106 protein-coding genes and 1 tRNA gene (2 of these 107 cut by a window edge) are annotated in these 114,319 nt (G+C 72.5%); 69 read left to right on the forward strand and 38 right to left on the reverse strand.

Annotated elements, in window-relative coordinates; genetic code table 11:
• The 8 genes from IFT77_RS07520 to IFT77_RS07555 form a co-directional block, all read left to right on the forward strand.
• Window positions 1–339: the final stretch of a carbohydrate ABC transporter permease gene (locus IFT77_RS07520; RefSeq protein ID WP_192040926.1), read on the forward strand. The gene continues 597 nt to the left of window position 1, outside the view; 339 of the gene's 936 nt are visible here — the last part of the coding sequence; the start codon falls outside the window, past its left edge; the stop codon is at window positions 337–339.
• Entirely contained in the window at window positions 336–1,265 is a 930-nt protein-coding gene (locus IFT77_RS07525) for a carbohydrate ABC transporter permease (protein WP_192169647.1), read from the forward strand. The genes IFT77_RS07520 and IFT77_RS07525 overlap by 4 nt, the downstream gene beginning before the upstream one ends.
• Before the next feature lie 155 nt (window positions 1,266–1,420).
• Complete coding sequence (locus tag IFT77_RS07530) at window positions 1,421–2,587, forward strand: glycoside hydrolase family 88 protein (protein WP_244638594.1); 1,167 nt, start codon at window positions 1,421–1,423, stop codon at window positions 2,585–2,587.
• Window positions 2,584–3,348 (forward strand): 2-dehydro-3-deoxy-D-gluconate 5-dehydrogenase KduD, encoded by a 765-nt coding sequence (kduD, locus tag IFT77_RS07535; protein ID WP_371740976.1) that lies wholly within the window; start codon window positions 2,584–2,586, stop codon window positions 3,346–3,348. The genes IFT77_RS07530 and kduD overlap by 4 nt, the downstream gene beginning before the upstream one ends.
• 50 nt (window positions 3,349–3,398) lie before the next feature.
• Complete coding sequence (gene kduI, locus IFT77_RS07540; protein ID WP_192040929.1) at window positions 3,399–4,214, forward strand: 5-dehydro-4-deoxy-D-glucuronate isomerase; 816 nt, start codon at window positions 3,399–3,401, stop codon at window positions 4,212–4,214.
• Between the two features lie 5 nt (window positions 4,215–4,219).
• Window positions 4,220–4,870, forward strand: a complete 651-nt coding sequence (locus IFT77_RS07545) for a bifunctional 4-hydroxy-2-oxoglutarate aldolase/2-dehydro-3-deoxy-phosphogluconate aldolase (RefSeq protein ID WP_192040930.1) — start codon at window positions 4,220–4,222, stop codon at window positions 4,868–4,870.
• Complete coding sequence (locus tag IFT77_RS07550) at window positions 4,867–5,865, forward strand: sugar kinase (protein WP_192040931.1); 999 nt, start codon at window positions 4,867–4,869, stop codon at window positions 5,863–5,865. Before IFT77_RS07545 ends, IFT77_RS07550 begins: the two co-directional genes overlap by 4 nt.
• Window positions 5,831–6,736 (forward strand): ROK family protein, encoded by a 906-nt coding sequence (locus IFT77_RS07555; RefSeq protein WP_244638595.1) that lies wholly within the window; start codon window positions 5,831–5,833, stop codon window positions 6,734–6,736. Before IFT77_RS07550 ends, IFT77_RS07555 begins: the two co-directional genes overlap by 35 nt.
• A gap of 6 nt (window positions 6,737–6,742) precedes the next feature.
• Here IFT77_RS07555 and IFT77_RS07560 read toward each other — a convergent pair whose 3' ends face one another.
• The 3 genes from IFT77_RS07560 to IFT77_RS07570 all read right to left on the reverse strand — a co-directional run bounded on the left by IFT77_RS07560 (window position 6,743) and on the right by IFT77_RS07570 (window position 12,047).
• The gene (locus tag IFT77_RS07560) at window positions 6,743–8,776 is read right to left on the reverse strand and encodes a hypothetical protein (protein WP_192169648.1); all 2,034 of its coding nucleotides are present in this window, start codon (window positions 8,774–8,776) and stop codon (window positions 6,743–6,745) included.
• 91 nt (window positions 8,777–8,867) lie between these two features.
• Window positions 8,868–10,793 carry a PQQ-binding-like beta-propeller repeat protein gene (locus IFT77_RS07565; protein ID WP_371740977.1) on the reverse strand — a complete coding sequence of 642 codons (1,926 nt, stop codon included), beginning with the start codon at window positions 10,791–10,793 and terminating at the stop codon, window positions 8,868–8,870.
• A gap of 432 nt (window positions 10,794–11,225) precedes the next feature.
• On the reverse strand, window positions 11,226–12,047 hold the full coding sequence (locus tag IFT77_RS07570; RefSeq protein ID WP_192040935.1) for a MarR family winged helix-turn-helix transcriptional regulator: 822 nt from the start codon (window positions 12,045–12,047) through the stop codon (window positions 11,226–11,228).
• Between the two features lie 547 nt (window positions 12,048–12,594).
• On the opposite strand from IFT77_RS07570, the gene IFT77_RS07575 reads away from it, so the two are divergent.
• The 7 genes from IFT77_RS07575 to IFT77_RS07605 all read left to right on the forward strand — a co-directional run bounded on the left by IFT77_RS07575 (window position 12,595) and on the right by IFT77_RS07605 (window position 27,710).
• Window positions 12,595–17,943 carry an S-layer family protein gene (locus IFT77_RS07575; protein WP_192169649.1) on the forward strand — a complete coding sequence of 1,783 codons (5,349 nt, stop codon included), beginning with the start codon at window positions 12,595–12,597 and terminating at the stop codon, window positions 17,941–17,943.
• A 267-nt stretch (window positions 17,944–18,210) separates the two neighbouring features.
• A complete protein-coding gene (locus tag IFT77_RS07580; RefSeq protein ID WP_192169650.1) occupies window positions 18,211–20,490 on the forward strand; it encodes an Ig-like domain-containing protein in 2,280 nt (759 codons plus the stop codon).
• A gap of 90 nt (window positions 20,491–20,580) precedes the next feature.
• Window positions 20,581–22,953, forward strand: a complete 2,373-nt coding sequence (locus IFT77_RS07585) for an Ig-like domain-containing protein (protein ID WP_192040938.1) — start codon at window positions 20,581–20,583, stop codon at window positions 22,951–22,953.
• A gap of 420 nt (window positions 22,954–23,373) precedes the next feature.
• A complete protein-coding gene (locus tag IFT77_RS07590; RefSeq protein ID WP_244638597.1) occupies window positions 23,374–24,147 on the forward strand; it encodes a CPBP family intramembrane glutamic endopeptidase in 774 nt (257 codons plus the stop codon).
• A gap of 41 nt (window positions 24,148–24,188) precedes the next feature.
• On the forward strand, window positions 24,189–24,818 hold the full coding sequence (locus IFT77_RS07595; RefSeq protein WP_192040940.1) for a hypothetical protein: 630 nt from the start codon (window positions 24,189–24,191) through the stop codon (window positions 24,816–24,818).
• Complete coding sequence (locus tag IFT77_RS07600; protein WP_192040941.1) at window positions 24,815–26,074, forward strand: PrsW family intramembrane metalloprotease; 1,260 nt, start codon at window positions 24,815–24,817, stop codon at window positions 26,072–26,074. Before IFT77_RS07595 ends, IFT77_RS07600 begins: the two co-directional genes overlap by 4 nt.
• Before the next feature lie 142 nt (window positions 26,075–26,216).
• Complete coding sequence (locus IFT77_RS07605) at window positions 26,217–27,710, forward strand: alkaline phosphatase family protein (protein ID WP_192040942.1); 1,494 nt, start codon at window positions 26,217–26,219, stop codon at window positions 27,708–27,710.
• Window positions 27,711–27,894: 184 nt separating this feature from the next.
• On the opposite strand, the gene IFT77_RS07610 is transcribed toward IFT77_RS07605, so the two are convergent.
• Together IFT77_RS07610 and IFT77_RS07615 are read right to left on the reverse strand one after the other, a co-directional pair.
• Complete coding sequence (locus IFT77_RS07610) at window positions 27,895–28,428, reverse strand: GNAT family N-acetyltransferase (RefSeq protein WP_192040943.1); 534 nt, start codon at window positions 28,426–28,428, stop codon at window positions 27,895–27,897.
• A 52-nt stretch (window positions 28,429–28,480) separates the two neighbouring features.
• The gene (locus IFT77_RS07615) at window positions 28,481–29,344 is read right to left on the reverse strand and encodes an alpha/beta fold hydrolase (protein ID WP_192040944.1); all 864 of its coding nucleotides are present in this window, start codon (window positions 29,342–29,344) and stop codon (window positions 28,481–28,483) included.
• Window positions 29,345–29,430: 86 nt separating this feature from the next.
• On the opposite strand from IFT77_RS07615, the gene IFT77_RS07620 reads away from it, so the two are divergent.
• From IFT77_RS07620 to IFT77_RS07630, 4 genes are all read left to right on the forward strand, one after another.
• Window positions 29,431–29,928 carry a CGNR zinc finger domain-containing protein gene (locus tag IFT77_RS07620; protein WP_192040945.1) on the forward strand — a complete coding sequence of 166 codons (498 nt, stop codon included), beginning with the start codon at window positions 29,431–29,433 and terminating at the stop codon, window positions 29,926–29,928.
• A 139-nt stretch (window positions 29,929–30,067) separates the two neighbouring features.
• The gene (locus IFT77_RS17170; protein ID WP_256429289.1) at window positions 30,068–30,202 is read left to right on the forward strand and encodes a hypothetical protein; all 135 of its coding nucleotides are present in this window, start codon (window positions 30,068–30,070) and stop codon (window positions 30,200–30,202) included.
• Between the two features lie 135 nt (window positions 30,203–30,337).
• Entirely contained in the window at window positions 30,338–31,504 is a 1,167-nt protein-coding gene (locus IFT77_RS07625) for an RtcB family protein (protein WP_192040946.1), read from the forward strand.
• Window positions 31,505–31,592: 88 nt separating this feature from the next.
• Complete coding sequence (locus IFT77_RS07630) at window positions 31,593–32,420, forward strand: phosphatase PAP2 family protein (protein ID WP_192040947.1); 828 nt, start codon at window positions 31,593–31,595, stop codon at window positions 32,418–32,420.
• 54 nt (window positions 32,421–32,474) lie between these two features.
• On the opposite strand, the gene IFT77_RS07635 is transcribed toward IFT77_RS07630, so the two are convergent.
• Window positions 32,475–32,885, reverse strand: a complete 411-nt coding sequence (locus tag IFT77_RS07635; RefSeq protein WP_192040948.1) for a RidA family protein — start codon at window positions 32,883–32,885, stop codon at window positions 32,475–32,477.
• 114 nt (window positions 32,886–32,999) lie between these two features.
• Between IFT77_RS07635 and IFT77_RS07640 the strand changes: the two genes are divergently transcribed.
• Window positions 33,000–33,383: a helix-turn-helix domain-containing protein gene (locus IFT77_RS07640; protein WP_192040949.1), complete on the forward strand. Its 384-nt coding sequence runs from the start codon at window positions 33,000–33,002 to the stop codon at window positions 33,381–33,383.
• A 4-nt stretch (window positions 33,384–33,387) separates the two neighbouring features.
• On the opposite strand, the gene IFT77_RS07645 is transcribed toward IFT77_RS07640, so the two are convergent.
• Complete coding sequence (locus tag IFT77_RS07645) at window positions 33,388–33,819, reverse strand: hypothetical protein (protein WP_192040950.1); 432 nt, start codon at window positions 33,817–33,819, stop codon at window positions 33,388–33,390.
• Window positions 33,820–34,070: 251 nt separating this feature from the next.
• On the opposite strand from IFT77_RS07645, the gene IFT77_RS07650 reads away from it, so the two are divergent.
• The 4 genes from IFT77_RS07650 (at window position 34,071) to IFT77_RS07665 (ending at window position 36,025) form a co-directional block, all read left to right on the forward strand.
• Window positions 34,071–34,568, forward strand: a complete 498-nt coding sequence (locus IFT77_RS07650; protein WP_123547924.1) for a pyridoxamine 5'-phosphate oxidase family protein — start codon at window positions 34,071–34,073, stop codon at window positions 34,566–34,568.
• Between the two features lie 178 nt (window positions 34,569–34,746).
• Window positions 34,747–35,187, forward strand: a complete 441-nt coding sequence (locus tag IFT77_RS07655; protein ID WP_192169919.1) for a CrcB family protein — start codon at window positions 34,747–34,749, stop codon at window positions 35,185–35,187.
• Window positions 35,187–35,561 carry a CrcB family protein gene (locus tag IFT77_RS07660; RefSeq protein ID WP_192041410.1) on the forward strand — a complete coding sequence of 125 codons (375 nt, stop codon included), beginning with the start codon at window positions 35,187–35,189 and terminating at the stop codon, window positions 35,559–35,561. Before IFT77_RS07655 ends, IFT77_RS07660 begins: the two co-directional genes overlap by 1 nt.
• Before the next feature lie 62 nt (window positions 35,562–35,623).
• Window positions 35,624–36,025, forward strand: coding sequence for an arsenate reductase ArsC (locus IFT77_RS07665; protein WP_192169652.1), 402 nt, complete (start codon window positions 35,624–35,626; stop codon window positions 36,023–36,025).
• Window positions 36,026–36,055: 30 nt separating this feature from the next.
• Here the strand turns inward: IFT77_RS07665 and IFT77_RS07670 are convergent, their stop codons facing one another.
• The 8 genes from IFT77_RS07670 to IFT77_RS07705 form a co-directional block, all read right to left on the reverse strand.
• On the reverse strand, window positions 36,056–36,457 hold the full coding sequence (locus tag IFT77_RS07670; RefSeq protein ID WP_192040952.1) for a hypothetical protein: 402 nt from the start codon (window positions 36,455–36,457) through the stop codon (window positions 36,056–36,058).
• Between the two features lie 44 nt (window positions 36,458–36,501).
• Window positions 36,502–37,560: an Asp23/Gls24 family envelope stress response protein gene (locus tag IFT77_RS07675; RefSeq protein ID WP_192040953.1), complete on the reverse strand. Its 1,059-nt coding sequence runs from the start codon at window positions 37,558–37,560 to the stop codon at window positions 36,502–36,504.
• A gap of 207 nt (window positions 37,561–37,767) precedes the next feature.
• The gene (locus IFT77_RS07680) at window positions 37,768–38,373 is read right to left on the reverse strand and encodes a hypothetical protein (protein WP_192040954.1); all 606 of its coding nucleotides are present in this window, start codon (window positions 38,371–38,373) and stop codon (window positions 37,768–37,770) included.
• The gene (locus IFT77_RS07685; protein WP_192040955.1) at window positions 38,370–38,951 is read right to left on the reverse strand and encodes a DUF6286 domain-containing protein; all 582 of its coding nucleotides are present in this window, start codon (window positions 38,949–38,951) and stop codon (window positions 38,370–38,372) included. Before IFT77_RS07685 ends, IFT77_RS07680 begins: the two co-directional genes overlap by 4 nt.
• On the reverse strand, window positions 38,948–39,301 hold the full coding sequence (locus tag IFT77_RS07690) for a hypothetical protein (RefSeq protein ID WP_123547930.1): 354 nt from the start codon (window positions 39,299–39,301) through the stop codon (window positions 38,948–38,950). The genes IFT77_RS07685 and IFT77_RS07690 overlap by 4 nt, the downstream gene beginning before the upstream one ends.
• Complete coding sequence (locus IFT77_RS07695) at window positions 39,298–39,486, reverse strand: DUF2273 domain-containing protein (protein WP_123547931.1); 189 nt, start codon at window positions 39,484–39,486, stop codon at window positions 39,298–39,300. Before IFT77_RS07695 ends, IFT77_RS07690 begins: the two co-directional genes overlap by 4 nt.
• Window positions 39,486–39,917: an Asp23/Gls24 family envelope stress response protein gene (locus IFT77_RS07700; RefSeq protein ID WP_146903457.1), complete on the reverse strand. Its 432-nt coding sequence runs from the start codon at window positions 39,915–39,917 to the stop codon at window positions 39,486–39,488. The genes IFT77_RS07695 and IFT77_RS07700 overlap by 1 nt, the downstream gene beginning before the upstream one ends.
• 202 nt (window positions 39,918–40,119) lie before the next feature.
• The gene (locus IFT77_RS07705; RefSeq protein ID WP_192040956.1) at window positions 40,120–41,169 is read right to left on the reverse strand and encodes a helix-turn-helix domain-containing protein; all 1,050 of its coding nucleotides are present in this window, start codon (window positions 41,167–41,169) and stop codon (window positions 40,120–40,122) included.
• Window positions 41,170–41,274: 105 nt separating this feature from the next.
• Here IFT77_RS07705 and IFT77_RS17435 point away from each other — a divergent pair, with 105 nt between their 5' ends.
• The 6 genes from IFT77_RS17435 to IFT77_RS07735 all read left to right on the forward strand — a co-directional run bounded on the left by IFT77_RS17435 (window position 41,275) and on the right by IFT77_RS07735 (window position 47,732).
• Window positions 41,275–42,078: a sigma-70 family RNA polymerase sigma factor gene (locus IFT77_RS17435; protein ID WP_192040957.1), complete on the forward strand. Its 804-nt coding sequence runs from the start codon at window positions 41,275–41,277 to the stop codon at window positions 42,076–42,078.
• Window positions 42,075–42,728 carry a hypothetical protein gene (locus IFT77_RS07715; protein ID WP_192040958.1) on the forward strand — a complete coding sequence of 218 codons (654 nt, stop codon included), beginning with the start codon at window positions 42,075–42,077 and terminating at the stop codon, window positions 42,726–42,728. The genes IFT77_RS17435 and IFT77_RS07715 overlap by 4 nt, the downstream gene beginning before the upstream one ends.
• The gene (locus IFT77_RS07720) at window positions 42,725–43,120 is read left to right on the forward strand and encodes a hypothetical protein (protein ID WP_192040959.1); all 396 of its coding nucleotides are present in this window, start codon (window positions 42,725–42,727) and stop codon (window positions 43,118–43,120) included. The genes IFT77_RS07715 and IFT77_RS07720 overlap by 4 nt, the downstream gene beginning before the upstream one ends.
• 182 nt (window positions 43,121–43,302) lie before the next feature.
• Window positions 43,303–45,513 (forward strand): NADP-dependent isocitrate dehydrogenase, encoded by a 2,211-nt coding sequence (locus IFT77_RS07725; protein ID WP_192169653.1) that lies wholly within the window; start codon window positions 43,303–43,305, stop codon window positions 45,511–45,513.
• A 213-nt stretch (window positions 45,514–45,726) separates the two neighbouring features.
• Window positions 45,727–46,944, forward strand: a complete 1,218-nt coding sequence (locus tag IFT77_RS07730; protein WP_192040961.1) for a Gfo/Idh/MocA family protein — start codon at window positions 45,727–45,729, stop codon at window positions 46,942–46,944.
• On the forward strand, window positions 46,941–47,732 hold the full coding sequence (locus IFT77_RS07735) for a ThuA domain-containing protein (RefSeq protein ID WP_192169654.1): 792 nt from the start codon (window positions 46,941–46,943) through the stop codon (window positions 47,730–47,732). Before IFT77_RS07730 ends, IFT77_RS07735 begins: the two co-directional genes overlap by 4 nt.
• Window positions 47,733–47,763: 31 nt before the next feature.
• On the opposite strand, the gene IFT77_RS17175 is transcribed toward IFT77_RS07735, so the two are convergent.
• Window positions 47,764–48,282, reverse strand: a complete 519-nt coding sequence (locus IFT77_RS17175; protein ID WP_197980640.1) for a GNAT family N-acetyltransferase — start codon at window positions 48,280–48,282, stop codon at window positions 47,764–47,766.
• A gap of 64 nt (window positions 48,283–48,346) precedes the next feature.
• Here IFT77_RS17175 and glsA point away from each other — a divergent pair, with 64 nt between their 5' ends.
• From glsA to IFT77_RS07755, 3 genes are all read left to right on the forward strand, one after another.
• Window positions 48,347–49,342, forward strand: coding sequence for a glutaminase A (gene glsA, locus IFT77_RS07745; protein WP_371740978.1), 996 nt, complete (start codon window positions 48,347–48,349; stop codon window positions 49,340–49,342).
• An 81-nt stretch (window positions 49,343–49,423) separates the two neighbouring features.
• The gene (locus tag IFT77_RS07750; RefSeq protein ID WP_192169656.1) at window positions 49,424–49,996 is read left to right on the forward strand and encodes a YdeI family protein; all 573 of its coding nucleotides are present in this window, start codon (window positions 49,424–49,426) and stop codon (window positions 49,994–49,996) included.
• 257 nt (window positions 49,997–50,253) lie between these two features.
• Window positions 50,254–51,789: an Ig-like domain-containing protein gene (locus tag IFT77_RS07755; protein ID WP_192169657.1), complete on the forward strand. Its 1,536-nt coding sequence runs from the start codon at window positions 50,254–50,256 to the stop codon at window positions 51,787–51,789.
• A gap of 43 nt (window positions 51,790–51,832) precedes the next feature.
• On the opposite strand, the gene IFT77_RS17440 is transcribed toward IFT77_RS07755, so the two are convergent.
• A complete protein-coding gene (locus IFT77_RS17440; RefSeq protein WP_371740979.1) occupies window positions 51,833–52,285 on the reverse strand; it encodes a class F sortase in 453 nt (150 codons plus the stop codon).
• A gap of 257 nt (window positions 52,286–52,542) precedes the next feature.
• Window positions 52,543–53,286: a CHRD domain-containing protein gene (locus IFT77_RS07765; protein ID WP_244638598.1), complete on the reverse strand. Its 744-nt coding sequence runs from the start codon at window positions 53,284–53,286 to the stop codon at window positions 52,543–52,545.
• Between the two features lie 234 nt (window positions 53,287–53,520).
• On the opposite strand from IFT77_RS07765, the gene IFT77_RS07770 reads away from it, so the two are divergent.
• The 4 genes from IFT77_RS07770 (at window position 53,521) to IFT77_RS07785 (ending at window position 57,601) form a co-directional block, all read left to right on the forward strand.
• A complete protein-coding gene (locus tag IFT77_RS07770; RefSeq protein ID WP_192169659.1) occupies window positions 53,521–54,717 on the forward strand; it encodes an FAD-binding domain-containing protein in 1,197 nt (398 codons plus the stop codon).
• Window positions 54,718–54,867: 150 nt separating this feature from the next.
• Window positions 54,868–55,461 carry a sigma-70 family RNA polymerase sigma factor gene (locus IFT77_RS07775; protein ID WP_244638599.1) on the forward strand — a complete coding sequence of 198 codons (594 nt, stop codon included), beginning with the start codon at window positions 54,868–54,870 and terminating at the stop codon, window positions 55,459–55,461.
• A complete protein-coding gene (locus tag IFT77_RS07780) occupies window positions 55,458–56,330 on the forward strand; it encodes a hypothetical protein (protein WP_192169660.1) in 873 nt (290 codons plus the stop codon). The genes IFT77_RS07775 and IFT77_RS07780 overlap by 4 nt, the downstream gene beginning before the upstream one ends.
• A 215-nt stretch (window positions 56,331–56,545) precedes the next feature.
• Window positions 56,546–57,601, forward strand: coding sequence for a diacylglycerol kinase family protein (locus tag IFT77_RS07785; RefSeq protein WP_371740980.1), 1,056 nt, complete (start codon window positions 56,546–56,548; stop codon window positions 57,599–57,601).
• Window positions 57,602–57,627: 26 nt separating this feature from the next.
• Here the strand turns inward: IFT77_RS07785 and IFT77_RS07790 are convergent, their stop codons facing one another.
• On the reverse strand, window positions 57,628–58,677 hold the full coding sequence (locus tag IFT77_RS07790) for a Gfo/Idh/MocA family protein (protein ID WP_192169661.1): 1,050 nt from the start codon (window positions 58,675–58,677) through the stop codon (window positions 57,628–57,630).
• The gene (locus IFT77_RS07795) at window positions 58,674–59,972 is read right to left on the reverse strand and encodes an ROK family transcriptional regulator (RefSeq protein ID WP_192040971.1); all 1,299 of its coding nucleotides are present in this window, start codon (window positions 59,970–59,972) and stop codon (window positions 58,674–58,676) included. The genes IFT77_RS07790 and IFT77_RS07795 overlap by 4 nt, the downstream gene beginning before the upstream one ends.
• Window positions 59,973–60,063: 91 nt before the next feature.
• Between IFT77_RS07795 and IFT77_RS07800 the strand changes: the two genes are divergently transcribed.
• From IFT77_RS07800 to IFT77_RS07840, 9 genes are all read left to right on the forward strand, one after another.
• Entirely contained in the window at window positions 60,064–62,622 is a 2,559-nt protein-coding gene (locus tag IFT77_RS07800; protein ID WP_192169662.1) for a glycoside hydrolase family 2 protein, read from the forward strand.
• Window positions 62,623–62,711: 89 nt separating this feature from the next.
• Complete coding sequence (locus IFT77_RS07805; protein WP_192040973.1) at window positions 62,712–63,590, forward strand: substrate-binding domain-containing protein; 879 nt, start codon at window positions 62,712–62,714, stop codon at window positions 63,588–63,590.
• 299 nt (window positions 63,591–63,889) lie between these two features.
• Window positions 63,890–65,593 carry an ABC transporter substrate-binding protein gene (locus tag IFT77_RS07810; protein ID WP_192040974.1) on the forward strand — a complete coding sequence of 568 codons (1,704 nt, stop codon included), beginning with the start codon at window positions 63,890–63,892 and terminating at the stop codon, window positions 65,591–65,593.
• A 46-nt stretch (window positions 65,594–65,639) separates the two neighbouring features.
• A complete protein-coding gene (locus IFT77_RS07815; RefSeq protein ID WP_192169663.1) occupies window positions 65,640–66,629 on the forward strand; it encodes an ABC transporter permease subunit in 990 nt (329 codons plus the stop codon).
• Window positions 66,630–66,660: 31 nt separating this feature from the next.
• Window positions 66,661–67,641, forward strand: coding sequence for an ABC transporter permease (locus IFT77_RS07820; RefSeq protein WP_192169664.1), 981 nt, complete (start codon window positions 66,661–66,663; stop codon window positions 67,639–67,641).
• Window positions 67,638–68,591, forward strand: coding sequence for an ABC transporter ATP-binding protein (locus IFT77_RS07825; RefSeq protein WP_192169665.1), 954 nt, complete (start codon window positions 67,638–67,640; stop codon window positions 68,589–68,591). Before IFT77_RS07820 ends, IFT77_RS07825 begins: the two co-directional genes overlap by 4 nt.
• Complete coding sequence (locus IFT77_RS07830; protein WP_192040976.1) at window positions 68,588–69,511, forward strand: ABC transporter ATP-binding protein; 924 nt, start codon at window positions 68,588–68,590, stop codon at window positions 69,509–69,511. The genes IFT77_RS07825 and IFT77_RS07830 overlap by 4 nt, the downstream gene beginning before the upstream one ends.
• Before the next feature lies 1 nt (window position 69,512).
• Window positions 69,513–71,756: a glycoside hydrolase family 36 protein gene (locus IFT77_RS07835; RefSeq protein ID WP_192169666.1), complete on the forward strand. Its 2,244-nt coding sequence runs from the start codon at window positions 69,513–69,515 to the stop codon at window positions 71,754–71,756.
• Window positions 71,753–73,756 (forward strand): beta-galactosidase, encoded by a 2,004-nt coding sequence (locus IFT77_RS07840; RefSeq protein ID WP_192169667.1) that lies wholly within the window; start codon window positions 71,753–71,755, stop codon window positions 73,754–73,756. Before IFT77_RS07835 ends, IFT77_RS07840 begins: the two co-directional genes overlap by 4 nt.
• A gap of 30 nt (window positions 73,757–73,786) precedes the next feature.
• On the opposite strand, the gene IFT77_RS07845 is transcribed toward IFT77_RS07840, so the two are convergent.
• Genes IFT77_RS07845 through IFT77_RS07855 form a run of 3 tightly spaced genes read right to left on the reverse strand, consistent with a single transcriptional unit; the run spans window position 73,787 to window position 76,755 of the window.
• Window positions 73,787–74,560: a response regulator gene (locus IFT77_RS07845; RefSeq protein WP_371740981.1), complete on the reverse strand. Its 774-nt coding sequence runs from the start codon at window positions 74,558–74,560 to the stop codon at window positions 73,787–73,789.
• The gene (locus IFT77_RS07850; protein WP_192169668.1) at window positions 74,557–76,410 is read right to left on the reverse strand and encodes an ATP-binding protein; all 1,854 of its coding nucleotides are present in this window, start codon (window positions 76,408–76,410) and stop codon (window positions 74,557–74,559) included. The genes IFT77_RS07845 and IFT77_RS07850 overlap by 4 nt, the downstream gene beginning before the upstream one ends.
• A gap of 24 nt (window positions 76,411–76,434) precedes the next feature.
• The gene (locus tag IFT77_RS07855) at window positions 76,435–76,755 is read right to left on the reverse strand and encodes a hypothetical protein (protein ID WP_192040980.1); all 321 of its coding nucleotides are present in this window, start codon (window positions 76,753–76,755) and stop codon (window positions 76,435–76,437) included.
• A gap of 154 nt (window positions 76,756–76,909) precedes the next feature.
• Here IFT77_RS07855 and IFT77_RS07860 point away from each other — a divergent pair, with 154 nt between their 5' ends.
• Window positions 76,910–78,373, forward strand: a complete 1,464-nt coding sequence (locus tag IFT77_RS07860; RefSeq protein ID WP_192169669.1) for a cation:dicarboxylate symporter family transporter — start codon at window positions 76,910–76,912, stop codon at window positions 78,371–78,373.
• Between the two features lie 364 nt (window positions 78,374–78,737).
• Window positions 78,738–79,475: an NUDIX domain-containing protein gene (locus tag IFT77_RS07865; protein ID WP_192169670.1), complete on the forward strand. Its 738-nt coding sequence runs from the start codon at window positions 78,738–78,740 to the stop codon at window positions 79,473–79,475.
• Window positions 79,476–79,493: 18 nt separating this feature from the next.
• On the opposite strand, the gene IFT77_RS07870 is transcribed toward IFT77_RS07865, so the two are convergent.
• The 3 genes from IFT77_RS07870 to IFT77_RS07880 are packed head-to-tail and all read right to left on the reverse strand — an operon-like array spanning window position 79,494 to window position 80,599.
• Window positions 79,494–79,847, reverse strand: coding sequence for a DUF2200 domain-containing protein (locus tag IFT77_RS07870; protein WP_192169671.1), 354 nt, complete (start codon window positions 79,845–79,847; stop codon window positions 79,494–79,496).
• Between the two features lie 31 nt (window positions 79,848–79,878).
• Window positions 79,879–80,454: a GrpB family protein gene (locus IFT77_RS07875; RefSeq protein ID WP_192169672.1), complete on the reverse strand. Its 576-nt coding sequence runs from the start codon at window positions 80,452–80,454 to the stop codon at window positions 79,879–79,881.
• 4 nt (window positions 80,455–80,458) lie between these two features.
• On the reverse strand, window positions 80,459–80,599 hold the full coding sequence (locus IFT77_RS07880) for a hypothetical protein (RefSeq protein ID WP_192040983.1): 141 nt from the start codon (window positions 80,597–80,599) through the stop codon (window positions 80,459–80,461).
• Here IFT77_RS07880 and IFT77_RS07885 point away from each other — a divergent pair.
• The 5 genes from IFT77_RS07885 (at window position 80,598) to IFT77_RS07905 (ending at window position 87,267) form a co-directional block, all read left to right on the forward strand.
• Window positions 80,598–80,984 carry a hypothetical protein gene (locus IFT77_RS07885; RefSeq protein ID WP_192169673.1) on the forward strand — a complete coding sequence of 129 codons (387 nt, stop codon included), beginning with the start codon at window positions 80,598–80,600 and terminating at the stop codon, window positions 80,982–80,984. The genes IFT77_RS07880 and IFT77_RS07885 overlap by 2 nt on opposite strands.
• Window positions 80,985–81,072: 88 nt before the next feature.
• Window positions 81,073–83,748: a phosphoenolpyruvate carboxylase gene (locus IFT77_RS07890; RefSeq protein ID WP_192169674.1), complete on the forward strand. Its 2,676-nt coding sequence runs from the start codon at window positions 81,073–81,075 to the stop codon at window positions 83,746–83,748.
• 193 nt (window positions 83,749–83,941) lie between these two features.
• Window positions 83,942–85,330, forward strand: coding sequence for a sensor histidine kinase (locus IFT77_RS07895; protein ID WP_192169675.1), 1,389 nt, complete (start codon window positions 83,942–83,944; stop codon window positions 85,328–85,330).
• Window positions 85,327–86,034: a response regulator transcription factor gene (locus IFT77_RS07900; RefSeq protein WP_192041415.1), complete on the forward strand. Its 708-nt coding sequence runs from the start codon at window positions 85,327–85,329 to the stop codon at window positions 86,032–86,034. Before IFT77_RS07895 ends, IFT77_RS07900 begins: the two co-directional genes overlap by 4 nt.
• 132 nt (window positions 86,035–86,166) lie before the next feature.
• Complete coding sequence (locus IFT77_RS07905; RefSeq protein WP_192169676.1) at window positions 86,167–87,267, forward strand: BMP family ABC transporter substrate-binding protein; 1,101 nt, start codon at window positions 86,167–86,169, stop codon at window positions 87,265–87,267.
• A 65-nt stretch (window positions 87,268–87,332) separates the two neighbouring features.
• Here the strand turns inward: IFT77_RS07905 and IFT77_RS07910 are convergent, their stop codons facing one another.
• Both IFT77_RS07910 and IFT77_RS07915 read right to left on the reverse strand, forming a co-directional pair.
• Window positions 87,333–88,637 carry an amidohydrolase gene (locus IFT77_RS07910; RefSeq protein WP_192169677.1) on the reverse strand — a complete coding sequence of 435 codons (1,305 nt, stop codon included), beginning with the start codon at window positions 88,635–88,637 and terminating at the stop codon, window positions 87,333–87,335.
• 48 nt (window positions 88,638–88,685) lie between these two features.
• Window positions 88,686–89,588: a carbon-nitrogen hydrolase family protein gene (locus IFT77_RS07915; protein ID WP_192040989.1), complete on the reverse strand. Its 903-nt coding sequence runs from the start codon at window positions 89,586–89,588 to the stop codon at window positions 88,686–88,688.
• Window positions 89,589–89,690: 102 nt separating this feature from the next.
• On the opposite strand from IFT77_RS07915, the gene IFT77_RS07920 reads away from it, so the two are divergent.
• The 3 genes from IFT77_RS07920 (at window position 89,691) to IFT77_RS07930 (ending at window position 92,057) form a co-directional block, all read left to right on the forward strand.
• Window positions 89,691–90,230 carry a 2-oxo-4-hydroxy-4-carboxy-5-ureidoimidazoline decarboxylase gene (locus IFT77_RS07920; protein ID WP_192040990.1) on the forward strand — a complete coding sequence of 180 codons (540 nt, stop codon included), beginning with the start codon at window positions 89,691–89,693 and terminating at the stop codon, window positions 90,228–90,230.
• Window positions 90,231–90,371: 141 nt separating this feature from the next.
• Window positions 90,372–90,626 (forward strand): glutaredoxin domain-containing protein, encoded by a 255-nt coding sequence (locus tag IFT77_RS07925; RefSeq protein ID WP_192040991.1) that lies wholly within the window; start codon window positions 90,372–90,374, stop codon window positions 90,624–90,626.
• 111 nt (window positions 90,627–90,737) lie between these two features.
• Entirely contained in the window at window positions 90,738–92,057 is a 1,320-nt protein-coding gene (locus IFT77_RS07930; protein WP_371740982.1) for a DUF418 domain-containing protein, read from the forward strand.
• Window positions 92,058–92,235: 178 nt separating this feature from the next.
• On the opposite strand, the gene IFT77_RS07935 is transcribed toward IFT77_RS07930, so the two are convergent.
• The gene (locus IFT77_RS07935) at window positions 92,236–93,201 is read right to left on the reverse strand and encodes a DUF1731 domain-containing protein (RefSeq protein ID WP_192040992.1); all 966 of its coding nucleotides are present in this window, start codon (window positions 93,199–93,201) and stop codon (window positions 92,236–92,238) included.
• Window positions 93,198–93,851 carry a DUF4166 domain-containing protein gene (locus IFT77_RS07940; RefSeq protein WP_192169678.1) on the reverse strand — a complete coding sequence of 218 codons (654 nt, stop codon included), beginning with the start codon at window positions 93,849–93,851 and terminating at the stop codon, window positions 93,198–93,200. Before IFT77_RS07940 ends, IFT77_RS07935 begins: the two co-directional genes overlap by 4 nt.
• Window positions 93,852–93,886: 35 nt before the next feature.
• Between IFT77_RS07940 and IFT77_RS07945 the strand changes: the two genes are divergently transcribed.
• A complete protein-coding gene (locus IFT77_RS07945) occupies window positions 93,887–94,765 on the forward strand; it encodes a sulfurtransferase (RefSeq protein WP_192169679.1) in 879 nt (292 codons plus the stop codon).
• Between the two features lie 116 nt (window positions 94,766–94,881).
• On the opposite strand, the gene IFT77_RS07950 is transcribed toward IFT77_RS07945, so the two are convergent.
• Both IFT77_RS07950 and IFT77_RS07955 read right to left on the reverse strand, forming a co-directional pair.
• Window positions 94,882–95,088 (reverse strand): DUF1508 domain-containing protein, encoded by a 207-nt coding sequence (locus tag IFT77_RS07950; RefSeq protein ID WP_123547974.1) that lies wholly within the window; start codon window positions 95,086–95,088, stop codon window positions 94,882–94,884.
• A gap of 215 nt (window positions 95,089–95,303) precedes the next feature.
• Window positions 95,304–95,750, reverse strand: a complete 447-nt coding sequence (locus IFT77_RS07955) for a hypothetical protein (protein ID WP_192169680.1) — start codon at window positions 95,748–95,750, stop codon at window positions 95,304–95,306.
• Between the two features lie 465 nt (window positions 95,751–96,215).
• Here IFT77_RS07955 and IFT77_RS07960 point away from each other — a divergent pair, with 465 nt between their 5' ends.
• Window positions 96,216–99,932, forward strand: coding sequence for an AAA family ATPase (locus IFT77_RS07960; protein ID WP_371740983.1), 3,717 nt, complete (start codon window positions 96,216–96,218; stop codon window positions 99,930–99,932).
• A gap of 5 nt (window positions 99,933–99,937) precedes the next feature.
• Window positions 99,938–100,189: a hypothetical protein gene (locus tag IFT77_RS07965; RefSeq protein WP_192040997.1), complete on the forward strand. Its 252-nt coding sequence runs from the start codon at window positions 99,938–99,940 to the stop codon at window positions 100,187–100,189.
• Window positions 100,190–100,201: 12 nt separating this feature from the next.
• On the opposite strand, the gene IFT77_RS07970 is transcribed toward IFT77_RS07965, so the two are convergent.
• The 5 genes from IFT77_RS07970 to IFT77_RS07990 all read right to left on the reverse strand — a co-directional run bounded on the left by IFT77_RS07970 (window position 100,202) and on the right by IFT77_RS07990 (window position 104,022).
• Window positions 100,202–101,182 carry a glycosyltransferase gene (locus IFT77_RS07970; protein ID WP_192169681.1) on the reverse strand — a complete coding sequence of 327 codons (981 nt, stop codon included), beginning with the start codon at window positions 101,180–101,182 and terminating at the stop codon, window positions 100,202–100,204.
• A complete protein-coding gene (locus IFT77_RS07975; protein WP_192040999.1) occupies window positions 101,179–102,276 on the reverse strand; it encodes a glycosyltransferase in 1,098 nt (365 codons plus the stop codon). Before IFT77_RS07975 ends, IFT77_RS07970 begins: the two co-directional genes overlap by 4 nt.
• Before the next feature lie 164 nt (window positions 102,277–102,440).
• Entirely contained in the window at window positions 102,441–102,950 is a 510-nt protein-coding gene (gene mscL / locus IFT77_RS07980) for a large conductance mechanosensitive channel protein MscL (protein ID WP_192169682.1), read from the reverse strand.
• Between the two features lie 79 nt (window positions 102,951–103,029).
• Window positions 103,030–103,404, reverse strand: coding sequence for an FmdB family zinc ribbon protein (locus IFT77_RS07985; RefSeq protein WP_192169683.1), 375 nt, complete (start codon window positions 103,402–103,404; stop codon window positions 103,030–103,032).
• Between the two features lie 39 nt (window positions 103,405–103,443).
• The gene (locus IFT77_RS07990; RefSeq protein WP_192041002.1) at window positions 103,444–104,022 is read right to left on the reverse strand and encodes a 5-formyltetrahydrofolate cyclo-ligase; all 579 of its coding nucleotides are present in this window, start codon (window positions 104,020–104,022) and stop codon (window positions 103,444–103,446) included.
• A 66-nt stretch (window positions 104,023–104,088) separates the two neighbouring features.
• Between IFT77_RS07990 and galU the strand changes: the two genes are divergently transcribed.
• From galU to IFT77_RS08020, 7 genes are all read left to right on the forward strand, one after another.
• Complete coding sequence (gene galU, locus IFT77_RS07995; protein ID WP_133738421.1) at window positions 104,089–104,982, forward strand: UTP--glucose-1-phosphate uridylyltransferase GalU; 894 nt, start codon at window positions 104,089–104,091, stop codon at window positions 104,980–104,982.
• Window positions 104,983–104,993: 11 nt separating this feature from the next.
• Window positions 104,994–105,641: a GNAT family N-acetyltransferase gene (locus tag IFT77_RS08000; RefSeq protein WP_192041003.1), complete on the forward strand. Its 648-nt coding sequence runs from the start codon at window positions 104,994–104,996 to the stop codon at window positions 105,639–105,641.
• 111 nt (window positions 105,642–105,752) lie between these two features.
• Window positions 105,753–106,790: a DUF3040 domain-containing protein gene (locus tag IFT77_RS08005; protein WP_192169684.1), complete on the forward strand. Its 1,038-nt coding sequence runs from the start codon at window positions 105,753–105,755 to the stop codon at window positions 106,788–106,790.
• A gap of 75 nt (window positions 106,791–106,865) precedes the next feature.
• Window positions 106,866–106,941: transfer RNA gene (locus tag IFT77_RS08010), tRNA-Ala, on the forward strand.
• A 106-nt stretch (window positions 106,942–107,047) separates the two neighbouring features.
• Window positions 107,048–107,893: a DUF4190 domain-containing protein gene (locus tag IFT77_RS16850; RefSeq protein WP_244638602.1), complete on the forward strand. Its 846-nt coding sequence runs from the start codon at window positions 107,048–107,050 to the stop codon at window positions 107,891–107,893.
• Window positions 107,894–108,006: 113 nt separating this feature from the next.
• Window positions 108,007–109,575 carry a methyltransferase gene (locus IFT77_RS16855; protein ID WP_371740984.1) on the forward strand — a complete coding sequence of 523 codons (1,569 nt, stop codon included), beginning with the start codon at window positions 108,007–108,009 and terminating at the stop codon, window positions 109,573–109,575.
• A gap of 76 nt (window positions 109,576–109,651) precedes the next feature.
• Window positions 109,652–110,398: a hypothetical protein gene (locus IFT77_RS08020; protein WP_192169685.1), complete on the forward strand. Its 747-nt coding sequence runs from the start codon at window positions 109,652–109,654 to the stop codon at window positions 110,396–110,398.
• Between the two features lie 38 nt (window positions 110,399–110,436).
• Here the strand turns inward: IFT77_RS08020 and IFT77_RS08025 are convergent, their stop codons facing one another.
• On the reverse strand, window positions 110,437–111,375 hold the full coding sequence (locus tag IFT77_RS08025; RefSeq protein ID WP_192169686.1) for an NAD(P)-dependent oxidoreductase: 939 nt from the start codon (window positions 111,373–111,375) through the stop codon (window positions 110,437–110,439).
• Between the two features lie 162 nt (window positions 111,376–111,537).
• On the opposite strand from IFT77_RS08025, the gene IFT77_RS08030 reads away from it, so the two are divergent.
• From IFT77_RS08030 to IFT77_RS08040, 3 genes are all read left to right on the forward strand, one after another.
• Window positions 111,538–111,726, forward strand: a complete 189-nt coding sequence (locus tag IFT77_RS08030) for a hypothetical protein (RefSeq protein ID WP_192169687.1) — start codon at window positions 111,538–111,540, stop codon at window positions 111,724–111,726.
• 83 nt (window positions 111,727–111,809) lie between these two features.
• Complete coding sequence (locus IFT77_RS08035) at window positions 111,810–112,790, forward strand: hypothetical protein (RefSeq protein WP_192169688.1); 981 nt, start codon at window positions 111,810–111,812, stop codon at window positions 112,788–112,790.
• Window positions 112,791–113,131: 341 nt separating this feature from the next.
• Window positions 113,132–114,319: the 5' portion of an RNA helicase gene (locus IFT77_RS08040; RefSeq protein ID WP_192169689.1), read on the forward strand. The gene runs 1,392 nt beyond the window's last position; the window shows 1,188 of its 2,580 coding nt (coding positions 1–1,188); its start codon is at window positions 113,132–113,134; its stop codon lies beyond the right edge, outside the window.

Below are 114,319 nucleotides of genomic sequence, written 5' to 3' on the forward strand. Positions count from 1 at the left end.
ACCGTGCCGCGCGAGATCCTCGAAGCGGCCCGCGTAGACGGCGCCGGCGAGATCCGAACAGCCTTCGCGATCAAGACTCCGCTCGTCTGGCCGGCCCTGGGTGTGGCACTTCTGTTCACCGTCATCGGCTCCCTCCAACTCTTCACCGAACCGAAGATCCTGTCGTCGGCGACCACCGCCGTCACGAGCACGTGGGTACCGAACATGTGGGCCTACGACGCCGCCTTCAACCGCAACAATCTTCCCCAGGCCGCCGCGGCCTCGATCGTTCTGGCCGCCTTGGCCGGTCTGCTGTCGTGGATCGTGACGCGCTTCACCTCGAAGGAGCCGACGCAATGAGCGCCCTGCTCGACACCCCTACCCCCGTCCGCGTCCGCGCGACGCGTGACGAACGCCGTGCGCGGCGACGCACCGACACTCCGCGTCGTGCTCGCCGCGGCATCCTGTCCACGGTCGGAGTCAACGGCCTGCTGATCGTCGGCGCCGCATACATGATCCTGCCGCTGCTGTGGCTCGTCTTCGCGGCGACGAAGGATGCCAAGGGCCTCTACTCCGGGGACGCCTTCACTTTCGGCGGTGCACTCCTCGCGAACATGCAGCGGCTTTTCACACAGGACGGCGGCATCTTCGTCAGATGGCTCGCCAACAGCATCCTGTACGCAGGGATCGGTGCTGTCGTCGGCGGCTTCATCGCCGTCATGGCTGGCTACGCGTTCGACAAGTTCCAGTTCCGAGGAAAGCGAGGCCTCTACGCGAGCGTCTTGGTCGGCGTCCTCATCCCCAACACGGCCACCGTCATCCCGTTGTACCTGCTCGCCGCCACTGCGGGCGTCACCAACACGATCTGGGCCGTCATCATCCCCACGCTCTGCAACCCGTTCAGCGTGTATCTCGCGCGCGTCTTCAGCAGTGGCTACATCCCCAATGAGACGCTCGAAGCGTCGCGCGTCGACGGCGCGGGCACGGTGGGTACTTTCCTGAAGATCGGTCTACCCATGATCGCACCGGGTTTCGTGACGATCGCTCTCTTCCAGTTCGTAGGTATCTGGAACAACTTCATGCTTCCCCTGATCATGCTGCAGAACCGTGACTTGTTGCCCTCGAGCGTCGGCATCGCCCTCTGGCAGAGCCAGGTGCAGCAGAATCCCCAGTTCTCCACCCTCGTGATCGCTGGTTCGTTCATCTCTGTCATCCCGCTCGTGATCGCATTCGTCTCGTTGCAACGCTTCTGGCGCGCAGGCCTGTCGGCGGGGAGCGTCAAATGACGCTCGGCCGAACCGTTCGCGCCTCCTGATCCCCTGCTCCCTGTTCTCTGCAAGCCCTCGTGAGAGCTGCGCCACCGCGAGGTCCAGGGTGCTCGATCGTCGTGCGCCCGCGCCCCTCCATCCGCACGTCCGCCATGGAAAGAAGGCACCGCCACATGGAAACCCTGACCCACATCGACCAGGCCCTGGCCACGGTCGTCGCCGACATGGACGCGTTCGGCGCGACCTACCCGCACCATCACACCGTCGACGGTGTGTACCCGCCGAAGTCCGCCGAGCACGGTGAGCCCGTCGGCGGCAACACGAGCTGGACCACGGGATTCTGGCCCGGCGTGCTGTGGCTCGCCTACGACATCACCGCGGATGAGAAATTTCATGAGGCAGCCTTGGCGCACGTGGCATCTTTCGCGGATCGGGCTGACCGTGACGTCGACATGGATCACCACGACATGGGATTCCTCTACACGCTCTCTTGCACGACGGCGTGGCGCACCGACCGCGACGAGCGGGCCCGCAGCGCGGCACTCATCGCCGCGGAGCACATGATGGATCGCGTTCTCGAGCCCGCCGGGATCATCCAGGCGTGGGGGGATCTCTCCGACCCCGAGCAGCAGGGGCGAACGATCATCGACTCGTTGATGAACCTTCCGCTGTTGCGCTGGGCCACCACCACCACGGGCGATTCCCGATTCGCGGACGCCGCCGACCGGCACGCACGCCAGCTGGCCGATCACATCGTCCGTGCCGACGGCTCCACCTTCCACACCTTCTCCTGGGACATCAACACGGGTGAGCCGCTACGCGGCCGTACCGACCAGGGCTTCGCGGACGACTCGTGCTGGGCGCGCGGTCAGGCGTGGGGCGTCTACGGCTTCGCCCTCAGCCATCTCGCGAACGGGGACGAGCAGTTCCTCGACGCAGCTCGGCGCTGTGCCGACTACTTCCTCGCACACCTGCCCGCCGACAACGTGCCCTACTGGGATCTCGGCTTCGGCGACGGCAGCGGTCACCTGCGCGACAGCTCCGCCGGGGCCATCGCGGTGTGCGGCCTCTACGAACTGGCGCGCGCGACGGGCGAGGACCAGTACCGCCAAGGCGCCGACGAGATCCTCGATGCCCTGGCGGCATCGTGCACGCCGGAGCCCGGCAGCGATGCGAACTGCCTCCTCCAGCACGGCGTGTACCACTGGCATGCCGGGATCGGCCTGGACGAAGGCAATCTCTGGGGTGACTACTACTACCTGGAAGCGCTCGCACAACGTGCGAACCCGGGATGGGAATCCTTCTGGCGGAGCTCGAACAAAGACGTGGCCGCCTCGTGAGCGCCGACCTCTTCCGCGTCGACCAGAAGGTCGCCCTGGTCAGCGGTGCCAGTCGCGGGCTCGGACAGGCGATGGCCATCGCGCTCGCCGACGCCGGCGCGGACGTCGTCCTGACGGCGAACTCGCCATCGGACGAGACGGCAGCCGCGGTGCGAGCCACAGGCCGCCGTGCGCACGTCCTCACCGCAGACCTCGGGACGGCGACGCCTGCTGATCTCGAGGGGCTCGTCTCAGAGACGAGTGAGGTGTTCGGACGCATCGACATCCTGGTCAACAACGCTGGCATCATCCGTCGTGCACCCGCACTCGAGCTCACCGAAGCCGACTGGGACGACGTCGTCCAGATCAACCAGAAGGCCGCGTTCTTCCTCGCGCAGGCTGCAGCGAGACGGATGACCGCCACGGGCGGCGGTCGCATCATCAACACCGCATCGCTGCTCAGCTTCCAAGGTGGCATCTCCGTGCCTTCGTACACGGCTTCCAAGAGCGCGCTCGCCGGTCTCACACGCGCGATGGCGAACGAATGGGCGCAGCACTCCGTCAACGTCAACGCGATCGTTCCCGGGTACTTCGCCACGGACAACACGGCTCCGCTCCGAGCAGACCACGATCGTTCACGCGCGATCCTGGATCGGATACCCGCGGGCCGGTGGGGCGTGCCGGCAGACATCGCCGGAGCGGTCGTGTTCCTCGCGTCGCCGGCGGCCGCTTACGTCCACGGACATCTGCTCGCCGTCGACGGCGGCTGGCTCGCCCGATGACGACCTCAGCCGGACCACGACACTGCGAGACCCACGAGAAGGACAGAAGCATGGACACCCGCAACGCCTGCGCCCCCGAACACGTCTCGACCATGTCGACCGAGGAACTGCGCCGGAGTTTCCTGGTCGAGAAGGTCTTCGTCGAGGGTGAGGTGACCTTCACCTACTCGCATCACGACCGCGTGATCATCGCCGGCATCGCGCCCAGCGGTCAGCCCCTGACGCTCCCCGTCCCCGAGGAGCTGCACACGGCGCACCTCCTCGATCGTCGCGAAGCGGGTGTGATCAACATCGGCGAGGCTGCCGAGGTGACCGTCGACGGCACGAGCTACGTGGTGCCCTCACGCGGATGTCTGTACATCGGTCGCGGCAGCCGTGACGTCGTCTTCGGCGCTCCCGGACGCTTCTACCTGTTCAGTGCTCCCGCGCACGCGTCACTGCCGACGACGCTCGTCGGGGAAGAGCAGGCCAACGTGCTCGAGCTCGGCGACCACGACACGTCCAACCGTCGCACCCTGCGCCAACTGCTGTTCGGCGGTGAGGTCGCCACCAGTCAAGTGATGATGGGAGTGACGGAGCTCCACCCCGGCAGCATGTGGAACACCATGCCGGCGCACACGCACGACCGCCGCATGGAGGCTTACCTCTACTTCGACGTGCCCGAGGACGCGCGCATCGTGCATCTGATGGGTGAGCCCTCGGAGACCCGGCACCTGGTGGTCGCAGACGAGCAGGCCGTCATCTCACCGCCCTGGTCGGTGCACAGCGGCGTCGGTACCCGTGCTTACAGCTTCATCTGGGCCATGGCCGGGGAGAACCAGGACTTCACCGACATGGACGCCCGACCGATCACCGAGATGAGCTGATCAGCGTGTCCGACGGAGCACGCACCCCATTCTCACGACGGCTCGGCGAGAGCAAGGTCATCGCAGTGCTCCGAGCTCCGCACGTCGACGTGCTCGCACCCGTCTGCGACGTCCTGATCGACGAGGGCATCCCGAGCGTGGAACTCACTTTGACGACCCCCGACCTGCTCCGCTCCCTCCCTGAACTCGTCGAACGGTACGCCGCGAAGGCAGACATCGGGGTGGGCACCGTCACGACCGTGGACGAGGCTCAGCGGGCGATCGACGCTGGAGCCGACTACCTCGTGACACCGACGATGAACCTGCAGGTCGTCGAGCTCGCGGTGAACTCGCGTGTCGCCGTCGTTCCCGGCGGCCTCACACCCACCGAGCTCGCCGCGGGATGGGACGCGGGGGCGAGCGCGGTCAAGATATTCCCCGCCCAGGCAGTCGGCCCCGCTTACCTCCGGCACCTGCACGGACCGTTCCCCGGGCTCTCGGCGATCCCGTCAGGCGGCATCGATCTCGCGGCCACCCGCGAGTGGCTCGCGGCGGGTGCCGTCGCCGTGAGTCTCGGCGGCCCACTCGTCGGCGATGCCCTCGCTGGCGGTGACATCGATCAGCTCCGACGCCGCTGCCGAGCCGTCCGTGGGCTCGTGGACGACACGACCTCGTGAACGCGTCGAGCCCAGAGGCCGCACCCCGCGTCCTGACGTTCGGCGAAGCGCTCGTCGGCTACGCGACGGCCCAGGACGATCTCCGCTCGGGAGCGCAGTTCACACGCTTTGCCGGAGGCGCCGATCTCAACGTCGCCGTCGGGCTCCGGCTGCTCGGTGTCGACACCACGTGGGCGAGCGTCCTCGGCCGCGATGCGCACGGCGACTACCTGCAGGACGTCGTCGACACGCTCGGCATCACACCTGTCACGGTGCGGGCAGACGGGCCGACCGCTCTCATGTTCAAAGCCGGCGGAACGAGTGGTGACCCTGAGATGCTGCAAGTGCGTGGTGACACGGCCTTCGCGCGCCACGCTGGTCTGGTGCTGTCATGCGGTGATCTGCTCGACGGCATCGACCACCTGCACCTCACCGGAATAGTCTTCGCCGTCTCACCCGTCGCCCGGGCCGCCGCGTTCAGGCTGCTCGATGCCGCCCGGGACGTGGGCATCACCGTGTCCTTCGACCCGAACCTGCGTCTCAACCTATGGAGCGATCTCGACGAGATGCGGCGCACTGTCTCCTCCGTCGCAGCGCGAGCGCAGGTCGTCCTTCCCGGTCTCGGCGAGGCGCGGCTGCTTACCGGCACGGACGACCCCGCGGCCGTCGCGGACTTGTACCTGTCTGCGGGAGCGCGCGAGGTCGCCGTCAAGCTAGGCGACGAGGGGGCCATCGCCTTCGAGGCGGGACGCTCCGTCCGATCCCGTCGCTTCCAGGTCGATGCCGTCGACACCGTGGGGGCGGGCGACGGCTTCGCCGCGGGATACATCGCCGCGATGCTCGCAGGAGAGGACCTGGGCGCGAAGGTCGACCAGGCGGCAGCAGTCGGCGCGCTCGTGACCACAAGCAGGGGAGATCTTGCCGCGATGCCCACCCGCGCACACGTTGACGCACTGCTCACTCGTACCGCCGCGCGCAGCCATGAGGGAGGTCCCGCGAATGCGGATCGGCATTGACGTCGGGGGCACCAAGATCGACGCGATCATTTTGGGCGACGACACCGGAGTCCGCAAGCGGGTGCGTCGTGAGACCGTCAGCGGCCCGGACGGGGTCCTCTGCGGCATCCGGGCGGTCGTCGACGACCTCCTGGACGGGCACGACCCGGCCGCGCAACAGGTCACGCACGTGGGCGTCGGCATCCCCGGCGTCGTCGACGGTGCGCGCGGCATGGTGATGCATGCGGTGAATCTCGACATCCACGAACTCGACCTCGCCTCGATCCTCGCTGCCGCGCTCGGCACCCGCGTCACCGTCGACAACGACGTGAACGCGGCTGCCACGGGTGCCGCCCACCTGATCGGCGGCGCCGCTCCGCTCGGGTACCTGAACCTGGGCACCGGACTGGCAGCAGGCGTCGTCGTCGACGGGCACGTGTGGCGAGGCTCCCGCGGGGGAGCGGGCGAGATCGGGCACATCCCCGCGGATCCGAACGGGTACGCCTGCTTGTGCGGTCAGCGCGGTTGCCTCGAGACCGTCGCTTCGGGCACCGCTCTCGCGAAGCTGTGGCCCAGTACCTCCGTGCTGCCCGCCGTCGATCTCTTCGATGCCGCTGACCGTGGTGATGCCAGAGCCCGCCAGGTGCGGGGCGTGCTCGTCCACGGGGTCGCGTCCGCCGTGCGCCTCCTGCTTCTGTCCACCGACGTGGAGGACGTCGTGATCGGGGGCGGACTCAGCAATCTCGGCGAACGCCTGCTGGAGCCGGTGCGAGGCGTGTTCGTCGACTGGAGCGCGCGCTCGCCGTTCCTGGCGTCCCTGGGAATAGTCGACCGTGTCCAGCTGCTCCCGCCCGGCGTGCCGGCCGCCGCCGTCGGAGCCGCGCTCCTCTGAGCTCTTCTAGCGGATGTCCGTCGTCCCTGAGCCGATGTCGACCGGCTGCGGACGCGCGCCGTCTTGCACCGCGACGAGGTTGAGACCGCGCATGGTGTAGATCACGCCGTTCTCGTCGACGTCCAGGTGCGGACCGCTGTACCACCCGCCGTCGATGCCGGCGACGACGGTCGACAGTTCAAGGGTCCTGGCGTCGACACGAAACAGCGTCGTGTCAGACACGCCGTAGATCGTGTCGTCGACACGAGCGAGGGCACCGAAATCGGTCGCGACACTGCGGACGTCGAGGGTGGTCACGACAACTTGGGTCCGCAGATCGAGGACGAACAGTCCGCTTGCTCGGCGGCCGAGCCCGAACAGGTGGCGACCGTCCGTCGCGAGCGCGGCGATGCCCGCCGTCAACCCGGGATCGACGCGCCAGAGCTCCTTGCGGGCGACAGGATCCCAGGCGACGACGGTGCTACGCGGTCCGTCCGGGTAGATGTTGTCGCCGCCCAGGTAGGCGACGCCGTCTGCCGTCGTGACCGCTCGCACGAGCTGCCGGGCGTCGACGGGGTTCACCGTGGTCGTGCTCGCCCCGCTCGTGGGTGCGAAGGTCGTGACCGAGCCGCCGCCGTCGGTGTCGTTCTGCGCTCCGAGCAAGGCGAGTCCGTTCACGGCGTCCCAGCACACGTCGAGCGGTCTGTTCTGGCCTCGGGCCGGGGCGACCACCTGCGCGGGGGCGTCACCCGACGTCGGGTCGTAACGCCACATGCCCTGCGAGTTGTACTGACCCGTGTAGAGGATGCCGTCCACGACGACGCCGTCCTTCGCCTCGCCCGGCATCCGCAACAGGGTCTGCGCACCCGTAGTGACATCGAACCGGTTGAGCGCGCCGGTGCCGCCGACGTAGGCAGCACCTCCACCGACGGCGATGCCCATCGCCGTCTGCGGCGCGGCGGGTGCTCCTGCCTCGATGAGTTCGGTCAGCATGCTCGTCCTGGTTGCCGGGTCGATCTCGGCGACGAATCCGTAGGCGGACGCCCCGACCAGCCTGTCCCCGACGACGTCGAGACCCCACAGTGTGTCGAGGTTGCGGGTCTGGAGGTTCGTGATCTTCTTCGTGGTCCGGGAGTACGCCACGACGCTCGGAACCTTGATGTAGTAGATGTCGCTTCCGCGTCGACGCAGCGTCATCCCCGTCTGCGGGATCGTCTCGTAGACATGCGGCGACGCGATCTCGATGAGAATCGACTTCCCCGGGCCCTTGAGGGTGACTCCGAGCAGGTCGTCGAGCACGGAGAGCGACGTGACCGAGACCGCGGACGCGAACTCGTTCGGCAGGATGTCGCGGTACGACCGAGTCGAGCGATCGAACGAGTACAGCTTCGCGGTGCTCCCGGCACCTCCTGCGAGCACCGAGCCGGTGCCGAGATACACCGTCGTCGCCGTCGTCGCCACCGCCTGGGCGATCGTGGCCCCAGGGTCCGGAAGGCCCCAGTTCGCGACCATGCCGCTGGTGGGGTCGACCTCCCAGAGGGATGGTGGATCGGTCGGATCACCACCACCGGCGACGTAGATCATGCCGTCCGGTGCGACGGCCAGAGCGCGTACGTCGCGGTCGCCCGTCTCGGCGAGGGGTACGGCGGCGGTGTCCGCGGTGGTCAGGTCCCACCGGTGAACGCTCGCGCCGTTGGCCTCGGTGCGCAGCACACCGATGTAGAGACTCGCCCCGTCGGGCGAAGCCGCGAGCGCCTGGACCGCGTATCCGGACGAGAGCTCGGTCCGGGTCGTGACCGCCTTGGTCGCGAGGTCGAACCCGATCACGCGAGCGGGCTGGAGGTTTCGCGATCCGATGTAGAGGGTGTCGCCCACCACGAGGCTCGACATGAGCGGGAACTGCACCACGGCGGGGCCGAGGTCGTCGATGCGCACGTCGCTGTCCGCGTCGGTCGTCGCCGGCGCGCCCCACGCCGCGGCCCCAGACGGTGCGGCGACGGTGAGCGCGCTCAGGGCGGTGGCACCGATCAAGAGCTGGCGTCGGGTGAGGTGCTGCGTCATGACGTGTTCCTTCCTGTTCTTCCAACCATTCGTGGCGGGACAGCGTGAGGGGGCCAGAGATGCGCGGTTCGCCGGGTGCGGGAACGAGGCCTCAGCCGCAGGTCGCTCCATCGGACGCGAGCGGCAGGGTCGTGAGGCAGCGGGCTCGGGCCGTCGCATCGTCGGCGAAGGAACGGTCATCGATGCGTACGAGGTCGCGTCCTCGAAGGGTATACAGGCGGCCGTGTTCATCGGCGGCGATGTGCGCTCCGCTGTACCACGCTCCGTTGATGTCCGGCACGACTTCTGACATCGCGAAGGTCATCGGATCGAACCGGAACACGTCTGTCTCGGACGCCCCGTAGACGACACCGCGGCTGACGACAAGGGCGGAGAACCCCGTGCTTACCGAACTGACGTCCGCGGTGTGGACGACCTCTCGGGTCATGAGGTCGACCACGAAGAAGCCGCCCTTCCGCGTCAGTCCGTAGAGGTGATCGCCCTTCACCGTGAGTGCCGAGATGCCGGCACCGGGCATCGGTGCGGTACGCCACAGCTCGATGCCGGTGACGGGATCGAGCGCCACGACAGTCCCCGGCCCGTCGGCATTCTGGAGCCCGCCGCCGAGGTACGCGACACCGTCCTTGCTCGCTACGGCGCGCACGTACTGGTCGCCGTCGATGGGGTCGAGGAAGAAGTGGGAGTCGTTAGTGGCGGGGTCGTAGGTCCAGAGCGAACCGCCGCCGGTCGTGTCGGATTGCGCACCGACGAGGGCGAGCCCGTTCACGTCATCCCATTGGACGTCCTGCGGTCGGTTCTGCTCGCCGGGGAACTGGGCGACACGACGGAACGGCAACCCGTCGTCCGGGTCGAAGCGCCAGATGCCCTGCGAGCTGTACTGGCCCGTGATCAGCGCGCCGTCGACGACGACGGCGTCCTTCGCCTCGCCAGGAGCGCGCAAGTACTCGACGGACTCATCGGACAACCGGTGGCGTGCGACTGCTCCCGTCCCGCCGACGTAGGCCGAGCCCCCGCCGACGGCGACGCCCATCGCCGCCTGCGCCGACGCCGGCGCACCCGCCTCGACGAGGTCCGTGACCGTTGAAGTACCAGCTGCAGGATCGATCTCGGCGACGAAACCGAAGGCTGAGGTGACGACGAGCGAGGTCCCCCTGGCGTCAATGCCCCAGATCTCACCCAGTGAGGGGCCCTCGAACGTGACCGGTGCGATGACACCCGTCGCCGTCGACCAAGAGAGCACACCCTCTTCGTTGGCGAAGTACGCCGTGTCTCCGATCACTGCGAACTTCTTCGCCGTCTTTCCGGTCGACGTCGCGCTCGCGTAGCTGGCGTAGTCGGTGAGATCGATCGCCGCGACCTTCGACTGCTCGGTGGAGGCGGCAGAGCCTACGAGAAGCCTGCCGTCGAGAACTGCGAGCTCGCGGATGCTGGCGTCGTTGCGCATCTCTGCGGGTGTGATGTTGCGCGAGGTCCTCGTCGACCGGTCGTAGGCGTATAACCCGGCTCGGGCCGCGCCGCCGCCGAAGAGCGTCCCCCCGCCGAAGAACACGGTCGTCTCGGTGGCTGCGACCGCGCGGGCTCCTGTGGCCGCGGGGTCGGGCGCTCCGAGATTCGCGACCTGCTGGGTCGTGGGGTCGTACTCCCACAGCGGTGTGGGTGTGGTGCCGCCATCGCCGACGGCGAAGACGTGGCCGTCGGGGGCGACCGTGATGGCTCGCACGTTCCGATCCCCGATGCGGCCGATCGGCGCGGCGGGCACGTCGGGGGTCGTGACGTCCCAGCGGAACAGGTTTGGCTTCGTCGAGCCGGCATCCGACAGCACGCCTGCGTAGATGTAGCGCCCTGTCGGATCGGCGGCGATCGCCTGGATCGACACGCCGGAATCGAGATTCGTGGTCGCCGTCACGAGACGGGTGTCGAGATCGAGGGCGACGATCCGCGCGGGCACCACATTCCGGGACCCGACGTACACCGTGTCGCCGATCGTCACCGAACTCATCAACGAGAACTGCACCACCGCCGGCCCTAGATCATCGATCCGCGGTGCGCTGGCTGAGCGCGAAGGGGACTCGGCCTGAGAGGGAGCCGCGACCGCAGGGGTCACGGCCATTATGACTGCCACGGCCATGACTCCGCCGATCAAGAAGCCTGGACGAACAGTGCGACGTTTAGTGCTCATGCGAATTCTCCGTTGAACGCTTGCGAGTGGGGTCACTGAACTACGGCGGTTCCGTCGAGACAAGAGATCCGGGCGCAAGCGAACAATTACAAACAGCCGAGCACCGAAGGATGATGCGGATTCTCCTGCCCGGCTCCGCGTCGCCCGTGGCGGTGCCCACGCGGGCTGGGACTGCCGCTACTCGAGACGACGCGATGGAACGGGCGTGTGATCGGCAGTGCGTTCCTCGGCGAGCTCAGTGACTCGCTCGTCCTGTGCGGTTGCCCGTCATCAAGCCCTCGAGGGGCGGGGCGAGGGCCAGGTGGCGACGATCGAGAAGAGGTCGACGAGCGTGTCGCGGTGGTGTCTGACGACGTCGTCGATGCCGTCGACCACCTGGCGGCCACGGTCCGTCACCATGAGGGTCACCGCCCGGGCATCCTCGGGGACTCGGCCGCGGTGACGGCTGACGAGACCCTCGGCGACCAGCTGGTCGATGACGTACGCCGTGCTCTGGCGGTACGTCCCCTGCGCCTCGCTCACGTCGCGCGGCCGGATGTCCTCGGTGGCTGCGATCTGGACCAGGGTGGTTCGTCGTCGACCGGTGACGTCCGGCAGGTCGAGGTCGCGGACGGACGCTCCCAATTCTTGGCCCACACGGCCGGTCAGGCCGAGCACGGCCAGGGGATCAGTGGGCTGTCCACCTCTGCGCTGAGGTCTGGGAGGCGCGTCGAGTCCCCTCAGGACCGCTGCGGCCAGGTGCTCCGACTCCCGGAATGACACGTGCAGGGATCCTCGGAGCGCTTCGGCCCGCAGGTGGCCGAGGGGAGTCAGTTCCACGGCCACGGCGCGACCGTCGAACTTGCTCGGGGCGGTCGACACGAGCCCGTCACGGCGGAGTCTGTGGATCAGGTGGTGGAGGACGTGCCGGGCCATCGACGCGCTCGAGGCGAGCTCCCTCGTCGTGGGCTGGTCCCCGAGAGCCAGCTCGCTGAGGACGATGAATTCTTCGTTGTCCGCCCACGTGCCGTCGAAGGCCACGGTGACCAGGCCCGTGATCGTTTCGCTGAACTGCCCGAGCAGAGCGCTGATGGAGGGGGTGAGATCGGACAAGGCGAGCTGCTTCTTCCAGCATCATGACGATGAACACGCGGACGAGCAGTCATGACCTCTGCCGCCAGTGGTGCCGGCCATGGACTCGTCGAGTCGGTGGCGGCTTTGACAGTGCGGCAGGGTCTGGGCCTGACGTCACTCTAGGTGCCCATGGGTCGCCGCGGCCGAAGGACACCATGAGCTTCAGCCCAGCCCCCTCCAGGCGGTTTCCTCGGTGTGGAACCTCGCCGGGCTCGCATCTGTACCCCATATGCGCTGTCTGGCGGTTCTTGTCGGCCAGACCGAGGACATAACGTACCCCGTCAGAGTGCGCAAAGTGGCCTATTCGCGAGGACTTCTGGACATCTTCTCCTGACTCATTTAGCTTGTTGAGAAATCCCCGTCATGCGGGGTGGGTCACACGTTCGAGGGGATGTGGCTCAGGCCTTACCAACCGAACCAGCCCACCCCGGGCCTGCAGCAGTGCGCATCGATCGTGCGCGTCTCCCGGATCACCCATGGGGCGGACGCGTTGATCGGTGTGCGCGTTTCTCAAGGACGACAACACATGCCCTTTGCCTCTGCCCGGAAGAAGTTCGTCGCCCTGATCGGCATCGGAGCGGTGATCGCCTCGGCCGCGGTCGTCTTGCCGACCAACGGCCTCGTCGCCCCGGCCTCGGCAGCCCAAGATCCTGTCGCCTGCCAGAACACGCTCGGTCTTGTCAACGGCGGCTTCGAGCAACCGGTCGTCCCTGACAACTCGGTCAACTACCTCACCGCCATCCCGGGGTGGCAGACGACCGATGCGCAGAGGTCGTTCGAGATCTGGGGTCAGGGCTTCCTGGGTGTGCCAGCAGCCACGGGCAGGCAGTTCGCGGAACTGAATGCGTTCTCCGCGGGGACCCTCTTCCAGGACGTCGCCACGACACCTGGCCAGACCCTGAGTTACTCGTTGCAGCACCGCGGCCGGAACGGCACAGACACGATGGCCGTCCTCATCGGACCGCCCAACAACAACAGCCTCGTGACCGCCGGCACCTACAGCGATGGGAACACCGCCTGGGGCACCCACACGGGCACCTACACGGTGCCCGCCGGGCAGACCACCACCCGTTTTGCCTTCCGGGCCATCAGCTCGGCAGGAGGCAGCCCCACCACGGGTAACTTCCTGGACTCGATCAGCTTCGGCACCGGACCGTGCATCGTCGCCAACAAGACGGTGCAGAACGTCTCGGGGAACAACCCCACTCGTGTCGGTGACACGCTGCGCTACACCGTGTCGGCCACCAACAACGGCGGCAACCCGGCGTTGCTCGCCGTCGTGAACGACGCGCTGGCCACCGGTGTCACCTACGTCCCCGGATCGATGCGGATCACCGCGGGCGCCGGGACCGGGCGCCTCACCGACCAGGGCGGCGACGACCGCGGGGAGTACACAGCGGCGTCTCGGAACGTCGCCGTCCGTCTGGGCGACGGGGCCTCCGCGACCGGCGGCGGCACGATCCAGCCGGGCGCCACGACCACGGCCACCTTCGACACGGTCGTGAACGTCTCGGCCGCGAACGGCTCCGTCGCCAACACCGCCACCGTCGGCTTCACCGACCCCATCCTCGGTCAGACCCGCGCCTCCACCACCCAGACGACCTCGACCACGATCGCTCCCGCCGCCGACCTCGCCGTGACGAAGGTCCTAGACACGACCTCGGTCGTCGCCGGCCAGCCGATCTCCTACACGGTCACCGCCTCCAACAACGGACCCCAGGCCGGCACCGGTGTCCGCGTCACCGACACCCTGCCCGCCGGGCTGACCGGCGTGACCGCGACAGGTGCGGACTGCACCGTCACCGGCACCACCATCAGCTGCGCCGTCCCCGACCTGGCCGTCGGAGCCAGCACCCCGATCACGATCACCGGGACAGTCCCCGCGACGGCCGACCCCGGCGCGGGCCTGACGAACACAGCGACCATCGCCGGTTCGCTCACGGACCCCGACCGCACCAACAACTCCGCCACAGCAGCAGCCACGGTCACCACCGCGGCGGACCTGTCGATCGTCAAGACCTACGCTCCCACCACCCCCGTGGCCGGCGAGGCGGTCACCTACACGTTGACCGCCCGGAACGACGGCCCGTCCGACGCCCGAGGCGTCACCATCACCGACCCCCTCGACCCCGAGGTCACCTTCGTCTCGGCCACCGTCCCCGGCGGCACCTGCACCCTGACCGATGACGTCGTCACCTGCGACGCAGGTACCCTGGCTGCCGGGGCGACCCAGACCGCGACCATCACCGTCACCCTCGCCCCGGACGCTGCCGTTGTCCAGAACACCGCAGCGATCACATCCTCCACGCCCGAGACGGACCCGACCGACAACACCAGCTCGACGCAGCTCGCGGCCACGGCCTTCGCTGACCTCAGCATCGCCAAGACGGCCACGCCCGCGACGGCGACCGCCGGCGACGAGGTCACCTACACCCTGACCGCCACGAACAACGGCCCCTCAGACGCCACGAACACCGTGCTGAAGGACACCCTGCCGACGGGGGTGACGGCCACGAACGTCGTCTCCCCGGCCGGGGCCACGTGCGATGTCACCGACGGTGCTGTGCAGTGCCAGTGGACCACTTTGGCCGAAGGCGCCACGGGCGTCGTCACGGTCACCGCGACCATCGCCGCTGACGCCCCTGCCGGGTCGCTCACGAACACGGCCTCGATCGTGTCGCCGACGTCCGACCTCGACACGACGAACAACTCCGCCTCGGCTGACGTCACCGTCGAGCAGGACGCTGACCTCGCCGTGACGAAGAGCGCGAATCCGAACCCGGCAGTCGCCGGCGGGCCGATCACGTTCACCATCACGACCACGAACAACGGACCCTCCGTCGCCCGTGGCGTCGTCACCAGCGACCCGCTCCCCGCCACGATCACCGGTGCCGCGGCCAGCGACGACTGCACGATCGTCGACGGCGTCGTCATCTGCCAGCTCGGCGACCTCGCTCCCGGTGTGTCCTCCGTCCGGACGGTCACCGCGACCGTCCCGGCCAGCGGCGCCGGCGTCGACGTCGTGAACACCGCCTCCACCAGGTCCTCGACCCCTGACGGCAACGCCGCGAATGACCAGGCCACCGTGACCGTCCCCGTGACGGCCAGCGCCGACGTCTCCGTCGTCAAGGCCGCCGCGTCGACGACGGTCCGCCAGGGGCAGCCGGTGCAGTACACCGTCACCGCCAGCAACGCCGGGCTCTCGGACGGTCAGGCCGTCACCGTGCAGGAGCGACCTGCCGCGGGCCTGACGATCACGAACGCCGTCCCGTCCGTGGGGACCTACGACGCCGCCACCCAGGTGTGGACCGTCGGGACCCTCGCGAACGGCGCCAGCGCGACCCTCGCCGTCACCGCGACCGCCGACGCTGCGGGTTCCCTGGCCAACCAGGTCGTCGCCAGCTCGGTGACGCCCGACCCGGACACCGCCGACCTCACCTCGACCGCGACCGTGACGGCCACCGCCGTCACCCCCGCGTCCTCGACGGCCGACACCGCCACGGCCCCGTTCAACGAGCCGGCCACGTTCCTGCCGCTGTCCAACGACACTCCGTCCACCGGTGCCACCTTCGACCAGGCCTCTGTCCGCCTCGTCAACGGAGCCGGGAACCCTGTCCTCACCCTCGCCACCTCACAGGGTCAGTTCGACGTCGACACGGCGACCGGTGAGATCGTCTTCACCCCGGTCGCCGGCTTCGTCGGGACGGCCACGGCTCCGTACCAGGTGACCGACAGCGACGGCCGCGTGTCGACGTCGACGGTCACCGCGACGATCACGGGCCCGCCGACCGCCGCCGACGACACCATCACGACGCCCCAGGGCGCGGACGTGACCGTGCCCGTCCTCGGGAACGACACCGGCGCCTCCGGCATTGCCCTCGACCCGGCCTCGGTGCAGCTGGTCGACCCGACCACGGGCGCGCTCGTCCAGACTCTCACCGTCGACGGGGAGGGAACCTACTCGGTGACCCCCGACGGCGAGGTCGTGTTCGAGCCGCTACCGACCTTCACCGGCCCCGCGACGCCCGTCACCTACAGCGTCGCTGACGTCAACGGCGACCGGGACACCGCGACCCTGACCGTGTCGGTCTTGGCCGCACCGTCGCCCTCTGGAGTCGAGGACACCGTCGGCACCGCGTACAACACCCCCGTCACGTTCGCCCCGACAGGGAACGACGACACCGGCGACCCGGCCGCGTCGTTCGACCTCAACTCGGTGCGCCTGACCGACCCTGCCACCGGCGACCCCGTGACCACGGTCACGATCGATGGCGAGGGCACCTACACGGTCGACACCGCCACAGGTCAGATCACGTTCACCCCCGACCCGGACTTCACGGGCGAGGCGACCCCGGTCAGCTACACGGCGACCACCACGTTCGGCGAGTCGGTCACGGCCGACGTCACCGTCACGGTGGGCGCCCCCGGGGCGCCAACCGCCACGGACGACGTCGGGACGGCGCCGTTCGGGGAGTCGATCGTCGTCAGCCCGCTGGGCAATGACACCTCCGGCCCCGCCGGCACGTCGTTCGTCACCTCGACGCTGCGACTGATTGATCCCGCCACCGGCACTCCCGCCACGACGGTCACGGTTCCCGGTGAGGGCACCTGGACCGTGGACACCACGACCGGGGTCGTCACTTTCGCCCCCGTCGACGGGTTCACCGGACCTGCGACTGCGCTGGAGTACACGGCGACGACGAACGTCGGCGGCACCGTCACCGGAACGATCACCGTCACGAGCGGCACCCCGCCGACGGCGACGCCCGACTCCGCCACCGTCCCCTCGGGCAAGCCGGCCGCGATCGACGTCCTCGGCAACGACGGCCTCGGGAGCGCGGCGAACTTCGCCGACGTGCCCGTGACGTTCCTCGACGGCGACGGGAACCCGGTGACGACCCTCGTCGTCCCCGGCGAGGGCACCTGGACCATCGGTCCCGACGGCCGCACGGTGACCTTCACCCCCGAGACCGGGTTCGTCGGGACGGCCACCGTCCCGTACCAGCTGACCGACAGCGACGGGCAGACCGACATCTCGACCGTCAGCGTCACCGTCACCGCGGCACCAGTGGCCGTGCCGGACGTCGCGACCACCGGGCAGGACACGCCCGTCACGGTCACCCCGCTCGCCAACGACCGTGTCAGCGGCACCGGAGCGACCCTCGACCCCGCCACCCTGCGCCTGGTCGACCCGGCCACCGGGAACGCCGTGACCACCGTCACCGTCCCCGGCGAGGGAACCTGGACCGTCGGCGCCGGCGGTCAGGTCACTTTCACCCCGCTCGCCACGTTCTCCGGGACGGCGACCCCGATCGGGTACCAGGTCAGCGACACCGACGGAGTCACGACGGGATCGACCATCACCGCGACGGTCACCGGCGTCGCCCCGGTCGCCGGCAACGACACCGTCACGGTCCCTCGAGGCGGATCGGTCACCATCGACCCGTTCGCGAACGACACCGCCGGCACCGGTGACCTCGATCGCAGCTCGCTGCGCCTGGTCGACCCGACCACCGGCGCCTTGGTGACCACCGTCACCATCCCCGGTGAGGGCACCTACACCGTCGACACCACGACGGGACTGATCACCTTCACCCCCGACCCGGCCTTCACCGGCACCTCGACGATCACCTACTCCGTCGCCGACGGCAGCGGGAACCGGACCACCGCGACCCTCAGCGTCGACGTGACCGCCCTGCCCGTGGGGGTCACACCGGCACCGGGCGGAGGCGTGATCATCACCACGCCGACCGGTCAGCAGCTGGCCTTCACCGGGACCGAGACGGCCGGATGGGCAGGCCTCGGAGGGCTGCTCCTCCTCCTGGCCGGGACAACCCTGGTGCTCGTGCGACGGAAGCGGCGCGAAGAGCGCTGACACGAACGGCCGGTCCGTACTGACATCGGGTGAGTACGGGCCGGCGGGGTCACCGCATCGCCCTCGCAGGTGACCCACGGTGCCCGCCGCGGACTGGTTACCCGCGGCGGCCACCGCCCCCCCCGACATGACCACTGCTTCAATCCAGATCACGCACCCAAGGGGAAACACTTGAGCACGACGAGCCAGCGCACATCTCGGAGCAGGACGATCCCACGGCGGCGCCTCCGTGCCCTGGGGGCATCAGTCCTCACCGCCACTATCGCGGTGACCGCGCTGGTCACCGGCACCGCTACCCCCGCGGTGGCAGCGACGACGGTGCTGCCGGTGTCGCTGTACGTGACCACGACTGCCGAGACCGCGTCGGCCGATCAGTCCACCGTGGAACAGAAGGTCCGTGACGAGTTCCAGGGCATGAGCGACTACTGGTTCTCCATGTCCAACGGGCTCGTGCGATTCGAGATCAAGCAACTCGTCTACCGTCCCGGTGAGGGTGTCTGCAAGAACGGCAACCCCCGCATCCGTGACGATGCCCAGGCCGCCACCGGCTGGGGCGGCGGAGGCAGCGGCGAATCGCTGATCATCGCCGTCGCCGAGGGCTGCACCTACGCAGGCAGCGCCACGAACAGCGGGACCTTCCTCGGAGGAGGGCGTGCATACCTCGAGGGGCTCTGGGACGGGAACTGGGCTCACGAGATGGGGCACACCCTGACCTTCGGCCACGCCAACCTCCTCGACTGCCCCGCTGGCGTCGTCGACGGGCGGATCGCGTCCGAGGGCGGCCAGTGCACGTCCCGCGGCTACGGCGACGCGTACGACGTCATGGGTGTCAGCTACCAGACGGTGTACAAGAACTTCTCGACTCCGAACCAGATCCGCGTCGGCATCCTTACCGCCGAGGACTACGTCGACATCGACAGCCCCACCGCCGTCGATCAGACCGTCGTCCTCCAGGCGCGCGAGGCCACTGCCGGAACACGCTCGCTGGAGTTCACCGACCCGTCCACCGGGATCACGTACTGGGCGGAGCTCGCGACCCCGGTCCGCTACGACAACGGCTACGGGGCAGGATCGATCAACTCCGTCGTCGGTGGAGGCACCTACCAGTACACCCGCGGCGTTCGCATCCTCCGCATGCTGGACACGACGCAGACGCTCCTGATCTCCCCGGCCGCCACCACTGCCGGCACCCGCCAGACGTCCTGGCCCGTCGGCTCAGCCTTCGAGACCGACGGCGGTGCCGTGAACCTCGAGGTCGTCGCCCAGACAGCCACCACGGCGACACTCCGCCTGCGGACGACCGTCGCTGACACGGCTGCCCCGGAAGCTCCTGTCGTGACCACCATCACGGCCGGTCGGCTCATCGGGACGGCCGAGCCCGGAGCGACCATCACGGTCGCAGACGCTGCCGGCGCGACCGTCGGATCGGTCGTCGCCGACGCGGACGGCAACTACGACATCTCAGTTGCTCCTCTCCAGGCCGTCGGTGCCCAGCTCGTGGTCACCGCCACCGACGCCGCAGGCAACGCCTCTCCGGCGACCGACGTCACTGTGCCTGCCCCCACGCCCTCCGCTCCCACGGTCGACTCGACCACCGGTGCTGTGGTGAGCGGAACGTCCGAGCCGGATGCCGTCATCACGGTGAACAAGGACGGGGCGACGCTCGGAACGACGACCGCTACCGCCGACGGTTCCTTCACCCTTGCCCTTCCCACCGCTCAGCCGGTCGGAACGGTGCTCCAGGTGACGGCCACCACGGCCGGAGGCACATCACCGACGACCTTCGTCACGGTCACCGCCCCCGCACCTGCTGCTCCAGTGGTCGAGCCCACCAACGGCTCCACCGTCATGGGCACCGCGGTCGCTGGTGCAGGCATCGCTGTCAAGGCCGGCGAGACCCTGGTCGGCTCGGGCATCGCGGACAGCACGGGCCGGTTCGCAGTCCAGCTCGACCCGGCTCAGGCGCCCGGAACAGTCCTGGAGGTGACGGCAGCGGTCGGTGAGGCCAACGTCTCCGCCCCGACGACGGTCACCGTGCAGGCTGCACCGGTCGCGCCCACCGTGCAGGTGGCCAGCGGCAGCATCCAGGCCGGAACGACCCAGACGTTCACCGGCAGCGGCTTCGTCCCAGGAGAGACCGTCCGCGCCAGCATCACGCCGAACGGCGCCGATCTCGGCACTCGGATCGCAGGAGCAGGCGGATCAGTCGGCTTCACGTGGGCAGCCCCGGCCGATGTCGCGGCAGGCACCTACACGGTGACGCTCACAGGCGATGAGTCAGGTGGAGCCCAGACTCAGTTCCTCGTGACGGCAGCCGCCGGAGCGGCCCCGCAGGATCCTGTGACCCCTGGGGCAGGGAACGCGGTGCCGGCAGGGTCCGGTTCTGGTGACGACACCGCGCCGACATCCCCCGGGACGCTCGCCTTCACGGGCGACGATCTGACCGCCCTGTCGCTCGGGTCCGGCATCCCGATCATCGCTGGCGCGCTGCTGCTCCTCGGGCTGTGGTTCCGCCGCCGACGCTCCGCTGCTGAGACGGCCGACTGACCGCCGCGGGCAGGCCCCCGACGGCGGCCGCCGTCCCCGACAGCAAGAACACCGAAGATCGATTCCATCTCCATCCCCGAAAGGGTCGCCATGTCAGCACTCACCACCCATAGACGAGGACGTCTCGGGCGCATGCTCGGTGCCGGTTTACTCGCCTCCGCCCTTGCCGTCACCGGTGCCGTGGTCGCCGAGGCCCCGCCCGCGCACGCAGCCGCCACCGCCGTGCCCGTGTCGATCTACGTCACCACCACCGCCGAGACCGCCTCCGTCGACCAGGCGACGACAGAGCAGAAGGTCCGGGACGAGTTCCAGGGCATGAGCGACTACTGGCTGTCGATGACGAACGGCCTGGTGCAGTTCGAGATCAAGCAGCTCATCTACCGCCCCGGCGAGGGCGTCTGCGGCGACGGCAACCCGAACCTCCGTGGCGACGCGATCGCCGCGACCGGGTGGCCGGGCTCCGGACAGGGGCAGGGGCTGATCATCTCCGTCGCGGAGGGCTGCACCTTCCGGGGCAGCGCCACGAGCGGCGGCCCCTCGATGGTCGGCGGCGGCCGCGCCTACCTCGAAGGCCTCTGGGACGGCGTCTGGGCGCACGAGATGGGCCACACCATGGACTTCGGCCACGCGAACCTCCTCGACTGCCCCGCCGACGTCGTCGACGGCCGCCTCGCCTCCGAGGGCGGAAACTGCGTCTCGAGAGGTTACGAGGACACGTACGACGTCATGGGCGGCAGCTACGAGACGATCTACAAGAACTTCTCGACCCCGAACCAGATCCGCACCGGCATCTTGACCGCCGCGGACTACATCGACGTCGACAGCCCGACGAGTGTGGACCAGACCGTCACGATCCAGGCACGCGAGGCCACCACGGGCGTTCGTTCGCTGCAGTTCACCGACCCCTCCTCGGGCATCACCTACTGGGCGGAGCTCGCGACGCCCACCCGCTACGACACGGGCTACATCGCCGGTTCGAGGACCTCGTCCGTCGGCGGCGACACCTACGCCTCCGTCCGCGGCGTGCGCATCCTCCGCATGGAGGGAACGACCCAGACCCTGCTGATCTCCCCGCAGGGCACCGGCAACGGCACCCGCCCCAACTCCTGGGCTCCCGGATCGACCTTCACCACGGCGACCGGTGCGACCACCCTCGATGTCGTCTCCCGGACCGCCGAGACCGCCACGCTCCGACTGCGGACGACCGTCGCGGACACCGCCGCCCCCGACGCCCCGACCGTCACCTCCGTCACCGGCACCACGGTCGCCGGCACCGCAGAGGCCGAGTCGACCGTCACAGTCCTCGACAGCACCGGCATCGCCATCGGATCTGCCACGGCAGACGCCACCGGGAACTTCACCATCACGCTCACGCCTGCCCAGGCAGGCGGCGCCCCGCTCCGCGTCACCGCTGCCGACGCCGCCGGCAACACCTCGGCCGCCACCGAGATCACGGTCCCGATCCCCGCCCCCGCGGCCCCGACCGTCGACCCCACCACGGGAACGACCGTGACGGGAACGGCTGAGCCCGACTCCACGATCACCGTGACCGCCACCGGCGCCACCCTGGGCACCGCCACGACCGAGGGCACCGGCGCGTTCACCGTCCCGCTGTCTCCCGCCCAGCAGCCCGGAGCAGTCCTCTCGGTCACCGCCACGAACGCCGGCGGCTCGTCCGAGGTCACCTTCGTGACCGTCACGGCACCCACGCCTACGGCGCCGACCGTCGATCCGACCGACGGCACCGTCGTCACCGGGAGCGCAGCGCCGGAGACCGGCATCGCCGTCACCGCTGGAGGCACCCTCGTCGGCTCCGGAACCACGGATGCCACCGGACGGTTCTCCGTCCCGCTCGACCCCGCCCAGGCGCCCGGCACCGTGCTCGAGGTCACCGTGTCGACAGGTGACGGGAACACCTCCGCCGCCACCACGGTCACCGTGTCACGTGCCGCCACCGTCCTCACGTCACGAGTCGAGAACGCCACCGTCCAGGCCGGCCAGACCCAGACCGTCCTCGGTGAGGGCTTCGCCGCAGGCGAGACCGTCACCGCCGTCATGACGTCGGACCCGGTGCAGGTGGGCACCGCGACCGCCGACCAGAACGGTGCCGTCTCGATCACGTGGACCGTGTCCCTCGACGCGACCCCGGGCACGCACACCATCACGCTCACCGGAGTGACGTCCGGCTCGACGGCCGCGCAGTTCACCGTGACGGCAGCACCCGTCGTCGGCGAGGACCCCGGCACCACCCCCGGCACGGGAACGGGTGCCGACCCCGGAAACGGCACCGGCACCGGTACTGACACGAGTGCCGCCAACGGGAGCACGAGAGGTTCGAACCTCGCCTTCACCGGCAGTGACATGGTCGTGTCCGGCATCACGGCGGCCGCGCTCCTCCTGCTGGCAGGGCTCACCCTGATCGCAGTCCGACGCCGACGAGCAGGCCACGACCACGAAGCCTGAACACCGGGACAGCCCACCGCGACGACGACGCATCTACGTCGGCGTCGCGGTGGGCTGTGTCCTCAGCGCCGTCCTCGGAGCCGTCTTCGTCAGGACAGCCCTGGATGCCCTCGACGCCCAGCCGTACGCCGGGGCGACGACTGAGCACGCCTATCTCGTCGTCGCGATCGTCGCCCTCGCCATCTGGTGGGGAGGCACGGCAGCGTGCATCGTTGCAGGGCGCCTGCGCCTGCGACGTTCGGCCCTGATCGGAACGCAGGGGAGCGCCGCGGAGACGGGTCCTCACCCCCCCGACATCAACTTGAATCGTCCCCGAAGCTGATGGTTGACTGAACCTCAACCAAGAGGAGGATCATGGAAGACACTGCTGCACGATCAGGGTGGGCGCGGTTCTGGGAACAGGGTCGATGGTGGAAGGCGTTGATCCTTGCCGTCGGCTACCTCGCCATCTATGAGCCCGCGTCGCTCCTCATGGCCCCGTTCGTGCCGTTCATCGGCGACGCCGGCTCGGCCAGCTACGTCCTCGTCCTCATCGTCGTCCCGGTCCTGATCGGCAGCCTGATCCTGGTCGGCTTCGGTGCCAGCCTGGGCTGGCTGAGAGGCCTGTTCGCGCGGCAGGACGTCCCGGGCCGAGGCTGGATGTGGATCGCCGTCGCCGTCGTGCTGCTCTTCAACGTGCTGCGCTTCGCGAGCATTGACTACGAAGCAGCAGGCTTCGACTGGGTCGCCGCGTGGCTCCTGGCAGGTCTGGTCATCGGCTTCTCGGAGGAAGTGCTGACTCGTGGGTACGTGGTCCGCATCATGCGCTCGGCCGGCCGCTCCGAGATCGCCGTCGGGCTCGTCTCCGCGGCGTTGTTCTCGCTGCTGCACGCGACCAACCTCTTCACCGGTCAGGCGCTGGTCCCCACGATGCTGCAGATGCTCTACACGTTCTTCTTCGGCCTCTGCATGTACCTCGCCCTCCGGGTGACCGGAACGATCATCGCTCCGATCCTGCTGCACGCGAGCACCGACCCGAGCGTCTTCATGCAGGGCACCTACCCGCTGCAGGGCAGCGTGGGTTCCCTGGCCCAGCTCGGCAACATCGTCCTCGTCCTCGTCGGCGTCGTCCTGCTCGTCGTCTTCCTCCTGACCGAACGCCGTGCGGCACATCACCGGCAGCCTGCGCCGGTCGATCGTGGTCACCTCGCCTGACCCGATCTGAGCGAGACCCACCACGAAGAGATCGGACGTCGATGACGAACTCGACCACTGACGGGAGCGTCGACCGCTGGGTGCCGGCCGACCGGCGCTTCGCCGGCATGGACCGGAAGACCCTGCTGCCCGCCGGCATCGTCCTGGCCTCCGCGGCCGTCATGCACTGGGGCATCCCCTGGGTCGACTCCCTGGTGCCCTACGAGGAGACCGTCCCCGCAGGGCAGACGATGACCCTCGGCGCCGGCGTGCAGTTCACGCCCCCGGCCGGCTGGGGCATCAGCCAGGGCATTTTGACCGACGCGCTGCCCGCGGGAGGCAGCTACCCCGACACGGCGGCGGTGTTCACCGGGTCCACCTCGATCTCGGTCACCGCCGACGACTTCTCGGGCACGCCCGAGCAGCTGCTCGAACAGATCCGTGACATCGACCGGGGCAACAGCGCCATGCCCATCAGGGGCGCAGCGAGCTCGCTGACGACCGCGTCGGGCATCCCGGGCGTGATCAGCGAGTTCCAGGACGTCGGCGCGGACGGCGCGATCGCGGCGTTCATCGTCGACGGGGTCGGCATCGAGGTCGTCGTCCGCACGCCGGCGGACACTCCGACGACTCGAGCAGACCTGATCGGCGCGGCACTGTCGAGCATCCAGGCCGTGGAGGTACCCGCATGATCCGCCTGAACTCCTGGCCGCGCCGACGTGCGAACGACGGTTCTCGTGCCGCTGCCGCTGTGTCGGCTGCCGAGCTCGGGCTCCTCCATGACGCACGAGCAGACGTCGTCGCACGATCCGGCTGGGGCGAGCGCTTCACGGTCTACCAGCCTCGCAACGCGGCCTTCTGGGTCTTCTGGGTGCTCGCGCTGGGCGGAGCGTGGCACGCCGCCACCGTGTTCGGCAGTGCCGCGCGTCCCTTCGCCTCCACGGTCCTGATTGACGGCTTCATGCTGGCTCTCTACGCCGCGCTCTGCTGGTGGATCACCCACACGATGGACCGCTACTCGACCTTGCCTGCCGCCCTCGCCGTGCACGCTGTGGTGTGGGGAGGCCTCGCGGCCACGTTCTTCTTCGCCATCCAGGCCAACGACGCAGTCTTGACGTTGTGGGGCAAGAACTTCGGCCAGACCTTCGCCTCCGACTGGGGCGCCGGGCTCACCGCCCCCGTGACCGAGGAGTTCTCCAAGGGCATCGGGCTCGTCCTCCTCATCACGCTCGCCTCACGCGTCGTCCGCACGACCTTCGACGCGTTCATCCTGGGGGCGTTCATCGGGCTCGGCTTCGAGGTCGTCGAGGATCTGCTCTACGTCACCCAGAGTGCTGGCGCGCAGTTCGGGACCGACCCCTTCCGCTCCGCCTTCTTCGTCCTCGTCCTCCGCCTCGTGACCGGCGTCGCGGGGCACCTCGCCTACTCGGCGATCTTCGCCACCGGCTTGTTCCTCCTGATCGGCAGCCCCGCCCGGCGGCGACGAGTCCTGCCCGGTGTCGGTCTGATGCTGCTCGCGATGCTCTTCCACAGCGCGTGGGACAGCGTTGGCGGAATCCTGGGCCCCTTCGTTGACTGGAGCATCGTCCTGGAGCTGGGCATCATGGCTGCCGTCGGTGTCGCCGTCGTCCTGGTCTTCCGGTTCGCGGTGCGGCCGGAGAAGGACGACATGCGGACCGTCCTCGCCCCTGAAGTGGCCACGGGCATCATCACCCGAGAGGAATCCGACGCCGCGTGCAGCACGCGCCACTCCAGGCGGAGGTTCGTTCGACGCGGTGCCACCCGCCAGGAGAGGCGTGCTCGGGGCGCCCTGCTCCGCGCCGTCAGCGACCTTGCACATGCCGTGCCCGATGCGGACGGGACGCGCGCCGACCGCGTCCGGCGCGACCTGGAGCGCATCCGAGGGGGGAGCGGCGAGCTGAGCGCTCCGGGACCGACGGTCCGCTGAGACGGGGCGCCGACGTCGGCGGCTCCGATGTTCACGCACTCTTCACCGCTTGTCGCGCCTCCTTCGCTTGAGTTGTGTACCTATGTGGGTCACGGTGGTCTAGCTGTCTACCTCGCTTGATCACCGACTGAGAAGGGCCCCCATGAGAACACCCCGCAAGGCGACCGTGCTCGCCGCAGGGATCGTCGCCGCCACGCTCGCCGCGACCGCGGTGCCGATCGCGGCCTCCGCCGCCGTCGACACCTCCCGCCACGTCGTCGTCATAGGCGTCGACGGACTCCTGTTCGACAGGATCGCCCCTGCCGCGGCGCCGAACCTCGACGCGATGATCGCGTCCGGGTACTCGAGCAAGACCAGCCTGTACGGCTCGCCCATGTCGAGTACGTTCTCCGGGCCCGGCTGGGCGACGAACCTCAGCGGTGTCTGGCCCGACAAGCACGGGGTCACCAGCAACAGCTGGGCGGGCAGCAGCATCGCCTCCTACCCCGACTTCCTGTCTCGCCTCGAGGCCGCAGACCGTGCCGTGAGCACCTACGCCGCCGTCACCTGGGCTCCGATCGTCGACGGTTCTGCTGGCCCCGCCCTGCTTACCTCGGCCGTCGACCAGCGCTACGCATCCACAGGCGACGTCGACACCGCCGCGAAAGCCGCCTCGTACCTCCGCAGCACCGGGCCCAACGCCTCCTTCATCCACTTCGACGACGTCGACCATGCCGGCCACGACCACGGTGCCGCCTCGCAGGACTACCTCGACGCCGTCTCCGAGGTCGACGGCCTGATCGGGAAACTGCGGACCGCGGTCACGTCCCGCCCCGGCTACGCCTCCGAGTCGTGGTCGTTCATCATCACCTCCGACCACGGCCACACCGACTCTGGCGGACACGGCGGGAACAGCGCTGCCGAGCGTGCGTCGTTCATCATCAAGACCGGCCCCGGCATCACGAAGACCACGCCCGCGATCGCCCCGAAGAACGTCGACATCGCCGCGGACGTCCTCTCGGCCTTCGGCGTGGCCGTGCCGTCCGTCCTCGACGGCCGACCGCTCGCTACAGCGTCGACCGACCCCTTCGACACCCGGGCAGGCAGCCTCCAGGGCCGTGTCGACGAGACGGGCATCCCGGGCGGCACCCTCGGCTGGACGAAGACGTTCCCCTCGGGCTGGACGGTCGACAACTCCGGCATGGGCACGGGAGGCGTCACCGAGTGGCGGGGCTGGTCACTGACCACGGACCCCTTCTGGACCGCCACGGAGACAGGTCAGCAGCGCGAGACGAACGTCCGCGCGCGCGGCGTCTTCGCCGTCGCCGACAGCGATGAGTGGGCCGACAAGAGCAAGTCGGGCACCTTCAACAGCCTCATGACCTCGCAGGCGTACTCGGTCGCAGGCAAGTCGAGTGCGACCGTCTCGTTCGGCTCGCACTACCGGAAGGAGGGCGCGGAGACGGCGTCCGTGCTCGTCTCGTTCGACGGTGGCACCTGGCGCAACGTCACGACGTACACGGCCGACCGCATCGCTGCCGTCGATCGTCACGTGGTGAGCGTTCCCACCGGCGCCTCCTCGATGCGGGTGCGGTTCTCGCTGACGAACGGTGACAACAACTGGTTCTGGGCTGTCGACGACCTGCAGGTGAAGTAGCTCGCGAGCGATCGAGAACCAGGAGGCACCCCCCGGCTCGAGAAGCGGGCCGGACCGGGGCGACTCATCTCGAAGCGGCAGAGGGGCGGGCGGCAGTCGGCGTCTCCCGCCTCTCCTTGCTCGAGCGCTGATCGACACCGACAGCGCCGGTGCGGCCGTGGCGGCTGGAACCAGACGTTCCCGGCTATCGGCTCGGCGAGTCCGGGAGCGTCACGGCGTACTTGAATCCGACATGCGAGTCGACGAAGCCGAGCCTCAGGTAGAAGCGGTGCGCGTCGGTGCGTGCGCCGTCCGAGGTGAGCTGCACCAGCGGCGTGCGGAGCTCGACGGCGGCTTGCTCGACCACCCATCGCATCAGAGCGCTGCCGATGCCGGACGAGCGCTCGGTACTCGCGACGCGGACCGCCTCGACGAGCAGCCGGGTGCTGCCCCGCCGGGCCATGCCGGGGACGACCGTCAGCTGCAGCGTGCCCACGACCACCCCGTCCCGGTCCTCGACGACGACGAGCTCGTTGCTCGGGTCGTCGACGATGCGACCGAGCGCCGAGGCGTACGCGTCCACGTCCTCCTCGCCGGCGACGTCGCCTCGGCCTGCGCTGACCGGGTCGTCGGCCAGCAGCCGCATGACGGCGTGGAGGTCGTCCGGCACGGCTCGTCGGACGAGCACGTCGGCGCCACGGGCCGAGACGACGACGGGGAGGCTCAGGTCGCTGGTCATGGTCCATTCTCCCTGCATGCGCCCGCGGCGGAAGGGGGGCGGTCCGGAGTGCTCAGGCCTGGTCTGCGAGCCAGTCCCTGATCGTGCCGGCGACCTCGTCCAGGTGCGACTCGAGGAGGAAGTGCCCGCCGTCGACGAGCTCCACCCGGGCCGGGGGGGAGTCCTCGAGGAACGCGTTCGCGCCCGCGGCCGCGAAGATCTCGTCGTTGCGTCCCCAGATGGCCAGGACGGGGACGCCGGAGGTGCGGAGCCAGTCGTGCACCGCCGGGTACAGGGCGCGGTTGGTCGCGTAGTCGCGGAAGAGGGCGAGCTGGACGTCGTCCTGTCCGGGGCGGGCGAGGAGCACGAGGTCGTGCTCCCAGGCGTCGGGGTCGACGGTCGTGGGGTCGGGCACGCCGTGGGTGTACTGCCACTCGACGGCCTCCCGCCCGAGCGCGGGGCGGAGCGCGTCGCGGGTCTCGTCGGTCCGCTCGGCGGCGTCGGCCCAGATCCCGTCCCAGAAGCTCGGCACGAAGCCGTCCTCGTAGGCGTTGCCGTTCTGGCTGATGACGCCGGTGATCGCCGCCGGGTCGGCGAGGGCGAGACGCCAGCCGATCGGGGCGCCGTAGTCCTGGACGTAGACCGTGTACCGCTCGATCCCCAACGACGAGAGGAACCGTCCGGTCACGGCGGCGAGGGCCTCGAAGGTGTAGTCGAACTCGTCGGTCGACGGGGCGGACGAGCGACCGAAGCCGAGGTGATCGGGGGCCACCACGCGGTACCGTTCGGCCAGTGCCGGGATGAGGTGCCGGAACATGTGGGAGCTCGACGGGTACCCGTGCAGCAGGAGCAGCACGGGGGCGTCGGCGGGCCCGGCCTCCCGGTAGAACACGTCGTGCCCGTCGACGGAGACGGTGCGGTGGTGGACGGCGACCATGAGTAACCCCTTTGGATTGTTTTACTGGTTAGGTGACGGTAGCATGGGTCAGGTCGTGCCGGACAGGTGCGAGGAGGCGAGGACCGATGCTGACGGACGAAGAGCTGCTGCTGGCCGTGCTCAACAGCGCCCCGGTGGTGGACGGGCACCCGACGGACGACCTCGAGGGCGACCACGGTCGCGAGCTGGCCCGGAGCTGGGGCGGCGTCGGCTCGGTCGACGAGGCCGCTCAGCTCCGCCGGGCTCGAGGAGCCCTCCAGGCCGTGATCCGCGGGGCCGGGCCGGAGGCGGTCGACGAGCTCGCGCGCGTGGTCGAGGGGGCGGTGCGCACGCCTCGCGTCACGTCCGAGGGCGTGGCCTGGGACCTCGTCGCGGCGGACGACGACCGCCTCGCGACCACGGCCGTCCTGGCGTGGTCACGCGTCGCCGAGAAGTTCCCGGGTCGCGTCCGCGCCTGCGCGAACGACGAGTGCAACCTCTTCCTCGTCGATCACAGCCGCCCCGGCACCGCGAAGTGGTGCTCCATGGCGACCTGCGGCAACAGGATGAAGGCCCGAGCGCACGCCGGTCGTCTCCGGGCCTGACAGGGGCGCTCATCTGGTCCGCGACACGCCCGGGATGTGGACAGCGACACGCCCGGGCTGTACTGTCGCCTCTCGTGCCGACAGTCGGCGCGCCCGTCGCCTCGTCGACGTCCAGCACCCCGAGAGAGAGGACCGCACCGTGTCGAACCGCACCATGACCGACATCCGTGCACCGCGCCTCCTCGACGGTCGTGACCCTGCCTGGTATCTCGCGCAGCACGCACTGCCCGAGCAGCAGCAGAGCACCGTGCTCGAACTCGACACCCTCTCGTAGGCCGCCCGCGTCACCCGACGCCCCGCGCCCACGAGGGCCGGGGCGCATCTCTCGCATCCACCGACACTGCAGGGTCGGCGTGCGTCCGTCCGCCCCGGACGACGACACCCCACCCCACAGAGGACCGAGAGGACCATGGAGAAGATCACTGCCCGGCTGTTCAGCTGGGCCAGCCTGCTCGAGGAGAAGACCGAGCAGCAGGCCAGGACGACGTCGACGATGCCGTTCATCTACCCGCACCTCGCGCTGATGCCCGACGCCCACCTGGGCCTCGGCGCCACCGTCGGGTCGGTGATCCCGACGCTCGGCGCCGTGATGCCGGCCGCCGTCGGCGTCGACATCGGCTGCGGCATGATCGCCGTGCGCACGCAGTTCACGGCGGCCGACCTGCCGACCGACCGCAAGCCGCTGCGCGAGCAGATCGAGCGGGCCGTGCCGACCTCGGCCGGCGCCTACAACCGCAAGGTCGTCGCGACCGCCGAGCCGCGCGTCGCCGAGCTCGAGGCGCTGGCGGCCGAGGCCGGCTTCGACCCGGCCTCGTACGCCCGTACCTGGCAGCTGCAGCTCGGCACGCTGGGCAGCGGGAACCACTTCATCGAGGTCAGCCTCGACGAGACGGACGCGGTCTGGCTGTTCCTGCACTCGGGCAGCCGGGGCGTCGGCAACAAGATCGCCCAGGCGCACATCAAGGTCGCCCAGGCGGCCATGAAGCGCTGGTGGATCACGCTGCCCGACCCTGACCTCGCCTACCTCGTCGAGGGCACGGCCGAGTTCGACCGGTACATCGCCGAGCTCGGCTGGGCACAGCGCTTCGCCCTGCTCAACCGCGAGGAGATGATGGACCGGGTCGTCCGCCAGTTCGCCGACTGGGTCGGCTCGCCCGTGGAGGAGCAGGAGCGGATCAACTGCCACCACAACTTCACGCAGCGCGAGCGGCACTTCGGCAAGGACGTGTGGCTCAGCCGCAAGGGCGCCATCTCGGCGAGGGCGGGGCAGGCCGGGCTGATCCCCGGCAGCATGGGCACCGCCTCCTACGTGGTCGAGGGCAAGGGGAACCCCGTCGCCCTCGAGTCGTCGCCGCACGGCGCCGGCCGGGCGTACTCGCGGAGCGCGGCCCGCAAGGCGTTCACGCACGACCAGCTCCGCACCGCCATGGAGGGCATCGAGTACCGCGACACCGACGCGTTCCTCGACGAGATCCCCGCGGCGTACAAGCCGATCGACCAGGTGATGGCCGACGCGGCGGAGCTCGTGACGATCCGGCACACGCTGCGCCAGATCGTCAACGTGAAGGGCGACTAGCAGGGCACCGAGGAGGTGCGGGCCGGGTCATCGGGACCCGGTCCGCACCTCCCGGCGGCACTGCGGCCCCGAGGGCCAGACTGGGGCGATGACCCGTTCCACGAACTCGGCCCCCGCCCGTCCGACCGCAGCCGGGAGCTCCCGTGCGGACCGGCGGATCGGGCAGCGCGACCTCACCGAGTGGCGCACCCCGGCGGGGCGGCGGCTCGCGTCGCAGCACCGCGAGATCGCCAAGCGCGTCGGCGCCCGCCGGGCGCTCGTCGGCACGCTCGCCGTGGGCGGGAGCGTCCTCGCCGCGGCGACCGTGGGGGCCGCCTACATCTACGACGGCGTCACCGACCGCGACGGCATCGGCCGCCTCGACCGGCCGGCGCTCGAGAAGGCGAAGGCCCTGCGCTCGCCCGTCGTCAACGGCGCGGCCGCGACCATCGCCCACGTCTTCGGCCCGATCGCCATGCCGCTGCTCACCGTCAGCGCGGCGGTGGCCTTCGGCGTGCGCGACCGGCGGGCCAACCCCGTGACGCTGATCGTGGCCGCGGGCGCCGGGTCGCTCGCCATGACGCTGATCGGCAAGAAGCTGATCGCGCGCAACCGGCCGCCCCGGCACGAGGCGATCCCGCCCTTCGAGAAGTCGCCCTCGTTCCCGTCGGGCCACACGCTCAACACGACGACGATCCTCGGCGTGCTCGCCTACCTCGTCGCCCTGCGGCAGGAGAGGAACGGCCCGCAGGTGGCCGTCATCGGCGGGGCCGCCGCCGCTGCGGTCACCGTCGGCCTCTCGCGGGTGCTGCTCGGCGCGCACTGGTTCACCGACGTCGCCGTCGGCTGGGTGACCGGCACCGGCTGGCTCTCGCTCATCATCACGAGCCACCGCCTCTACCTCAGCGCCCAGGACGACGCCGAGATCGCCGAGTAGGCGACTCGGCCCACCCCAGTCCGGCCTCGAGTCGTCGAGCGGGACTCCCTCGCCTCAGTCGAGGATCGCGTACGCCTCGAGCTCGACCAGGACGTCGGGCTCGAAGAGGAAGTCGACGCCGATCGCCGACACCGGGGGCAGGGGAGTCGGCAGGTCGAGCTCGTCGGCGACCAGCGCGATGCCGGCCGTGAAGTCGGCGAACATCTCGGGCGTCGAGCCGGTGAGGAAGAAGCGGAGCCGGACGACGTCCGAGAAGTCGGCACCGGCGGCCGCGAGCCCGCGGTGCGCGTTGCGGAGCACCTGGGCCACCTGCTGCGCGAGGTCGCCGGGGAACAGGCGGCGGCCCTCGCCGTCGCGCGCGATCTGGCCCGCGACGTGCACGTGCCGGGAGCCGGACGCGATGGAGACGTGGTCGTAGGGGACGGGCTGGAACATGCCCTCCGGGCTCAGGGTCTGGACGGTCATCTCAGGGCTTCCTCTCGTGGCACGACGCGGCAGGGCGACGCCGTTCGTCGCGGGTCGTCGTGGTTCCCTCTGTCTACCTGGTGCACGAGAGGCACCTCAACGAGACTAGGTGGCATGGACGACACCACCTCCCTGCCCGGCCCCGAGCTGCTGCACGTCGACGCCCCGCACCGCGAGCTGCTCGACGAGCTGCTCGACAAGTGGTCGCTGCAGGTGCTCGACCAGCTCTGCGAACGGCCGCTCCGCTTCAACGAGCTGCGCCGGGTCGTGCCCGCGGTCGGCCAGAAGTCGCTGACGGCCACGCTCCGCCGGCTCGAGCGCAACGGGATGGTCGAGCGCGTCGTGCTGCAGACGCGGCCGATCGCCGTCGAGTACCGCATCGCCCCGATCGGCGACTCCCTCAACGAGCTCGTCGACGCCCTGCTGACCTGGACGAGCCGGAACCTGCCCGAGGTCGAGCGCGCCCGCGCCCGCTACGACGCCGAGACGGACGCCTAGTCGCCTAGAAGACCGCGGTGACGGCCAGGGCCAGCACCGCCACCAGGGCGATCGCCGCGACGACCCGCGAGGTGCCCATGACGAGGCGACGGCGTCGTCCGGGGACCCAGTCGTCGTCGTCCGCGTCGCGCAGCTCGGGCGGAAGCTCGGCCTCGCGCAGCCGGGCGGCACGCTCCCGGCGCTGCCGCTCGGCGGCCTCGAGCTCTCGCTGCCGCAGCGCCTCGACCTCGCGGTCGTGCTCGAGGTAGAGCTCGAGCTCGCGGTGCCGCTCCTCCGACCAGGCGTCCAGGTCGGACGCAGGAGGCGCCTCCTGGGCGACCGCGTCGGTCACCGGGCGTTCCCGCCCCGCCTCGTGCGCCTCCTCGGCCGGTCCCGTCGCCGGACCGCCCTCGGGCAGGTCGGCAGGCAGGTCGTCGGGGTGACCGTCGTGTCGCATGGGAGTCCTTCGCGCCGGGGACGTGCGGGGAGCAGCGTGCACGGACAGCGTACGTCGCGGCTGCTCCGCACGGGAGCCGGGGCGGCGGGCGGTGCCCGACAGGCTGCTGGGACACGCACCCGGCTGGGAACGGTCTCCGAGGTCCCGCGTCGGGAGCCGTGCATCCGGGGCGCCCGGGGGAGCAGTGTGGGCGGAGCACCACCCCCGCTCGACTCGTGTCGGCCCAGGCCGACGGACGGAAGGAGCCACTCGTGGCCGACAGCACCAGCACCACCCATCACGACGACGTCGCCAAGCTCGCGAAGCTGCTCGGCGACTTCGACTTCGCGATGCTCACCACCATCGACGAGAAGGGGGCCCTCGTCGGGCACCCGATGACCCTGCAGGAGACGGAGTTCGACGGCGACCTCTGGTTCATCGTCGGCCTCGGCTCGACGGCCGTCGCGCACCTCCAGCGCAAGGACACCGTCGGCGTCACCCTCAGCGCCCGCGACTCGTGGGTCTCGCTCGCCGGCACCGCAGCCGTCGTCGACGACCACGCGAAGCTCGAGCAGCTGTGGAACAGCCGCGTCGAGGCGTGGTTCCCCGAGGGCCCGTCCGACCCGACCGTCGGACTCGTCAAGTTCTCCGCCGACAGCGCCGAGTACTGGGACAGCCCCGGCGGCAAGGTCGCCTCGGCCCTCTCGTTCGTCAAGTCGAAGGTGACCGGCGACGCGCTGGACGCCGACAACCAGAAGATCGAGCTCTAGGCGCACCCCTCGCTCGTGCAGGGCCCCGGGTCGTCGCCGACCCGGGGCCCTCGTGCGTGGTTGACTGCCGAGGTGCCGCGCCCGTCGGCACGGGACCGGGGAGGCGCACGTGACCGCACCGCCGCTCGCCGACCCCGGGGACGGCGACCTGCGAGCCGAGGAGGCGTCGGTCCGGCCGGTGCACCTGCGCTGGCGGTCGCTCGGCCTGGTCGTCGTCGGAGGGACCCTCGGCACCGGGGCCCGAGAGGCACTGGCCCTGATCTTCCCTGCGGCGCCCGGCACGCTGCCCGTCACGATCGCCGTGATCAACGTCGTGGGCTCGTTCGCCCTCGGCCTGCTGCTCGAGTCGCTGCTGCGTCGCGGGCCCGACCGCGGACGCCGCCGCGACCTCCGCCTGTTCGTCGGCACGGGCGTGCTCGGCGGCTTCACGACGTACAGCGCGCTCGCCGTCGACACGGGGCTGCTGCTCGACGGGCACGCCGGCGTCGCCCTCGCGTACGCGCTCGGGTCGGTCGTGGCCGGGGCGCTCGCCGCGGCCGGCGGCATCTCGCTCGGAGCCGCGCTCGCCCGCGGTCGAGACCGCTCCCGTGAGCGCCCGGACCGGCGGCACGACTCGTGATCGCCCCCTGGCTGTTCGTGGCCGTGGCACTCGCCGGCGGAGTCGGCGCCGCGCTGCGGCTCGTCGTCGACGGGGTCGTCCGTGCGGCTGTGTCGACTCGCCTGCCGCTCGCCACGGCGGTGATCAACGTGGGGGGCTCGTTCGTGCTCGGCCTGCTCACCGGGCTCGCCGCCTCCTCGGCTCTCGCACCAGAGTTGCTGCTCGTGCTCGGCGGCGGCCTGATGGGCGGCTACACGACCTTCAGCACGGCCAGCGTCGAGACCGTTCGGCTGCTCGCCGAGCGCCGGTGGGGGCCGGGTGTCGCGTACGGGCTCGGCGTGCTCGTGCTGGCCGTCGGGGCCGGCGTTCTCGGCGTCCTGCTCGGCTCGGCCTGAGGCGGCGCGCGCGCTCGCCCCGCCCTCAGGAACGGGAGAGCGACGTCGGCCAGGATGACCGCATGAGCCCGAAGCCCGTCGTCCTGTTCGTCTGCGTCCACAACGCGGGGAGGTCGCAGATGGCCGCCGGCTTCATGCGGTCGCTCTCGGACGGCACCGTCGAGGTGCGGTCGGGCGGCAGCGAGCCCGGCGAGAGCATCAACCCGGTCGCCGTGCAGGCGGTGGCCGAGGTCGGCATCGACATCTCGACGGCGGTGCCGCAGCTGATGACGACCGAGCAGGTCCACGCCTCCGACGCCGTCGTGACGATGGGCTGTGGCGACGTCTGCCCGATCTTCCCCGGCAAGCGCTACGAAGACTGGGAGCTCGCCGACCCGGCCGGCCAGGGCATCGACGCCGTCCGGCCCATCCGCGACGACATCCGCGGCCGCGTAGAGCGGCTGCTCGCCGAGCTGCAGAGCTGAGTCAGCCGCGGACCACGTCGAGGGCGGGAGTCAGCTGAAGCGCTGGAGGAGCTCCTGGATGAACGGGCCGACGTCGCGTGCCTGGTCGACGCCCGCCAGCGCGGTCGCGAGCAGCGGCCAGAGCGACACGAGCAGCGTCGAGATCACGGCGGCGACGCCGAGCACCCACGCGAGCGCCCCGTTGCGGACCACGAGGACCAGCGCCAGCAGCACGACCGCGAGCAGGTAGCCGATCACGGCGGCCGCGGCGATCGAGCCGACCGGCACGTCGAGTGCACCTGCTGTGCCGCCGTCGGCGGCCCCGATGAGACCGAGGACGGGCACGAAGACGCCCACCACGATCAGGAAGCAGAGCACCGCGGAGGTGACGAGCGCTGCCCAGACGGCACGGGGCCGGGCCCGTCGGGTGGACATGGTCGTGCGTCCGAACATCGTCGTCGCCTCTCGCGGTCAGGTGGTGGTGGAGGTGGTGCGGGTCAGCGGGCGGAGGTGCCCTGGTCGTCCGCGTCGCCGTCGCGGCGAGCGTCGTCCGCCGTGTCGACGACGACGGTGGTGTCGCCGTCCTCGACGGTGACCGTCACGGTCGTGCCGTCGGGCACGTCGGTGACGACGTCGTCGGAGTCCGCCGAGGAGGCGCGGGTGGACGAGGAGGCGTCGCTCGCGGTCTCGGCACGGTCGCGGTCCTGGTCGTCGCCGGCCCGGTCGGAGGCATCCGAGAGCGAGTCGAGGGCGTCGGCGGCGCGGGTGCGGGCAGCGTCCAGCAGGTCGCCGGCGGCGTCCTTCGCGTCGGAGGCGGCGCCTCCTGCGCTCGCTGCGGCGTCGTCGCCGCGACGGCTCGCCTCGTCGCGGAGGTCGCGGGCCTGGTCGCCCAGCTCGTCGGCCTTGCGGCTCGCCTGCTGCCCCAGCTCGTCGGCCTTGTCGGACGCGGCCTCGCGGACCTCGTCGGCCTTGTCGGCGACCTGCGCGGCCTTCTCCTGGATCGTGTCGGAGGCCTTGTCGGCACCCTCCTTCAGGGCGTCGCCCACCTGGCCGGCACGGTCGGCGACGGTGTCGCGGACCTGAGCGGCCTTGGCCTTCGCCGAGTCGCGGGCGTCGGCGAGGGCGGCCTTGCGCTTCTCGGCGGCGGCCTGGCGACGCGCCTCGTCGGCCTCGTCGAAGGGGCCGTGCACGTCGGTGACGGCCACGTCGACCGTGACGGCCTCGTCGCCGACCTGTCCGACGGCGTGCTGCACGGCGGTGCGGACGTGGTCGGCGACGTCGGTCACCTTCGCGGGGTACTCGGCGACGACCGACACCTCGACCAGCAGGCCGGCGTCGGTGGTGCTCGTGCGGATGCCGGGGGTGGAGGTGGCGCCGACGGCGGTGCGGAGGGCACCGGCGACGCGGGCGGCCGTGGTGCCCAGCTTGTGCACGCCGGTGGTGCCGAGGGCGGTCACGGCGATCATGCGGTGCAGGGCCTGCTCGGGCGTCTCCGCCTCGGCGGGGCCTGCGTCGTCGAGGTCGATGGGGGTCACGTGGTGCGCGGAGTCGGTCACGAGGGCCGTCCTTCCTGGAGGGTGCGGACCGGGGGGGTCCGGAGTCTGGGGGGAGCGCCGGTGGCTGCTCCCGGGCGTCGAGGTCGACGTGGTGGCCGAGGTCGGCCTGGCGGTCGAGGTCGACGCGGGCGTCCCGGGCGGGACGCGGACGGCCCCCGCCCTCGTGCGAGAGCGAGGGCCGTCCGGGGTGGTGCGGGTGGAGCGGCGTCAGTCGAGGCGCGTGGCCGACGACATCTGCGTGCGGAGGCCGCCGTTGATCTGCACGACCACCGGGGTCACCGTGCCGAGCAGCTCGTCCCAGCGGACGACCGCCTCGTCGACGGCGCGACGCAGGTCGACCGGCGAGGCGCCGCGGCGGGCGTCCACGGTCACGCGGAGGACGTTCTCGCCCTTGACGCGGAACGCGACGACGTCGGCGGCGAGCACGCCCGGCGTGTTCGACAGGGCCTCCTCGAGCACGTTCGCCGCGACCTTGGCGTCCACGACCACGTGGCCGCCGGTCGGCGAGTGGCTGTCGTCCGACTCGGAGAGGTCGATCAGCGTGCTCGTGCGGCCGCCGCCCTGACGGACGATGAACGCGACGAGCAGGACGATCAGCACGGCGCACACGGCGGCCGTGACCCAGAGGATCCAGACCTGGCCGCCCGAGAGCGCGTCCGTGACCTGGCCGGTCGCGTCGGACGCACCGTCCGAGACCGTCTGCTGCACGTCGGGCCACAGGGCGCCCACCGCGACGGCTGCGCCGGCGAGGAGGAGCACGAGGCCCACGAGGAACACGACGAAGCGGTTGAGACCGCGGTTGGTGTCGTTCATCGGCCGACCTTGCCCTTCTTCTTGGACAGCTTCACGCGGGGGCGGAGCGCCGGGGTGTAGTCGTACCCGGAGATCTCGTCGCGGACCGCCTCCTCGATGCTGCGGAGGTCGGCGGTGCGTCCCGTGACGGGGTCGATCTCGACCAGCGCGACCTTCTTGCCGACGCTGACGTTCACCCGGTCGGGGTGGACGTCGCCGGCGAAGCTGGCGGTGCGGGCGAGCGAGCGGGCGATGACCCGGTCGTCGACGACGGCTGCGGTGCGGTCGGCACCGGCGGCACGGCGGCCACGGCGACCGGGGGCGAGCGACACGACGATCAGCACGAGGCCGATGATCGCGACGACGACGCCGATCGCGGTGAGGGCGCCGACGGGGGCGCCAGCTGCTCCGAGGACGGCCGAGGCGGCGTCGGCGGGGGCGACCAGGAGGGGCGCGGTCCCGACGGCGGCCAGGACGGACTCGGTGCCGATCCAGGCGAACACCAGGATGAGCAGCACGGCGAGGGTCACGGCGATGCCGGACCTCGACGAGTGCGTCTCCCGGCGGAGGATGCGGCGGTAGGTGGTGCTGGTGCTCATGAGACCCGCCTCCTCTGGCTGAGCTCGGCGCCGGTGATCTGCAGGTCGACGCGTTCTACCTCGGTGCCGGTGAGCTGGCGGACCCGCTCCCGGATGGTGGTCTGGGCCGACGTGAGCCGGTCCAGCAGGGTGCCCGACGCGCGGTTCGGCAGGCCGAGCGGCGTGATGCGCACGGGTGCCTTGGCGACGAGGGTGAGCCCGCCGTCACGGTCGGTCAGCTCCACGGACACGTCGGACGACTTGGCGTCCAGTGCCTCCGCGGTGACGGCCGACACCACACGGCGCACGGCGCGCGACGTGATCACGGTGCGGCCGTGGGAGGCCTGGTCGGCCGTCACCGCCGCGGTCACGAGGACCGCCGCCCGCGGAGGGCGTCCGCGACACCGCGGACGTCCAGCTTGCCCTCGGTGAAGCGACCGACGAAGTAGCCGATCACGATCGCGAGGGCGACCAGGAGGAGGCCTCCGAAGCCGAACTGCAGGGCCGCCAGCGCGAGGACCGCGCCGACGAGCATGCCTCTGTTGGTCGCGGTCATTACTGGACGCGGCTGTCGTTGTTGTCGTCGTTGTCGTCCTCGGAGGGGATGTACACGTCGGAGACGGTGACGTTGACCTCGGTGACCTCCATGCCGACGACCTGCGAGATGGCGTCGGTGACGGACGAGCGGACCTCGTCGGCGACCTGCTGGAGGTCGACGGGGTACTCGGCGACGATCACGATGTCGGCAGCGACCTGCTTCTCGCCGACCTCGACCGAGACGCCCTGGCCGCGGTCCTGCTGGTTGATGGCGTTGCGGATCGCGCCGATGGCACGGGCGGCGCCGTTGCCCAGGTCGTGCACGCCGGGGACCTGGCGGGCGGCGATGCCGGCGACCTTCGAGACGACGCCGTCGGCGATCGTGTTCTTGCCCGCGGCGTCGGAGGTGTGCTTCGCGACGGAGTTGGTGGCGGGGGCGACGTTGGTCATGTGGTGCTCCTCAGTTCGTGGTGTGCATGGGTCGTTAGTGGTGGACGACCGGGTGGTCGTCCGGGGCCCCGGTGTGGGACTCATCATTCAGACGCATCGAGGGCTGGGGGTGTCACGGTCGTTCAGCTTGCTCTCAGCATCCGGGGAGGCGGTGCTCGTTTTCTGGACGAGCTGTCGCCGCTTCCCTGGTTCGTGGGAGGCCCTAGCGGGCCAGGGTGTCGCGGGGGTACTCGCCGAAGCGGGCGAGGTAGGCCGCCGAGAAGCGGCCGAGGTTCCCGAAGCCCCAGCGACGGGCGACCTCGGAGACGAGCGCCTCCCGAGGGGACGCGTCGAGCAGCTCCCGGTGGGCGCGGTCGAGCCGCACCTGCCGGAGGTAGCTGGTCGGCGACATCCCGAGGTGCGTGCTCATGGCCTGCTGCAGCGTCCGCGTGTGCATGCCGACGGCGTTCGCGACGTCGGCCGGCGTGATGGCCTGGTCGGCGTACGCGTGGACGTACTCGGCGGCCTCCCGCAGCCGTGCGGTGCGCGGCGTGCGGATGCTGCGCGGCACGTCGACGGCGCGCCACGGGAACAGGTCGAGCATCGCCCGCGCGAACGTGAGCTGCCCCTCGAGTCGGGTCAGCGGAGGGACGTCCTCGTCGACGACGGCCGCCGTGGCCCCCGAGACGCTGGTCCGCCAGGCCGTGAGGGCCTCGGCCGACAGCGTGGGCCCGGGCTGGAAGAGGACGCGCTGCGGCGGGCCGCCGTGCCGCTCGGTCGCGACCTGCTCGAGGAACTCGGCCGAGGCGTGCACCAGCGAGTTGCGGTGCGGCGTCAGCGTGAACGAGAACGACGTCTCGGCCGGCAGCAGGAACGGCTCGCCGCCGATGCTCGCGAACGAGCCGCCACGGCTGGCGAGGGTGCCGCTGCCGTGCCGGAACCACGACATGACGTACTCGGTCGACCAGGGCACCTCGCCCTGGAGGTGGCCGGTGATCGTCGAGGTGCGGAGGCTCAGCCGGTCGTCGCCCGCCGACGCGTAGCGCCAGCGGAACGACTCGGTGCTGGTGCGGACCCGGAAGCGGCGACCGCCGTAGAGCTCCTCGAGCCGGGCCGCGGCTTCGCCGAGGTCGTCGCCGCCGTCCTCGGAGCGGACGTGGCGGCGGGGGGAGTCGTCGTGGGCGGCGGTGGTCGCCCGGTCGGCGGTGGTGGGGGCGTCGGCGTCGGTGGTGGGTCGCGCCGTGGTGACGGGTCCTGTGCTCGTCGTGGTCATGCGTGGTCCTCTCGGTGCTCTGCCCTGCTGCGCGCGCCTCCTGGTGAGCGGCTCGTGCACCTTCAAGACGTCCGCCGAGGCGAGAACGTCACAGATCCACAGGACATGAAGGATCTTCGACACTCGTGGCGCGATCGACTGGTCGAGGAGGCGCCCCAGAACGGGGGCAGGACGCTCACGTCGACAGCGCCTCGCGGCCGCCCGCCCACTCGGTCAGCGGCCAGTGCTGGACGCCGGCTCCTCGCGTGGTGGCATCCTCGGAGGCGCGACGGCCGTGACCTCGGCCGCAGGGCCGAGCCGGAGGAGGACGACATCTCCGGCACCGCGACGCCCGACGAGGCCCCCGGTCCCGAGCCGGTCGTCGACCCGCTCTCGTCCGCGACCGACGCGACCCTCGCGGTCCGGGCGTGCGACGGCGACGTGCACGCGTTCGAGGTCGTCGCCCGCCGGCACGGCCCGCTGATGCGCGTCTACGCCGGCCGCCTGCTCGGCACCGACCTCGAGTCGGACGACGTGGTGCAGGACGCGTTCCTCACCGCCTGGAGGCGCCTGTCCGACCTCGAGGACCCGTCCCGCCTGCGTCCCTGGCTGATGCGCATCGTGAGCAACAAGAGCATCGACCGGCTCCGCGTGCGCCGCGACCACGACGACATCGACGCACACGACGCCCCCGCCTCCCGCGAAGCCGCCCCGGACCGCGTCGTCGAGTCGCGGCTGCAGCTGGACGCGATGTGGACGGCCCTCGACAAGCTGCCGCTCGACCAGCGACGGTGTTGGCTGTTGCGGGAGACCGGCGGCTGGTCGTACGCGGAGATCGCCGAGGCCCTGCAGCTTCCCCTCTCGACCGTGCGCGGGCAGATCGCCCGTGCCCGCAAGTTCCTGCTCCACGAGATGGAGGCCTGGCGATGAGCGACCACGACGACGACGCGCGCGTGCCGGGCGCGCCCGGCGTGCCGGGTGCGCCGGGTGTGCCCCCGCAGCCTGCGGACCAGGACGAGCTCGTGGACGGCCGGACCCTGGACGAGCTCGAGGACTACCTCGACCGCGGCCGGACGCCCCGCGACCCCGGCATCGAGGCGAGCGCCGAGTGCCGCCTGACGCTGCGGGCGCTGGAGCGGGTCCGCGGCCTCTCGCTGTCGGTGCTCGAGGACGAGGCGTCGCGCCTGCCGTCGCGCGACGACACCTGGATCGCCGGGCTGATCGACTCGATCAAGGCCGAGGTCGTGGGCGGACGCGACATCCCCCTCCGGCACCCCGACCCCGGCGTGCGCCTCGGCGTGACCGAGGCGGCGGTGCGCGGGCTGCTGCGCCAGGTCGGCGACGCCGTCGACGGGGTCGTCGTGCGGTCGAGCGAGCTCGACGGCGACGTCACGGAAGCGGGCGCCCCGATCGAGGTGACCCTCACGATGACCGCGCGGTACGGCGTGCCGCTGCGCGAGGCTGCCGGCACCCTGCGCGCGGCGGCGGTCTCCGCGCTCGCGCTGCACACCGAGCTGCGGATCGCTGCCGTGCACGTCGTCGTCGACGACGTGTGGCTGGACGAGGGAGGCGCGTCATGAGCACCGAGGACCGAGCCGGCGACCAGCACGACGGCGCCCACGACGACGGGACCGCGGCCGAGCTGCACGACCTCTCGCTCGACCTGACCGACGCCGTGCGCGGGGTCGAGGGCGTCGTCGAGGTGCTCGACGCGCGGCCGGTCGTCGTCGCCGCGATCACCGCCGTGGCGGACGGGATCGACGGCGGCGGGCCCCGCGGCCTCGTGGACGTCGTGCGGACCGGGGGAGTGCTGACCGTCGCCGCCTCGGTTGCCACCGACGTCGGGCAGGCCACGCCGGAGACCCTGGCCCGCGTCGCCGCGGTGCTGCGCGACCGGGCCGGGCGCGGCTCGGGCGCCGAGGTGGTCGTGTCGGTGACCTCGCGCGTGATCGAGCCGCCGCTGCCTCGCTGAGTCGGCCCGCGCCTCCTGCGGTCGTCCCTGCGCCGGTCGCGCCGTCACCGCACCTCCTCGGCCGTCACCGCAGCTCCTCAGGGGACCGTCGGAGGCGGCATGTATCTTGATGTCGAGAGACCCCTGCCGAGTACCGTGGGGGCGACCGCACGCACGCGCGAGACCAGAGGAGCACCTGCCGCATGGCCACGATCATCTACACGCTCACCGACGAGGCGCCGATGCTGGCGACCTACTCGTTCCTGCCCATCGTCCAGGCGTACGCCCGCACCGCGGGGGTCGACGTCGAGACCCGCGACATCTCGCTGGCCGGACGCATCATCAGCCAGTTCCCGGAGCGGCTCACCGACGAGCAGCGACAGGGCGACGCGCTCGCCGAGCTGGGGGCCCTGGCGAAGACGCCCGAGGCCAACATCATCAAGCTGCCGAACATCTCGGCGTCGATGCCGCAGCTGAAGGCCGCCGTCCGCGAGCTGCAGGGGCAGGGCTACGACCTGCCCGAGTACCCCGACTCGCCCTCCACCGACGAGGAGCGCGACGTCAAGGCCCGCTACGACAAGGTCAAGGGCAGCGCCGTGAACCCGGTGCTCCGCGAGGGCAACAGCGACCGCCGTGCGCCGCTCTCGGTCAAGAACTACGCGCGCAAGCACCCGCACCGCATGGGCGCCTGGACGGCGGAGAGCAGGACGAACGTCGCGACCATGGGCGTCGACGACTTCCGCTCGAACGAGAAGACCGTCGTGCTGCCCGCCGACGACGTGCTGCGCATCGAGCACGTCGGCGCCGACGGGTCGACCACCGTGCTGCGCGAGTCGATCCCCGTGCTCGCCGGCGAGGTCGTCGACGGCACGGTGCTGCACGTCGCCGCGCTGCACGAGTTCCTCGCCGCGCAGATCGCCCGGGCCGAGGCCGAGGGCGTCCTGTTCTCGGTGCACCTCAAGGCCACGATGATGAAGATCAGCGACCCGATCCTCTTCGGCCACGTCATCCGCGCCTTCTTCCCCCAGGTCTTCGAGAAGTACGGCGACGACCTGCGCGCGGCCGGGCTCGACCCCGCCAACGGCCTCAACGGCATCCTGCAGGGGCTCGCCTCGCTGCCGAACGGCGACGAGATCCGCGCGGCGTTCGACCAGGGCATCGCCGACGGGCCCGACCTCGCCATGGTCGACTCCGACAAGGGCACGACCAACCTTCACGTGCCGTCCGACGTGATCGTCGACGCCTCGATGCCCGCGATGATCCGCACCTCGGGCCACATGTGGGGCCCCGACGGCGAGGAGCACGACACGCTCGCGGTCATCCCCGACTCGAGCTACGCGGGCATCTACCAGGCCGTGCTCGACGACTGCCGCGCGAACGGCGCCTTCGACCCCGCGACGATGGGCTCCGTGCCGAACGTCGGCCTCATGGCGCAGGCCGCCGAGGAGTACGGCTCGCACGACAAGACCTTCGAGATCCCCGCCGACGGCACCGTCCGCGTGCTGAACGAGGCCGGCGACGTGCTGATCGAGCACGAGGTCGCCACCGGCGACATCTGGCGCGCCTGCCAGACGAAGGACGTCCCGATCCGCGACTGGGTCAAGCTCGCCGTCACCCGCGCCCGTGTCAGCGGCACGCCCGCCGTCTTCTGGCTCGACGAGACCCGCGCCCACGACGCGACCCTGATCGGGCTCGTGCGCGGCTACCTCGCCGAGCACGACACCGAGGGCCTGCAGATCGAGATCCTGTCGCCCGTCGACGCGATGGCCTTCTCGCTCGAGCGCATCCGCCGGGGCGAGGACACGATCTCCGTCACCGGCAACGTGCTGCGCGACTACCTGACCGACCTGTTCCCGATCATGGAGCTCGGCACCTCGGCCAAGATGCTGTCGGTCGTGCCCCTGATCAACGGCGGCGGCCTGTTCGAGACCGGAGCCGGCGGCTCGGCGCCGAAGCACGTGCAGCAGCTCGTCGACCAGGACTACCTGCGCTGGGACAGCCTCGGCGAGTTCCTCGCCCTCGCGGTCAGCTTCGAGCACCTCGCCACCTCGACCGGCAACGCCCGCGCCCAGGTGCTGGCCGACACGCTCGACCGCGCGACCGGAACGTTCCTCGACGAGAACAAGTCGCCCGGCCGCAAGCTCGGCTCGATCGACAACCGCGGCAGCCACTTCTTCCTCGCGAAGTACTGGGCCGACGAGCTCGCGACGCAGACCGACGACGCCGAGCTGGCGTCGGCGTTCGCGTCGCTAGCGGCGACCCTCGGCGGGCAGGAGGAGACGATCGTCTCCGAGCTGATCGCCCCGCAGGGCACCGCCGTCGAGATCGGCGGGTACTACCACCCGGACGCCGCCGCGACCGAGGCCGTGATGCGGCCCTCGGCGACGCTGAACGCGGCGCTCGCGACGCTGTAGCAGCGCACCGCCGCGGCTGCTTCCGCACATGCCGACCGTGAGGGTCCGACACGCCACGTGACGACGAACGTGAGCGGCGTGTCGACCCTCGCCGGTCGGCATCTGCGGTCCCAGGGGCTGTGTACGGTGGAGGGGATGGCGCTGCGTCGCGTCCGTCGGACGGCCGCCGGACCAGCACGCACCGCGAGCAGCGCCGCACGACGAGAGGGAACGATGACGTCCGACCAGACCAGCCCGACCGACACCGCAGAGCTGCGAGTGGGGGTGATCGGCCTCGGCTTCGCCGGATCGACCCACCTGGAGGCGTTCTCGTCCCTGCCGGGCGCCCGGGTCGTCGCGCTCGCGGGCCAGGAGGAGGCGCGCCTGCTCGAGCTCGGCAGCGCCTACGGCGTCGAGCGCCTCGTCGCCGACTGGGAGGACGTCGTCGCGATGGACGACCTGGACGTCATCTCGATCGGCGTCCCCAACGCCCTGCACCACCCGATCGCGATGGCGGCCCTGCGCTCGGGCAAGCACGTCTTCTGCGAGAAGCCCCTCGCGACGACAGGCGACCTAGCCGCCGAGATGGTGCGTGCCGCGCGCGACGCCGACCGCGTGCTCGAGGTCGCCTACAACCACCGGCGCCGGGCCGACGTGGCGTTCCTCGCCGACTGGCTGGCCGACGACCCGATCGGCGACGTCTACCACGCCCGCGCGAGCTGGATGCGGCGGGCCGGCGTGCCCGGCATGGGCTCGTGGTTCACGAACAAGGAGGCGTCCGGCGGCGGCCCGATGATCGACCTCGGCTCGCACGTGCTCGACATCGCCCTGCACCTCCTCGGCGAGCCGCGGGTGACGAGTGTGTCCGCCGTGGCCTACGGGGTGCTCGGCGCCGCCGGCCGCGGCGGCCGGGTCTACGGCGTCTCGTCGGCGCCCACCGGGTCCGCCTTCGACGTCGAGGACTTCTCCAGCGCTCTGCTGCGCCTCGACGACGGCGGCAGCCTGCAGCTGCAGGCGTCGTGGGCCTCGTACTCGAAGGTGCACGAGGACATCGAGGTCGAGCTGCTCGGCGCCACCGGCGGCGCGCGCCTGCACGTCGACGACTACGCGACCGACGGCACGCTCACCCTCTACTCCGACGTGCTCGGGCAGCCTGCCGAGACCCGGCCCGCCGTGCACGTGCCGGCCGGGCACCACCGCACCGTCATCGAGGGGTTCATCGCCTCGGTGCGGTCGGGCGCGTCGGCGCAGCCGGGCGGGCAGCCCGCAGGAGGCGCGGCGCCCGCGGGCGGCGAGGCCCGCTACCAGGGCCGGTACGGCGAGTACGCGCTGCACCGCAGCCGCGTCGTCGACGCGATCTACGCCTCGGCCGAGCAGGGCCGCGAGGTCGAGGTGCCGCAGGACGACGTCGACGCGGGCGTGCGCACCGACTCCGAGGGAGGCGTCCGATGAGCGACGTCACGACCGGCCAGACCGGCACGACCGGCACGACCGGCACGACCGCCCGGACGCGGGTCGTCGTCTGGAACGAGAACGTCCACGAGACCCGGGGTGACGAGACGGTCGCCCGGAACTACCCGCACGGCATCCACGGCGCCGTCGCCGACGGCCTCGTCGAGCTGCTCGGCGACGAGGTCGACGTCTCGACGGCCACCCTCGCCGATCCCGAGCACGGCCTCACGGAGGAGCGTCTCGCCGCCACCGACGTCCTGCTCTGGTGGGGGCACATCGCCCACGACCAGGTGGCCGACGAGGTGGTCGAGCGCGTCGTGCGGCACGTCCAGGCGGGCATGGGGCTGATCGTGCTGCACAGCGGGCACTACTCGAAGCCGTTCACGCGCCTCCTCGGCACCACCGGCTCGCTGCGCTGGCGGAACGAGGCCGAGCGCGAGCTCGTCTGGACGGTGGCGCCGACGCACCCGATCGCCGAGGGCGTGCCCGACCCGCTCGTCATCCCCGAGCAGGAGACCTACGGCGAGTTCTTCGACATCCCGACGCCGGACGAGCTGATCTTCCTGTCGACGTTCACGGGCGGCGAGGTGTTCCGCTCGGGAGCGACCTGGCGGCGCGGGCTCGGCAAGCTGTTCTACTTCTCGCCCGGCGACCAGGAGTACCCGGTGTACCACCAGCCCGAGATCCGGCGGGTGCTGGCGAACGGGGTTCGCTGGGCGCGGCCGACGCAGGTGCGGCGCGACCTGACCGCGGACATGCACCCGCGCGGCTGGTTCGAGCAGGGCTGAGGAGGCGCGGGCCGGGGCGGCCGGCTCCGGCTCAGTCGCGCTCGGCGAGCGACCGGCCCAGCGACACGGTCTCCGGCTCGTCCGCGTAGTGCCCGTAGGCGGGGATCGGCGCGTAGCCGACCGACTCGTAGAGCCGGATCGCCTCGGCGTGCACCGTGTTCGTCTCGATCACCATGTCGACGACCCCGGCCTGGCGGGCGGACTCTTCGAGCCAGCCCAGCACGAGCCGGGAGAGACCGCGCCCGCGCTGGTCAGGCCGCACGAACATGCGCTTGAGCTCGGCGCGACCATCAGGCAGGAGGCGCCAGGCGCCCATCGCGACCGGCGTCTGTGCGTCGTCGGCCGAGCGCCCGGCGGTGTCGCCCGCCGGGTCGTAGGCGACAGCGAACGTGCCGCGTGGCAGCTCGAACTCGGAGCGGTCGATCGGGCTGTCGGCGCGTCCGCCGTACAGCTCGACGTAGAGCTGCTGCAGCCCCTCGACGAGCTGCTGCACGTCGGGGTGGTCGTACGGCAGGGCGCGGATCTCGACGGCGTCGTGCGGGGTGCTCACCGGCCCAGTCTGGCCGATCGCGCTCGGCCGGGCCCGGAGGAGGGCGACGCGGGAGGATGGGGGCGTGACCGATCCCGACTCCTCGACCCGCGCCTCCTCGGCCACCTCCCCGCGACGGGCCGGCGGTGAGCACGACGACGATCTGCAGGCGCGGCTGGCCGCGCTGCTCGACGGCGTCCGCGACGTGGACGGCGGCGAGGTCGACGACAGCGTGCCGCAGCTCGCCGAGGCGGAGCCGGGCTGGCTGGGCATCGCGTTGGCGCGGCCCGACGGCTCCGTGACGACGGCGGGCGACGCGCGGCAGCTGTTCTCGATCCAGTCGGCGGTCAAGCCGTTCCTGTTCGCCCTCGCTCTCGCCGACACCGACGGTGCGGCGATCGACGCGGTCGGCATCGAGCCGACGGGCGAGGCCTTCGACGCGATCAAGCTGGAGGGAGGCACCGGCCGTCCGCCGAACCCCATGGTCAACGCGGGCGCCCTGCTGACCGCCGCGCTCGTCGACGGCGGCGACGCCGACGGCCGTGCCGAGCGGACCCTCCGCGGCCTGGTCGCCTTCGCGGGCCGTGAGCTCGAGGTCGACGACGACGTCGCCGGCTCGGAGATGCTGCTCGGCGACCGGAACCACGCCCTGGCGCACCTGATGCGCTCGGAGGGCACCCTGCACGTCGGGGCCGACGACGCCGTCTCGGCCTACGCCCGCGCCTGTGCCGTGCTCGTCGACGCCGAGGCGCTCGCGGTCATGGGCGCGACGCTCGCGCTCGGCGGACGCAACCCGGTGACCGGCGAGCAGGTCGTCGCGGCCGCCATCGCCCGCGACGTCGTGTCGGTGATGGCGACCTGCGGGGTCTACGACGGCTCCGGCCGGTGGATGCGGCAGGTCGGGGTGCCCGCCAAGTCGAGCGTCTCGGGCGCGCTCGTCCTCTCGGCGCCCGGACGTCTCGGGGCCGCGTCGTACAGCCCGCCGCTCGACGCGCTCGGCACGAGCGTCCGGGGGGCCGCGCTGATGGAGGGGCTCAGCCGCGAGCTCGGGCTGCACTCGTTCGACAGCGAGCGTCGCTGAGCCGCCGAGCCGCCGAGCCGCCGAGCCGCTGAGCCGCTGAGCCCGTCGCGCCCTGTCGGCGGTCGCCGCTACCGTCGCTCCATGGTCAGCGTCGCCGACAAGCCCGTGCTCGACCTCACCGTCGAGCAGTGGCGCGAGTGGCTGGCCACCACCGACGACGTCGTCGGCGTGCGCCTGAAGCTCCGCAAGAAGACGAGCAGCGCCCCCGGCATGACCTGGTCCGAGGCGCTCGACGTCGCCCTCTGCCACGGCTGGATCGACGGGCAGACCGCGCGGCTCGACGACGACTACATGCTGACCGCGTTCCAGCCGAGACGCCGGAACAGCCCGTGGTCGCAAGTCAACCGCGAGCACGTCGCGCGCCTGGTCGCGGAGGGGCGGATGCAGCCGGCAGGGCTCGCCGAGGTCGAGCGCGCGAAGGCCGACGGCCGGTGGGACGCCGCGTACCGGCAACGCGACGCGGTCGCGCCCGACGACCTGCAGGCCGCGCTCGACGCCGACCCGGCCGCGGCCGCGTTCTTCGCCGGCCTGACGAAGACCGAGCGGTTCCGGGTGTTCTTCCGGCTCGCGTCGATCAAGACGCCGGCGGTGCGGGCGGCCCGTGTCCGCGACGTCGTCGAGAAGGCGGCCCGTGGGGAGCAGCACTACCGCTGAGCCCGCACGCGGTCGGGGTGACCGGTGTGGTCCGGGGGCAGCACGCACGTCCGCCGCGGGTTAATTACCCCCCGATACGGGTGAGCATCGGACGACAGACGGGCCGGTACCCCCGTCCGGGGGGTTAGATTTCATCGTCCCGCGGCAGCAGCCGCGCCGAGCCCCACCCGAACGTCTCGTCGGCCACCCACCGGCGTGTCCACGGGCTCGTCGCGCCGCCGCCACACCCGAGCGGGCCCCCGACAGAGAGCACCCGAATGCCCAGAACCCGTGGGATCGTCGCCGATCCGCGTCTCCTCCCGAACCCGACCGTCCTGCAGGAGGCGCCCGTCGCCTCCTCGTCCCCGCACCGGCCTCGTCGCCGTGCGGGCCTCGCCGCGGCCGTCGCCCTGGCGCTCGCCACCGGCGGCCTCGCCCTCGGCGTCGTCGCTCCGGCCTCCGCCGCCGAGCCCGTCGCCGCCGCCGCGGCCGTCGCCCCGGCGCCGGGCACGAACCTGCCCGGTGCCGTGACCGACATCGCCGTCACGCCGACCGCACCCGAGCAGGGCGCCCAGGTCACGACGACGCTCGACTTCACCGTGCCGGCCGACGCCGTCGCCGGCGACTCGTTCACGGTGCAGCTCAGCCCTCGCCTCAAGGACCTGCCCGAGACGTTCCCCGTGCTCGACCTCGAGAGCGGCGCGGTCGTCGCGAACGCCGTCGTCGTGAAGACGGCCGCCGGCATCCGTCTCGTGGTGACCTTCACGGACTTCGTGCAGACGCACATGAACGTGAGCGGCTCGGCCTTCATCGAGTCGTCCTTCGACTCGGCGACGACGCCCTCGGGCGTCGCGTCGCCCTTCACCTCCGTCGTCGACGGCGGTGCGACCTTCACCACCCAGGTCACGCCCGTCGGGCCGGTCGGCAGCCACCTCAACGCCTCGAAGTACGGCGTCTTCACCCGGGCCGACCAGGGGCGCACGAACCCGCTGGGCGCCCTCGAGTACCGCATCGACACGCCCGTCGGCCCGTTCGCCACGGCGACGACGACGGACACCCGTCCGGCAGGCCAGACCTGGACCTTCGCCTGCGGCTCGCTGAGCTTCCAGGACCGCCAGGCCGACGCCCGCGGTCTCTACGTGGCGGGCTCGTCGAAGCCGCTCGCCGTCCCCGCCGCCTCCGTGACGTGCACCCCCGGCCAGGTCACGGTGACGTGGCCCTCGGCGCCGGCCGGGCACTTCTACCGCCTCGTCGCCCCGGTCGACTTCGCCGCCGCCACGGGGACGGGCGCGGCGCAGAGCTTCTCGAACGGCGCCGTGACCGTGCTCGCCCGCACCGAGGGCGCGACCCCCCAGTCGTTCCCGGCCCAGTCGGTCACCCGTCAGGCCAGCGCCGGAGGCGAGGCCGACGGCACCGACCTGCCCCCGGTCGTGACGCCGCCGGTGACGACGCCGCCGGTGACCACGCCGCCGGTGACGACGCCGCCCGTGACGACGCCGCCGATCCCGACGCTGCCCGCCGGGACGAACCCGTCCGTCGAGGTGCCGCCCGTCACGACCACGCCCGTGACGACCACGCCCGCCGCGACCACGCCGGTGACGACGACTCCGGCCGCGACCGCCGTCACCCCGGTGACGCGTGCGACGCCGGCCGCCGCCTCGCCCACGCGCCAGCCGTCGTCGCCGAGCTCGTCCGACTCGTCGCTCGCGTTCACGGGTGACGAGCCCCTCGCGCCGGCGCTGATCGCGCTGCTCTTCGCCGCGGTCGGGACGGCGCTCGTCGTCACGGCGCACCGCCGGGCGCGTCGCCGCTGACCCCTGCCGGGGACGCCCCGGACACCACGCCGAGAGGGNCCGCTCAGGCCGCCGGCGACGCGAAGACGACGCGGTTCTGGTCGTAGTGGCCCGAGCCCGGGTCGAAGACGCCGCCGCACGTGATCAGCCGCAGCTGGTCGGTCGGCTGGGCACCGAAGACCCGCGCGGTCGGGAACTCCGCCTTGGGCACGTCGACGACCTCGTCCACCACGTAGCGCACCGCGGTGCCCTCGACGGTCGTCACGGTCACCTCGTCGCCCGGCACGAGCTCCGCGAGCCGGAAGAACACCGCCGGCCCCGACGTCGAGTCGACGTGGGCGGCGATGACGGTCGGTCCGCGGCCTCCCGGACGCCCGCCTCCCGTGAACCAGCCGACCTCGTCGGCGTCGACGGGCACCTCCATGGCGCCGGTCGAGGCGATGCCGAGGCCGATCAGGGGCTCGTCGAGCTCGATGGCCGGCACGGCGACGCGGGCAGGCTCCGCTCCGTTCGTCACGGCGGGCGCGGGTGCGGGCGCGGCCGACGACGGCGTCGCAGGAGGTGCGGGGGAGGAGGGCGGATCGCTCGCCGCCGACCCGGGAGGGCTCGACGCCGCGGGCTCGGCCTCGCTCGACGCGCACCCCGTCAGCACGAGGACGGTGGCCAGTCCCAGACCGAGGGAGAGCCCACGGACGGTCCGGCCTCCGCCGAGGCGCGCCGCTCGGGCGGCCCCCCGCAGGGAGCCGCCCGCCCGACGCGCACCGGCCTGAGGGGTCATGCCCGTGCGGCAGCCCGACGACGCAGCACGAACCCGGTCGCGCCGACGAGCACGAGGCCGCCGACCGCGGCGGCGCCCACGAGTGCGCCGCTGTCCGTGCCGGACGAGGCCGACGCGCCCGCGGCGACGGCCGAGGCCGCTCCGCCGGCGCCCGTGTCGACGCCGCCGACCGGCACCTGGGTCAGCTGGCCGCGGACGACGCCCGCGGCGAAGGAGGCCGTGTGCGAGTCGCCGGTGAAGCCGGCCGGGTCAGCCTCGATCTGCGCGAGCGTGAAGCCGGTGCCGGTGTCGGCCCCCGCGTCGTTCATCACGCCGGTGGTGAAGGGGCCCTGCAGGCAGCCGCTGGCCTCGCGCACGCCGTCGCCGTCCGCGTCGGTCGGGTTCGGGAACGCGATGCGCGGCGGGCCGGGCTGGCCGGCCGCGGCCTGGTGGATGTGCGTCGCCGTCTTCGCCGGGCTCTGGTAGTCGCCCGTGACGCCGGTCAGGGTGATGTCGTAGCAGATCACCTCGGTGTCCGAGTTGATCCGGAAGTCGAAGGTGCCGGTGGCCCCGGGCTCGCCGGCGACGGCCACGCCGTCGTTGTTGATCACCTGGTCGGGCGTCGCCATGACGGTGAAGGCGCTGGTGAACGAGCTGGGCTCGGGCACGGTGGTCTCGGCCGCGGCCGGGGCGGCCACGATCAGGGTGGCGGCGGCCGCGGCCGCGCCTCCGATGGTCAGGTGTCGGACGGAACGCTTCATCGTCATGCTTCCTCTGCCTCTCGTGGACGCCGGCCCGTCGGGGGCGGCGCGTCACGCCGCCCGGTCGGACGACGCCTGTCACGAGGGCCTACGACGACGACCCGTCCGGCGTTCACCGGCGGCGCGAGAAAGTTCTGACGAGCCTGCGGCTGCGGCTGCGGCTGCGGCTGCCGCTGCGCACGACGAGGCGGTCGTGGTCAGCGTCCGCCACACCCCGAGTCGCATGATGGGCGGGTGTCCATCCCCACCAGAGCCGCCGGCCTCGACGCGCTCGACGACTTCGTCCCCCGCGCCGGCCGGGCCTACGCCCGCGACCGCAACCTCGACCTGGGCCCCTCGAGGGACAACGTCTCGGGGCTGTCCCCGTACCTGCGCCACCGCCTCCTGACGGAGCACGAGGTGGTCGCCGCGGTCCTCGAGGACCACACGCTCGGAGCAGCCGAGAAGTTCGTGCAGGAGGTGTTCTGGCGGACCTACTGGAAGGGCTGGCTGGAGCAGAACCCGGAGGTGTGGCGGCGGTACCGGCTCGAGGTCGGCGAGCTGCTCTCGGGCGAGCTGCCCGACGGGTACGAGGCCGCGGTGACAGGGCGCACCGGCATCGACGCGATGGACGCCTGGGTGCGCGAGCTCGTCGACACCGGCTACCTGCACAACCACACGCGCATGTGGTTCGCGAGCATCTGGGTCTTCACGCTCGGCCTGCCCTGGCAGCTCGGCGCGGACTTCTTCTACCGGCACCTGCTCGACGGCGACGCCGCCTCCAACACCCTGTCGTGGAGGTGGGTCGCCGGTCTGCAGACCAGGGGCAAGACGTACCTCGCCACGGCCTCGAACATCTCCCGGTTCACCGAGGGACGTTTCTCGCCGAGCGGCCTGGCCACGACGGCCCGCGCTCTCGATGAAGAGCCGTTCCCGTCTCGGACCGCCGTCGAGCCCGACGACGTCGTCGGGACCGTCGGCGACCGGGCGGGGCTGCTGCTGCACGAGGAGGACCTCGAGGCGAGCAGCCTGCTCGCCGAGCGGCCCGACCTCGTCGGCGAGGTGGTGGCCGCGGCGGTGGCCGCCGACCCGGGGGAGCGGTCCCCTGGCGGCGTCTCGGACGCCGTCGTCGCCTTCACGTCGGGAGCCCTCGCGGACGCCGCGGAGCGGACCCGCGACGCGAGCGGCCGAGCGGCACAGGTCCTGGCGGACGCGGAGCCCGGTTCCGTCGTCAGCTGGGCGCGGTCCGAGGGACTCGACACGGTGGTCGTCCCCTACGCCCCCGTCGGCCCCGTCCACGAGCGGCTCGAGGCGCTCCGCCCCGCGCTGGCGTCCGAGGGGATCGCCCTGGTCACCGTGCGCCGACGGTGGGACGGCGTCGCGTGGCCGCACGCCTCCCGGGGGTTCTTCCCCTTCCGCGAGAAGATCCCGGGGCTCGTCCGCGAGCTCTGAGGACGACCAGCTCTGAGGTCTGCGCCGAGGTGGCGCGGCGCCGCAGACGGGACCAGGTGCCGGTGAACGCGCACGGGCTCCGCGACGTACTCCCTCTCGAGAGCTCGCCGTCGTCCGCCGGGAGCCGCCCCGTAGGCTGAGAGGAGCCGGATGTCGCTCGTCGTCACGCGTCCCGGCACGCAGGAGGGGAGCCCGATGAGCCAGCCGACGCCCGGCCCCTCGACGCAGACCCCCTCGCCGCAGACCTCCCCGACCGGCCTCGACGTGTCCGCCGCCTTCGCGGAGCACGGCTCGGCCTTGCTCGGCTTCGCGGTCAACGCCCTCCGCGACCGCGCGCTCGCCGAGGACTGCGTGCAGGAGACGTTCCTCCGCGCCTGGCGTGCCCGCGCCTCCTTCGACCCGGCCCGCGGCGGCGAGCGCACCTGGCTGTTCGCGATCGAGCGCCGCGTGGTGCTCGACGTGCACCGCGCCCGTCAGCGCACCCCGCTGCTGGTGCCCGACGAGCACGCGCCCGAGCAGGCGGCCCCCGCAGCCGACCCGCTCGACCGGCTCGGCATCGTCGAGGGGCTGGCGCGCCTCAGCGACGAGCACCGCGAGGTCGTCGTCGCCGTCCACCTGACCGGGCTCAGCTACCAGGAGTTCTCCGACGTGTCGGGCGTCCCGGTCGCCACCCTCCGCACGCGCTGCTTCTACGCCCTGCGTGCCCTCCGCACCCACCTCGACGACGGGGAGAACCTCTCGTGACCGACCCCACGTCCGACCGCGCAGTGAACCCGGCGGGCTCCGAGTCCGACCGTCGTGCCGAGCTGATCGCGGCCGCCCTCGCGTCCGACCTGTCGCCCGCGGAGGCCGTCGAGCTCGACGCCCTGCGGGTCGTCGACCCCACCGTCGACGACGAGATCGCCTCGCTCGGCGGGGTCGTGGCGCGGCTCGGGCCCGTCGGCACCTGGCAGGACGCCCCGGCCGACGCCGCGCTGCGCGACCGGGTCGAGTCGGCTGTCGCCCGGGACGGGGCGGCCGGCGCGGCTGAGCGAGCTGAGCCGGCCGCCGCCGTCGCCGCGCAGCGAGCCGAGCAGGCCGACCCCTCAGGCCGAGCCGAGGAGGCGGCGGTCGCGTCGGGCGCCCCGGCTCGGCTCCCCGAGCCCGCGTCGGCCCCCGTGGTCCCCCTGCGCCCCCGCCGGTCGCGCCGTGTGGCCCTCACCGTGCTCGGGGCAGCGGCCTGCGTCGCGGTCGGCGTCGGCGGCGGCGTGCTCGCCGCGACGACCCGCGACGCCCACGTCGCCGGCCCGCCCGGCACCCTCGGCGCCGTCGAGCACGTGGCGTTCGCCGGCGAGCCGTCGGGAGTCGCCGTCGACGGCGACCTCGTGGCGCACACCTGGGGCACCGAGACCGTGCTCACGGTCGACGGCCTGCCGACCGGGCAGGCGTTCTCGGTCGTCGTCGTCGACGACACCGGTGCCGAGCACGAGTCGGGGGCGTTCCTCGGCACGGACGTGACCATCGACTGCCGGATGAACGCGGCGGTGCTGCGCGAGCACGTCGTCGCCGTCGAGGTGCGCGGTGCGGACGGCGTCGAGATCGCGACCGCCTCGGTGCCCTCCGTCGACGCCTGACCCGCCCTTCCTGCTTTCCCCTTCCCTCTCCTCATTCAGGATGCTGAGTCCTGAGTTCGCACTGTGCAGGACCGGCGGTCCTGATCCGTGCACGATTCAGGACTCCGCGGTCGTGACTTCCTGAATTGCGGAGAGCACCACGATCGACGGGAGCACAGCGATCGCGGCGGACCCCGCCCCGGCCCGCCGCGCCGTCGCGGTGGCATCATCGACGGGTGACCACTGACACCGACCCGACGCCCCCCGTGACGTCCGGAGCCGACGCCGCCACCGCCTCCTCGACCGACGCGTCGACCGACTCCGCGGCGTCCCAGGCGACACGGGTCGCCGCGGTCGTCTACAACCCGATCAAGATCGACCTCGACGCGGTGAAGGCCGCGGTCGCCCGTGCCGAGGGCGCCGCCGGCTGGGGCACGACGCTCTGGTTCGAGACGAGCGAGGACGACGCCGGCCAGGGCCCCGCCCGCGAGGCCCTCGAGGCCGGGGCGACGATGGTCATCGCGGCCGGCGGCGACGGCACCGTGAGGGCGGTCGCCGAGACGGTCCACGCCTCCGACGCCTCGCTCGCCCTGTTGCCGAGCGGCACGGGCAACCTGCTCGCCCGCAACCTCAAGCTCACCCTCGAGGACCTCGACAACTCCCTCGAGACCGCCTTCTCGGGCGAGGACCGCGACATCGACCTCGGCATGCTCGAGATCCGCCGCGAGGACGGCTCGTCGAGCGAGCACGTCTACGTCGTGATGACCGGGCTCGGCATCGACGCGAAGATGCTCGCCAACACCGACGACGACCTGAAGAAGAAGGTCGGCTGGCTCGCCTACGTGAAGGCGCTCGTCGCCACGCTGCGCGACGAGAACCAGCTCGTGTTCCGCTACAGGATCGACGGCGGCAAGCAGCGTGACATGCACGCGCACACGATCATCGTGGGCAACTGCGGCGCCCTGCCCGCGAACATCGTGCTGCTGCCCGACGCGGCGATCGACGACGGCCTGTTCGACATCCTGCTGCTGCGTCCCAAGGGCGTGCGCGGCTGGGCCCACATCCTCTACAAGGTCTTCTGGGAGAACGGCGTCGTGCGTCGCCTGCCCTTCGCCGACAAGCTGCCGGGCACCGAGAACGAGGCGCTGCGCTACGTCAAGGCGAAGCAGATCGAGGTCGAGCTGAAGGCACCCGAGGACATCGAGGTCGACGGCGACGGCTTCGGCGTCGCCACGGGCTTCCGCACCTGGATCGAGCCGGGCGGGCTGACCGTGCGGGTGCCCCGCTCGTAGGGACCAGGAGGCGCCGGCGAGCGGCGTCAGACCACCGTCAAGGAGGCGCGGGTCGCCTCGAGCACGGCCGTCACCGACCGCGCGTCGTCGAGCGAGTGCAGCGGCGAGTCCGTGCGCCCCTCGGCGACGAACGCCGCCAGCGCCGTCGCCTCGTAGGCGAGCCCGTCCCGGCCCCGCAGCACCGACGGGTCCCGCCACGTCGCCGTGCCGGCGGCGGTGGACACCTCGAAGGAGGCGGGGAAGACCAGGTGCTCGAGCATCCGCACCGTGCCGGTCGAGCCGCTGATCGTGCCGAGGCCCGGCGACGTCGTGAGCAGGCTCGTGACCGCCGTGCCGACGCGGCCCTCGGCGGTGCGGAGCGCGATCGCCGCCTCGAGGTCGACGCCGTCGGCGCGGGTCGTGCCCGTGGCCCGGACGTCGACCGGCCGGCCGATCGCGAACTGGGCGAACCAGACGGCGTAGACGCCGATGTCGAGCAGCGCTCCGCCGCCGAGGGACGGGTCGGCCATGCGCCCGCCCGACGACAGGTCGTTGGCCCAGGCCACGTCGGCCGTCGCGAGCCGGACGTCGCCGATCGCGCCGTCGGCGAGCAGCCGGGCGAGCACTGTGCTGTGCGGCACGTACCGCGTCCACATCGCCTCCATGGCGAGCACCCCGGCCGCGCGGGCGGCGGCGATCAGCCGGTCCGCCTCCTCCGTGGTCGTCGCGAACGGCTTCTCGATGAGCACGTGCTTGCCGGCGCCGATCGCGAGCAGGGCGTCGGGCACGTGGCTCGTGTGGGGCGTGGCGACGTAGACGACGTCGACCTCGGCCAGGGCGACCAGCGCCTCCTGCCCCTCGACCGCGGTGGCGACGCCGTGGGAGGAGGCGAAGCGCTCGGCCCTGTCGAGCGTGCGCGACGAGACGGCGACGACCCGCTGGTCGGTGTGCGCGTGCAGGGCGTCGGTGAAGTCGCCCGCGATCTCGCCGGTGCCGATCACTCCCCAGCGCAAGGCGGGCCCGCCGCGCAGCGGGGTCGCGGTCGACTCGGGGAACGTGAGGGACGACGAGGACGAGGGTGCGGTCGAGCTGGTCACGGTGCCTCCGGGGGAGTGGGCGGGACGGGGGGAGCGGACGGGCTGGCGGGTGAGGACGGGCTCGCGGGCGCGGACGGGCTGCTGGGCGCGGCGCCGGCCGAGCGGGTCGTGATCTCGCGCTGCAGCACGAGCGCCGCCCCGCCGACGGCCGCGGCGTCGGCGACGTACGCCGAGAGCTCGACGCTGACGCCGTGGGCGGCCCGGGCGAAGAAGTCCTCGTCGACGCGTCGCCGGACGGCCTCGAGGTAGAGGGCGCCGGCGATGGCGAGGTTGGGGCCGGCCAGGACGATCGAGTCGAGGTCGAGCACGTTGGCGATCGAGACGACGGCCGCGGCCAGGTGCTCGGCGGAGTCGCGGATGAGCTCGAGGGCGAGCGGGTCGCCGTGGACGGCCGCCGTGGCGACGACGCTGAAGTCGGCGTAGGGATCGGTCAGGCCGGTGAGGGCGAAGCCGGCCTCGCGCCCGGCGGCCACCGCGGCGCGGGCCCGGAGCGCGACGCCGACCGGCCCCGCGAGCTTCTCGACCGTCGTGTTCGCCAGGAACGGCCCGGGCGCGCGGCTCATCACCTGCCCGAGCTCACCGGCGTTCGAGCTGGCCCCGCGGAACACGACGCCGTCGAGCACGATGCCCGCGCCGATGCCCGCCCCGTAGTAGACAGTGCAGTGCGCCGCCGAGTCGGCGACGGAGCCGCCCCAGAACTCGCCGATGGCCGCCGCGGTGGCGTCGTTGTCGAGGACGACGGGCAGGCCGGTGGCCTCGGTGACGGCGCTCACCAGGGGGAACCCGGCCCACGCCTCCAACGGGGGAGCGCCGTGGATGCTGCCGTGGCGGAGGTCGATCGGCCCCGGGGTCACGAGGCCGAGGCCGGCGACGCGCTCGGCGGGGACGCCCAGCCCGCCGAGGAAGTCGGCGACCACGGCGGCGATGCGCGCGACCGCGGCGTCGGGCGCCTCGCCGTAGACGCCGTGGGTGCGCAGCCGGCCGACCATGGCCCCGCCGAGGTCGGTGAGGACGACCGTGACCGCGTCCGCGCCGAGCTGCACGCCGAGTGCGAAGCGGGCGAGCGGGTCGATGCTGAGCAGGGTGCGCGGCTTGCCCCCGGTCGACTCGCGGCGGCCCGCCTCGACGACGAGCCCGTCGACCATCAGCTGCCGCACGACGTTCGACATCGTGGCCTGCGTCAGGCCGGTGCGCTCCGCGAGCTCGACCCGGCTGATGGGACCCTGCGAGCGGATCAGGTCGAAGGCGAGCCCGCGGCTCGTCGGGGCGCTCGAGAGCAGGCGCGGGTTGACCATGTGGTACCTCCAACCCGTAGTCTATGGTCTGAGCGGCTTACTTAGGCTGCTTGACGAAGGGGTCGGAGATCCCTGGACGCAAAGGGACACCATGGTCTTCTCCCCCCTGCACGACGACTGGACCGTCGAGGCCGTCACCGGTCCGGTGTCCGACGCCGTGGCCGGCCGACGAGTCCCGGCGACCGTGCCGGGCCAGGTGCACACCGACCTGCTGGCCGCCGGCCTCATCACCGACCCGTTCGACGGCGACGCCGAGTCGGCCCAGCAGTGGATCGGCGACACCTCGTGGCGCTTCTCGACCACGTTCACCTGGCACGACGACGGGTCCGCCCGCCACGACCTCGTCGCCGAGGGCCTCGACACCGTCGCGGTGGTCGAGCTCAACGGCCGCGTCGTCGCCCGGACCGAGAACCAGCACCGCAGCTACCGCGTCGACGTGCGGGAGGCGCTGGTCGAGGGGCGGAACGTGCTCACCGTCACCTTCGCGGCCCCCGTCGCCGAGGCCGAGGCCCGGGTCGCGCTCCACGGTGCCCTGCCCCACGTCAACCACCACCCCTTCAACATGCTGCGCAAGCAGGCCAGCTCGTTCGGCTGGGACTGGGGCGTCGACGTGGCCGGCGCCGGCATCTGGCGGCCGATCGGGCTCGACTCGTGGTCCGGCGTCCGGATCGCCTCGGTGCGTCCGCTCGTCGGCGTGGACGGGGCGCCCCAGGCGACCGGCACGACCGGCACGACCGGCACGACCGGCACCCTCGACGCCCGCGTCGCGCTCGAGTGGGACGGCGTGACGACCGGCGAGCACAGTGTCGCCGTCGAGGTCACCTCGCCCGAGGGCGACCGGGTGGCCGACGCGAGCGTCGTCGTCGCGGCCGGCACCGCCGACGCCGCGCTCGAGCTCGTCGTCCCCGACGCGCGGCTCTGGTGGCCGCTCGGCCACGGCGACCAGCCGCTGTACGGCGTCCGCGTGACCGCGACGCCGGCCGACGACGGCGCAGGAGGCGGTGCGCCCGACGCGACGACCGCCTCCTGGGCGTCGCGGGTCGGTTTCCGCACCGTGCGCGTCGACACGACGCCGGACGCCGACGGCACGCCCTTCGTGGTGCTCGTGAACGAGCGCGTCGTGCAGGTGCGCGGGGCGAACTGGATCCCCGATCACGCGTTCGTCACCGAGATCGACCGCGACCGCTACCGGCGTCGCGTCGCCGACGCGACCGAGGCGAACATGAACCTGCTGCGCGTCTGGGGCGGCGGCATCTACGAGTCGGACGACTTCTACGACGCCTGCGACGAGGCGGGCGTGCTCGTCTGGCAGGACTTCCTGTTCGCCTGCGCGGCCTACGCCGAGGAGGACTGGCTGGCCGTCGAGGTCGAGGCCGAGGCCCGCGAGGCGATCACACGGCTCAGCCCGCACCCGTCGCTCGTCATCTGGAACGGGAACAACGAGAACATCTGGGGCTTCGTCGACTGGGGCTGGAAGGCGGAGCTGCAGGGCCGCACCTGGGGCGACGGCTACTACCGCGACCTGCTGCCGCGGCTCGTCGCCGAGCTCGACGGCACCCGGGCGTACTCGCCGGGCAGCCCGTTCTCGTTCGGCGACCCCGAGGCACCCGACGAGGTGCACCCGAACGACCACCGCCACGGCACGATGCACATCTGGGACGTCTGGAACCGTCGCGACTACACGGCCTACCGCGAGTACCCCGCCCGCTTCGTCTCGGAGTTCGGGTTCCAGGGCCCGCCCGCCTGGTCGACGCTCGTCGGCTCGGTGCACGACGAGCCGCTCGACCCGTACGGCCACCAGATGCTCGTGCACCAGAAGGCCGAGGAGGGCAACCTCAAGCTCGAGCGCGGCATGCAGGGCCACCTGCCTGCCCCCGCGACGATCGAGGACTGGCACTGGGCCACGCAGCTCAACCAGGCCGCCGCGATCCGCTTCGGCATCGAGCACTTCCGGTCGCTCGCGCCGCTCAACACCGGCACGATCGTGTGGCAGCTGAACGACGACTGGCCCGTCACCTCGTGGGCCGCCGTCGACTTCGACGAGCACCGCAAGCCGCTCTGGTTCGCCCTGCGCGACTGCTACGCGCCGCGCCTCGCGACGATCCAGCCGCGCGGCGACTCGCTCGCCGTGGTGCTGCTCAACGACGTCGACGACGCGTGGGCAGGCGACGTCGTGCTGCGCCGCACGACCTTCGCGGGCGACGTGCTCGACGAGGTCGTCGTGCCCGGGGCCGTCGGCTCCCGGGGCAGCGTCGAGCTGGCGGTGCCGTCCGCGCTCGTCGACGCGCTCGACCCCGTCGCCGAGCTGCTCGTCGCCGTGCTGCCCGGCTTCGGCTCGGGCCGGGCGGTCTGGGACGCGGCCGAGGTCGTCGACCAGCGCCTCGACCCTGACCCCGTCGCCACCGAGGTCGCCCGCGACGGCGACGCCTGGCTCGTGACCGTGACGGCGCGCAGCTACGCCCGCGACGTCACCCTGCTGGTCGACGTCCTCGACCCGCAGGCGACGGTCGACCGCGGCCTCGTCACCCTGCTGGCGGGGCAGTCGGCGACGTTCCGCGTCGAGGGAGCGGTGGACGTCGAGCCGCAGGCGCTCGTGGGTCGGGGCGTGCTCCGGCACGCGAACGGCCTGCTGCTGGCGGTGGCGCCCTGACCGAGGTCCTGACCGGCCTCGTGACGCAGGAGGCGCCTCCTCGGCTCCGCAGGTCGACCGTGGTCCTCGCGGTGGGCGATACTTCACTGGTGTCCCCGCCCGTGGGCGCCGGCACGGACGGCGCGCCTCCCTCCCTCCCGGCCATCGGCTTCGTGCAGCGCCGGGCGCCCTTCAGCCTCGGGATCGACCCGTTCCACACCGCGTTCCTCGCGGGCATGGAGGCGGCGGCGACGCGGGCCGGGGCGACGGTGCTGCTGCAGCTGGTGGCCGACCACGACGACGAGCTCGCCTGCTTCCGCCGCTGGGCCGCCCAGGGCTGGGTCCGCGGCGTCGTGCTCGCCGACCTCGTCGACGACGATCCACGCCTGCCCGTCCTCGCGGCCCTCGGGCTGCCCACGGTCGTCCTCGGCCAGGAGCCGCAGGGCGGGGGCGTCTCGACCGTCGAGGTCGACGACCGGGGCGCGATGCGCCAGGCCGTCGCGCACCTCGTGGGCCTCGGCCACTCGGTGATCGGGCGGGTCAGCGGGCCCGTCGAGCTCGGCCACACGCGGGCGCGCTCCGAGGCCTTCGACCTCACCGTCGGACGAGGAGGCGCGAGCGGCCTGGTCCTGCCGGGCGACTACTCGGAGGCGAGCGGCGAGGCGCAGACCCGCCGGCTGCTGCGCGGCGCGCAGCAGCCCACGGCGATCGTCTACGACAACGACGCCATGGCGGTGGGTGGCCTGGCTGCGGCGGCCGACCTCGGCGTCTCTGTGCCGGACGACCTCTCGCTGCTCGCGTGGGACGACTCGCCCCTCTGCCAGCTCGCGACGCCGCCGTTGTCCGTGGTGAGCCGCGACGTGCCGTCGCTGGGGGAATCGGCGACGCGCACCGTGCTCGCGATGCTCGACGGGCGACCCGCGATGCTCGTCCGCGCCCCGGACAGCGAGATCGTGGTGCGCGGCACCACGGCGCCCCCGCGCCGCTGACCTGCCCCCTCCTCATTCAGGAACATCGGTCCTGAGCCCCGCCACGGGGGGAGGCGCGGTCCTGAATCGTGCACCAGTCAGGACCGCGGCCGCCCCCGTTCCTGGATTGCGCCTCCTCGACGCTCGCGCGTGGCGCGTCCGGCAACGGTCCGGTCACGGTTCCTGAGGCTTGCTCCCACAAACTTGACGGACTTAATTTAGTCGGGTAACAATGACCCGACAGCGCGGCCCAGCCCGCCTGTGACAACGAAGTCGGCGTCGACTGCCCCGAGTGGTCGCGCCCTGGGAAAGGATCAACGATGTTCCTCCGCGCAACCACGGGCCGCAGGCCCGTCCGCAGGGCCTGGGCGATCGGGGCGGCTGCCGCCGCCACCGCGCTGACCCTCGGCCTCACCGGCTGCTCCGCCGGCGGCTCGGGCTCGAGCAGCCCGAGCGACACGCTCGTCGTCTACACCGGCCAGGCCGGCGACTACCAGATCAACTTCAACCCGTACTCGCCGTCGTCCATCGGCGGCATCGGCGCGATCTACGAGTCGCTGTTCTTCGTCACCAACGTCAACACCGAGGCCTACGAGCCCCTGCTCGGCAGCGAGTACACCTGGAACGACGAGGGCACGCAGCTCGACGTCACCCTGCGCGACGACGCCACCTGGTCCGACGGCGAGGCCTTCACGGCCGACGACGTCGTCTTCACCTTCGAGATGCTGCTCGACACGCCCTCGATCAACACCAACGGCTTCGACGGCACGGTCGCCGCCGCCGACGACACGCACGTCACCTTCACCTGGGACCACCCGGCGTTCGTGACCGGCCCGGCCCTGCTCGGCCGCACGCCGATCGTGCCCGAGCACCTGTGGAGCGACATCGACCCCACGACCGACGTCATCGCCGAGCCCGTCGGCACCGGCGCGTACACGATGGACGACTTCAAGGCGCAGGCCTTCACGCTGGCCGCCAACCCGAGCTACTGGGGCGGCGAGCCCGCGGTCAAGAAGGTCCGCTACCTGTCGCTCTCCGGCAACACCGCCGGCGCCGACGCGCTCGCGGCCGGCACGGTCGACTGGCAGACCGGCCCGGTGCCCGACATCCAGAACGTCTCGAAGAACTACCCGGGCTACGACGCCGTGACGATCCCGCAGAACCAGGTCGCGCTGATGACCTGCTCGAACGCCGACCTCGGCTGCGAGGGCCCCCAGACCGACCCGGCCGTCCGCCAGGCGATCTACTACGCCCTGAACCGCGACCAGGTGAACTCCCTCGCGTTCCAGGACACCGCCAGCGAGGTGTCGCCCACGTTCGCCCTGACGAGCACGCAGGAGGACCTCATCTCGAGCGCCGTCGCCGAGCCCGTCGCCCCGTCGGCCCCCGACCTGGACAAGGCCTCGTCGCTGCTCGAGGACGCCGGCTACGAGAAGGGCGCCGACGGCATCTACGCCAAGGACGGCCAGGAGCTGAAGCTCACGGTCGAGGTCGTCACCGGCTGGACCGACTACATCACGGCGATCGACACGATGGGCCAGCAGCTCAAGGCCGCCGGCATCTCGCTGACCGCGTCGCAGTCGTCGTGGAACGAGTGGACCGACAAGAAGAGCAAGGGCAACTACCAGCTCGCCATCGACTCGCTCGGCCAGGGCGCCGCGTCCGACCCGTACTACCTCTACGACCAGTACTTCAACACCGCCTACACGGCGGCGGTCGGCGAGGCGGCACCGACGAACATGGCCCGTTTCAGCGACCCCGCGGTCGACGCGGCGCTCGAGGCCCTCAAGGCCACGAACCCCGAGGACACGGAGGCGCGCCAGGCGCAGTTCGACGTGATCCAGGCCGCGATCGTCGAGGACATGCCCTACGTGCCCGTCCTCACCGGCGGGACGACGAGCGAGTACCACTCGTCGAAGTTCACCGGCTGGCCCACGATGGACGACCTCTACGCGTTCCCCGCCATCTGGGCCTCGCCGGACAACTCGATCATCTTCAAGTCCCTGAAGCCGGTCGGCGAGTAGCCGTGGCGGAGGAGGAGCTCGTCGTCGTGAGGACCGGTGAGGACACGTGAACTACTTCGTCCGGAAGCTCGGCTTCTACGCGGTCGCCCTGTGGGCCGCGCTGACCATCAACTTCCTGATCCCCCGGCTGCTGCCGGGCAACCCGGTGGACATCCTGCTGGCGAAGCTGCAGCAACGCGGAGGGATCGTCACCCCCGACACCCGCAAGGCGTACGAGCTCCTCCTCGGAGGCGACTCCTCCGACCCGCTCCCCGTGCAGTACTGGAACTACCTGATCAACATCTTCAAGGGCGACCTCGGCATCTCGGTCGGCTACTTCCCGACCCCCGTCACCGAGGTCATCGGGTCGTCGCTGCCCTGGACGATCGTCCTCGTCGGCCTGGCGACCGTGATCGGCGCGGGGCTCGGCGTCCTGCTCGGCGCGTTCGTCGGCTGGAAGCCGGGCACCTGGCTCGACTCGCTCGTGCCGGCCACCACGCTGCTGGCGGCGGTGCCCTACTTCTGGCTCGCGCTGATCCTCGTGTACGTGCTCGCCACCACCTTGCGGCTGTTCCCCTCGCAGGGCGGCTACGACGTCGTGCTCGACCCGGGGCTGAACTGGCAGTTCATCTCGTCGGCGGTCGAGTACGGGTTCCTGCCGGCGCTCACCATCGTCATCGCCTCGATCGGCGGCTGGCTGCTCGGCATGCGCAACATGATGGTGTCGACGCTGTCGGAGGACTACGTGCTCACGGCGCAGGCCAAGGGCCTCAGCCAGGGCCGCATCCTCCGCGGCTACGCGGCCCGCAACGCGGTGCTGCCGAGCGTCGCCGGCTTCGCCATCTCGCTCGGCTTCGTGGTCTCCGGCTCGATCGTCACCGAGCAGGTGTTCTCGTACCCGGGCATCGGCGGCAAGCTCCTCTCGGCCGTGACGAACAACGACTACGCGCTGATGCAGGGCATCTTCCTCTTCATCACGCTGGCCGTGCTCGGCGCCAACCTCGTGGTCGACCTCTTCTACGGGATCATCGACCCCCGCACCCGGGCGCGCAGCTGATGGCCCGCCGCACCAGCAGGAGGCAGCACCCATGACGAACGTCGCCCCCGACACGACCACCACGGTCGTCGACTCGACCTCGCAGCTCGCCGCCGAGGCCGCCGACCTCGGCAAGCCGAGGCGCTCCGCCTGGCGGCTGATGCTGCCGACGATGACCCCGTGGCTCGCCGCCGGGCTCGGCCTGGTCGGCGCCATCGCGCTCTTCGGCATCGTCGGCCCGTTCTTCGTGCAGGACCCGACCGTCATCCGTGACATCGGCCTCACCGGCCCGTCGGCCCAGCACCTCCTCGGCACGACCCAGACCGGGCAGGACGTCTTCGCCCAGCTCGCCTGGGCCACCCGCGGCTCGCTGCAGATCGGGCTGATCGTCGGCGTCCTCGCGACGGCCCTCTCGGCCTTCTTCGGCATCCTCGGCGCCTACATCGGCGGGTTCACCGACGAGGCGTTCTCGCTGTTCTCGAACGTGTTCCTCGTGATCCCCGGCCTGCCCCTCGTCATCGTGATCTCGGGCTTCGTGCCGCAGGAGCAGCGCGGGCTCTGGACGATCGGCATCGTGCTGGCGATCACCGGCTGGGCCGCGTCCAGCCGGGTGCTGCGCGCGCAGACCCTGTCGATCCGCAGCCGCGACTACGTGGCCGCGGCCCGCGTCGCCGGCGAGAAGCCGTGGCGCGTCATCTCGGTCGAGATCCTGCCGAACCTGCTGCCGGTGCTCGCGTCGCAGTTCGTCTTCGCGGTGATCGCGGCCATCCTCGGGGAGGCGGGCCTGTCGTTCCTCGGACTGGGCGCCTCCAACTCGTCGACCCTCGGCACGATGCTGTTCTACGCGCAGAACGGCTTCGCCCTGCCGCTCGGCGCCTGGTGGTGGTTCGGCCCTCCCGGCCTCATCATCGCCCTGTTCGGCACCGGCCTCTCGCTGATCAACTTCTCGATCGACGAGATCATCAACCCCAAGCTCAAGAACGTGCGCCTGCACCGCAAGCGCGCCCGTCTCGCGAAGAAGGCCTCCCGATGACCCCCACGCAGGAGGCGCCCGTCGCGTCCCGGCCCCGCACCCGTCGCGACGCGGTGCTGACCATCGACGACCTCACCGTCGTCTACGAGGTCGAGAACCCGGTCACGGCCGTCAAGTCGGCGAGCCTCACGCTCGCGCCGGGCGAGATCCTCGGGCTGGCGGGGGAGTCGGGCTGCGGCAAGACGACCCTCGCCTACGCGATCAACCGGCTGCACAAGCCGCCGGCGCGCATCTCGACGGGCTCGATCACGTTCCACGACCGCGACGGCACCGACGTCGACCTCCTCGCCCTCGGCGAGCAGGAGCTGCGGGCGTTCCGCTGGTCGAAGCTGTCGATGGTGTTCCAGGGGGCGATGAACGCCCTCAACCCGGTGACGACGATCCTCACCCAGCTCGACGACGTGCTCGTCACGCACGAGAAGCAGATGAGCAAGGCGCAGCGGCGTGCCCGGGCGGCCGAGGTGCTCGAGCGCGTCGGGGTCGACCCCGTGCGGCTGCGCTCGTACCCGCACGAGCTGTCGGGCGGGATGCGCCAGCGCGTGATGATCGCGATGGCGATGCTGCTCGAGCCGCAGATCATGATCATGGACGAGCCGACCACGGCCCTCGACGTCGTCGTGCAGCGCGACATCCTGCGCGAGATCGTCCGGCTGCGCGACGAGCTCGACTTCGCCGTCGTGTTCATCACGCACGACCTGCCGCTGCTGCTCGAGATCAGCGACCGCATCGCGGTGATGCTGCAGGGCGAGATCGTCGAGCTGAGCACCGCCGAGCAGATCTACGCCGACGCCCAGCACCCCTACACGCGCCGCCTGCTCAGCTCGTTCCCGAGCCTCAGCGGCTCGCGCGGCGCGTTCATCCGCACCGGCGTCGACGAGGGCTCGCCCCTCGAGCAGGACACCCGCACCATCGTGCTGCCCGACCCCGACGACCTGGAGGACCCGCGATGACCAGCATCCACGTCACCGACCTGACCAAGGACTTCTCGGTCCGCAAGGGCATCGGCCGCGAGGCGTTCCGGGCCGTCGACTCGGTGTCGTTCGACCTGCTGCCCGGCCGCACGGTCGCCCTCGTGGGCGAGTCGGGCTCGGGCAAGTCGACCATCGCCCGCATGCTCGCGAAGCTCGAGAAGCCGAGCTCGGGGAAGATCGACGTCACGCTCGACGACGGCACGCCCGTGATGGGCTCGGTCTACCGGCGACACGTGCAGATGGTGTTCCAGGACCCGTTCGCGTCGCTCAACCCGTTCCACTCGATCGAGCACCACATCGCGCGGCCGCTCAGGATCCACCGCCGCACGAGGGGCCGCGCCGAGACGCACGAGCGCGTGCTCGACATGCTCGAGCGCGTCAACCTGCGACCCGCCGAGGACATGGCGGCCCGTCGTCCGCACGAGCTGTCGGGCGGCCAGCGCCAGCGGATCGCGATCGCCCGGGCCCTGGCCCCCGGCGCGCAGGTGCTCATCGCCGACGAGCCGGTCTCGATGCTCGACGTCTCGATCCGGCTCGGCGTGCTCAACCTCATGGGGCGCCTGCAGCGCGAGGACAACCTCGCGGTTCTCTACATCACGCACGACCTCGCCACCGCGAGGCACTTCTCGGACGAGATCCTCGTGCTCTACCGCGGCCGCGTGGTCGAGCGGGGGCCGGCCGACGACGTCATCCTCGACCCGCACCACGACTACACGAAGCTGCTGGCCCTCGCCGCGCCCGACCCCGAGCGCGTGGGCAAGGTCGTGAGCGACGAGTCGGCGCCCGACCGGTCGACCATCGACAACTCGATCTGCTACGACCACTACGCGGGGGCGTGGGTGCAGGCCGGGTCCGCCCCGGCCGGCGACGCGCTCGCCGCGAAGACGGCGGTCCGCTGACGTGAGGCTGCTGCACTGGGGCACCGACGCCGTGCACCTGACCTTCGCCCTGCCCGACGACGCGCCGGTCGCGCTGATCGCGATCCAGCCGGGGGCGGTGCCGACAGGCGAGGCCGCGCCGGCGCCGGGGGAGGCGCCGGATCAGGGCGCCGGCCCGGACGCAGCCGCACCCGCGCTCTGGTCGGGCGACGACGGCGACGTGCCCGACCGCCTCCTGCAGGCCCTGGTGGAGGTCTCGGCGTTCGGGCACGGGCGGTTCCCCGGCAGCTTCCGGCACGTCGACACCGTGCTCGGCGCGGCCCTGCGGCACGTGTCGCACGAGGCCGACGTCGACGACGACGGCACGGCCCGGCTGCGCATCGAGCAGCGCGACGACGCCTCGGGCCTCGTCGTCGCCAGCGTGTTCGAGGCGCAGGAGGCGGTGGCCGCGTTCCGCACGCACACCGAGGTCGGCCTCGTCCCCGGCGCCGCCCCGCTCACCCTCGACGCCGTGTCGACGATCGCGACCGGCGCGTTCCTCGGACGGGACGACGACGTCGACGCCTTCGCCCTCGCGACGGCGGCGAACGACTGGGTGGCCGAGAGCCGCTGGTCGACGACCCCGCTGCGCGACGCCGGGCTCGCGCGCATCGACCGCGACGTGCAGCACCAGCCGCCCCGCACCCGTCTCGTCGTCGGCGACCGCGGCTCGTGGTCGAGCGGCGAGGCCGTGCCCACCGCCGCGCTGCTCGCCCGCGACGGCTCGGCCGCGCTCGCCTGGCAGGTCGAGCACGCCGGCCCCTGGCTGTTCGAGCTCGGCGAGACGCGGCACGGCGCCTACCTGCTGCTGTCCGGACCGACCGACCCCGAGAACCACTGGAGCCTCGTGCTCCGCCCCGGCGAGGTCTTCACGTCGGCGCCGGCCTCGGTCGCCGTCGCGGCGGGCGGCGTCGACGAGGTCCTGGCCGCGATGACGGCCCAGCGGCGTGCCACGCGCCTCGTGCGCGAGGTCGACCACGACCTGCCCGTCGTCTTCAACGACTACATGAACACGCTGATGGGCGACCCCACCACCGAGAAGCTGCTGCCGTTGATCGACGCGGCGGCCGAGGTCGGCGCGGACTACTTCTGCATCGATGCCGGCTGGTACGCCGAGGGCCACTGGTGGGACACGGTCGGGGAGTGGCAGCCCGCCGCGAGCCGGTTCCCCGGCGGGATCGACGAGGTGCTCGACCGGATCCGCGAGCGCGGGATGGTGCCGGGGCTGTGGCTCGAGCCCGAGGTGATCGGCGTGCGGTCGCCGCTCGCCGCCTCCCTGCCGGACGACGCGTTCTTCAGCCGCGGCGGCGTGCGCGTCGCCGACCACGGGCGGCACCTGCTCGACCTGCGCAGCCCCGCCGCGCGGGCGCACCTCGACGGGGTCGTCGACCGGCTCGTCGGCGACCACGGCGTCGGCTTCTTCAAGATGGACTACAACACGATGACGGGCCCCGGCACGGACGCCGGCGGGCTCGCTCCCGGTGCGGGGCTGCTCGAGCACACGCGGGCGCTGCTCGCCTGGCTGGACGACGTCCAGGAGCGCCACCCGCGCCTCCTCGTCGAGAACTGCGCCTCGGGCGCGATGCGGATGGACTGGGCGATGATGTCGCGGCTGCACGTGCAGTCGACCTCCGACCAGCAGGACCCGGTGATGTACGCGACGATCGCGGCCGCGGCGCCCGCAGCGCTGCTGCCCGAGCAGGCGGGGCACTGGGCCTACCCGCACGCCGGCATGGAGCCCGAGCTGTTCACGTTCTCGCTCGTGAACGCGGTGCTCGGGCGCATGTACCTGTCGGGGCACCTGAACCGGATGGACTCCGCCCAGCGCGACGTCGTGCGCGCCGCCGTCGCGGCGCACCGCGAGGTGCTCGGCTCGATCGAGCGGGCCGTGCCGTCGTGGCCGCTCGGGCTGCCGGCGTGGGAGGACGCGTGGACGGCCCTGGCGCTCACCGCCGACGCCGGTGCCGGCGCGGGCGCCGTGACGCACCTCAGCGTCTGGCGCTGCTCGGGCGACGACGACCGCGTCGTCCTCCCGCTGCCGGGGCTGCGCGGCCAGGAGGTGCGGGCCCGGCCGTTCTTCCCGGCCGACCCGGCCGGCTGGTCGTGGAGCTGGGACCCGCAGGAGGCGGAGCTCACGGTGACCGTGGACGTCACCGGCCCCACGGCACGGGTCATCGAGATCCGGGCGACCGGCCACGACGCAGGAGAAGGCGAGGCGGTCGCATGAGCGGCACCGTGACCTGGCCCACGGAGGGCATCGCCTTCGGGGGCGACTACAACCCGGAGCAGTGGGACTGGGACGTGCTGCTCGAGGACGTCGAGCTGATGCGCGAGGCCGGCGTCGGCTTCGTCACCGTCGGCGTGTTCTCGTGGATCAAGCACGAGCCGCGCGACGGCGCGTTCGACTTCGACTGGCTCGACCGGGTGCTCGACCTGCTGCACGAGAACGGCATCCGCGTCGACCTCGCCACCCCCACGGCGTCTGTCCCGATGTGGCTGCACCGCCTGCACCCGGAGATCCTGCCCCAGGACGTGCACGGACACCCTCTCGCCCCCGGCGGCCGCCTCGGGTTCTGCCCGTCGTCGACGGTCTTCCGGCGCTACGCGCTGCGCGTCGTCGAGGCGCTCGCCGCGCACGTCGCAGGCCACCCGGCGGTGCGGCTGTGGCACGTGAGCAACGAGCTCGGCGGCGGCAACGCCCGGTGCCACTGCCCCGTCTCGGAGGCGGCCTTCCAGTCGTGGGTCGAGGCCCGGCACGGCACGGTCGAGGCCCTGAACGCAGCCTGGGGCACGGCGTTCTGGGGCAACTCGTACTCGTCGTTCGACGAGGTCACGACGCCCCGGGGCATCACGGCGCACAACCCGGGTCAGCTGCTCGACTACGAGCGGTTCTCGTCCGACGCGCTGCTCGACTGCTACCGGGCCGAGGCGGCCGTGCTGCGGCGCGTCACGCCCGAGGTGCCCGTGACGACCAATTTCATGGTCGGGCTCGGGCCCGACGTCGTCGACTACCCCCGGTGGGCCGACGAGGTCGACATCGTCGTCAACGACCACTACACCTACGGCCCCGACCCGATGAAGCACCAGGAGCTCGCCTTCGCCGGCGACCGGATGAGGGGCATCTCCGGAGGCGGCCCGTGGCTCCTGATGGAGCACGCGACGGGCGGCTCCACCTGGCACCCGGTCAGCCAGCCCAAGGGGCCGGGCGAGCTGGTCCGGCACGCGCTCGGGCACGTGGCGCGCGGCTCCGACAGCGTCATGTACTTCCAGTGGCGTGCGTCACGGTCGGGGACCGACCAGTTCCACTCGGCGATGCTGCCGCACTCCGGCCCCGAGTCGCGCACGTTCCGACAGATCGTGGCGCTCGGCGCGGACCTCGCGCGGCTGGCCGAGGTCGCCGGGAGCCGGGTCGCCGGCGCCAGGGTCGCGCTGCTGCACGACGACGAGGCCGGCTGGGCGCTGCGCAGCGGCCACAAGCCGGCCGCCCGGCTCGAGTACGCCGCGACGGCGCGGGCGATCCACGCCGCGCTGTTCGCGCGGTCGGTCACCGTCGACGTGGTGCCGCCGTGGCACCCCCTCGACGACTACGACCTCGTCGTCGTGCCGGGGCTGTTCCTCGTCGACGACGCGACCCCCGCCGCCGTGGCCGCCGCCGCCGAGCGGGGCGCCACGGTGCTCGTGACCTGGTTCTCGGGCGTCGTCGACGAGACCAACTCGGTCAGGACCGGTGGTCACCCCGGTGCGTTCCGCGATCTCCTCGGCGTGCGCGGCGACGACTTCTGGCCCCTCGACGAGACCGAGGTCGTCGAGCTCGACACCGGTTGGCGCGCCCGCCGGTGGACGGAGCACGTCACGGCCACGACCGCGGAGGTGGTGGCGTCGTACACGACCGGCGGGGTCGCGGGCGGGGCGGCCGTGACCCGGCGGCCGGTGGGCTCGGGCTCGGCCTGGTACCTCGCCTCCGACCTCGAGCCCGCAGGCCTCGGCGAGCTGCTGGGGCGGCTGCTCGACGAGGCCGGGGTCGTGCCCGCCGCCGTGACGTCGCCCGGGGTGGAGGTCGTCCGCAGAGCCTCGGACGAGGCCTCGTGGGCGTTCGTCCTGAACCACACGTCGTCGGAGGGCTGGGCCGAGGTCGCCGGCACCGACCTCCTGACCGGCGCGGCGTGCGCCGGCCGCGTCGTGGTCCCCGCGGGCGGGGTCGCGGTCGTCCGCGAGGACCGCGCCTAGCGCCACCCCGAGTCGGAGCCAGCCGCCGGGTCAGCGCCAGCGGTACTCGTGCTCGGGACGGCCCGGCGCGCCGTACCGGGGCACCCGGTCGACCTGGCCCGCGTCGGCGAGGTGCTCGAGGTAGCGGCGGGCCGTGACGCGGGAGACCGCGACGGCCGCCGCGACCTCGCCGGCCGACAGCGCGCCTCCTCGGGGCTGCCCCTGCTCGTCGTCGAGGGCAGGAGACGCGGCGACCGCCGGGCCCGACGCGGCCCGCAGCGCCTCGACCACGGCGGCGAGCGTCTCGGGCGCGATCCCCTTCGCGAGCGAGGGGGCGGCGGTCGTGCGCAGCGTCGCGAGGCTCGCGTCGACCTCGGTCTGGGTGACCTGCCCCTCGCCCTGGTCGAGCCCGCGGCGGAACGCGAGGTAGCCGGTGAGCCGCTCCGCGAAGGTCGCGAAGCCGAACGGCTTGATCAGGTACTGCACGATCCCGAGCGACACCGCGCTCTTGACGACCGCGACGTCGCGCACCGCCGTGATCGCGACGACGTCGACCGTCGATCCTGCCGCTCGCAGCGCCCGGCACAGCTGGATCCCGTGGATGTCGGGGAGGGTCAGGTCGAGCAGCACGAGGTCGACGCCGGGCTGCCGCAGCCGGTCGAGGGCGGACCGGCCGTCGTGCACCACGCCGACCAGCTCGAACCCGTCGAGCCGCGTGACGTACGCGCCGTGCGCCTCCGCCGTGAGCGGCTCGTCGTCGACGACGAGCACGCGCACCGGGGCCGTCGTCGGGGGCAGGGGGCGGGACGAGGAGGCGCCGGTCACGACCGCACCACCGCCTCCTCGTCGTCGGGCAGGTCGACGGTGATCGTGGTCCCGTGCACCGTCGAGCGGGCGTCGACGGTGCCGCCCGCCCGCCGCGCGACCTGGGCCACGAGCGCGAGGCCGATGCCGCGCCCCTCGGCGCCTCCCGCCTTGGTGCTGACGCCCCGCTCGAAGACGTCACGACCCCCGGGCAGCCCGGGTCCGCTGTCGGAGACGGCGATCCGCAGGACGCCCGCCGCGGGCCGGTCGAGCGACACCCGCACGGTCGCAGGCCCAGCGCGGCCGGTCCCGCCCGCGCTGCCCGCGGCGCGTCGGTCCGATGCATCCCGTCGTGGACGATCCACCCCGTCGTTCCGGGGTTCATCGTCCACGACGGGGTTCACCGTGCGTTCGTCCTCCGGCCCTGCGTCCGTGCCTTCCACGTCGACGTCCGTGCCCGCATCCGCCCAGCGCGGCGCGGCCGCGTCGAGCGCGTTGTCCACGAGGTTGCCGAGCACCGTCACGAGGTCGCGCACGGGCACCCGCGGCGAGCCGAAGTCGGGCGAGACGTGCAGCTCGAGCTCGACGGCTCGCTCCCGCGCCTGGGCGCTCTTGCCGAGCAGCAGCGCGGCGAGCACCGGCTCGTCGACGGCGGCCACGACCTGGTCGGCGAGCACCTGGCCGAGGTCCAGCTCGTCCGAGGCGAAGCGGAGCGCCTCGTCGGCCCGGCCCAGCTCGATCAGGGCGACGATCGTGTGCAGCCGGTTCGCGAACTCGTGGGTCTGGGAGCGCAGGGCCGCCGAGAGGGTGCTCATCGTCCGGAGCTCGTCGGTGAGCTGCCGCAGCTCGGTGTGGTCGCGCAGGGTCGTGACCGTCCCGAGGGCGCGACCCGCGCCTCTTCGGCCCCCGACTGCTCCACGCCCCATCGCGCCACGCCCGACCGCGACCCGCCCGCCCACTGCCCCCGGCGCCGGCGCGGCCGCGACCCGCTGGTTCACGACGAGCACGCGGTCGTCGGCGACGTGCACCTCGTCCTGCGCCTCGTCGCCCCCGGCGAGCAGCGCGGCCAACGACGTCGGCAGCGCGAGCTCGGAGACCGGCACGGGACGCCGCCCGACGTCGTCGACGAGCGACGGCAGCCCGAGCAGGAGCGCCGCGTGGTCGTTCGCGAGCGTGAGCCGCCCCTGGTCGTCGACGAGCACGAGCCCCTCGCCGACCGAGTGCAGCACCGCTTCGTGGTGGTCGCTGACCCGGCCGAGCTCCTCGGCGCCGAGGCCGCGGGTGACCCGCCGGAGGTGGCGGCTGAGCAGCCACGCCGCCAGCGCCCCGAGGGCGACGGTCGCGAGGGCCCCGCCGACGAGCAGGGGGAGGCGTCGGCCGAGCGCCGCCGACACGCTGTCGACCGTCACGCCCGCGGCCACGAGGGCGACGACGTCCCCCGCGTCGTCGAGCACGGGCACGACGGCGCGGACCGACGGCCCGAGGGTGCCCGAGTACGTCTCGGTGAACGACCGCCCCGCGAGCGCGGGGGCGATCGTGCCGATGAACGGCCGCCCGATCTCGGCGGGGTCGGGGTGCGTCAGGCGGGTGCGGTCGGTCGTCATCACGGTGACGAAGTCGGTGTCGGTGTCGCGCATCAGGTCGAGCGCGTACGGCTCGAGCACCGCGGACGGGTCGTCCGTGTCGAGGGCCTCGAGCACGAACGGGTTGTCCGCGATCGAGGTCGCCAGGGCGGTGCAGCGGGCAGCGGCCGCGCGCTCGGTGTCGGTGCGCGCGCTCGTCCACTGCCACGCCCCGGCGACGAGGGCGAGCACGACGACGCCGACGACCTGCAGGGCGAACAGGCGGGTGGCGATGCTTGCGCGGCGCATCGGACTGCCGGACGGTCCGGTCGCCTAGAGGACGGGCTCGACCAGCCGCACGTGCGAGACGGCGACGCGCGTCGGCTCCCCGGCGAACGCCGTGGCTCGTGCCTCGGACGCCAGGTAGTCGGCCTCGAGCGCGAGGAACGCCTCGGCGTCGCCGGGAGCGCTGACGGCCCAGGTGAACTCCTCGACGGCGCGGTCGGCGTACGCGAACTCGATCGTGAAGCCCGAGGAGGTGCGGGCCGGCACGAGCCGGGAGGTGAACCAGGCGACGAAGTCGTCGAGCACCCCGGGGGCGAGCTCGTAGCGGCGCAGCTGGACGGTCTTCGTGGTGACGTCGTCGTCGGTCATGGCGCCACCCTAGCGACCGCCGCGGACACACCCGAGTCCGCGGCGAACACTATGAACGCAAGCTCGTGCCCCGGGCGCACCGAGGTCATGCTGGCCCGATCCACCCCGCCGACCGGCGACGACGTCGTCCCGGTCACGAGCACGAGGACCACCGATGGCAACGACGCCCTCCCCCCGAGACGACACGATCCACCGTTCGCCCCTCTCGCGCCTCCGGCGGATCGAGAAGTCGCACTGGCTCTACATCGCCGTGATCGTCGCGGTCGGGGCCGGCATCCTCGTCGGCCTGACGGCGCCCGACGTCGCGGTGCAGCTGAAGCCGATCGGCACCGCGTTCGTCTCGCTGATCTCGATGATGATCGCGCCGGTGATCTTCTGCACGATCGTGCTCGGCGTCGGCTCGATCGCGAAGGCGGCGACGGTCGGCAAGGTCGGCGGGCTCGCGCTCGGCTACTTCATCGCGATGTCGACCTTCGCCCTGGCGATCGGCCTCGTCGTCGGCAACCTGATCCACCCCGGCGAGGGCCTGATGGTCGGCAGCACCGGCTACGAGGCTCCCGCGAGCGAGGAGGCGGGCGGCACCGCCGGATTCCTGCTCGGCATCATCCCCGAGACCCTCGTGTCGTCGCTGACCAGCGGCTCGATCCTCCAGACGCTCTTCGTCGCCCTGCTCGTCGGCTTCGCGCTGCAGCGGATGGGCGCGCGCGGCGCGACGATCCTCGAGGGGGTCCGCAACCTGCAGGTGCTGGTGTTCCGCATCCTCGCGATGATCATGTGGGTCGCCCCGATCGGCGCGTTCGGCGCCATCGCGGCCGTCGTCGGCGAGACCGGCGTCGCGGCGATCGTCGCCCTCGCGACGCTGATGGTCGCGTTCTACGTCACCTGCATCGTGTTCGTCGCCGGCGTGCTCGGCACGGTGCTGAAGCTCGTCACGGGCATCAACATCTTCCGGGTGATGCGCTACCTCGGCCGCGAGTACCTGCTGATCGTGTCGACCTCGTCGAGCGAGGTGGCCCTGCCCCGCCTGATCGCGAAGATGGAGCACCTCGGCGTCTCGAAGCCCGTGGTCGGCATCACGGTGCCCACCGGCTACTCGTTCAACCTCGACGGCACCGCGATCTACCTGACGATGGCGTCGCTGTTCATCGCCAACGCGATGGGCACGCCGCTGAGCGTGGGGGAGCAGCTGTCGCTGCTGCTCTTCATGATGATCGCCTCGAAGGGCGCCGCAGGCGTCACCGGCGCCGGCATCGCCACCCTCGCCGGAGGCCTCCAGGCGCACCGGCCCGACCTGGTCGACGGCGTCGGCGTGATCGTCGGCATCGACCGCTTCATGTCGGAGGCCCGCGCCCTGACGAACTTCACCGGCAACGCGGTCGCGACGCTGCTCGTCGGCACGTGGACCCGCGAGGTCGACACGGACCAGGTCGAGCGCGTGCTCGGCGGCCGGTCGCCCTTCGACGAGTCGACGATGAGCGCCGACGGCCACGGCGACGCGGCACACGCGGCCGCCACGGGGGCCGGTGCCGAGGCCACGGGACCGACGCGCGACGACCGCATCTCGACCGACACCGTGCGGACGATCGTCGGCGGCGACGAGCGGGTCTCGCGGCGCTGACGGGCGGCGACGCGCGGGGTCGCGCCGTCGCGTCGCGTCGCCGACGCCGCGAAGCACCCCCTAGTGGACGATGCACCCCGTAACGACGGGGTGGATCGTCCACTCCGGGGTGCTCGGGGCGGGCGCGAGGCGCGAGACGGGTCGGTCGTCATGGTCCGCCGATGCGTTCCCGTGCACCGGTGTTCCCCGTTCGTGATGTCGGCGGGTCGCCGGAGCCGGCGGCGGGCGGGCGCCCACCCGCCGTGAGTGACGGGAACCCGCCGAACCTGGAGCTTGGACCGCCGGGGACGACGGGAACCCGCCGCACCCGCCCGCGCGCCGCCTCCTAGAGTGAGGTCCTCCACCTGCCCCACGGAGGAGCTCCATGGCCACGTCACCGTCACCGACCACGTCCCCGCCCCGGGACACGACCCCGCCTTGGCCTCCACGGCCCTCGGCGCCCGGCGAGCGGGACCGGCCCGACGGGCGCGGCCGCACCGGGCTCGACGCGACGGGTCGCGACCTGGTCGGCAACCCCGACGTCGTCGTGCGCGACGTCGAGGTGACCTCCGACGGCTGGCACGTGCTGCGGCGCACGACCTTCGACGTCCGCGGACGGGACGGGACCTGGTCGACGCAGCAGCGCGAGACCTACGACCGCGGCAACGGCGCGACGATCCTGCTCGTCGACCCTGCCCGCGACACCGTCCTGCTGACCCGCCAGTTCCGGTTCCCGGCGTACGTGAACGACCACCCGGACGGGATGCTCGTCGAGGCCGCCGCGGGCCTGCTCGACGAGGACGACCCGGAGACGGCGATCCGTCGCGAGGCGAGCGAGGAGCTGGGCGTCGAGGTGGGTGAGCTCACGCACGTGTTCGACGCCTACATGAGCCCGGGCTCCGTCACCGAGCGGGTGCACTTCTACGCCGCCGAGTACAGCCCCGTCGACCGGACGAGCGCCGGCGGGGGAGTCGCCGACGAGGGCGAGGAGATCGAGGTGCTCGAGCTTCCTTTCGCCGAGGCGCTGGCCATGGTCGACGACGGCGGCATCGTCGACGGCAAGACGATCATGCTGCTGCAGTGGGCGGCGCTGCGACGACTCACGACGGGCGGCCTCGGCTAGCGATCCCAGCCCACGGGCTCAGCCCTCGCGCAGCACCTTCGACATGGCGCGGCCGCGCGCAACCTCGTCGACGAGCTTGTCGAGCCGCCGGATCTGCTGCATCAGCTCGTCGTCGAGCTCCTCGATGCGGACGCCGCAGATCACGCCGTTCACGAGCGACGCCCGCGGGTTCAGCTCGGCCGCCGCGAAGAAGTCACGGAACGTCGTCCGTGCCGCCAGGTGCTCGGCGAGCCGCGTGTCGTCGTAGCCGGTCAACCACGAGATCACCGTGTCGACCTCGGCCCGCGTGTGGCCCTTCCGCTCAGCCTTGGCGACGTAGAGCGGGTAGACGTCGGCGAACGCGGTCTCGAAGATGCGGCCGTTGCGGTCCATGGCGGCAGCGTAGCTGCGGGGGCCGTCCCCGTCAGCCCTCGCGCACCTCCCGTGCCCGGCCCTTGATCGCCGAGATGACCTCGGTCTTCGCGTCGGCGTAGTCGTTCATGTCGTCCCAGCGGCGGGCGAGCAGGTCGCGCTTCGTCCGCTCGTAGAGGGCGCGGTCGTCGTCGTCGCGGCGCAGGTGGTCGCGCAGGAGGAGGTAGTCGGCCACCGCAGGAGCGCCGCGGTCGTAGACGTGCACGTGCACGTCGCGCTCGGGCGTGCGCACCAGCCGGTGCCCCGGCTCGCGCACGCGCAGCACGTAGCCGGCCGCGAGCAGGGGTGCGAGCCAGTCCTCCTCGGCGGTGACGTCGTCGACCGCGACGACGACGTCGACGATCGGCTTCGCGGCCAGGCCGGGCACGGACGTCGAGCCGATGTGCTCGACCTGGGCCTGCGTGCCGGTCGTCGCGAGGGCCGCGAGGATGCGCCGCTCGTGCTCACGGAACAGCTCGGGCCACCGCGGGTCGGGGTCGTGCAGCGTCACCGCGACGGCCTCGGGACCGCCGACGAGGTCGAGCTCGGTCACGTCGGGGCGGCGGCGGGGGCGGGGATCGAGGGTCACCTGGTCATCCTGCCAGCCGGTCGCGGCCGGTCGCGGTGGGGGCGATGCCCGTCGCGGCCTGTCGCAGCCGGTCGCCCGACCGTCGCAGGTGCGTCGCACCCGCCTCGCCTGCCAGGATCGAGGTCCACTCGAGGGGAGCGACCATGGACGAAGGACTGCTGTACGACCTCTGCAGCCGGGCACGACGCGTGCAGGCCGCGCGCAGCTCCGAGGCCAGCCTGCAGGGCCTGACCGACCTGGTCCGGGCCGCGGCCGACCCGCGGGGCCGCCGCTCCGACCTCGAGATCCACCAGCTGATCGAGTCCGCGCCGCAGCCCGTCGGCATGCGCTGGAGCGTCGCGCAGCTCGAGGCGCTCGCCGGGGCCAGGGGCGACGCCCCCGCCGACTTCGACGAGGACGAGGCCGAGGACTACGAGGAGGCGCAGGCCGCGCTCCTGAGGGCGGTCGGCAAGGACGACGGCGAGCCCGCGATCGGCCCCGTCGGCGTCGCCAAGAACGTGCTCGAGCAGCTGCTGCACCGCTGGTTCTGACGCAGGCCCGGGCCGTCGGACGAACGCGGCTGCCTGCCCGGGCCGGAACACGGCGTCATCCGCCCCCGGTTTCGTCCATGATGGTCCCGTGACCGACACCGACACCGCGAAGCGACCCGACGGAGCCAGCCGAGACGACGTCCGGGGGGCGGTCGACACCGACCTGCGCGCCGACGTGAGCTTCCTGGGCAGCCTGCTCGGGCGCGTGCTCACCGAGGCCGGCGGCCCCGACCTGCTGGCCGACGTCGAGCGCCTGCGCGCCGCCGTCATCTCCGCCTACGAGGACGCGACCGCGGGCCACGCCGGCAAGACGGACTCCGCCGAGCCGGTCGACCGCGCCGGCGAGATCGTCGCGGAGCTCGACCAGGAGCGCGCCGAGCAGGTCGCCCGGGCCTTCACCGTCTACTTCCATCTCTCCAACCTCGCCGAGGAGCACCACCGGGTGCGCGTGCTGCGCAGGCGCCGCGAGCGGGCCGACTCGCTGCCCGCCGCGGTCGAGCGGCTCGTCGAGGAGCTGGGGGCCGAGGAGGCGTCGGCACGTCTGCAGGCGCTGCGGTTCCAGCCCGTCTTCACCGCGCACCCCACCGAGGCTCGCCGCCGCGCGGTCGCGAGCACCATCCGCCGCATCAGCGACCTGCTCGACGAGCGGGACGCCGCGCAGAGCACGGCCGACCTGCTCGAGACCGAGCGTCGCCTCCTCGAGGAGATCGACGTGCTGTGGCGCACCTCGCCGCTGCGCACCACGCGGCCGACCCCGCTCGACGAGGTCCGCACCGCGATGAACGTCTTCGACCAGACCCTGTTCGAGGTCGTGCCGCACGTCTACCGCGTGCTCGACGACCGTCTCAACGGCGACGCGGCCGGCCGTCAGCCGGTGGCGGCCCCGGCCTTCATGCGCTTCAGCAGCTGGATCGGCGGTGACCGCGACGGCAACCCGCACGTCACCGCCGAGGTCACCCGCGCCGCCGCCGAGATCGCGTCCGAGCACGTGCTGCTCGGCCTGCACCGCGCGGCCGGCCGCATCGGCGGCACCCTGACCCTAGACGAGGCCGACACCCCGGCCGACGCCGGCGTCCGCGAGCTCGCCGAGCAGCAGCGCGCGCTCGACCCCGACACGGCCTCGCGCATCGGCATCCGCTCGCCCAACGAGACCCACCGCCGGGTGCTCCTGTTCGTCGCCGAGCGGATCGACGGCACGCGCCGCGGCGTCGAGGGCCTCGCCTACGCCGGGCCCGACGACCTGCTCGCCGACCTCCGCACCGTCCAGGCGTCGCTCCGCGCGGCCGGGGCGCACCGCGCGGCCAACGGCGAGCTGCAGAACCTCGTCTGGCAGGTCGAGACCTTCGGCTTCCACCTCGCCGAGCTCGAGGTGCGCCAGCACTCGCAGGTGCACCGCACCGCCCTCGAGGAGGCGCGGGCCGGCGGCGAGCTCAGCGCTCAGACCGTCGAGGTGCTCGACGTGTTCCGCACCGTCGCCTCGCTGCAGCAGCGCTTCGGGCGTCGTGCCGCCTCCCGGTACATCGTGTCGTTCACCCAGTCGTCCGCCGACCTCGCGAACGTCGTCGAGCTGGCCGAGATCGCCCTCGGCTCGGCCGAGGCGGCGCCCGTGCTCGACGTCATCCCGCTGTTCGAGACGTTCGCCGACCTCGAGGCGTCGACGCGCATCCTCGACGAGGCCCTGCAGACCGACGCGGTGCAGCGTCGTCTCGCCGCGACCGGCCGCAAGCTCGAGGTGATGCTCGGCTACTCCGACTCGTCGAAGGACGTCGGCCCCGTCAGTGCGACCTTCGCCCTCTACGACGCGCAGGCGCGCATCGCCGAGTGGGCACGGAGCAACGACATCGAGCTGACCCTGTTCCACGGCCGCGGCGGCTCGATGGGCCGCGGCGGGGGACCGGCCCACGAGGCCGTCCGCGCCCAGCCGCCCGGGTCGGTCGAGGGCCGGTTCAAGATCACCGAGCAGGGCGAGGTGATCCTCGCGAACTACGGCAACAAGGTGATCGCCGCCCGGCACATCGAGCAGATGGCCGCCGCGACCCTGCACGCGTCGACGCCGTCCACGGCCGCCGCGAACGCCGCCTCCGCCGAGCGCTTCGCCCCGCTGGCCGCGGCCATGGACGCGGCCTCGCGCGACGCCTTCTTCGGCCTGGTCAAGGCCGACGGGTTCGCGACCTGGTTCGCCACGGTCACCCCGATGGAGGAGGTGGGCCTGCTCGCGCTCGGCTCGCGTCCCGCGCGGCGCGGCCTCTCGGTCGAGTCGCTCGAGGACCTCCGGGCCATCCCGTGGGTCTTCGCGTGGACGCAGGCCCGCATCAACCTGGCCGGCTGGTACGGCCTCGGCTCGGCGCTCGCCGCGGTCGGCGACGTGCAGGTGCTGCGCGAGGCCTACGAGGCCTGGCCGTTGTTCCGCACGATGATCAAGAACGTCGAGCTGTCCCTGGCGAAGACCGACGACCACATCGCCCGCCGCTACCTCGGCCTGGCCGAGCGCGACGACCTCGCCGACCGGGTGCTGGCCGAGATGGCGCTGACCCGCGAGTGGGTGCTCGCGACGAGCGGGTCGAGCGACGTGCTCGAGGGGCGACCGGTGCTCAGCCGCTCGGTGCGCCTCCGGAGCCCCTACGTCGACGCGCTGTCGCTGCTGCAGCTGCGCGCACTGCGGGGGATCCGCCGCTCGGTCGAGAAGGACCCGGCGGACGCCGACCACCGCCTCCTGCTGCTCACCGTCAACGGCATCGCGGCCGGCCTCCAGAACACGGGCTGACCGCGCCTCTCTCATTCAGGAACATCGGTCCTGCGTCTCGCGGCGGGGGGACCGATGTTCCTGAGTCGTGCACGGTGCAGGAACGGCGTAGACGGACTTCCTGCATGCTGAATGCGCCCGTTCTCGTGCCGCCGGGGCGGCCTCCGACCTTCGGTCGATCCCCGAGGAGGCGCCCCCTCCGTACCCTCGGAGCATGAGCACCGAGACCGTGACCGACGGCAGACCCCGTGGCTGGGCCCGCGCCTGGGGCGAGACGTGGCGGCTCCTCGTCGCTCTCGTCTTCGGCCTGGTCGTGTCGCTCGCGGTCTGGTTCGGCGACCCGACCGGTGTCCGCGACGCCGAGCCGCTGTTCGGCCTCTTCGTGTTCCTCGACGTGCTCGTCGGGCTCACCGTGCTCGTGCTGCTGCCCCTGCGGCACCGCGCCCCGTTCGTGCTCACCCTGGTGGCGGTCGTGCTCGCGGGCATCTCGCCGTTCGCGTCGTGCGCCGCGTCGCTCATGCTCGTGTCGCTCGCGACCCGTCGGCGGGCGGCCGAGATCGTCCCCGTGGCACTGGCCTTCGTCGTCGCGAGCGTGCTGGGCGAGGTGCTGTACTTCCGGTCCGAGCCGGTCCTCCCGCTCTGGCAGACCCTCGTCGCGGTCGTCGTCGTCACGGCCTTGATCGTCGTCGTCGGGCTCTACATCGGCGGTCGTCGTGAGCTGCTGCGCAGCCTGCGCGAGCGTGCCCGCCTCGTCGAGGAGGAGGAGCACCTCCGCCTGTCCCAGGCCCGCGACCACGAGCGCACCCGGATCGCTCGCGAGATGCACGACGTGCTCGCCCACCGGCTCTCGCTCGTCGCCCTGCACGCCGGGGCCCTCGAGTACCGCGACGACCTCGACCCGGCCGAGACGCGGGCCACCGCCGGCGTCATCCGGGAGAACGCGCGGACGGCGCTGACCGAGCTGCGGGACGTGCTCGGGGTGCTCCGCGAACCCGGTCCCGACGGCGGCGCGGTGGCGGCTCCGCCCCAGCCGACCCTGGCCGGGCTGGACGAGCTGCTCGACGAGGCGCGGTCCGCGGGCATGGTCGTCCAGCTCGAGTCGTCGCTCCCCGCGGCCCTGACCGGCGGCCGCGGCGACCCCGCCGCGGCGGACGGCCCGTCCGAGGAGGCGCCTCCCACGACGACGAGCCGGCACGCGTTCCGCATCGTGCAGGAGTGCCTGACGAACGCCCGCCGGCACGCTCCGGGGCAGCCGGTGACGGTGACGCTCGACGGGCGTCCCGGGGGCCAGCTCGTCGTCCGGGTGGAGAACGCACTCGGGACTGCCTCGAGGGGAGCCGTCCCCGCGTATCCGTCGAGTCCGGGGGCGCCGTCGCCGGCCCTGTCGGCGGCAGGATCCCTGCGTGCAGGTGCAGGTGCAGGTGCAGGTGCAGGTGCAGGTGCAGCCGCAGCCGCAGCCGCAGCCGCTGGCGCGCGTGCCGGGCGCGGCGGCCACGGCCTCGACGGCCTGGCGGAGCGAGCCCGTCTCGCCGGCGGCACCCTGACCCTCGACTCGTCCGCGGGTCGCCACGTCGTGGAGGCGAGGCTGCCGTGGACCCGCTGACCCGCACCTCCGCCCCGGTCCGCGTGGTGCTCGTCGACGACGAGAGGCTCGTCCGGACCGGACTCCGCCTCATCCTCGGCGGCGAGCCGTCCGTCGAGGTGGTGGGCGAGGCCGGCGACGGCGTCGAGGCCGAGCACGTCATCGCCGAGACCGTCCCCGACGTCGTCCTGATGGACATCCGCATGCCCCGCCGTGACGGGCTCGCCGCGACCGAGCGCGAGCTCGCACGTCGACCCGACCTCGCCGTCCTCGTGCTCACGACCTTCGACGCGGACGACATGGTGCTCGGGGCCTTGCGCCTCGGCGCCCGCGGGTTCCTGCTCAAGGACACGCCGCCGGCCGAGCTGGTGGCGGCGGTCCTCGCGGCGGCGCAGGGCCGGTCGACCCTGTCACCGAGCGTGCTCGACCGCGTGATCGGGGCCGCGACGGCGTCCGTCCCCGTGCAGGCCGTCGACGGCAGCGCCGAGGAGGCGGCGGCCGCGGCCGACGAGGCCCGGTCCCGTCTCGCGCTGCTCACCGCCCGCGAGGCCGACGTCGTGCGCGGGGTCGTGCGCGGCCGCTCGAACGCGCAGATCGGCGCCGAGCTGTACGTCAGCGTCGCGACGGTGAAGACCCACCTCGGCCACGCCTACGACAAGCTCGGCGTCGACGGCCGGGTGCAGCTCGCGCTGCTGGCGCGGGCGGCGGGGCTCCCCGAGGACTGACGCCGCTCCTCCCCAGGTCACGATTCGACACCGCCTGTGCCCCCGCGCGGTCACGACCCGGTGCAGGCCCGGGGGAGGTGCCATGATCATCGGCAGAGCAGCGTCCGCTCGCCGTCCAGGAGGTCATCCGTCGTGTCTGTCCGTGCTGTCGTGCCCGTCCGCATCGCGTCCCGCTCCGCCCGCCCGCGCCTCCTCGGCGCCGCCGCCGGCCTGGCCGGGCTGGTCCTCCTGTCGGCGTGCGCGTCGGCGCCGTCGGACGACGGGGGCGCCGCGACGGCCTCGACGCACTGTGCCCGGATGGTGACCAACTCCGGCGGCCTCGAGGACCGCTCGTTCAACCAGTCGAGCTGGGCCGGGCTGCAGGCTGCCGAGGCCGACGGCGTCGCCGCCCAGGTGCTCGTCTCGACCTCCGAGACCGACCTGGCGCCCAACGTGACCCAGGCCGTCGAGTCCGGCTGCGGCTTCGTCCTGACCGTCGGCTACGAGCTGGCCGCCGCCACCCAGGAGCAGGCCGCGGCCAACCCCGACGTCGACTTCGCCATCGTCGACGAGACCGTCGAGGGCGACAACGTCAAGTCGATCCTGTTCGACACGGCGCAGGCGTCGTACCTCGCCGGCTACCTCGCGGCCGGGGTCTCGAAGACCGGCGCGGTGGGCACCTTCGGCGGCGGCAACCAGCCGCCCGTGACCCTCTTCATGGACGGCTTCGCGCAGGGCGTCGATGCCTACAACGCCGCGCACGGCGCCTCCGTGCGACTGATCGGCTGGGACCCGGTCGCCCGCGACGGCTCGTTCACCGGCGACTTCGAGGACGTCAACAAGGGCAAGCAGGTCGCCCAGGCGCTGATCGACCAGGGTGCCGACGTGATCATGCCCGTCGCCGGCCAGGTCGGCGAGGGCGCCGCCTCGGCCGCGCTCGACGCCGGGGGAGTCAGCGTCATCTGGGTCGACAACGACGGCTACGACACGCTGCCCGAGGCGTACCGCCCGATCCTGCTGACCTCCGTCCTCAAGGACACCGAGCAGGCCGTCCGCGAGATCGCCGTGTCGACGACCGACGACAGCTTCACGAACGAGCCGTACGTCGGCACCCTCGAGAACGAGGGCGTCGGCCTCGCGCCGTTCCACGACCTCGAGTCGAGCGTGCCCGCCGACCTCGCCGCCGAGGTCGACGCCCTGCGCGACCAGATCGTCGCGGGCACGGTCACGGTCGACTCGCCCGACGCCCCGTAGGCGCGGCCGGACACCCGGACACCGAACGCCGCACCCGCGCTGAGCCGCGACGCGCCCGCCGTGGCCTACGGCCGGCTGGCGCGTCGTCCGCGGGTGCGACCACCACGTCCGGCGGCGGCAGCCGCAGCGACGAACCGCTCCGCCCGCTCGACGGTGCGACCGCGCCCGGCCGCCGCGTCCCACTCGTACACGGTGACGCCGCCGATCAGCACGTGCTCCGCGCGGCTCATCACGTCGAGCGCGTCGCCCGACCAGACGACGACGTCGCCGTCGAGCCCGGGAGCCAGTGCTCCCACGCGGTCGTCGAGCCCGAGCATGCGTGCCGGGTTGATCGTCAGCGCCTCGAGCGCGACGACGGGGTCGAGCCCCTCCTTCACGGCGAAGGACGCCTGGTGCACCAGGAAGTTGATCGGCACGACCGGGTGGTCGGTCGTGATCGCGACCGTCACGCCGGCGCGGGCCAGGGCGGCGAGGTTCGAGATCGCCCGGTCGCGCAGCTCGACCTTGGTGCGCGAGGTGAGCATCGGCCCGAAGATCACCGGGACGCCCTTCTCGGCCAGCACGTCGGCCAGCTTGTGGCCCTCGGTGCCGTGGTTGACGACGAGGCGGTAGCCGAACTCCTCGGACAGCCTGATCGCCGTCGCGATGTCGTCGTGCCGGTGCACGTGCTGGTCCCAGACGAGGGTGCCGTCGAGCACGTCGGCGAGCGTCTCGAGCCGCAGGTCGCGCCGGAACGGTTCGCCCGCCACGGCCGCCGCCGCGCGTGACGCCGCGTAGAACCGGGCGTCCTCGAAGGCCTGCCGCAGCACGTACGCGACGCCGAGCCGCGTGGAGGGCAGCGCGTCGCGGCTGCCGTAGACCCGCTTCGGGTTCTCGCCGAGCGCGGACTTGACGCTCACCGCCTCCTTGATCACCTGCTCGTCGATCGTGCGGCTGCCCCACGTCTTGATCGCCACGGTGCGGCCGCCGATCACGTTGCCGCTGCCGGGCTTGACGACGACGCTCGTGACGCCGCCCGAGAGCGCGTCGCGGAACCCCTCGTCGTCGATGTCGATCGCGTCGATCGCCCGCACCCCGGCGGTGTTCGGGTCGGTCATCTCGTTGGTGTCGTTGCCGACGGGGCCGTTCGCCTCCTCGCTGATGCCGACGTGGCCGTGCGCCTCGACGAAGCCGGGCAGCACCCAGCGGCCCGTGGCGTCGACGACCCGGGCGCCCGCGGGCACCTCGACGTCGGCGGCAGCGCCCACCGCCTCGACCAGGCCGTCGCGGATCAGCACCGTGCCGCCCTCGATCGGCTCGCCCACGATCGGCACCACGCGGCCGCCCGTGATCGCGACGACGACGGACGGGGGCTGCTGCGAACGAGTCATGGCCCCACCGTAGGCCCGCCGACCGACACCCCACGAGGAGGTGCGGCGTCAGCCCCGCGGACGGTCCGCGACCGCGAAGCGCTGGTTCGCCAGCACGGGCAGGGTGCGCCGAGCCGCCGCGACCTCGTCCAGGTCGAGGTCGACGACGAGGAGCCCCGGCTCGGCGCCGAGCTCGGCGACCACGGCCCCGAAGGGCGAGGCGACGAGGCTGTGCCCGACGCCGGTCGGCGACGCGCTCGCCGCCGCGGCCGTCGCCGCGCGCTCGGTCTCGGCGTCGCCGGAGGCCCTGGCCGCCTCCGCGACCGCCGCGGGGTCGGCCTGCCCGACGGCCACGACGAAGGTCGTGCTGTCGGCGGCGCGTGCGCGGGTCAGCAGCTGCCACTGGTCGACCTTGCCGGGGCCGTCGCCCCACGACGCGGCGACGACGCTGACCTCGGCGCCCGACGCGGCGTTCGCGAGGAACAGCGCGGGGAACCGCACGTCGTAGCAGGTGGCGAGGCCCACGACGGCACCACGGCCGGCGTCGTCGTCGCGCCCGTCGCCGCCCCCCACGGCCACGGTGACGGCTTCGTCGCCGCCCTCGACCGAGTCGGACTCCGCGTGGCCGAACGCGTCGAAGAGGTGCACCTTGTCGTAGCTCGCGGCCAGCTCGCCGCTCGGTCCGGCCACGAGGAGCGTGTTCCGCACCGTGCCGTCCTGCCCCGGAGTGAACGTGCCGACGACGATCGTGACGCCGAGCCGCCCGGCGAGGCCGAGCACGGCGGAGGCCCAGGGGCCGTCGAGCGGCTCGGCCGCCGCGGCGAGGTCGGAGCCGAACGCGGTCATGGCTGCCTCGGGGAACACGACCAGCTCGGCTCCCTCGGCTGCCGCCTCCTCGGCTGCCCGCTCGACCTCACGGAGGTTGCGGGCCGGGTCGCGGGTGCTCCAGATCTGGGCGAGGGCGATGCGCATGCGCCCAACCTAGCCACGCGCGCTGCCGAGCCGGGGGCCGGATCCGGCCGCGCACCAGCCGGGCCGGGGCCGGGCGGGCCGTCGCCGGATACAGTTCACGGCATGATCGACCTCCCCGAAGGCGAGCTGCGCGAGCGGCTGGCCACCGCCCTGTCCGTGCCTCGCTGGGTCGACGAGGTGTCCGCCGAGGCTCCCTTCGCCGACCTCGACGCCCTGCTCGCCGTCGCACGCCGCGCCGGGTCGCTCACGTCCGACGAGGTCGACCAGGCGCTCGAGCACCACGACCTCGTCGCCGAGCCCGCCACCGGCGACGCGGGCGCCGACGAGTACGGGCGTCGCGAGGAGCGCGCCTCCCACGAGACCGACGACCCGCAGCTCGTCAAGGCCCTGGCCGAGGGAGGCGCGGTGTACGAGGAGCGCTTCGGCCGCGCCTTCGTCATCCGCACGGCCGGCCGCAGCCGCGACGAGGTCGTCGCCGAGCTCGACCGTCGGCTCAAGCTCGACGACGAGGCCGAGAAGCAGGAGGTGGGGGCCCAGCTGGTCGAGATCGCCGTCGTCCGCCTCCGCCAGGTCTTCGCGTCCCGCACGGCCGAGACGGGGCGTGGCACCGAGACGGCGTCGCCGGTGCGGCCGCTCGCCTGAGCCGCTCGCCTGAGCCGCTCGCCTGAGCCGCTCGCCTGACCCGCCCGCCTGAGCCGCCCGCCTGACCCGTGCGTTGCGGCCGCGCCCACGGTGGGAATCGACTCGGACGGGCCCCGAGGGGGCCGAGCGTACGATGGGCGCATGTCCGACGCAGCCCCCGACCGCATCCTCATGTTCGGCGCCGAGTGGTGCCGTGACTGCCGCCGCTCGAAGGCGCTGCTCGACCGCGAGGGCGTGGCCTACGACTACGTCGACCTCGAGTCGGTCGACGACGGGGCCGACCGCGCGTTCGCGGTCAGCGGCCGCACGCAGATCCCCGTGGTCGTGTTCCCCGACGGCAGCCACCTCGTCGAGCCGTCCGACGCCGAGCTCTCCGCCAAGCTCCCGCTCGACTGACGTCGGCGCGCGGTCGCCCGTCGGGTCGACCACGGGGTCGGCCGACGGGACGACGGCCGGGTCGGCCGACCGGCCGAGGCGCCCCGTGCGGCGGCACGCCACCCTGGACGCGTGACCTCGACACCGGAACACGTCCCCTCTGACGCCCCGCCGCCTCCTGCGCCCGCGATGCCGGCGGCCCCGCCGGCCCCGGTCGCCGACCCCCGGGCCGCGTCCGGAGTCGGGACGCCGGTCGCCTACAGCGGCCCCGTCGCCGCGGCAGGCCGGTTCGTCGCGCCCGACCTGCTCCGCGGCATCGCCCTGCTGGGCATCGCGCTCGCGAACAGCGTCCACTACCTGACCGACCGCGTCACGGGCCCCCTGGCCCGTCCGGTCGACGGCAGCCCGGGCGACCACGTGGCCGACGTGCTCGTCGGCACCCTCGTCGACAACCGCTCGTTCCCCCTCTTCACCCTGCTCTTCGCCTACGGCTTCACCGTGCTGCTGCAGCGTCAGGCCGCGCGTGGGGTGCCGCGCGACAGGGCGAGGGCACTCCTCCTGCGCCGGAGCCTCTGGCTGGTCGTGTTCGGGGCGCTGCACGTCGTGTTCCTCTTCGAGGGAGACATCCTGCTCAGCTACGGACTGCTCGGGCTCGTCCTCGCGGCCCTGTTCGCGGCGAGCGACCGGGCGTTCCGCATCGTGGGCTGGTCGACGCTCGTGGTGTTCCTCGCCGTGGCCGGTCAGGACGGCCTCGCCGGAGGCGGCGCCAACGAGATCGACGCCGTGCCGTTCGAGGTCGGAACCGTCCTGGGCGACGCGCTCTGGCGTCTCCTCGCGCTGGTGGGCGTGATCTTCACCGCCCCCCTCACCATCGGCATGCTCCTGCCCATCGCCGTGCTGGGCACGCTGCTCGGACGACGGCGCGTCCTCGAGCGCCCCGCCGAGCACCTCCCCCTGCTCCGTCGTCTCGCGCTCGTCGGGTTCCCCGTCAGCGTGCTCGGCGCCCTCCCGCTGGTGCTCGCGGCGATCGAGGCCTGGCAGCCGGGTCGCGTCGTGCTGTACCTGCTCGGCGTGCTGCACGGCGCGACCGGCGTGGCCGGCGCGCTCGCCTTGCTCGGCCTCGTCGGCTGGTGGGTCGGCACGCGGGAGGCGCGCACCGCCTCCGTGCTCGTCCCCACCTCGGCGCCGGTGCGGGCGCTCGTCGCCGTCGGCCGGCGCTCGCTCACCTGCTACCTGCTGCAGTCGGTGCTCTTCGTGCTGCTGCTGAAGCCGTGGGCGCTCGGCCTCGGGGTCGGCGCGGGCACGCTGGCGATCGGGCTGATCGCCGTTGGCGTCTGGCTCGTCACGGTCGTCGTCGCGGTGCTGCTCGACCGGGCCGGCCGGCAGGGGCCCGCCGAGTGGGCGCTGCGTCGCCTCACCTACGGCCGACCGGCCGCGTCGCGAGCCGCTTAGCGGCCGGCGGGCCGGCGGAGGGGCGCGCGGCGGGGCGCACGGCGGGGCCGTGGCAGACAGCGAGCCGCGATGCAGGTGAAAAGGGACGGCGCAGGCGTGGGCCCGCGCCTACGGCGTCCCTTTTCCCCTTCCGAGACCGTGTTCGGCCCGGTACGGCACGGCCCGGCCCGGCCGGCGCTCAGCGGCGGCGGCGCTCCGCGACGATCTGCTTCACGGTCTCGTCGAGGTGCGGGTGCACGAACTCGTAGCCGCCCTCGACCAGTCGCTCGGGCACGACCCAGCGGCTCTTGAGCACGAGCTCGGTCTCGGTGCGCAGCACGGCGGTGCCGAGCTCGAGCATCCAGCGCGTCGCGGGGAGCCCGATCGGCATGCCCACCGCACGGCGGACGATCCCCATCATCGTCCGGTCGTCGCTCGGGTTCGGCGACGACAGGTTCACGACCCCGTCGACGTCGTCGTGCTCGCGCAGCCAGTCGATCGAGCCGAGCACGTCGTCGACGTGGATCCAGCTGAACTTCTGCCGACCGCCTCCGGCGCCCTGGCGGTGGTGGGTGCCGGCCGCGAGCCGCGCCTTCGTCGCCGGCCACGGCCCGTCGAGCTGCGGGCCGCCGAGCCCGGCCCGCGCGAGGTTCATCAAGGGCACCAGGGCGCTGCCGTCCCCGAGGACGATCGCCATCCGCAGGGCGACACGGCGGGTCCCCGGCAGCTCGCCCTCGAAGAACTCGCGCTCCCAGCTCGTCGCGACGTCGACCGAGAAGCCCCGCCCGAGCTCGCCCGTCGACTCCGTCATCGGGCGGTCCTCGGCGTGCCGGTAGATCGTCGCGGTCGACGAGTTCAGCCAGAGCCGAGGAGGCGCGGCGCAGGCGAGCACCGCCTCCCTCAGCTCCCGGGTCGTCTCGACCCGCGACCGCATGATCTCGGCCCGGTTCGCCGGGCCGTAGCGGCAGTTCACGCTCTTGCCCGCGAGGTTGACGAGCAGGTCGGCGCCGTCGAGCAGGCGGGTGATCGCGGCGGTGTCGCCCCAGCGCGCGTCGGGGCCCGAGCGGCCGATCTCGCTGACGCGGGCGCCGCGGGCGCGCCAGGCGGCGGCGAGGTGCTGGCCGATGAAGCCGGACGCGCCGGCGATGACGATGTGGTCGGTCACGATGCTGTTCCCCCTGTGTCGTCGGGCTCGACCGAGTAGTCGAAGTGGCCCGTGTACTCGTAGATCCGGCCGACGAGCGGCGCGTCGAGGGTCACCGAGACCCGTTGTCGGCCGACGGCCTCGTCGAACTCCTCGCGCAGCGAGACCCGGGGCGACACGGCGGCGGGCACCGCGACGGAACGCCGACCGACGCGCAGGCGCATCGTGCCCGACGTCATCGACAGGGCCCCGTCGCGGGCGTGCGCGACGAGGTCGGCCGACCAGCGCCTCCGGTGCCCCAGGTGGTCGACGAGCCCCGTCGACGTCGCGGTGACGGCGTCGACCATGCGACGCTCGCCGGACGCGAAGCGGAAGGTGCGGACCGCGCTGACCACGGGAGCGCCCGCGTCGTCGACGCCGGGGCGGTTCGTCACGGTGAAGGGCACGTCGTGCTGACAGGCGGCGAAGAGGACTCCCTGGCGCCCGAGCACCCACAGCACCGGCCAGAGCCAGCGCCGCGGCGTGCCCGCCCGGGCGAAGACGCCCTGGCCGCGTCCGACGGAGCCGGCCGGGATCGCCCGGAAGTACGGCAGGAGGCGCGGGTGCAGCCCTGAGAGCGCCTCGCCCGCGGCGGCCTCCCACGGAGACTGCGGGGCGGGGGCGTCGGGCACGACCCGAGCCTAGGCCCGGCGGCTACCCTCGCGGCATGGACACCGCCGACACCGCCGACCGCACCTCCGCGCCGCACCCCCTCGTCTCCGTCACCGAGCTGGAGCGGTCGCTCCGGGGCGATCGGCCGCCGCGCCTCCTCGACGTGCGCTGGCGGCTGGACCGTCCCGACGGGCGGCCGGCGCACCGCGAGGGCCACCTGCCGGGAGCCGTCTACGTCGACCTCGGCTCCGAGCTCGCCGGGCACGGCCTGGCGGCGACGGAGGGGCGGCACCCGTTGCCGACTGCGGACGAGCTGCAGCAGTCCGCCCAGGGCTGGGGGCTGCGCGAGGGCGAGCCGGTCGTGGTCTACGACGACCTGGGCGGCCAGTCCGCGGCGCGGGCGTGGTGGCTGCTGCGGGCGGCCGGCCTCGCCGACGTGCGGCTGCTCGACGGCGGGCTCGGAGCGTGGACCGCGGCCGGCCTGCCGGTCGAGACCGGCGACGTGCGTCCGGAGCCCGGAGACGTCGTGCTCGGCTCGGGCCAGCTGCCGACGGTCGACGCGGAGGGGGCCGCGGCGTTCCCGGCGCACGGCACCCTCGTGGACAGCCGCGCCGGGGAGCGCTACCGCGGCGAGGTCGAGCCCGTCGACCCGCGGGCCGGTCACGTGCCGGGCGCCGTGAGCGTCCCGACCGCGGGCAACCTCGACGCCTCGGGGCTGTTCCTCGACGCGGACGCGCTGCGCGCGAGGTACGAGGAGGTGGGCGTCCGGCCGGGCGAGCCCGTCGCGGTCTACTGCGGCTCGGGCGTCACCGCCGCGCACGCCGCCGTCGCGCTGACGGTCGCCGGCCACGACCCCGTGCTGTTCCCGGGGTCGTGGAGCGCGTGGTCCTCCGACCCCGACCGCCCCGTGGCGACCGGGGCCGAGCCCGGCTGACTCAGGAACTCGCCCGGGTCTCCTCCTGACTCGTGCACGACTCAGGACACGGACTCCCCCCGCCGCGCAGCTCAGGACTCGTCTTCCTTAATGAAGATGAGCGCAGGAGGCGCGGGTCAGTCGGCGTGCGTCGGCGAGGGCTCCAGGGTGCGGTCGTCGACGATCGCGTCGACCGCGGTCCGGCGCACGGAGTCGATCCCGTTGAGCGCGGACCCCTTCTGCCGGTACCCCTCCGAGGTCGCGATGACCTCGCCGTTCGCGGCGGTGAGCACGAAGCGGTACTCGCCCGACTCGCCCTGCGTGACGATGAACTTGCCGGCCATGGCGTCCTCCTCGCGTCCGGGGAGCGGCGTCTGCGCGCTCCGCGTCGCGTCAGCATAGGCAGCGCGTGTTTCGTCCGTGTCACGGGGCCGCGACATGACGCCGCGCGACGAACGACGCACGTCGCGACATGCACGAGGCCGCGGCGAGCGCAGCAGCAGCCCCCCGCTGCCGCCGCGCTCGCCGCGGCCTGGTCACCCGGCTCTGCCGGGGGCGGTCAGTCGCCGACGAGCACGCCGATGGCGGCCTTGAGCGTGTCGCGGTCGCGACGGAGCTTGGCGACCTCGGCCTCGAGCTCCGCGACGCGTTCGGCGGACGCCTGGTCGCCGCCGTCGCCGCCCTTGGCGCTGGCGCCGCTGCCGGGCGGACGACCGCGCCGGGGCGCGGGCGCGGCGGCCGGCTCCTCCTGCGCGTCACCGTCGGTGCGCACGGCCGAGCCGTCCTCGGCGGTGTCGGCCGCCTCCTCGGCGATGACGGACGCCGCGGGGGCGTTCGCCTTCTCCCAGGCGCGGATCCAGCCACGGAGCGACTGCTCGCCGACCTCGAACTGCTCGGCGGTCTCGCGGATGATGGCGCGGTTGCCGGGCTCCGCCTCGCGGCGCTCCAGGACGCGGGCGAGCGACTGCTCGCGCGTCTCGTCGGTGTACTTCTGCTCGAAGGGCATGTCGTGTCTCCGGTCGTGAGGAGGGCGGGGGAGCGGCCACGTGGTGACGGCGCATCCGTCGTCACCACCGGACCGTTGACGCCGACGGTACTGCACTCTCACCTCACATGAGCAGATATAGATAGAAATATGTGATGACGAGCACGGTCTCGCTCGTTCTGTGACCACGCGAGGCCTGCCGCGCCGTACACATGACCCGACGCGGACGGCGCGGCACATATGAGGACGTGTCATCATGATGCGCAGCACGCCGCGCACGACGCGGCGCACCACGTCCGATGACATGACCACACGTGTCGCGCGTCGACCGTGTCGACCGCGACGGCGACCCGGCGCGCAGGAGGCGGTCGTCCAGTCGCCGCCGACCCGCCCGTCCTGAGGCGGATCACGGTGACGACGGCTTAAGGTGGCCGTGTGTGGCGCGCCGACAGACAGCATGACGACGACGACGACGGGACCAGTTCCGTGGCCGTCCCGACGGGCGCGCCCGGGGGAGCAGCGTCCCCCGGCACGGTGAGCCTCGGCGACCCCGGCCTCGCGGTCGGCAACGTGGCCGAGCCGTCCCGCACCGGGTGGCGCGACCAGCTGAGCGTCGTGGGCGGCACCTCCACCCTGCTGCACTTCGGCGACGAGCAGCGGGCCCGCATCGAGCTCAGCACCACCCACCCCGGCGGCCTCGCCCAGTTCATCACCGGCAAGACGACCCTGCTGTCGAGCCTCATCCGCGACGACCTCGCGCTCCGGACGGCCCGCGTCGCCGCCGGCGAGATCGCCGCGAAGGGCCTCGAGCTGAGCACGGTGCGCGGCATCGACGCCGTCCACCTCGCCATCGGCGTCGCCGCGTGGTCGTTCGCCGGCCGCGACCACCGCGCGCCCGTCCTGCTCCGCCCGCTCGCCATCCGGCGCCACGGCCGCGACTTCGAGGTCAAGCTGCTGGGCGAGCCGTTCCTCAACCCCGCGCTCTCCGACGCGCTGCACGACCAGTTCGACATCTCGCTCGACGCCGACGCGTTCGTCGCGCTCGCCGGCCGCGAGGGCGCGTTCACGCCCAACCCCGTGATCGACCGCCTCCGCGGCCTGACGGCGCACCTCGACTGGTTCACCGTGCAGCCGCGCCTCGTGGTGTCGACCTTCGCCGAGGTCTCGACCGAGATGGCCCTCGACGCCCGCGAGCTCGGCCACCCCGTGCTCGACGCGCTCGGCGGCAACGCCATGGCGATCCGCCAGGTGCAGGAGGGGTACCGCCCGACCACCGCGACGCCCCAGGACGAGCGCAGCCCCGAGACCGACACCCTGCTGCTCGACGCCGACCCCGAGCAGGAGAACGTCGTCGCGCAGATCGCGGCCGGCGCCTCGGTCGTGGTCAAGACGCTGCCGGGCACCGGCGGCACGCAGACCATCGTCAACGCGATCGGCCGACTCGTGTCGCAGAACAAGCGGGTGCTCGTCGTCAGCGCTCGCCGCGCCTCCCTGCGGGGCATCACCGCCCGCCTCGCCGACATCGGCCTGCCCGGGGTCGCCGTCTCGCCGACCACGCTGCGCCGCGACGTCATCCGCGCCATCAGCCGCGACGAGAAGGCCACCCACCCGCAGATGGGCGAGGTCGACGACGCGCTCGTGCGCCTCCGCAAGGTGCTCGTCGACTACCGCGGCGCCCTCAGCCGACGTGACGACGGGCTCCGCGTCTCGGTGCTCGACTGCCTCACCGAGCTGTCGCGGCTCGCCCTGCTGCCCGCGCCTCCCGCGACCACCGCGCGCCTCAGCCGCCGCAGCGTCGAGGCGATGGTCGACGGCCGTCGCCGCGTCGCCGAGACGATGGTCAACGCCGCCAACCTCGGCGAGTTCCGCTACGGCCCGGGCGACTCGCCCTGGTACGGCGCCCGCTTCACCGACTCGTTCGGCGCCGGCGACGCCCACCAGCTCGCCAAGAACCTGCACCACCGCGACCTGCCCCGCCTGCTCGAGCGAGCGCAGGAGGTGATCGGCAGCACCCGGATGCGCCCCTTCGAGTCGGTGGCCGAGCTGGGCGTCTACCTGCGCCTCCTCATCGAGATCCGCGACACGCTCGACAAGTTCCAGCCCGTGGTGTTCGACCGCTCCGTCGCCGAGCTCGTCGCGGCGACCGCGCCGAAGCGCGAGGCGCCCGACATGTCGAGCGCCAACCGTCGCCGCCTCAAGAAGCTCGCGAAAGAATACGTGCGGCCCGGGGTGCACATCGCCGACCTGCACAGCGCCCTGCAGCGCATCCAGCAGCAGCGCATCGCGTGGCAGCGCTACGTGGTCGCGGGCACGCCGCCCGAGGTGCCCACGGGGATCGCCGACGCCCACGTGCTGCACCAGCAGGTCAGCCAGGACCTGGAGCGCCTCGACTCGCCCCTCGGCCTCCGCGGCGACGACAGCCTGACCGAGATCGGCGTGGCCGAGCTCGGCCCGAAGCTGCGCGACCTCGCCGCCGAGAGCGACGTGCTGCAGAACCTGCAGGAGCGCACCGAGCTCATGACGACCCTGCGCGACCTCGAGCTGGCGCCGCTCATCACCGACCTCGCGAACCGCCACGTGCCCGAGCAGCAGGTCGCCGCCGAGCTCGAGCTCGCCTGGTGGCGCTCGGCCCTCGAGTCGCTGCTCGAGGCCGACCGTGCGCTGCTCGGCGCCAACACCGCCATGCTCGACCGGCTCGAGGCCGACTTCCGGCTCGTCGACGAGGCGCACGCGGCCGGCAGCGCCCAGCTGCTCGGCTGGCAGCTGGCCGAGAACTGGAAGATCGGTCTCGTCGACTGGCCGGAGGAGGCGTCGGCCCTGAAGGCCCTGCTGCGCCAGCCGCACCTCACCGCCCGCCTGCTGCACGACGCCGCGCCGCACCTGTCGCGTGCCATCGCCCCCGTCTGGCTGGCCTCGCCCTACGAGGTGCACACCATCGCCGACACGGTGCCGTTCGACACGGTCGTGCTCGTCGACGCCGGCGCGACGACCATCGCCGAGAACGTCGGGGCGATCCGCCGTGGCAAGCAGACGGTGGCCTTCGGCGACCCGGTGACGCAGACGCCGTCCGAGTTCGACATCGCCGTGACGCCGGGCAAGCAGCCGCCTCGTCACGACGAGGCGGAGCTCGACGCCCTGCACGCCGACAGCGCCCTCGCCCGCCTGTCCACCCTGCTGCCGACCCTGTCGCTGACCCGCAGCTACCGCGCCGGCGGAGAAGACCTGGCCGAGCTCGTCAACCGCCGCTTCTACGGCGGGCGCATCGAGTCGCTGCCCTGGGCGGGCAGCTTCCTCGGGCACGGCAGCATCGCGCTCGACTACGTCTCCGGCGGCACGGCCGTGCCCGACCCCGAGTCCGGCGCCGTCGAGAGCGTCGACGCCGAGGTCGACCGCGTCGTCTCGCTCGTCGTCGAGCACGCGCGCACCCGGCCGGCCGAGTCGCTCATGGTCATCACCGCGAGCGCGAAGCACGCGGTCCGCGTGCAGCAGGCCGTCCTCACGGCGGTGTCCGGCCACAAGGACCTGACGGAGTTCGTCGTCGGCGACCGGGGCGAGCCGTTCATGGTCGCGACGCTCGAGCAGAGCGTCGCGCAGAGCCGCGACCACGTCATCTTCTCGATCGGCTACGGACGCACCCCGCACGGCCGCGTCCTCAGCGACTTCGGGCCGCTCGGCCAGCCCGGCGGGGAGCGCCTGCTCGCCGTCGCCATGACGCGGGCCCGTCGCTCGATGATCATCGTCACCTGCTTCCAGCCCGACGACATCGACGGCGGACGGATGGGGCACGGCACCGTCGCGCTGTCCGAGATCCTCACCGAGGTCCAGGCGCGCACCAGCGCCGAGCACGTGCCGGACGACTCCGACCCGATGCTCGTCGACCTGGCACGGCGCCTCGAGGCGAAGGGCATCCCCGTCGCCCTCGGGCACCGCGGCAAGCTCGGGCTGGTCGCCGCCCACGACGGCGTCTGCGTGACCATCGAGACGGACACGACGCTGTCGCGCACGAGCCTCCGCGAGTCGCTGCGGGCCCGGCCGGAGACGCTGCGCCGCCTCGGCTGGCACTACGTCCGGGTGCACGCGTTCCAGCTGTTCACCGATCCCGACTCCGTGGCCGCACGGGTCGCCGAGGTGCTGGGGATCGACGGGACGCGCACGCAGGAGGTCCCCACGCTGTCGGCCCGCCAGCACGTCAACCGGCTCTGACCGCGATGACGGAGCCGACGAGCCCGCGCGACCCCGACGCAGGTCCCGCAGGAGGCGCGGGTCGGCCCGCCGACGACCCCGCGGTCGTCGAGACGGCCGGGTCCGCCCCGCTCGTGGTGCGGCGTCGCGGCGGCCGGCGGGTCTCGACCGACCCGGTGCCCGGCAGCGATCCTGCTCCTGCACCCGAGCCTCCTCGGCACGCGTCGGGGGAGAACGACCGTCAGCTCCGCGACGACGTGCCGCCGCACTGGGGCTGACGAAGCTCGTCGTCAGCTCGGGTCGGCGAACACGGTGCTCCACGACCGGCGCGCTCGCTCGCGGTAGTCGACGAACGCCGCGTGCACGACGGCGGGGTCGGCGGTGACGGACGTCAGCGCCTCGACCCAGGCGTCGGGGCCAGCCCCGACCGGCACCCTCAGGCGTTCCTGGGCGGGCAGGAGATCGTCGAGGAACGACGTCGACTCGCCGACGGTCAGCGTCCCGTTCTCGAGCGCCCGGACGGCGACGCCCGACTGGAAGTACTCGCGGTACGGGAGCAGCAGTGCCCACGCCGAGCCGAGCAGGTCGTCGAGCTCGCCCTCGGGGACGAAGCGGTCGTCGACGTCCCAGCCGGGCACGGGCGGCCAGCCCCTGCCGACGATGGTCGTGGTCCAGCCGGCGTCACGGAGGCGCGGACCGAGCTGGGCGAGCAGCTCCAGGTCGCGGGCCGGCTTGTACTGGCCGGCCACCACGACCGACGGACGGGACGTCTTCGGCGTCAGCCGCTGGTCGTCGAGGATCGGGTGCATCGTCAGGACGGCGGGGTGGGAGGGCAGCTCGCGGCGCACCACGTCGAGCGCGGAGCGGCTCAGCACCACGAGCGTCGGACGCGAGGCCGCGGGGGCGCGCCGGGCCCACCGGCGGGAGCGGTCGGAGAACCCGTGCTGGCGGCGGAGCGGCGTCGGGTCGTGGAAGAGCACCCACCGCGGATGGCGCCGGGACGCCCATCCCCGGGCCTCGAGGAGTCCGAGGCTCGGCCAGAGCTGAAGCACCGGACCTCTGGTCAGCCGAGCACGCGTCGTGTTGTACAGGCAGTTGAGCCCCATGCGCAGCGTCCCGCCCAGGCCGGGCAGGCCCTCGACGGGTCGGGACCAGCGCGCACGGGAGGCATCGGCGCCGCCCCCGGCCAGGGTCTCGGCCAGCTCGCGCCGGAAGTGCGTCAGCACCGTGGGGATGGGGTCGGAGTAGCACAGCGTCGTCGGCGAGCTCACGACGGTGCTCCGACCCGGTCGCCGTGCAGCCAGGCGTCGGCGGTCAGCCGTCCGTCGCGGGAGGGCAGGGAGGCGCGGACCTCGTCACGGGGCAGCGGGTGTCGCAGGGCCGACCCGAGGGCGGCGGACAGTCGACGGGGGAGCGACGAGCGCTCGTCGACGTCGACGACGTGGTGCCCGTGCTCCTCGAGCCAGGCGGCGAGACCGGTCTGCCGGGTCGTCACGATCGTCGCGCCGGCGGCCAGGCCCTCCTTGATGGGGAGGCCGATCTGCTCGATCCACCGGCCGTCGGGCACGGACGGGGCGACGAGCACCGAGGCGGTCGCGACGGCCGCCTGCACGGCCGCGTGGGGCATCGGGCCCAGGAGGCGACGCGTCTCGGGTGCCTCGGCCGCCCACTCGTGGACCTCGTCGGCGAGCGGTCCGGAACCGATGAGGTCGAGCACCGCTCCCGGCACCGCCTCCTCGACGGCCGGCCAGGCCCGGACGAGCTCGCGGAGGCCCTTGCGCTCGTCGAGGACGCCGAGGAAGACGGCTCGGAGGGGGGTGACGGGGCGCGGATCGGGGTGCGCCTCCGGCAGCTCGAGCGAGACCGTGGACGGCACGGCGGCGACGAAGGGGAGTCGCGCGTAGGCGTCGCGTGCCGCCGGGCTCGCGTAGCAGATCCGGTCGAGGCCCAGCCGCGCGACGGCGCCCACGAGCCCGGCTGCCGCGAGGACGGCGACCCCCGGGGCGTGCCCCCTGCCCCGGACGAGGACGTCGATCGAGTTGTTCTCCATCGCGTACGAGCAGACCTCGTGGCGCCGCCTCCGCAGCGCCCCGGCGAGCCGGAAGCCCGCGACGAGGGCGACGTGCCGCGGCCAGAAGCGCATCCAGAGGGGCTCCGGCACCTCGAGCACGACGGCGTCCGTGGTCGCGAAGCGACGGAGCACGGCGGGGAGGGTGGCCCGCTCGATGCCCGGGGCCAGCACCGTGCCGACCGCGTCGGAGGCGGCGTCGAGGTAGAGCAGCTCGGCGGGGGTGCCGCGGCGGTGGCGCTCGACGTGGACGGCACGGAGCTCGGGCACGACTCGCAGGGAGAGGGGTCGTGGCATGGGCGTCACCTCGGTGATCGACGGGGTCCGACCAGTCGGTCGGCGTCGCCATGCTAATCAGGAATATCAGCTACTGCAACTGATATTCAGATATCGACAGGGTGGCCGATGACAAAGGCCCCCCGACCGGATGGTCAGGGGGCCTTCGTCGTGGGGCTCCGGGCTCAGCGGCTGCCGAGCGGTCCGTTCCCGAGGTTGACGCTGCCGCTCGGCGTCGGGTCGGCGGCGTGGCTGCCGTGTCCGGCGACGCCGAGGTCGATGCCCGACTGCGCCCGCAGCAGGTCTCGGATCTCGCTCAGCAGCTCGACGTCGGTCGGCGGCACGTCCGCCGGCGGCACGGTCTCGTCCGACTGCTTCGCGAAGGTGCGCTTCAGCAGGCTGTTCACCGGCAGCACGAGGCAGAAGTAGACCACGGCCGCGATGATCAGGAAGTTGATCAGCGCGCCGATGACGGCACCGAACTTGAGCTCGGCGTCGGCTCCGCCGCCCACCGTGGGGATGCTCACGACGAGCGCCTCGTCGAGCATCGACGCGTTGAACGCCGCGCCGATCAGCGGGTTGAAGATGTTGGTCACGAGCGAGGTGACGATCGCGGTGAACGCGGCTCCGATGACCACGGCGACAGCCAGGTCGATCACGTTGCCGCGCAGGACGAATTCTTTGAAGCCCTTCACAGGTGCGCTCCTTCGGGTCGAGGGGTGGTCGTCGTCGCCGACAACTCAACCACTCCTCGCCCGGTCACGCAGACCGGGGTCAGGAGGAGGAGCCGGAGCTCCCCGACGAGGAGCCGCCCGAGGACGAGCCCGATGTCCCGCCCGACGACCCGCCCGAGGACGTGCCCGACCCGGTGGAGGACGCGCCTCCTCCTGCGCTCTTCTCCTTCGTGCCCGACGTATTCGCGTCGGCCGACGAGGACGACGACGACGAGCCGGTCGAGGAGCTGCCGCTCCCGCTCCGGGAGTCGGTGCGGTAGAAGCCCGACCCGTTGAAGGTGACGCCCACCGGGCTGAACACCTTGCGGAGCACGCCCTGGCAGACGGGGCAGACCGTCAGCGAGTCGTCGGTGAACGACTGGACGACGTCGAAGGCGTTGCCGCACTCGGTGCAGCGGTACGAGTAGGTGGGCACGGGCGTCCTAGCTGTGGGTCGAGGAGGCGGCCTGCGAGCTCAGAACTCGTGGATGCCGCTGGGCGTGACGACGCCGTCGACGGGCTGGTCGTGACGCTCGCGCGGCACCTGCTCCACGTACTCGGAATCGAACACCACAGCATAGACCGGCGGTCGCTTCTCCATGGATCCGAGGGTCTTGTCGAAGTAGCCGCGGCCCCAGCCCATCCGCATGCCCGTGTGGTCGATGGAGGCGGCCGGCACGATGATGAGGTCGACGTCGTTGATCGCCATCGGGCTGAGCACCTCGCCGACCGGCTCGGGCAGGTCGAACAGGCCGAGCGTCTCGGTCTCGCCGTCGCCGACGGCCCAGTCGAGCAGCCCGTCGGGACGGGAGATGGGGAACAGGACGCGGACGTCGTTCTCGTAGGCCCAGTTGAGGAACGGGCGGGTGTTCGGCTCGTCCGCCGTGGAGAGGTAGGCCGACACCGACCGCACGGAGAGCCCCGACGCGAGGTCGACCAGGTGCCTCGTCAGGCCCGCGGTCGCCTGGTCACGAGCGTGGTCGCCCTGGTTGCGGCGCCGCTGTCGCAGCTCCGCCCGGAGTGCGCGCTTGGCGTTGCCGACCTCGTCCGTCATGTCCCCGATGGTACGGGCACGAAATGTGCCCCCCGCGGAACGCCGCGGGTGGATACGCTGAGCGGCATGGGCTTCACGATCAGCAAAGCAGTCATCCCCGCCGCCGGCCTGGGTACCCGATTCCTCCCCGCGACCAAAGCAATGCCGAAGGAGATGCTCCCCGTCGTCGACAAGCCGGCGATCCAGTACGTCGTCGAGGAGGCCGTGAACGCGGGCCTCACCGACGTCCTCATGATCACAGGGCGCAACAAGAACGCCCTCGAGAACCACTTCGACCACGTGTCCGAGCTCGAGGAGACCCTGAAGAAGAAGGGCGACCACGACAAGCTCGCCAAGGTCAACCAGTCGACCGACCTGGCCGACATGCACTACGTGCGCCAGGGCGACCCGCTGGGCCTCGGCCACGCGGTGCTCCGCGCCAAGATGCACGTGGGCCGTGAGCCGTTCGCCGTCCTGCTCGGCGACGACATCATCGACGCCCGCGACCCGCTGCTGACGCGCATGGTCGAGGTGCAGGGGCAGAAGAACGCGACCGTGATCGCCCTGCTCGAGGTCGACCCCTCGCAGACCCACCTCTACGGCATCGCCACGGTCGAGGAGACCGACGAGGACGACGTCGTCAAGGTCACCGGCCTGGTCGAGAAGCCGGCACAGGGCGAGTCGCCCTCGAACCTGGCCATCATCGGTCGCTACGTCATCCGTCCCGAGGTCTTCGACGTGCTCGAGAAGCAGGAGCCGGGCAAGGGCGGCGAGATCCAGCTGACCGACGCGCTGATGAAGATGGCCGGCGCTGAGGAGTGGACCGGCGGCGTGTACGGCGTCGTCTTCCGCGGCCGCCGGTACGACACGGGCGACAAGCTCGACTACATCAAGGCCATCGTGCAGCTCGCGAGCGACCGGGAGGACCTCGGCGACGAGCTCCGCCCGTGGCTCAAGGAGTTCACGGCAGGGCTGGAGTAGGCGACCACCACGTGAGCAGCATCCCCACGCTGGCGGAGGGGCGGGTCGTCATCCGGCCTCTCCGCCTACGTGACACCCGCGACCTCGACCAGGCGCTGGCCGAGAACCGCTCGTGGCTCCGGCAGTGGGAGGCCACCAACCCGAACGGGTTCACGAGCCACGACGTCCGCGGCAGCATCCGCTCCCTCCAGGTGAACGCCCGCGCCGGTCTCGGCCTGCCGTTCGCGATCGAGCTCGACGGCCGCTTCGTCGGGCAGCTCAACGTCAGCGGCATCACCTACGGCTCGCTCGGCTCGGCGACGATCGGCTACTGGGTCACGCAGTCGGCAGCTGGCAACGACGCGACCCCGATCGCGGTCGCGCTGGCCACCGACCACTGCTTCCGTGCCCTCGGCCTGCACCGGATGGAGATCTGCATCCGCCCCGAGAACGGTCCGAGCCTCCGCGTGGTCGAGAAGCTCGGCTTCCGCTACGAGGGGCTCCGGCGCCGCTACATCCACATCAACGGCATGTGGCGCGACCACTTCTGCTTCGCGCTGGTGGCCGAGGAGGTGCCCGAGGGCGTCCTGCACCGGTGGCGGTCGGGCACGGTCCCGGCCGGCCAGGGCAGCGTGCCGCCTGACGCGCTCGCGGAGGCCGAGCGGCAGCTGCCGCTCTAGGCCGGTCCGCGGGAGATCTGCCCAGATCTGGCCTGGATCCGCGCAGAACTGGGTGAGACACACCCCGCGACATGGCCGACGCGCCGGGCCCCCGCTCATACCCTCGTCAGCATGGACATCGGGTCGTGGGGCGGGGGCCTCGTGCTGGCGCTCGTCGCCGTGCTCTGGCTCGTCTACCTCGTGCCCACCTGGCAGCGCCGCCGCGAGTACCTGGCCACCGAGCGCAACGCCGTCCGCCTGCAGCAGACCCTCCGCATCCTCGCCCAGACGGCCGAGCTGCCCGAGGAGGTGCGGATCGAGGCCAACGCCCGGTCCGTGGCCGACGCCCAGCGCATCCTCGCTCGCGAGGAGACGAAGCGGGAGGCCCTCCGCCGGGCCCACGAGGCCGCTCGTCAGCGTGCCGTCACCCGTGAACTAGCCGCAGCGGCACCCGTGCTCCGTGCCGCCGACCACGATCCCGCGCTGGCCGCCCGCCGCCTCCGTCGTTCGCGTCTCGTCTCGACCGTCGTGCTCGTGCTCGGCGTCGTCGCGATCGTCGCGGGCATCGCGACCTCGTTCTGGGTCGCCTCGATCGCGGGGCTCGCCTTCGGGGCCGGGGCGGTCGCCATGCTCGCCCAGCTCGCCGCGGTGTCGCGGGCGCGGGCGCGGCGTCAGGTCGCCTCCGCTCCTCGCGTCGGCCAGCCCCTGAAGGACTTCTCCTCGTCGCTCGGCGACCCCGAGGCAGAGGTCGAGGCCGAGTCGAGGGAGTGGACCCCGGTCCCCGTGCCCACGCCCCTGTACCTGCGCCGCGGACGGCAGCGCCCTGTCGCCCGGTCCGGAGTCGTGGCGGCGGCGTCGGCTCCCGCCGCGGAGTCGCCCGCGGAGGACCTGCGACGTCAGTCGGAACGCTCCGTCCAGGCGCTGAGGGAGTCCCAGCGGGCACAGCACCAGGCGCTGCGCGAGGCCGCTCGAGCCGAGGCGGCCCTCTCCGCACCCCGGGCGGTGCCGGCGCCCGCGACGCCGAGGGCGCCCGCCGCGCAGCCGGCGGCTGACTCCCCGCCGGCGCCTCCCGCCGCCCCCAGCCGCTTCGCGCGCATGGGCATCGTCGACGACCTCGGCGAGCCGAGCTTCCGCCTCGACGAGGCGCTCGAGCGACGCCGCGCGGTCTGAGCCGCCTCGAGGAGGCGGGCGTCGCGTCGATTCGGACCGGCGCCTCCTCGGGTGCTATCGTTGCGGAGCAGGTCTGGGGCTATGGCGCAGTTGGTAGCGCGTCTCGTTCGCAATGAGAAGGTCAGGGGTTCGAATCCCCTTAGCTCCACCACGATCGCACCACGAAGGCCCTCCCCGACGGGAGGGCCTTCGTCGTGTCGGGGGTCGCCCCCAACGGGGGTCCATGGGTGTGTCAAATTCACGGCATACTCTTAGAAATGAGCATTCCGCAGCCTCCCTCCGATCCTCACCAGCCGAACTACCAGCCCGACCACTCCGCTCCGGGTGCCGGCGCGCCTCCGGCGGGCTACCCGTACCAGGCTCCTGCCTACGGCCCGCCCCCCACCGCGCCCCAGAACACCGGAGGCAACGGCCTCGCGATCGCCTCCGTCGTGGTCGGCGGCGTCGGCCTGGTCCTGTCCTGGATCTTCCTCGGCGGGATCCTGGCGCTCGTGGGACTCGTCCTCGGCGTCGTCGCCCTCGTCAAGAAGCGCGGTTCGCGCCTCCTCGCGATCATCGGCACGGCCGTCTCGGCCCTCGCCCTCGTGATCTCGGTCATCGTCACGATCGTCACGTTCATCGCCGCCGCCTCGGCGATCGACCAGATCAACGAATCCCTCGAGTCGACGTCCGTCTCGCAGTCGCCCGCCGCCGAGGCGGAGGACGACGCCGCCGAGACGACCACCGAGAACGTGGCGTTCGGCGAGACGGTCACCTACGACGACGGCCTCGCCGTCACCGTCTCCGCGCCCGAGACCTTCACCCCCAGCGAGTACGCCGCCGGTGCGGACCAGGCCGCGAACGTCGTGTTCACGATCACGATCACCAACGGCACGGACGCGAACTTCGACCCGACCCTGGCGTACCCGTCCGTCGCCTCCAGCGGCGTCGAGGCGTCGAGCGTCTACGACTCCGACCAGTCGCTCGACCAGCCCAGCACCACCGTCCCCGCCGGCCAGTCCGTCACGTGGCGCAGTGCCTTCTCCGTCGCCGACCCCGCTCAGCTGATCCTGGAGATCAGCCCCGGCCCGTTCGAGTACGACTCGATCGTCTACCAGAGCTGACGACAGCTCCCCGCAGCACCCGTGCCGCTCGCCCTCCGGGGCGGGCGGCACTCCTGCTCTCGGGGCCGCCGAGGGTGCAGGCAGCTCGACCGCGCGTCGGCGAAGATGGAGGCGTGCCCCTCGACTCCCGTGATCCCGACCTGCTCGCGCGCCTCCGGGCCGACCTCGCGTCCTCCGACTTCACGGTCGACCGTCTGACGGGGCCCGACGCCTGGGGTGCGAGCGCCGGTGCGGCGCTCTTCCGGGGAGAGCGCGTCGCGGCCCGACGAGCACTCGTGAGGAGCGCCTCCCGCGTGCCGTCGCTCCGTCCGGCGGCGACGCTGGCGTCGCTGTTCATCCTGGGATGGCCGCAGCCGCTCGCGGACGTCGAGGCGGCGTTGCCGACCTTGGCGGCGGCAGGCGCCGACGCGCTCGGCCTGCTCGAGGTCTCCGGCGACGAGGTGCGTGCGCTGGTCGACCTGCGGCCGTACGCGTTCGTCGACGCGTCCGGCGAGGCCAGCTGGTGGATCGCCTCCGACCTCGGCGAGCTGGCCCTCGGGGGCGCGCTCCGCGAGGACCACGTGCTGGGGGTCGGCGGGGCGTCGGCGACGCTGGCCGGGCTGATGATCCCGCGCACCGTCGACAGCGCGCTCGACCTCGGCACGGGCTGCGGCATCCAGGCGCTGCACGTCGCCCGGCACGCCCGCCGGGTCGTCGCCACCGACATCTCGCAGCGTGCCCTCGACTTCGCGGGCTTCAACGCCGCCCTCAACCTCGTCGACGGCATCGAGTTCCGGCTCGGCAGCCTGTTCGAGCCCGTCGAGGGCGAGCTCTTCGACCACGTGGTCTCGAACCCTCCGTTCGTCATCACGCCCCGGGCCGAGGGCGTGCCCGAGTACGAGTACCGCGACGGCGGCATGGTCGGCGACGACCTCGTCGCGTCCGTCGTGTCGCAGGCGGGTGCCCACCTCACGCCGGGAGGCGTCGCGCAGCTGCTCGGCAACTGGGAGACAGGAGGGGCGGACGCGGCTCCCGGGAAGCGCGGGGCCTGGTCCGTGGCCGACTGGGTCGCCCGCGGCGGCGTCCCGCTCGACGTGTGGGTGGTCGAGCGCGAGCTGCAGGACCCGGCCGCCTACGCCGAGACCTGGATCCGCGACGGCGGCACCCGTGCGGGCACCGCCGACTTCGAGCGGCTCTACGAGGCCTGGCTCGGCGACTTCGAGCAGCGGGGCGTCGTCGAGGTCGGCTTCGGCTACGTGACCCTGAGGCGACCGCTCGGCGCGGCGACGGAGCCCGTGGTCCGCACGGAGCGCCTCCTCGGGGGCCTCGGCTCGAACGACGTCGGCCTCGGTCGGCACCTCGGGGCGACGCTCGACGCCGTCGACCTGCTCCGCTCGCTCGACGACGACGCCCTGCTGGGCGCCCGCCTCACGGTCGCCGGCGACGTCACGGAGGAGCGGCACTACTGGCCCGGCAACGACGACCCCACGGTCATCACGCTGAGGCAGGGAGGCGGCTTCGCCCGGTCGGTCGAGTCGGGCACGGCCCTCTCGGCGCTGGTGGGCGCCTGCGACGGCGAGCTCAGCGTCGGCGCGATCGTGGGCGCGCTCGCCCACCTGCTCGAGGCCGACGAGGTCGCGCTCGCGGCCGAGCTGCTGCCCCGGGTGCGCGAGCTCGTGACGACGGGGATGCTCCGCGCCTGATCGCCCCTCGAGGATGAGCTTCCGTCATCCTCCAGGCCGACGCCGTTCGGGGGCGCCGGTCGATACGGTGACGGGCATGAGGACACGCGGGGGACTGTGGGCGGCTACGGCCGTGCTGGTGGCGACGATGACGGTGGCGGGGTGCGCGTCGGGCGCCGCGCCGGGCGAGGCGGGCGACGGGGACGCGACCCCGCGTGCGGCGGCCACGGCGGCGGCGTCGACCCCGGCCCCCGCCGAGGCGACGGCCACGCCCGCTCCCGCTCCTGACGCGCTCGCGTCGGTCGACACGATCGTGGTGACGGCAGCCGGGTTGTCGCTGCGGCAGGGGGAGGTCGAGCTGGCCTCGCTCGACGTCGTCGCCCTGCCGCTCGACGAGGCCGTCGCCCTGCTGACGCGGGCCCTCGGCGAACCGCGGGAGGCGGGCGTCGAGGAGGACCACTGCCAGCCGGCCCAGACCCGCTGGGGCTGGGGCGAGGGCACCTACCTCGGGACGCCCGACCTCTACACCGACGAGGGCACGCTCACCTTCACGACGAAGGACCCGTCGATCGAGACGGACGACGGCCGGAGCGTGCGGCTGCAGACCCCGGGAGGCATCGCCGTCGGCGACCCGATCGCCCCCCTCGCCGAGGCGACCGACCCCGCGTACACCGACGACTTCTCGGCGGACCCGTCCCGCGAGGTCCTCTCGCTCGTCTACGACCTGGTCCGTGCCGACGAGGTGTCGGGAGACGAGATCAGTCCTTACGGTGCCTCCGTGCACAGCATCGACGGTCTGGTGACGGCGATCCTGGGCCCGTCCACGCTCAAGGACTACTGCTGAGCGAGGGGCGCTGAGAGCTCGTCGGGCGGTGTCCGCACCTACGCCTCGTCGTCCGTCTGCTCGTCGGCCGCCGCCTCCTGCTTGCCGACCCGGTCGCCCCAGGTGCGCCAGCTGTACTCGGGGACGAAGCCGAGCAGGTCGCGGGCCTTGTCGCTGCTGAGCAGCGAGTCCGTGCCCTCGACGGCGGCGCGGCGCTCGACGGTCGGCCAGAACTGGTCGGCGAGCAGGGCGGTGGGCGTGTTCATGACCGTGTCGGTCGCGGCGATGATGAACGCCTCGAAGCCGACCAGGTCGCTCTCGAGCGCCTTGCGCACGGCCTGTGCGCCGTCGCGGGCGTCGATGTACGAGAAGAGGTTGAACGTCTTCTTCTCGGGCGTCTCGTCCCAGGGGTACTCCGAGTAGTCGCCGTCGTCCATGACGTTCGAGAAGCGGAGGCCGATCATCTTCAGCTGGCGGTCCCAGCGGGTGAAGTGCCGGGCCATCTCCTCGTCGAGGGCCTTGCCGAGCGAGTACGACGACTCGGGCCGCACGGCGTACTCCTCGTCGAGGGGCAGGTAGGGCGGGTCGAGGTCGAACGGGATGCCGAGCAGGGTCTCGCTGGAGGCCCAGACGACGTTGCGGATGTGGGCCGCACGGGCTGCGGCGAACACGTTGTAGCTGCCGGTGACGTTGTTGTGGAAGAGGGTCGCGTTCGGCACGAGGCCGGGCGCGGGGATCGCCCCGAGGTGCACGACGGCGTCGACCGAGTCGTAGCGGTCGTCGACGTGGGTGAGGGCCTGCAGCACCTGGCCGTAGTCGGACAGGTCGACCTGCACGTACGTGACGCCCTCGACCGGGTCGGGGCTCGGCACGCGGTCGAGCAGCACGACCTCCCAGCCGTGGGCGGCGAGGTCGCGGACGACGGCTCGGCCGAGCTTGCCGCTGCCTCCGGTGACGGCGACGCGGAGGGCCGCGGGGGACGGGGTGGATGACGACATCGTCTGCACTCTTCCTGGGGTCGGGGCGGCGCTCGGTGCGCCTCCTCCTGTCTACCGTGTCGGCGCTGGACGTGCGCGACGGAGCCGCGGGTACGGTCGTGCGGGACGGGGCCGTCCGGCCCCTCCGCCGCCACGGCGACGGACGACACGAGGAGGCGCCCCATGAGCGACACCCAGAGCCACGACCCCGCAGACCACGACGTCGACCCTCGCCACGACGCGGCCGCCGTGCACGGGGACGACCCGGCGCCCGTCGAGGAGCACGCCGGCTCGGTCGCGGACGACGCCGCTCGCGAGGGCGCCGTCGAGCAGGTGGACGACACGCTCGGCGGGCACATCCCGCTGCGCTGAGCCCGTCGGCCTGGCCCAGGACGGCCCGCGCCGGTGACCGCCCGAGAGCTAGCATCTCAGGACGACAGCGACGGGGGCCGCAGATGATCGACGACGACCGACCGACGCTGACCGTCCGCCGATCGCTGGCGGCGGTCGCAGGTGGGCTCGCCTCCGGGTGCCTCGCGGCCGTCCTCACCGCCCTGGTCGTCGGAGCGGCCACGTCCGGCGCCTCCACCACCGGCGAGGGCATCGGCGCGGCCGTCCTCGCCGCCGCCGGCGGCGTCTTCCTCGGGTGCCTCGTCTCTGCTCTGGTCGTCCTCTTCGTCGTCCGCGGTCGTCGACGAGGCGCTCGTTTCTCCGGGCTGTTCTCGACGGGTCTCGCCCTCCTCCTCGTGTTCTTCGGGGTGGGTGTGGTCGGCTCGGTCGCGGCGCCGGTGATCGAGCTGGTGGGCCTCGGTCCTCTCCTCTGGCTCCTCGTGCCGCCGTTGTGGAGCATCCCGGCCGCGGCGGCCGGAGTCGTCCGTCTGCGGTGGGTCGGGTACGTGCTCGGGCTCGGCCTCGGCGCCCTGCTGCTGACCCTGGCCGTGGGCGAGCTCGGCGCCTCCCGCGAGCAGGCTCGCTTCGACGCGGCCTGGACGGGGCCGGTCCTCGTGCCCCGCACGTCCCCTGCCTCGCCGCTCGCCGGCTACGTGCTCCGCGGGGTGACGCCGCCGGGGGAGTACGCCGACCTCGCGTACTCGTACGTGTCGCCGGGGGACGAGGTCGTGCGTGCCGACGGGTCGGTCGCGGGGGACCGTCCCGACGCCTACTACGACCTGAGCTTCGTCGCCCCGGACGACGTCGCGACCTACGCACCCTGCGGGACGGCCGCGCCCGTCTGTCCCGTCGTCGGTCGGGCGCTCGGGGGCGACGTCCTCGCGGACGCGTCGTCGGGCTCGTGGGTCGTCCTGCTCGACGACGGGGCGGTCACCCTGACCGGGTCGCTCGACGACGACGACGCCGTGTCCGTGCTCGACGACCTCCGGCCTGCCGGGCTCGACGCGGTGCACGAGCTCAGGGTCGATCCGGACGTCGCGCTCTGAGTCGGTGCCCCCAGTTCTAGTCGGACGCATGAATCACCCGCCGTTCACCCCACTGCTCGGCGGAGGTGCGGGCTACAGTGCAGTGTGCTCACCGGCTGGTTACCGGGGCACATCGCGCCCGTCATCGTCGACGTGCGACCGAGCGTGGTCTCCTGATCCGATCCCGCCCGGCCTCGTCCGAGGGCGCGACCGCACGCCTCCGCCCGAGCCCTGCTCGGCCACGGGGGCGTGTGCTGTCTCGGGACCGACCGTCTCGCCCCTCCCGCGTGCCCGGACCGGTGCCGACCGCCTCCGGCCCGCCTCGCCTCGCTGTCGCCGGCATGGGGCAGGATCGACACATCATGTCGCCCGCTCCCTCCGCACCGCTGTCCGCCCTGCTGCCCGAGAACCCGGGGCCCGAGTCGTACGACCAGGACACGGCCTACGCCGACTTCGCGGAGTGGGCCGAGAGCCGGGGCCTGCCGCTGTACCCGGCGCAGGACGAGGCGATGATGGAGCTCGTCTCCGGCGCCTCGGTCGTGCTCAGCACGCCGACCGGCACGGGCAAGTCGCTGGTCGCCGCAGGCGCGCACTTCGTCGCCCTCTCGCAAGGCAGACGGACGTACTACACGGCGCCCATCAAGGCCCTGGTCAGCGAGAAGTTCTTCGCCCTGGTCGAGCTGTTCGGGCCGGAGAAGGTCGGCATGGTGACGGGCGACTCGTCGGTCAACGCCGACGCACCGATCATCTGCTGCACCGCCGAGATCCTCGCGAACCTCGCGCTGCGCCACGGCTCGGACGCCGACGTCGACCAGGTCGTCATGGACGAGTTCCACTTCTACGGCGACCAGTCGCGCGGCTGGGCCTGGCAGGTGCCGCTGCTCCTGCTCGACCGCGCGCAGTTCCTCCTCATGTCGGCGACCCTCGGCGACGTCACGCGCCTCGTCGACGACCTGTCGCGCCGCACCGGGCGCCCCGTCGCCCGGGTGACCGGCGTCGAGCGCCCGGTGCCGCTGCACTACTCGTACGCCCAGACCCCCGTGCAGGAGACGGTCGAAGAACTGCTCTCCACCGGCGAGGCCCCCGTCTACGTCGTGCACTTCTCGCAGGCCGCCGCGCTCGAGCGCGCGCAGGCCCTGTCGAGCATCAAGGTGGCCAGCCGTGAGCAGCGGGACGAGATCGCCGAGCTGATCGGAGGGTTCCGCTTCAGCACCGGCTTCGGCAAGACCCTCAGCCGACTGGTGCGCTCGGGCATCGGCGTGCACCACGCGGGCATGCTGCCCAAGTACCGGCGCCTCGTCGAGCAGCTCGCGCAGCGGGGGCTGCTCCGCGTCATCTGCGGCACCGACACCCTCGGCGTGGGCATCAACGTGCCGATCCGCACGGTCCTGCTCACCGCGCTCACGAAGTTCGACGGCACCCGCATGCGACAGCTGACGGCGCGGGAGTTCCACCAGGTCGCGGGTCGTGCCGGCCGTGCGGGCTACGACACCTCGGGCACCGTCGTGCTGCAGGCGCCGGAGCACGAGATCGACAACCTGAAAGCGATC

The organism is Frigoribacterium sp. CFBP 13729, from assembly GCF_014841875.1.
Lineage (GTDB): Bacteria > Actinomycetota > Actinomycetes > Actinomycetales > Microbacteriaceae > Frigoribacterium.

Bases quoted from the DNA above. Each gene is read 5' to 3' on its own strand.
- IFT77_RS07525 (WP_192169647.1), top strand. From the start codon at position 336: ATGAGCGCCCTGCTCGACACCCCTACCCCCGTCCGCGTCCGCGCGACG.
- IFT77_RS07530 (WP_244638594.1), top strand. From the start codon at position 1,421: ATGGAAACCCTGACCCACATCGACCAGGCCCTGGCCACGGTCGTCGCC.
- kduI (WP_192040929.1), top strand. From the start codon at position 3,399: ATGGACACCCGCAACGCCTGCGCCCCCGAACACGTCTCGACCATGTCG.
- IFT77_RS07555 (WP_244638595.1), top strand. From the start codon at position 5,831: ATGAGGGAGGTCCCGCGAATGCGGATCGGCATTGACGTCGGGGGCACC.
- IFT77_RS07560 (WP_192169648.1), bottom strand. From the start codon at position 8,776: ATGACGCAGCACCTCACCCGACGCCAGCTCTTGATCGGTGCCACCGCC.
- IFT77_RS07575 (WP_192169649.1), top strand. From the start codon at position 12,595: ATGCCCTTTGCCTCTGCCCGGAAGAAGTTCGTCGCCCTGATCGGCATC.
- IFT77_RS07585 (WP_192040938.1), top strand. From the start codon at position 20,581: ATGTCAGCACTCACCACCCATAGACGAGGACGTCTCGGGCGCATGCTC.
- IFT77_RS07595 (WP_192040940.1), top strand. From the start codon at position 24,189: ATGACGAACTCGACCACTGACGGGAGCGTCGACCGCTGGGTGCCGGCC.
- IFT77_RS07600 (WP_192040941.1), top strand. From the start codon at position 24,815: ATGATCCGCCTGAACTCCTGGCCGCGCCGACGTGCGAACGACGGTTCT.
- IFT77_RS07605 (WP_192040942.1), top strand. From the start codon at position 26,217: ATGAGAACACCCCGCAAGGCGACCGTGCTCGCCGCAGGGATCGTCGCC.
- IFT77_RS07610 (WP_192040943.1), bottom strand. From the start codon at position 28,428: ATGACCAGCGACCTGAGCCTCCCCGTCGTCGTCTCGGCCCGTGGCGCC.
- IFT77_RS07615 (WP_192040944.1), bottom strand. From the start codon at position 29,344: ATGGTCGCCGTCCACCACCGCACCGTCTCCGTCGACGGGCACGACGTG.
- IFT77_RS07620 (WP_192040945.1), top strand. From the start codon at position 29,431: ATGCTGACGGACGAAGAGCTGCTGCTGGCCGTGCTCAACAGCGCCCCG.
- IFT77_RS07625 (WP_192040946.1), top strand. From the start codon at position 30,338: ATGGAGAAGATCACTGCCCGGCTGTTCAGCTGGGCCAGCCTGCTCGAG.
- IFT77_RS07630 (WP_192040947.1), top strand. From the start codon at position 31,593: ATGACCCGTTCCACGAACTCGGCCCCCGCCCGTCCGACCGCAGCCGGG.
- IFT77_RS07635 (WP_192040948.1), bottom strand. From the start codon at position 32,885: ATGACCGTCCAGACCCTGAGCCCGGAGGGCATGTTCCAGCCCGTCCCC.
- IFT77_RS07640 (WP_192040949.1), top strand. From the start codon at position 33,000: ATGGACGACACCACCTCCCTGCCCGGCCCCGAGCTGCTGCACGTCGAC.
- IFT77_RS07645 (WP_192040950.1), bottom strand. From the start codon at position 33,819: ATGCGACACGACGGTCACCCCGACGACCTGCCTGCCGACCTGCCCGAG.
- IFT77_RS07665 (WP_192169652.1), top strand. From the start codon at position 35,624: ATGAGCCCGAAGCCCGTCGTCCTGTTCGTCTGCGTCCACAACGCGGGG.
- IFT77_RS07670 (WP_192040952.1), bottom strand. From the start codon at position 36,457: ATGTTCGGACGCACGACCATGTCCACCCGACGGGCCCGGCCCCGTGCC.
- IFT77_RS07680 (WP_192040954.1), bottom strand. From the start codon at position 38,373: ATGAACGACACCAACCGCGGTCTCAACCGCTTCGTCGTGTTCCTCGTG.
- IFT77_RS07685 (WP_192040955.1), bottom strand. From the start codon at position 38,951: ATGAGCACCAGCACCACCTACCGCCGCATCCTCCGCCGGGAGACGCAC.
- IFT77_RS07695 (WP_123547931.1), bottom strand. From the start codon at position 39,486: ATGACCGCGACCAACAGAGGCATGCTCGTCGGCGCGGTCCTCGCGCTG.
- IFT77_RS07700 (WP_146903457.1), bottom strand. From the start codon at position 39,917: ATGACCAACGTCGCCCCCGCCACCAACTCCGTCGCGAAGCACACCTCC.
- IFT77_RS07705 (WP_192040956.1), bottom strand. From the start codon at position 41,169: ATGACCACGACGAGCACAGGACCCGTCACCACGGCGCGACCCACCACC.
- IFT77_RS17435 (WP_192040957.1), top strand. From the start codon at position 41,275: ATGAAGGATCTTCGACACTCGTGGCGCGATCGACTGGTCGAGGAGGCG.
- IFT77_RS07715 (WP_192040958.1), top strand. From the start codon at position 42,075: ATGAGCGACCACGACGACGACGCGCGCGTGCCGGGCGCGCCCGGCGTG.
- IFT77_RS07720 (WP_192040959.1), top strand. From the start codon at position 42,725: ATGAGCACCGAGGACCGAGCCGGCGACCAGCACGACGGCGCCCACGAC.
- IFT77_RS07725 (WP_192169653.1), top strand. From the start codon at position 43,303: ATGGCCACGATCATCTACACGCTCACCGACGAGGCGCCGATGCTGGCG.
- IFT77_RS07730 (WP_192040961.1), top strand. From the start codon at position 45,727: ATGACGTCCGACCAGACCAGCCCGACCGACACCGCAGAGCTGCGAGTG.
- IFT77_RS07735 (WP_192169654.1), top strand. From the start codon at position 46,941: ATGAGCGACGTCACGACCGGCCAGACCGGCACGACCGGCACGACCGGC.
- IFT77_RS07750 (WP_192169656.1), top strand. From the start codon at position 49,424: ATGGTCAGCGTCGCCGACAAGCCCGTGCTCGACCTCACCGTCGAGCAG.
- IFT77_RS07755 (WP_192169657.1), top strand. From the start codon at position 50,254: ATGCCCAGAACCCGTGGGATCGTCGCCGATCCGCGTCTCCTCCCGAAC.
- IFT77_RS07765 (WP_244638598.1), bottom strand. From the start codon at position 53,286: ATGAAGCGTTCCGTCCGACACCTGACCATCGGAGGCGCGGCCGCGGCC.
- IFT77_RS07775 (WP_244638599.1), top strand. From the start codon at position 54,868: ATGTCGCTCGTCGTCACGCGTCCCGGCACGCAGGAGGGGAGCCCGATG.
- IFT77_RS07795 (WP_192040971.1), bottom strand. From the start codon at position 59,972: ATGGTCAACCCGCGCCTGCTCTCGAGCGCCCCGACGAGCCGCGGGCTC.
- IFT77_RS07800 (WP_192169662.1), top strand. From the start codon at position 60,064: ATGGTCTTCTCCCCCCTGCACGACGACTGGACCGTCGAGGCCGTCACC.
- IFT77_RS07810 (WP_192040974.1), top strand. From the start codon at position 63,890: ATGTTCCTCCGCGCAACCACGGGCCGCAGGCCCGTCCGCAGGGCCTGG.
- IFT77_RS07820 (WP_192169664.1), top strand. From the start codon at position 66,661: ATGACGAACGTCGCCCCCGACACGACCACCACGGTCGTCGACTCGACC.
- IFT77_RS07825 (WP_192169665.1), top strand. From the start codon at position 67,638: ATGACCCCCACGCAGGAGGCGCCCGTCGCGTCCCGGCCCCGCACCCGT.
- IFT77_RS07830 (WP_192040976.1), top strand. From the start codon at position 68,588: ATGACCAGCATCCACGTCACCGACCTGACCAAGGACTTCTCGGTCCGC.
- IFT77_RS07840 (WP_192169667.1), top strand. From the start codon at position 71,753: ATGAGCGGCACCGTGACCTGGCCCACGGAGGGCATCGCCTTCGGGGGC.
- IFT77_RS07850 (WP_192169668.1), bottom strand. From the start codon at position 76,410: ATGCGCCGCGCAAGCATCGCCACCCGCCTGTTCGCCCTGCAGGTCGTC.
- IFT77_RS07855 (WP_192040980.1), bottom strand. From the start codon at position 76,755: ATGACCGACGACGACGTCACCACGAAGACCGTCCAGCTGCGCCGCTAC.
- IFT77_RS07860 (WP_192169669.1), top strand. From the start codon at position 76,910: ATGGCAACGACGCCCTCCCCCCGAGACGACACGATCCACCGTTCGCCC.
- IFT77_RS07865 (WP_192169670.1), top strand. From the start codon at position 78,738: ATGGCCACGTCACCGTCACCGACCACGTCCCCGCCCCGGGACACGACC.
- IFT77_RS07870 (WP_192169671.1), bottom strand. From the start codon at position 79,847: ATGGACCGCAACGGCCGCATCTTCGAGACCGCGTTCGCCGACGTCTAC.
- IFT77_RS07885 (WP_192169673.1), top strand. From the start codon at position 80,598: ATGGACGAAGGACTGCTGTACGACCTCTGCAGCCGGGCACGACGCGTG.
- IFT77_RS07880 (WP_192040983.1), bottom strand. From the start codon at position 80,599: ATGGTCGCTCCCCTCGAGTGGACCTCGATCCTGGCAGGCGAGGCGGGT.
- IFT77_RS07895 (WP_192169675.1), top strand. From the start codon at position 83,942: ATGAGCACCGAGACCGTGACCGACGGCAGACCCCGTGGCTGGGCCCGC.
- IFT77_RS07910 (WP_192169677.1), bottom strand. From the start codon at position 88,637: ATGACTCGTTCGCAGCAGCCCCCGTCCGTCGTCGTCGCGATCACGGGC.
- IFT77_RS07915 (WP_192040989.1), bottom strand. From the start codon at position 89,588: ATGCGCATCGCCCTCGCCCAGATCTGGAGCACCCGCGACCCGGCCCGC.
- IFT77_RS07920 (WP_192040990.1), top strand. From the start codon at position 89,691: ATGATCGACCTCCCCGAAGGCGAGCTGCGCGAGCGGCTGGCCACCGCC.
- IFT77_RS07925 (WP_192040991.1), top strand. From the start codon at position 90,372: ATGTCCGACGCAGCCCCCGACCGCATCCTCATGTTCGGCGCCGAGTGG.
- IFT77_RS07945 (WP_192169679.1), top strand. From the start codon at position 93,887: ATGGACACCGCCGACACCGCCGACCGCACCTCCGCGCCGCACCCCCTC.
- IFT77_RS07950 (WP_123547974.1), bottom strand. From the start codon at position 95,088: ATGGCCGGCAAGTTCATCGTCACGCAGGGCGAGTCGGGCGAGTACCGC.
- IFT77_RS07955 (WP_192169680.1), bottom strand. From the start codon at position 95,750: ATGCCCTTCGAGCAGAAGTACACCGACGAGACGCGCGAGCAGTCGCTC.
- IFT77_RS07965 (WP_192040997.1), top strand. From the start codon at position 99,938: ATGACGGAGCCGACGAGCCCGCGCGACCCCGACGCAGGTCCCGCAGGA.
- IFT77_RS07975 (WP_192040999.1), bottom strand. From the start codon at position 102,276: ATGCCACGACCCCTCTCCCTGCGAGTCGTGCCCGAGCTCCGTGCCGTC.
- IFT77_RS07990 (WP_192041002.1), bottom strand. From the start codon at position 104,022: ATGACGGACGAGGTCGGCAACGCCAAGCGCGCACTCCGGGCGGAGCTG.
- galU (WP_133738421.1), top strand. From the start codon at position 104,089: ATGGGCTTCACGATCAGCAAAGCAGTCATCCCCGCCGCCGGCCTGGGT.
- IFT77_RS08005 (WP_192169684.1), top strand. From the start codon at position 105,753: ATGGACATCGGGTCGTGGGGCGGGGGCCTCGTGCTGGCGCTCGTCGCC.
- IFT77_RS16850 (WP_244638602.1), top strand. From the start codon at position 107,048: ATGAGCATTCCGCAGCCTCCCTCCGATCCTCACCAGCCGAACTACCAG.
- IFT77_RS08020 (WP_192169685.1), top strand. From the start codon at position 109,652: ATGAGGACACGCGGGGGACTGTGGGCGGCTACGGCCGTGCTGGTGGCG.
- IFT77_RS08025 (WP_192169686.1), bottom strand. From the start codon at position 111,375: ATGTCGTCATCCACCCCGTCCCCCGCGGCCCTCCGCGTCGCCGTCACC.
- IFT77_RS08030 (WP_192169687.1), top strand. From the start codon at position 111,538: ATGAGCGACACCCAGAGCCACGACCCCGCAGACCACGACGTCGACCCT.
- IFT77_RS08035 (WP_192169688.1), top strand. From the start codon at position 111,810: ATGATCGACGACGACCGACCGACGCTGACCGTCCGCCGATCGCTGGCG.